Source organism: Exiguobacterium sp. s91 (assembly GCF_018618915.1).
GTDB lineage: Bacteria > Bacillota > Bacilli > Exiguobacteriales > Exiguobacteriaceae > Exiguobacterium_A > Exiguobacterium_A abrahamii.
Genome location: NZ_JACSMZ010000001.1, coordinates 1,533,411 through 1,647,226, shown reverse-complemented (window position 1 = coordinate 1,647,226; position 113,816 = coordinate 1,533,411). Strand labels below are relative to the sequence as shown.

Annotated in this window: 123 protein-coding genes, 1 other RNA gene, 2 pseudogenes and 1 other annotated feature (2 of these 127 cut by a window edge); of the genes and pseudogenes, 79 read left to right on the top strand and 47 right to left on the bottom strand. The window is 46.9% G+C overall.

Features of this window, described 5'->3' with window-relative positions; all coding sequences use genetic code 11:
- The 5 genes from KNQ06_RS08635 to KNQ06_RS08615 form a co-directional block, all read left to right on the top strand.
- Positions 1-1,035: the 3' portion of a sugar ABC transporter substrate-binding protein gene (locus KNQ06_RS08635; protein ID WP_214769421.1), read on the top strand. 198 nt of this gene lie to the left of the window's left edge; the window shows 1,035 of its 1,233 coding nt (coding positions 199-1,233); its start codon lies beyond the left edge, outside the window; the stop codon is at positions 1,033-1,035.
- A 34-nt stretch (positions 1,036-1,069) separates the two neighbouring features.
- Complete coding sequence (locus tag KNQ06_RS08630; protein WP_149427119.1) at positions 1,070-1,957, top strand: carbohydrate ABC transporter permease; 888 nt, start codon at positions 1,070-1,072, stop codon at positions 1,955-1,957.
- A gap of 18 nt (positions 1,958-1,975) precedes the next feature.
- The gene (locus KNQ06_RS08625) at positions 1,976-2,869 is read left to right on the top strand and encodes a carbohydrate ABC transporter permease (protein WP_149427120.1); all 894 of its coding nucleotides are present in this window, start codon (positions 1,976-1,978) and stop codon (positions 2,867-2,869) included.
- 175 nt (positions 2,870-3,044) lie between these two features.
- Positions 3,045-3,968, top strand: a complete 924-nt coding sequence (locus tag KNQ06_RS08620; RefSeq protein ID WP_251133500.1) for an ATP-binding cassette domain-containing protein — start codon at positions 3,045-3,047, stop codon at positions 3,966-3,968.
- Between the two features lies 1 nt (position 3,969).
- Complete coding sequence (locus KNQ06_RS08615) at positions 3,970-4,737, top strand: ABC transporter permease (protein WP_023467885.1); 768 nt, start codon at positions 3,970-3,972, stop codon at positions 4,735-4,737.
- A gap of 56 nt (positions 4,738-4,793) precedes the next feature.
- Here the strand turns inward: KNQ06_RS08615 and KNQ06_RS08610 are convergent, their stop codons facing one another.
- The 8 genes from KNQ06_RS08610 to KNQ06_RS08575 form a co-directional block, all read right to left on the bottom strand.
- Positions 4,794-5,231, bottom strand: a complete 438-nt coding sequence (locus KNQ06_RS08610) for an Asp23/Gls24 family envelope stress response protein (protein ID WP_050677037.1) — start codon at positions 5,229-5,231, stop codon at positions 4,794-4,796.
- A 52-nt stretch (positions 5,232-5,283) separates the two neighbouring features.
- A complete protein-coding gene (locus KNQ06_RS08605; RefSeq protein ID WP_023467890.1) occupies positions 5,284-5,490 on the bottom strand; it encodes a DUF2273 domain-containing protein in 207 nt (68 codons plus the stop codon).
- Between the two features lie 20 nt (positions 5,491-5,510).
- Complete coding sequence (amaP, locus tag KNQ06_RS08600) at positions 5,511-6,053, bottom strand: alkaline shock response membrane anchor protein AmaP (protein WP_215147990.1); 543 nt, start codon at positions 6,051-6,053, stop codon at positions 5,511-5,513.
- Between the two features lie 336 nt (positions 6,054-6,389).
- On the bottom strand, positions 6,390-7,760 hold the full coding sequence (locus tag KNQ06_RS08595; protein ID WP_215147989.1) for an amino acid permease: 1,371 nt from the start codon (positions 7,758-7,760) through the stop codon (positions 6,390-6,392).
- A gap of 163 nt (positions 7,761-7,923) precedes the next feature.
- Complete coding sequence (locus tag KNQ06_RS08590; protein WP_214769449.1) at positions 7,924-8,808, bottom strand: hypothetical protein; 885 nt, start codon at positions 8,806-8,808, stop codon at positions 7,924-7,926.
- A gap of 58 nt (positions 8,809-8,866) precedes the next feature.
- A complete protein-coding gene (gene uptA / locus KNQ06_RS08585; protein WP_214724688.1) occupies positions 8,867-9,460 on the bottom strand; it encodes an undecaprenyl phosphate transporter UptA in 594 nt (197 codons plus the stop codon).
- Between the two features lie 123 nt (positions 9,461-9,583).
- Entirely contained in the window at positions 9,584-10,903 is a 1,320-nt protein-coding gene (locus KNQ06_RS08580) for a Na+/H+ antiporter family protein (RefSeq protein ID WP_214724763.1), read from the bottom strand.
- Positions 10,904-11,217: 314 nt separating this feature from the next.
- Complete coding sequence (locus KNQ06_RS08575; RefSeq protein ID WP_023467896.1) at positions 11,218-11,769, bottom strand: beta-class carbonic anhydrase; 552 nt, start codon at positions 11,767-11,769, stop codon at positions 11,218-11,220.
- Between the two features lie 336 nt (positions 11,770-12,105).
- Here KNQ06_RS08575 and adhE point away from each other — a divergent pair, with 336 nt between their 5' ends.
- The 3 genes from adhE to KNQ06_RS08560 all read left to right on the top strand — a co-directional run bounded on the left by adhE (position 12,106) and on the right by KNQ06_RS08560 (position 19,463).
- Positions 12,106-14,700, top strand: coding sequence for a bifunctional acetaldehyde-CoA/alcohol dehydrogenase (gene adhE / locus KNQ06_RS08570; RefSeq protein ID WP_050677042.1), 2,595 nt, complete (start codon positions 12,106-12,108; stop codon positions 14,698-14,700).
- Between the two features lie 191 nt (positions 14,701-14,891).
- Positions 14,892-16,292: a hypothetical protein gene (locus KNQ06_RS08565; RefSeq protein WP_215147988.1), complete on the top strand. Its 1,401-nt coding sequence runs from the start codon at positions 14,892-14,894 to the stop codon at positions 16,290-16,292.
- A gap of 456 nt (positions 16,293-16,748) precedes the next feature.
- Positions 16,749-19,463 (top strand): bifunctional 2',3'-cyclic-nucleotide 2'-phosphodiesterase/3'-nucleotidase, encoded by a 2,715-nt coding sequence (locus KNQ06_RS08560; RefSeq protein WP_215147987.1) that lies wholly within the window; start codon positions 16,749-16,751, stop codon positions 19,461-19,463.
- Between the two features lie 38 nt (positions 19,464-19,501).
- Here KNQ06_RS08560 and KNQ06_RS08555 read toward each other — a convergent pair whose 3' ends face one another.
- The gene (locus tag KNQ06_RS08555) at positions 19,502-20,383 is read right to left on the bottom strand and encodes a LysR family transcriptional regulator (protein ID WP_215147985.1); all 882 of its coding nucleotides are present in this window, start codon (positions 20,381-20,383) and stop codon (positions 19,502-19,504) included.
- Between the two features lie 101 nt (positions 20,384-20,484).
- Here KNQ06_RS08555 and KNQ06_RS08550 point away from each other — a divergent pair, with 101 nt between their 5' ends.
- The 8 genes from KNQ06_RS08550 to KNQ06_RS08515 all read left to right on the top strand — a co-directional run bounded on the left by KNQ06_RS08550 (position 20,485) and on the right by KNQ06_RS08515 (position 29,984).
- Complete coding sequence (locus KNQ06_RS08550; RefSeq protein WP_215147983.1) at positions 20,485-21,504, top strand: ketopantoate reductase family protein; 1,020 nt, start codon at positions 20,485-20,487, stop codon at positions 21,502-21,504.
- Between the two features lie 13 nt (positions 21,505-21,517).
- Positions 21,518-22,255, top strand: a complete 738-nt coding sequence (locus tag KNQ06_RS08545; RefSeq protein WP_215147981.1) for an acetoacetate decarboxylase — start codon at positions 21,518-21,520, stop codon at positions 22,253-22,255.
- A 104-nt stretch (positions 22,256-22,359) separates the two neighbouring features.
- A complete protein-coding gene (locus KNQ06_RS08540) occupies positions 22,360-22,878 on the top strand; it encodes a GrpB family protein (protein WP_214857300.1) in 519 nt (172 codons plus the stop codon).
- Positions 22,871-23,317, top strand: a complete 447-nt coding sequence (locus KNQ06_RS08535; protein ID WP_215147979.1) for a DinB family protein — start codon at positions 22,871-22,873, stop codon at positions 23,315-23,317. Before KNQ06_RS08540 ends, KNQ06_RS08535 begins: the two co-directional genes overlap by 8 nt.
- 19 nt (positions 23,318-23,336) lie before the next feature.
- A complete protein-coding gene (locus KNQ06_RS08530) occupies positions 23,337-24,221 on the top strand; it encodes an alpha/beta fold hydrolase (RefSeq protein ID WP_215147977.1) in 885 nt (294 codons plus the stop codon).
- A gap of 476 nt (positions 24,222-24,697) precedes the next feature.
- Entirely contained in the window at positions 24,698-25,819 is a 1,122-nt protein-coding gene (locus KNQ06_RS08525; protein ID WP_215148290.1) for a GTP-binding protein, read from the top strand.
- Between the two features lie 112 nt (positions 25,820-25,931).
- Positions 25,932-27,455: a cardiolipin synthase gene (locus KNQ06_RS08520; RefSeq protein ID WP_215147975.1), complete on the top strand. Its 1,524-nt coding sequence runs from the start codon at positions 25,932-25,934 to the stop codon at positions 27,453-27,455.
- A gap of 153 nt (positions 27,456-27,608) precedes the next feature.
- Positions 27,609-29,984: a glycoside hydrolase family 31 protein gene (locus tag KNQ06_RS08515; protein ID WP_215147973.1), complete on the top strand. Its 2,376-nt coding sequence runs from the start codon at positions 27,609-27,611 to the stop codon at positions 29,982-29,984.
- Positions 29,985-30,059: 75 nt separating this feature from the next.
- Here KNQ06_RS08515 and KNQ06_RS08510 read toward each other — a convergent pair whose 3' ends face one another.
- The 3 genes from KNQ06_RS08510 to KNQ06_RS08500 all read right to left on the bottom strand — a co-directional run bounded on the left by KNQ06_RS08510 (position 30,060) and on the right by KNQ06_RS08500 (position 32,247).
- The gene (locus KNQ06_RS08510) at positions 30,060-30,860 is read right to left on the bottom strand and encodes an SMI1/KNR4 family protein (RefSeq protein WP_215147971.1); all 801 of its coding nucleotides are present in this window, start codon (positions 30,858-30,860) and stop codon (positions 30,060-30,062) included.
- A gap of 106 nt (positions 30,861-30,966) precedes the next feature.
- The gene (locus KNQ06_RS08505; RefSeq protein WP_023467910.1) at positions 30,967-31,548 is read right to left on the bottom strand and encodes a DUF1643 domain-containing protein; all 582 of its coding nucleotides are present in this window, start codon (positions 31,546-31,548) and stop codon (positions 30,967-30,969) included.
- A 15-nt stretch (positions 31,549-31,563) separates the two neighbouring features.
- Entirely contained in the window at positions 31,564-32,247 is a 684-nt protein-coding gene (locus tag KNQ06_RS08500; protein ID WP_023467911.1) for a lytic transglycosylase domain-containing protein, read from the bottom strand.
- A gap of 107 nt (positions 32,248-32,354) precedes the next feature.
- Between KNQ06_RS08500 and KNQ06_RS08495 the strand changes: the two genes are divergently transcribed.
- From KNQ06_RS08495 to KNQ06_RS08460, 8 genes are all read left to right on the top strand, one after another.
- Positions 32,355-33,029 carry a CPBP family intramembrane glutamic endopeptidase gene (locus tag KNQ06_RS08495; RefSeq protein ID WP_215147970.1) on the top strand — a complete coding sequence of 225 codons (675 nt, stop codon included), beginning with the start codon at positions 32,355-32,357 and terminating at the stop codon, positions 33,027-33,029.
- Positions 33,030-33,176: 147 nt separating this feature from the next.
- Positions 33,177-33,599: a hypothetical protein gene (locus KNQ06_RS08490; protein WP_055967405.1), complete on the top strand. Its 423-nt coding sequence runs from the start codon at positions 33,177-33,179 to the stop codon at positions 33,597-33,599.
- Positions 33,600-33,903: 304 nt separating this feature from the next.
- On the top strand, positions 33,904-34,584 hold the full coding sequence (locus KNQ06_RS08485; RefSeq protein WP_215147967.1) for an ABC transporter ATP-binding protein: 681 nt from the start codon (positions 33,904-33,906) through the stop codon (positions 34,582-34,584).
- The gene (locus KNQ06_RS08480; RefSeq protein ID WP_215147965.1) at positions 34,581-35,399 is read left to right on the top strand and encodes a hypothetical protein; all 819 of its coding nucleotides are present in this window, start codon (positions 34,581-34,583) and stop codon (positions 35,397-35,399) included. Before KNQ06_RS08485 ends, KNQ06_RS08480 begins: the two co-directional genes overlap by 4 nt.
- A gap of 12 nt (positions 35,400-35,411) precedes the next feature.
- Positions 35,412-36,482 (top strand): hypothetical protein, encoded by a 1,071-nt coding sequence (locus KNQ06_RS08475; protein WP_214769484.1) that lies wholly within the window; start codon positions 35,412-35,414, stop codon positions 36,480-36,482.
- 54 nt (positions 36,483-36,536) lie between these two features.
- A complete protein-coding gene (locus tag KNQ06_RS08470; RefSeq protein ID WP_215147963.1) occupies positions 36,537-37,418 on the top strand; it encodes an ATP-binding cassette domain-containing protein in 882 nt (293 codons plus the stop codon).
- On the top strand, positions 37,415-38,467 hold the full coding sequence (locus tag KNQ06_RS08465) for a hypothetical protein (protein ID WP_215084483.1): 1,053 nt from the start codon (positions 37,415-37,417) through the stop codon (positions 38,465-38,467). Before KNQ06_RS08470 ends, KNQ06_RS08465 begins: the two co-directional genes overlap by 4 nt.
- Positions 38,464-39,561, top strand: a complete 1,098-nt coding sequence (locus tag KNQ06_RS08460; protein ID WP_215147961.1) for an ABC transporter permease subunit — start codon at positions 38,464-38,466, stop codon at positions 39,559-39,561. The genes KNQ06_RS08465 and KNQ06_RS08460 overlap by 4 nt, the downstream gene beginning before the upstream one ends.
- A 90-nt stretch (positions 39,562-39,651) precedes the next feature.
- Here KNQ06_RS08460 and KNQ06_RS08455 read toward each other — a convergent pair whose 3' ends face one another.
- From KNQ06_RS08455 to KNQ06_RS08445, 3 genes are all read right to left on the bottom strand, one after another.
- A complete protein-coding gene (locus tag KNQ06_RS08455; protein ID WP_149427138.1) occupies positions 39,652-40,545 on the bottom strand; it encodes a hypothetical protein in 894 nt (297 codons plus the stop codon).
- 89 nt (positions 40,546-40,634) lie between these two features.
- Complete coding sequence (locus tag KNQ06_RS08450; protein ID WP_029341392.1) at positions 40,635-40,841, bottom strand: DUF2922 family protein; 207 nt, start codon at positions 40,839-40,841, stop codon at positions 40,635-40,637.
- 36 nt (positions 40,842-40,877) lie between these two features.
- Positions 40,878-41,105 (bottom strand): DUF1659 domain-containing protein, encoded by a 228-nt coding sequence (locus KNQ06_RS08445; protein WP_023467919.1) that lies wholly within the window; start codon positions 41,103-41,105, stop codon positions 40,878-40,880.
- Positions 41,106-41,173: 68 nt separating this feature from the next.
- Here KNQ06_RS08445 and KNQ06_RS08440 point away from each other — a divergent pair, with 68 nt between their 5' ends.
- The 4 genes from KNQ06_RS08440 (at position 41,174) to KNQ06_RS08425 (ending at position 44,797) form a co-directional block, all read left to right on the top strand.
- Positions 41,174-42,169 (top strand): potassium channel family protein, encoded by a 996-nt coding sequence (locus tag KNQ06_RS08440; RefSeq protein WP_231884689.1) that lies wholly within the window; start codon positions 41,174-41,176, stop codon positions 42,167-42,169.
- Positions 42,170-42,238: 69 nt separating this feature from the next.
- Positions 42,239-42,931 carry a hypothetical protein gene (locus KNQ06_RS08435; protein ID WP_064300103.1) on the top strand — a complete coding sequence of 231 codons (693 nt, stop codon included), beginning with the start codon at positions 42,239-42,241 and terminating at the stop codon, positions 42,929-42,931.
- Positions 42,932-42,990: 59 nt separating this feature from the next.
- On the top strand, positions 42,991-43,404 hold the full coding sequence (locus KNQ06_RS08430; RefSeq protein ID WP_050677067.1) for a hypothetical protein: 414 nt from the start codon (positions 42,991-42,993) through the stop codon (positions 43,402-43,404).
- A 49-nt stretch (positions 43,405-43,453) separates the two neighbouring features.
- On the top strand, positions 43,454-44,797 hold the full coding sequence (locus KNQ06_RS08425; RefSeq protein WP_215147959.1) for a S8 family peptidase: 1,344 nt from the start codon (positions 43,454-43,456) through the stop codon (positions 44,795-44,797).
- Between the two features lie 47 nt (positions 44,798-44,844).
- Here the strand turns inward: KNQ06_RS08425 and KNQ06_RS08420 are convergent, their stop codons facing one another.
- Positions 44,845-45,288, bottom strand: coding sequence for a hypothetical protein (locus tag KNQ06_RS08420; protein WP_041255063.1), 444 nt, complete (start codon positions 45,286-45,288; stop codon positions 44,845-44,847).
- A 134-nt stretch (positions 45,289-45,422) separates the two neighbouring features.
- On the opposite strand from KNQ06_RS08420, the gene rnpB reads away from it, so the two are divergent.
- The 3 genes from rnpB to KNQ06_RS08405 all read left to right on the top strand — a co-directional run bounded on the left by rnpB (position 45,423) and on the right by KNQ06_RS08405 (position 47,821).
- An RNA gene (rnpB, locus tag KNQ06_RS08415) (RNase P RNA component class B) lies at positions 45,423-45,796 on the top strand.
- A 111-nt stretch (positions 45,797-45,907) separates the two neighbouring features.
- The gene (locus tag KNQ06_RS08410) at positions 45,908-47,053 is read left to right on the top strand and encodes a THUMP domain-containing class I SAM-dependent RNA methyltransferase (protein WP_215147957.1); all 1,146 of its coding nucleotides are present in this window, start codon (positions 45,908-45,910) and stop codon (positions 47,051-47,053) included.
- Positions 47,054-47,383: 330 nt separating this feature from the next.
- On the top strand, positions 47,384-47,821 hold the full coding sequence (locus tag KNQ06_RS08405) for a hypothetical protein (RefSeq protein ID WP_215147955.1): 438 nt from the start codon (positions 47,384-47,386) through the stop codon (positions 47,819-47,821).
- Positions 47,822-47,872: 51 nt separating this feature from the next.
- On the opposite strand, the gene KNQ06_RS08400 is transcribed toward KNQ06_RS08405, so the two are convergent.
- Together KNQ06_RS08400 and KNQ06_RS08395 are read right to left on the bottom strand one after the other, a co-directional pair.
- A complete protein-coding gene (locus KNQ06_RS08400; protein WP_214724721.1) occupies positions 47,873-48,181 on the bottom strand; it encodes a hypothetical protein in 309 nt (102 codons plus the stop codon).
- Entirely contained in the window at positions 48,182-48,652 is a 471-nt protein-coding gene (locus KNQ06_RS08395) for a hypothetical protein (RefSeq protein WP_214724723.1), read from the bottom strand. It lies immediately after the preceding gene.
- A 1,212-nt stretch (positions 48,653-49,864) separates the two neighbouring features.
- Between KNQ06_RS08395 and KNQ06_RS08390 the strand changes: the two genes are divergently transcribed.
- Both KNQ06_RS08390 and KNQ06_RS08385 read left to right on the top strand, forming a co-directional pair.
- Complete coding sequence (locus tag KNQ06_RS08390; RefSeq protein ID WP_215147953.1) at positions 49,865-50,590, top strand: hypothetical protein; 726 nt, start codon at positions 49,865-49,867, stop codon at positions 50,588-50,590.
- Positions 50,591-50,702: 112 nt separating this feature from the next.
- Positions 50,703-51,239, top strand: coding sequence for a hypothetical protein (locus KNQ06_RS08385; protein WP_214724728.1), 537 nt, complete (start codon positions 50,703-50,705; stop codon positions 51,237-51,239).
- Positions 51,240-51,464: 225 nt separating this feature from the next.
- On the opposite strand, the pseudogene KNQ06_RS08380 reads toward KNQ06_RS08385, so the two are convergent.
- Positions 51,465-52,791: pseudogene (locus KNQ06_RS08380) on the bottom strand (IS3 family transposase).
- A 66-nt stretch (positions 52,792-52,857) separates the two neighbouring features.
- On the opposite strand from KNQ06_RS08380, the gene KNQ06_RS17140 reads away from it, so the two are divergent.
- A complete protein-coding gene (locus tag KNQ06_RS17140) occupies positions 52,858-53,160 on the top strand; it encodes a GNAT family N-acetyltransferase (RefSeq protein WP_353049194.1) in 303 nt (100 codons plus the stop codon).
- Between the two features lie 82 nt (positions 53,161-53,242).
- Here the strand turns inward: KNQ06_RS17140 and KNQ06_RS08370 are convergent, their stop codons facing one another.
- On the bottom strand, positions 53,243-53,470 hold the full coding sequence (locus KNQ06_RS08370; RefSeq protein ID WP_215148309.1) for a hypothetical protein: 228 nt from the start codon (positions 53,468-53,470) through the stop codon (positions 53,243-53,245).
- Positions 53,471-53,534: 64 nt separating this feature from the next.
- Between KNQ06_RS08370 and KNQ06_RS08365 the strand changes: the two genes are divergently transcribed.
- Positions 53,535-54,158 carry a DDE-type integrase/transposase/recombinase gene (locus KNQ06_RS08365; protein WP_215147949.1) on the top strand — a complete coding sequence of 208 codons (624 nt, stop codon included), beginning with the start codon at positions 53,535-53,537 and terminating at the stop codon, positions 54,156-54,158.
- Between the two features lie 14 nt (positions 54,159-54,172).
- Positions 54,173-54,289 (top strand): annotated as a pseudogene (locus KNQ06_RS17010) (ATP-binding protein); the annotation flags it as partial.
- A gap of 51 nt (positions 54,290-54,340) precedes the next feature.
- Here KNQ06_RS17010 and KNQ06_RS08360 read toward each other — a convergent pair.
- Positions 54,341-54,526, bottom strand: coding sequence for a hypothetical protein (locus KNQ06_RS08360; RefSeq protein ID WP_214722801.1), 186 nt, complete (start codon positions 54,524-54,526; stop codon positions 54,341-54,343).
- Between the two features lie 220 nt (positions 54,527-54,746).
- On the opposite strand from KNQ06_RS08360, the gene KNQ06_RS08355 reads away from it, so the two are divergent.
- Both KNQ06_RS08355 and KNQ06_RS08350 read left to right on the top strand, forming a co-directional pair.
- Positions 54,747-55,409 (top strand): hypothetical protein, encoded by a 663-nt coding sequence (locus KNQ06_RS08355; protein ID WP_215147947.1) that lies wholly within the window; start codon positions 54,747-54,749, stop codon positions 55,407-55,409.
- 29 nt (positions 55,410-55,438) lie between these two features.
- On the top strand, positions 55,439-56,287 hold the full coding sequence (locus KNQ06_RS08350) for an SMI1/KNR4 family protein (RefSeq protein WP_215147945.1): 849 nt from the start codon (positions 55,439-55,441) through the stop codon (positions 56,285-56,287).
- 57 nt (positions 56,288-56,344) lie between these two features.
- Here KNQ06_RS08350 and KNQ06_RS08345 read toward each other — a convergent pair whose 3' ends face one another.
- Both KNQ06_RS08345 and KNQ06_RS08340 read right to left on the bottom strand, forming a co-directional pair.
- Complete coding sequence (locus tag KNQ06_RS08345) at positions 56,345-56,533, bottom strand: hypothetical protein (protein ID WP_215147943.1); 189 nt, start codon at positions 56,531-56,533, stop codon at positions 56,345-56,347.
- 85 nt (positions 56,534-56,618) lie between these two features.
- Positions 56,619-57,530, bottom strand: a complete 912-nt coding sequence (locus tag KNQ06_RS08340) for a tetratricopeptide repeat protein (RefSeq protein WP_215147941.1) — start codon at positions 57,528-57,530, stop codon at positions 56,619-56,621.
- Positions 57,531-57,647: 117 nt separating this feature from the next.
- Here KNQ06_RS08340 and KNQ06_RS08335 point away from each other — a divergent pair, with 117 nt between their 5' ends.
- From KNQ06_RS08335 to KNQ06_RS08310, 6 genes are all read left to right on the top strand, one after another.
- Positions 57,648-58,976, top strand: coding sequence for a M20/M25/M40 family metallo-hydrolase (locus KNQ06_RS08335; RefSeq protein WP_215147939.1), 1,329 nt, complete (start codon positions 57,648-57,650; stop codon positions 58,974-58,976).
- A gap of 46 nt (positions 58,977-59,022) precedes the next feature.
- Positions 59,023-59,313, top strand: a complete 291-nt coding sequence (locus tag KNQ06_RS08330; RefSeq protein ID WP_035397924.1) for a hypothetical protein — start codon at positions 59,023-59,025, stop codon at positions 59,311-59,313.
- Positions 59,314-59,338: 25 nt separating this feature from the next.
- Positions 59,339-59,839 carry a GNAT family N-acetyltransferase gene (locus KNQ06_RS08325; RefSeq protein WP_215147937.1) on the top strand — a complete coding sequence of 167 codons (501 nt, stop codon included), beginning with the start codon at positions 59,339-59,341 and terminating at the stop codon, positions 59,837-59,839.
- Between the two features lie 19 nt (positions 59,840-59,858).
- Entirely contained in the window at positions 59,859-60,083 is a 225-nt protein-coding gene (locus KNQ06_RS08320; RefSeq protein WP_174316164.1) for a hypothetical protein, read from the top strand.
- Positions 60,084-60,157: 74 nt separating this feature from the next.
- A complete protein-coding gene (locus tag KNQ06_RS08315; RefSeq protein WP_174316165.1) occupies positions 60,158-60,376 on the top strand; it encodes a hypothetical protein in 219 nt (72 codons plus the stop codon).
- A 73-nt stretch (positions 60,377-60,449) separates the two neighbouring features.
- Entirely contained in the window at positions 60,450-60,926 is a 477-nt protein-coding gene (locus tag KNQ06_RS08310) for a glutathione peroxidase (RefSeq protein WP_215147934.1), read from the top strand.
- 78 nt (positions 60,927-61,004) lie between these two features.
- Here KNQ06_RS08310 and KNQ06_RS08305 read toward each other — a convergent pair whose 3' ends face one another.
- Both KNQ06_RS08305 and KNQ06_RS08300 read right to left on the bottom strand, forming a co-directional pair.
- Positions 61,005-61,466: a hypothetical protein gene (locus KNQ06_RS08305; protein WP_215147932.1), complete on the bottom strand. Its 462-nt coding sequence runs from the start codon at positions 61,464-61,466 to the stop codon at positions 61,005-61,007.
- Positions 61,467-61,469: 3 nt separating this feature from the next.
- Positions 61,470-62,381 (bottom strand): EamA family transporter, encoded by a 912-nt coding sequence (locus KNQ06_RS08300; protein WP_215147930.1) that lies wholly within the window; start codon positions 62,379-62,381, stop codon positions 61,470-61,472.
- 156 nt (positions 62,382-62,537) lie between these two features.
- Here KNQ06_RS08300 and KNQ06_RS08295 point away from each other — a divergent pair, with 156 nt between their 5' ends.
- The 7 genes from KNQ06_RS08295 to KNQ06_RS08265 all read left to right on the top strand — a co-directional run bounded on the left by KNQ06_RS08295 (position 62,538) and on the right by KNQ06_RS08265 (position 68,988).
- Positions 62,538-63,491: an SMI1/KNR4 family protein gene (locus KNQ06_RS08295; RefSeq protein WP_251133498.1), complete on the top strand. Its 954-nt coding sequence runs from the start codon at positions 62,538-62,540 to the stop codon at positions 63,489-63,491.
- Between the two features lie 84 nt (positions 63,492-63,575).
- Positions 63,576-63,956, top strand: coding sequence for a BsuPI-related putative proteinase inhibitor (locus tag KNQ06_RS08290; protein ID WP_214729715.1), 381 nt, complete (start codon positions 63,576-63,578; stop codon positions 63,954-63,956).
- A 449-nt stretch (positions 63,957-64,405) separates the two neighbouring features.
- Complete coding sequence (gene murQ, locus KNQ06_RS08285; protein ID WP_214804629.1) at positions 64,406-65,290, top strand: N-acetylmuramic acid 6-phosphate etherase; 885 nt, start codon at positions 64,406-64,408, stop codon at positions 65,288-65,290.
- 12 nt (positions 65,291-65,302) lie between these two features.
- Positions 65,303-66,676: a PTS transporter subunit EIIC gene (locus KNQ06_RS08280; RefSeq protein WP_214804631.1), complete on the top strand. Its 1,374-nt coding sequence runs from the start codon at positions 65,303-65,305 to the stop codon at positions 66,674-66,676.
- Positions 66,677-66,758: 82 nt separating this feature from the next.
- Positions 66,759-67,805 (top strand): DUF871 domain-containing protein, encoded by a 1,047-nt coding sequence (locus tag KNQ06_RS08275; RefSeq protein ID WP_215147928.1) that lies wholly within the window; start codon positions 66,759-66,761, stop codon positions 67,803-67,805.
- Positions 67,802-68,329, top strand: coding sequence for a general stress protein (locus KNQ06_RS08270; protein WP_215147927.1), 528 nt, complete (start codon positions 67,802-67,804; stop codon positions 68,327-68,329). The genes KNQ06_RS08275 and KNQ06_RS08270 overlap by 4 nt, the downstream gene beginning before the upstream one ends.
- 101 nt (positions 68,330-68,430) lie before the next feature.
- A complete protein-coding gene (locus tag KNQ06_RS08265; RefSeq protein WP_215147925.1) occupies positions 68,431-68,988 on the top strand; it encodes a DUF1349 domain-containing protein in 558 nt (185 codons plus the stop codon).
- A gap of 59 nt (positions 68,989-69,047) precedes the next feature.
- Here KNQ06_RS08265 and KNQ06_RS08260 read toward each other — a convergent pair whose 3' ends face one another.
- The 3 genes from KNQ06_RS08260 to KNQ06_RS08250 all read right to left on the bottom strand — a co-directional run bounded on the left by KNQ06_RS08260 (position 69,048) and on the right by KNQ06_RS08250 (position 71,838).
- Positions 69,048-69,686, bottom strand: coding sequence for a type 1 glutamine amidotransferase family protein (locus KNQ06_RS08260; RefSeq protein ID WP_133208156.1), 639 nt, complete (start codon positions 69,684-69,686; stop codon positions 69,048-69,050).
- Between the two features lie 75 nt (positions 69,687-69,761).
- A complete protein-coding gene (locus tag KNQ06_RS08255) occupies positions 69,762-70,706 on the bottom strand; it encodes a helix-turn-helix transcriptional regulator (RefSeq protein ID WP_215147923.1) in 945 nt (314 codons plus the stop codon).
- A 25-nt stretch (positions 70,707-70,731) separates the two neighbouring features.
- Positions 70,732-71,838, bottom strand: coding sequence for a citrate synthase/methylcitrate synthase (locus KNQ06_RS08250; protein WP_215147921.1), 1,107 nt, complete (start codon positions 71,836-71,838; stop codon positions 70,732-70,734).
- Between the two features lie 165 nt (positions 71,839-72,003).
- On the opposite strand from KNQ06_RS08250, the gene KNQ06_RS08245 reads away from it, so the two are divergent.
- Positions 72,004-72,270, top strand: coding sequence for a hypothetical protein (locus tag KNQ06_RS08245; protein WP_215147919.1), 267 nt, complete (start codon positions 72,004-72,006; stop codon positions 72,268-72,270).
- A gap of 53 nt (positions 72,271-72,323) precedes the next feature.
- On the opposite strand, the gene KNQ06_RS08240 is transcribed toward KNQ06_RS08245, so the two are convergent.
- The 6 genes from KNQ06_RS08240 to KNQ06_RS08215 form a co-directional block, all read right to left on the bottom strand.
- Positions 72,324-73,103: an HAD-IIB family hydrolase gene (locus KNQ06_RS08240; protein WP_215147917.1), complete on the bottom strand. Its 780-nt coding sequence runs from the start codon at positions 73,101-73,103 to the stop codon at positions 72,324-72,326.
- Between the two features lie 124 nt (positions 73,104-73,227).
- Positions 73,228-73,923 (bottom strand): FAD-dependent oxidoreductase, encoded by a 696-nt coding sequence (locus KNQ06_RS08235; RefSeq protein ID WP_215147915.1) that lies wholly within the window; start codon positions 73,921-73,923, stop codon positions 73,228-73,230.
- Between the two features lie 27 nt (positions 73,924-73,950).
- The gene (locus KNQ06_RS08230) at positions 73,951-74,703 is read right to left on the bottom strand and encodes an iron ABC transporter ATP-binding protein (RefSeq protein WP_215147913.1); all 753 of its coding nucleotides are present in this window, start codon (positions 74,701-74,703) and stop codon (positions 73,951-73,953) included.
- Positions 74,700-75,764: an iron chelate uptake ABC transporter family permease subunit gene (locus KNQ06_RS08225; RefSeq protein WP_215147911.1), complete on the bottom strand. Its 1,065-nt coding sequence runs from the start codon at positions 75,762-75,764 to the stop codon at positions 74,700-74,702. Before KNQ06_RS08225 ends, KNQ06_RS08230 begins: the two co-directional genes overlap by 4 nt.
- Positions 75,761-76,756: an ABC transporter permease gene (locus tag KNQ06_RS08220; protein ID WP_215148286.1), complete on the bottom strand. Its 996-nt coding sequence runs from the start codon at positions 76,754-76,756 to the stop codon at positions 75,761-75,763. Before KNQ06_RS08220 ends, KNQ06_RS08225 begins: the two co-directional genes overlap by 4 nt.
- Before the next feature lie 20 nt (positions 76,757-76,776).
- Entirely contained in the window at positions 76,777-77,769 is a 993-nt protein-coding gene (locus tag KNQ06_RS08215) for a siderophore ABC transporter substrate-binding protein (RefSeq protein ID WP_149427162.1), read from the bottom strand.
- A gap of 387 nt (positions 77,770-78,156) precedes the next feature.
- Between KNQ06_RS08215 and KNQ06_RS08210 the strand changes: the two genes are divergently transcribed.
- From KNQ06_RS08210 to KNQ06_RS08195, 4 genes are all read left to right on the top strand, one after another.
- The gene (locus KNQ06_RS08210; protein WP_215147909.1) at positions 78,157-79,113 is read left to right on the top strand and encodes a sensor domain-containing diguanylate cyclase; all 957 of its coding nucleotides are present in this window, start codon (positions 78,157-78,159) and stop codon (positions 79,111-79,113) included.
- A gap of 237 nt (positions 79,114-79,350) precedes the next feature.
- Positions 79,351-81,366: a BglG family transcription antiterminator gene (locus KNQ06_RS08205; protein ID WP_215147907.1), complete on the top strand. Its 2,016-nt coding sequence runs from the start codon at positions 79,351-79,353 to the stop codon at positions 81,364-81,366.
- Between the two features lie 3 nt (positions 81,367-81,369).
- Positions 81,370-81,636, top strand: a complete 267-nt coding sequence (locus tag KNQ06_RS08200) for a PTS sugar transporter subunit IIB (RefSeq protein ID WP_058705306.1) — start codon at positions 81,370-81,372, stop codon at positions 81,634-81,636.
- A 32-nt stretch (positions 81,637-81,668) separates the two neighbouring features.
- Positions 81,669-82,931 (top strand): PTS ascorbate transporter subunit IIC, encoded by a 1,263-nt coding sequence (locus tag KNQ06_RS08195; RefSeq protein ID WP_047395867.1) that lies wholly within the window; start codon positions 81,669-81,671, stop codon positions 82,929-82,931.
- A gap of 107 nt (positions 82,932-83,038) precedes the next feature.
- On the opposite strand, the gene KNQ06_RS08190 is transcribed toward KNQ06_RS08195, so the two are convergent.
- Positions 83,039-83,596 carry a hypothetical protein gene (locus tag KNQ06_RS08190; RefSeq protein ID WP_215147905.1) on the bottom strand — a complete coding sequence of 186 codons (558 nt, stop codon included), beginning with the start codon at positions 83,594-83,596 and terminating at the stop codon, positions 83,039-83,041.
- Between the two features lie 255 nt (positions 83,597-83,851).
- Between KNQ06_RS08190 and nikA the strand changes: the two genes are divergently transcribed.
- From nikA to KNQ06_RS08165, 5 genes are read left to right on the top strand one after another with little or no spacing between them, the layout of a single operon-like run.
- A complete protein-coding gene (nikA, locus tag KNQ06_RS08185) occupies positions 83,852-85,462 on the top strand; it encodes a nickel ABC transporter substrate-binding protein (protein WP_215147903.1) in 1,611 nt (536 codons plus the stop codon).
- A gap of 12 nt (positions 85,463-85,474) precedes the next feature.
- Positions 85,475-86,416, top strand: coding sequence for a nickel ABC transporter permease (gene nikB, locus KNQ06_RS08180; protein ID WP_215084445.1), 942 nt, complete (start codon positions 85,475-85,477; stop codon positions 86,414-86,416).
- Positions 86,413-87,258 (top strand): nickel ABC transporter permease subunit NikC, encoded by an 846-nt coding sequence (gene nikC / locus KNQ06_RS08175; RefSeq protein ID WP_483299327.1) that lies wholly within the window; start codon positions 86,413-86,415, stop codon positions 87,256-87,258. Before nikB ends, nikC begins: the two co-directional genes overlap by 4 nt.
- A complete protein-coding gene (locus tag KNQ06_RS08170) occupies positions 87,255-88,061 on the top strand; it encodes an ABC transporter ATP-binding protein (protein ID WP_215084444.1) in 807 nt (268 codons plus the stop codon). Before nikC ends, KNQ06_RS08170 begins: the two co-directional genes overlap by 4 nt.
- Positions 88,058-88,855, top strand: a complete 798-nt coding sequence (locus KNQ06_RS08165) for an ATP-binding cassette domain-containing protein (RefSeq protein WP_149427168.1) — start codon at positions 88,058-88,060, stop codon at positions 88,853-88,855. Before KNQ06_RS08170 ends, KNQ06_RS08165 begins: the two co-directional genes overlap by 4 nt.
- Positions 88,856-88,902: 47 nt before the next feature.
- On the opposite strand, the gene KNQ06_RS08160 is transcribed toward KNQ06_RS08165, so the two are convergent.
- The 3 genes from KNQ06_RS08160 to KNQ06_RS08150 are packed head-to-tail and all read right to left on the bottom strand — an operon-like array spanning position 88,903 to position 90,778.
- The gene (locus KNQ06_RS08160; RefSeq protein WP_149427169.1) at positions 88,903-89,673 is read right to left on the bottom strand and encodes an ABC transporter permease; all 771 of its coding nucleotides are present in this window, start codon (positions 89,671-89,673) and stop codon (positions 88,903-88,905) included.
- The gene (locus tag KNQ06_RS08155; protein ID WP_149427170.1) at positions 89,670-90,554 is read right to left on the bottom strand and encodes an ABC transporter ATP-binding protein; all 885 of its coding nucleotides are present in this window, start codon (positions 90,552-90,554) and stop codon (positions 89,670-89,672) included. Before KNQ06_RS08155 ends, KNQ06_RS08160 begins: the two co-directional genes overlap by 4 nt.
- Positions 90,551-90,778: a PLDc N-terminal domain-containing protein gene (locus KNQ06_RS08150; RefSeq protein ID WP_064300069.1), complete on the bottom strand. Its 228-nt coding sequence runs from the start codon at positions 90,776-90,778 to the stop codon at positions 90,551-90,553. The genes KNQ06_RS08155 and KNQ06_RS08150 overlap by 4 nt, the downstream gene beginning before the upstream one ends.
- Positions 90,779-90,975: 197 nt before the next feature.
- On the opposite strand from KNQ06_RS08150, the gene KNQ06_RS08145 reads away from it, so the two are divergent.
- Entirely contained in the window at positions 90,976-91,326 is a 351-nt protein-coding gene (locus KNQ06_RS08145; RefSeq protein WP_064300068.1) for a hypothetical protein, read from the top strand.
- 223 nt (positions 91,327-91,549) lie between these two features.
- On the opposite strand, the gene KNQ06_RS08140 is transcribed toward KNQ06_RS08145, so the two are convergent.
- Positions 91,550-92,641, bottom strand: coding sequence for a hypothetical protein (locus KNQ06_RS08140; protein ID WP_215147901.1), 1,092 nt, complete (start codon positions 92,639-92,641; stop codon positions 91,550-91,552).
- A gap of 76 nt (positions 92,642-92,717) precedes the next feature.
- The gene (locus KNQ06_RS08135; RefSeq protein ID WP_214804666.1) at positions 92,718-93,236 is read right to left on the bottom strand and encodes a transcriptional regulator; all 519 of its coding nucleotides are present in this window, start codon (positions 93,234-93,236) and stop codon (positions 92,718-92,720) included.
- A 149-nt stretch (positions 93,237-93,385) separates the two neighbouring features.
- Between KNQ06_RS08135 and KNQ06_RS08130 the strand changes: the two genes are divergently transcribed.
- Positions 93,386-93,634 carry a hypothetical protein gene (locus KNQ06_RS08130; RefSeq protein WP_231681812.1) on the top strand — a complete coding sequence of 83 codons (249 nt, stop codon included), beginning with the start codon at positions 93,386-93,388 and terminating at the stop codon, positions 93,632-93,634.
- A gap of 62 nt (positions 93,635-93,696) precedes the next feature.
- Here the strand turns inward: KNQ06_RS08130 and solA are convergent, their stop codons facing one another.
- The 3 genes from solA to KNQ06_RS17005 all read right to left on the bottom strand — a co-directional run bounded on the left by solA (position 93,697) and on the right by KNQ06_RS17005 (position 97,600).
- A complete protein-coding gene (solA, locus tag KNQ06_RS08125) occupies positions 93,697-94,830 on the bottom strand; it encodes an N-methyl-L-tryptophan oxidase (RefSeq protein WP_214769570.1) in 1,134 nt (377 codons plus the stop codon).
- 70 nt (positions 94,831-94,900) lie between these two features.
- On the bottom strand, positions 94,901-96,646 hold the full coding sequence (locus KNQ06_RS08120) for a methyl-accepting chemotaxis protein (RefSeq protein ID WP_353049192.1): 1,746 nt from the start codon (positions 96,644-96,646) through the stop codon (positions 94,901-94,903).
- A 483-nt stretch (positions 96,647-97,129) separates the two neighbouring features.
- The gene (locus tag KNQ06_RS17005; RefSeq protein WP_133208171.1) at positions 97,130-97,600 is read right to left on the bottom strand and encodes a DUF2975 domain-containing protein; all 471 of its coding nucleotides are present in this window, start codon (positions 97,598-97,600) and stop codon (positions 97,130-97,132) included.
- A 146-nt stretch (positions 97,601-97,746) separates the two neighbouring features.
- Between KNQ06_RS17005 and KNQ06_RS08110 the strand changes: the two genes are divergently transcribed.
- The 4 genes from KNQ06_RS08110 (at position 97,747) to KNQ06_RS08095 (ending at position 99,231) form a co-directional block, all read left to right on the top strand.
- A complete protein-coding gene (locus KNQ06_RS08110; RefSeq protein ID WP_029341445.1) occupies positions 97,747-97,971 on the top strand; it encodes a DUF2188 domain-containing protein in 225 nt (74 codons plus the stop codon).
- A 137-nt stretch (positions 97,972-98,108) separates the two neighbouring features.
- Positions 98,109-98,318 carry a helix-turn-helix transcriptional regulator gene (locus tag KNQ06_RS08105; RefSeq protein ID WP_215147900.1) on the top strand — a complete coding sequence of 70 codons (210 nt, stop codon included), beginning with the start codon at positions 98,109-98,111 and terminating at the stop codon, positions 98,316-98,318.
- Positions 98,311-98,694 (top strand): DUF2178 domain-containing protein, encoded by a 384-nt coding sequence (locus KNQ06_RS08100; protein WP_215147899.1) that lies wholly within the window; start codon positions 98,311-98,313, stop codon positions 98,692-98,694. Before KNQ06_RS08105 ends, KNQ06_RS08100 begins: the two co-directional genes overlap by 8 nt.
- 6 nt (positions 98,695-98,700) lie before the next feature.
- A complete protein-coding gene (locus tag KNQ06_RS08095) occupies positions 98,701-99,231 on the top strand; it encodes a hypothetical protein (protein WP_215147898.1) in 531 nt (176 codons plus the stop codon).
- A 4-nt stretch (positions 99,232-99,235) separates the two neighbouring features.
- On the opposite strand, the gene KNQ06_RS08090 is transcribed toward KNQ06_RS08095, so the two are convergent.
- Complete coding sequence (locus KNQ06_RS08090; RefSeq protein ID WP_215147897.1) at positions 99,236-99,784, bottom strand: GNAT family N-acetyltransferase; 549 nt, start codon at positions 99,782-99,784, stop codon at positions 99,236-99,238.
- Between the two features lie 84 nt (positions 99,785-99,868).
- Positions 99,869-100,114, top strand: a binding site (T-box leader).
- A 56-nt stretch (positions 100,115-100,170) separates the two neighbouring features.
- Between KNQ06_RS08090 and ileS the strand changes: the two genes are divergently transcribed.
- The 3 genes from ileS to KNQ06_RS17000 are packed head-to-tail and all read left to right on the top strand — an operon-like array spanning position 100,171 to position 104,243.
- On the top strand, positions 100,171-103,254 hold the full coding sequence (gene ileS / locus KNQ06_RS08085) for an isoleucine--tRNA ligase (RefSeq protein ID WP_215147896.1): 3,084 nt from the start codon (positions 100,171-100,173) through the stop codon (positions 103,252-103,254).
- A 10-nt stretch (positions 103,255-103,264) separates the two neighbouring features.
- The gene (locus KNQ06_RS08080) at positions 103,265-103,750 is read left to right on the top strand and encodes an SMI1/KNR4 family protein (RefSeq protein ID WP_215147895.1); all 486 of its coding nucleotides are present in this window, start codon (positions 103,265-103,267) and stop codon (positions 103,748-103,750) included.
- Positions 103,751-103,766: 16 nt separating this feature from the next.
- Positions 103,767-104,243, top strand: a complete 477-nt coding sequence (locus KNQ06_RS17000; protein WP_215147894.1) for a GNAT family N-acetyltransferase — start codon at positions 103,767-103,769, stop codon at positions 104,241-104,243.
- Here KNQ06_RS17000 and KNQ06_RS08070 read toward each other — a convergent pair.
- Together KNQ06_RS08070 and KNQ06_RS08065 are read right to left on the bottom strand one after the other, a co-directional pair.
- Entirely contained in the window at positions 104,222-104,473 is a 252-nt protein-coding gene (locus KNQ06_RS08070) for a hypothetical protein (protein ID WP_215147892.1), read from the bottom strand. The genes KNQ06_RS17000 and KNQ06_RS08070 overlap by 22 nt on opposite strands.
- A gap of 58 nt (positions 104,474-104,531) precedes the next feature.
- On the bottom strand, positions 104,532-105,188 hold the full coding sequence (locus tag KNQ06_RS08065) for a carbon-nitrogen hydrolase family protein (protein WP_215147890.1): 657 nt from the start codon (positions 105,186-105,188) through the stop codon (positions 104,532-104,534).
- A gap of 132 nt (positions 105,189-105,320) precedes the next feature.
- Here KNQ06_RS08065 and KNQ06_RS08060 point away from each other — a divergent pair, with 132 nt between their 5' ends.
- The 8 genes from KNQ06_RS08060 to KNQ06_RS08025 all read left to right on the top strand — a co-directional run bounded on the left by KNQ06_RS08060 (position 105,321) and on the right by KNQ06_RS08025 (position 110,914).
- Positions 105,321-106,007, top strand: coding sequence for a glyoxalase (locus tag KNQ06_RS08060; protein ID WP_215147888.1), 687 nt, complete (start codon positions 105,321-105,323; stop codon positions 106,005-106,007).
- 31 nt (positions 106,008-106,038) lie between these two features.
- Complete coding sequence (locus tag KNQ06_RS08055; protein ID WP_215147886.1) at positions 106,039-106,449, top strand: hypothetical protein; 411 nt, start codon at positions 106,039-106,041, stop codon at positions 106,447-106,449.
- A 20-nt stretch (positions 106,450-106,469) separates the two neighbouring features.
- Positions 106,470-106,943: an NUDIX hydrolase gene (locus KNQ06_RS08050; protein ID WP_064300054.1), complete on the top strand. Its 474-nt coding sequence runs from the start codon at positions 106,470-106,472 to the stop codon at positions 106,941-106,943.
- A 111-nt stretch (positions 106,944-107,054) separates the two neighbouring features.
- The gene (locus KNQ06_RS08045; protein ID WP_215147884.1) at positions 107,055-107,903 is read left to right on the top strand and encodes a Cof-type HAD-IIB family hydrolase; all 849 of its coding nucleotides are present in this window, start codon (positions 107,055-107,057) and stop codon (positions 107,901-107,903) included.
- Positions 107,878-108,843 (top strand): LacI family DNA-binding transcriptional regulator, encoded by a 966-nt coding sequence (locus KNQ06_RS08040; protein WP_215147882.1) that lies wholly within the window; start codon positions 107,878-107,880, stop codon positions 108,841-108,843. Before KNQ06_RS08045 ends, KNQ06_RS08040 begins: the two co-directional genes overlap by 26 nt.
- 28 nt (positions 108,844-108,871) lie before the next feature.
- On the top strand, positions 108,872-109,651 hold the full coding sequence (locus KNQ06_RS08035; RefSeq protein ID WP_215147880.1) for a phosphotransferase family protein: 780 nt from the start codon (positions 108,872-108,874) through the stop codon (positions 109,649-109,651).
- 28 nt (positions 109,652-109,679) lie between these two features.
- Complete coding sequence (locus KNQ06_RS08030) at positions 109,680-110,285, top strand: AAA family ATPase (protein ID WP_251133497.1); 606 nt, start codon at positions 109,680-109,682, stop codon at positions 110,283-110,285.
- Positions 110,282-110,914: a DUF3108 domain-containing protein gene (locus tag KNQ06_RS08025; protein WP_215147878.1), complete on the top strand. Its 633-nt coding sequence runs from the start codon at positions 110,282-110,284 to the stop codon at positions 110,912-110,914. The genes KNQ06_RS08030 and KNQ06_RS08025 overlap by 4 nt, the downstream gene beginning before the upstream one ends.
- A gap of 45 nt (positions 110,915-110,959) precedes the next feature.
- Here the strand turns inward: KNQ06_RS08025 and KNQ06_RS08020 are convergent, their stop codons facing one another.
- On the bottom strand, positions 110,960-112,903 hold the full coding sequence (locus KNQ06_RS08020) for a CDP-glycerol glycerophosphotransferase family protein (RefSeq protein ID WP_214857391.1): 1,944 nt from the start codon (positions 112,901-112,903) through the stop codon (positions 110,960-110,962).
- Positions 112,904-113,283: 380 nt separating this feature from the next.
- On the opposite strand from KNQ06_RS08020, the gene KNQ06_RS08015 reads away from it, so the two are divergent.
- Positions 113,284-113,816, top strand: the 5' portion of a protein-coding gene (locus tag KNQ06_RS08015; RefSeq protein ID WP_149427187.1) for a glycosyltransferase. The gene runs 964 nt beyond the window's last position; 533 of the gene's 1,497 nt are visible here — the first part of the coding sequence; its start codon is at positions 113,284-113,286; the stop codon falls past the right edge of the window.

Genomic DNA, 113,816 nt, shown 5'->3' with positions numbered 1-113,816 from the left:
TGGGATACGGCACATGATAAATTGTTAACGGCAGTCGCTTCGAAGAACGGACCAGATGTCGTTCAAATGGGTACATCTTGGATGCCAGAATTCGTTGAAGCTGGTGCTCTTTCAGACATGAAAAAATATGTGGAGAAATACCCATCTCTTGCAAAAGATAATTTTTATGAGGGATCTTATGAAACAGTCGAATTAAAAGATGGCGTTTATGGTGCGCCTTGGTATACCGATACTCGAGTTCTCTACTATCGCAAAGATGCGTTATCTGATGTCGGGTATAAAAAAGCGCCAGAGACATGGGAAGAACTCGAGGATGCTTCAGCTAAGCTTGCGAAACGTCCAGGCGAAAATATGTACGGGATTACTTTGGATACGAATGATCAAATGTTGAACTTCATGTTTGCACGCCAAAATGGATCGGACTTATTGACGCAAGATAACAAACCGTTATTTAATCAGCCGGAATTCATTGAAAGTGCTGAATATTTAACGAGTTATTTCAAACAAAAGTATGCTCCGATTGATTTAGGAATGGATATCGTACAAGCATTTGGTGCAAAGGATCCGAATGTTCCAATGTTCATTAGTGGACCATGGATGATCAATCTGATTAATGAACAGATGCCGGGTATTGAATCACAATGGGGGACTGCAGTTCTTCCAAAAAAAGAAAATAATATTTCATTCCTAGGTGGAGCGAACCTGAGTATCTTTGAAAGTAGTTCTAAAAAAGATCAAGCAGCGAAATTCATCGCGTATATGAGTGAACCAGAAACACAAACAGCATGGATGGAGATGACGAAGTCGCTCCCTTCAACAAAAGAAGCATGGAAAAACGATACACTTCAAAATGACGAGAAACTTAAGACGTTTGGTGAACAAATGAAAGCTGCTCAACCAATGCCTCTCATCTCATCGTGGGAGAAAGTATCACAAACCTACTTACAGAGTTTCGAGAAAATGTACCGTGGCGATGCAGCGGTCGACAAAGAAGTGGAAGTGTTCCAAAAGAAAGCAGAAACCATCTTAAAATAATCGAAGCGGAAGCTTAAAGGAAGGAGTCCTCTGAATGAGACGGTTGCTCAACCATCAGGCGCCTTATCTGTTCATTGCACCTACCATCATTTTACTGTTTCTGTTTTCGATTACGCCGCTTTTCGTCGCCGTAGTGATGAGTTTTACGAACATGGATTTAGCGGGAATCGCGAACTATGCAAACATCGAATGGATCGGTACTTCAAACTATCTTGAAATTTTTAAAGATGAGGTTTTCTTAAAGGCATTAACGAACACGGTTTTTTATGTCATTTTGGGTGTACCACTTGTCATTACACTTTCGCTCTCCATTGCCATTGCGATTAACTTTGGTCGTGGAAAAGTATTTGAATGGTTTCGTGTCGTCTTTTATATGCCGTCGATTACGAACGTTGTTGCTGTTGCCGTCGTTTGGGGATTCTTATTCAATCCCCAATACGGGCTCTTTAATTTTATCCTGAATGCAATTCATCTACCGGATGTTCCATGGTTGCAAGATCCACTTGTTGCAAAATTATCATTGATCCTATTAGCCTTATGGCGGGCTGTCGGAATCAACATGATTATCTTCCTTGCGGCATTACAGGGGATTCCAAGAACGTATTATGAAGCAGCTGCACTCGACGGAGCCAGTACGTTTCAACAAATGTTTAAGATCACGATTCCTCTCTTACGATATGCCATTTTCTTCGTTACGGTGACGACATTGATTGGATGGATTCAATTTTTTGAGGAACCGTTCATTATGACGGAAGGTGGACCGTTGAATTCAACGACGTCATTGGCGCTGTTCATTTATCAAAACGGTTTCCAACTGAGTAACTTCGGATATGCTGCTGCTGGATCCGTTGTCCTATTCGTTTTAATCATTACCGTCACATTGATCCAGTTCCGTGTTCAAAAAAATGATAATCCATACTAAGGAAGGGGGGACGATTCGATGATTCCGAAAGAAAAACCTGTGATTGTAACAGGCAAGGAAGCTCGATTTTCACCAATCGCACGTCCGGAGAAAAGAAGACAGAAGGCTACTTTTCAATGGGGTCTTGCAACGGTATTGACGTTACTAGGTCTTTGTTTTCTCTTACCGTTTTTTTGGATGGTTCTTTCTTCAGTAAAAACGGATGCAGAAATTTTAGCACTTCCGCTAACGATTTGGCCAAAAGAGCTAACTTTTGAGCATTACGTTAATTTATTCGTGAACCTAAACTTTTTGACCTATTTGAAAAATACACTTTTGATTGTATTAGCATCGTTTTTCGGTCTACTCTTAACGGCGATGGCTGGTTATGGATTTGCCAAATTTCGTTTTAAAGGGAGTAAGTTACTATTCATTGGAGTACTCGCTACAATGATGATCCCAGGTCAAGTAACAATGATTCCAGTCTATTTAATGCTTAATCAAATGGGGTTAACGAATACGATGACAGGAATCGTTTTACCTGGATTAGTTGGTGCGTTCGGCGTGTTCCTATTTCGCCAATTCATGACGACGATTCCAGATGAGCTGCTAGAGGCATCTCGACTAGATGGAGCAAGTGAATGGCGTATTTTCTTCTCAATCGTTCTTCCGATGTCAAAACCCATTCTGGCGGTACAGGGAATTTTAACATTCATTGGAGCATGGAATAGTTTCTTATGGCCACTCATCATCGCGAATGACGAATCATTGTACACTCTATCTGTTGGCTTAGCGTTACTGCAGGGGCAACATGGTGGGAATTACGGATTGCAAATGGCTGGAGCTACTTTCATGGTCATCCCGATTATCATCATCTTCATGATTTTCCAAAAGTACATCATCGAAGGATACAATATTTCAGGTATGAAATAGGTATATGTTTTAATCTCGCGTTCTCTTTTGAGAGCGCGTTTTTATATGCAAAAATCGCTGAATAGTTCGTGTGGAATGATTGTACGTTACGCCATCTGTATAAAAGTTTTTTTGATTCGAGAACAGAAAAAACGGGAAAATCTTGGACATGACTTTGAATTCAGGGAAAGAAGGAATGAAGATGATTCATGTCGAGAATTTGACGAAGACGTATGACGGGAAAGATGTCGTCAAAGGCATCTCGTTCGATGTAGAGGCAGGAGAGATCTTTGCTTTTCTAGGACCGAACGGGGCTGGAAAGTCGACGACCGTCCAGATGCTGACGACGTTGATTCCAATTTCCGGTGGTCGAGCGACGATTCAGGAATTTGATGTCGTCAAACAGGAAAAACAGGTTCGCTTGCAAATTGGGGTCGCCCTTCAAGATACCGGCATCGATGAGGATTTGACCGGTCTTGAATTACTTGTCCTACAGGGAAAATTATTTGGATTAAGTCAGACGGAAGCTAAGAAACGGACAGAAGAATTGCTACGACTCGTCGGACTCGATCAAGACGGTCAGCGTCGATCAGGTACTTACTCCGGCGGGATGAAACGACGGCTTGATCTGGCGTTGACGCTCGTCCATCAACCGACTGTTTTGTTCCTTGACGAACCAACGACAGGACTCGACCCCGCGAGCCGTGTACAAATCTGGAACGAGGTCCGACGATTAAACGAAGAGTTCGGAACAACGATCTTTTTGACGACACAGTATTTGGAAGAAGCCGATCAGCTAGCCGACCGAATCGCGATCATCAATGAGGGACAATTGATTGCCGAAGGAACGGCAGCTGAGCTGAAAGCAGCAAATGGAGAAGAGCGGATCGAATTGACGCTAGCTGAAAAAGAGAACGAACGGATCGTCTTAGAGACGTTTGCCGGTCGTCAGGAAAAAGACCGCCTCGTCATTCCTTCGCGGGGAACGGAGACATTGCGCGCGGTCGTCCGTTTTCTTGATGAACGAAAAATGGTCGCTACGTCACTGGTCGTCAAACAACCGTCGCTTGATGATGTCTTCATTCGTTTGACGGGACAAGCTTATAAGGAGGAATCGTGACATGATACGTGAAACGTGGTTTTTGATGCGTCGGAGTCTCCTCGTCACGTTACGTAATCCGTTTTCCTTCATTCCGAACTTGATCATCAGTGTCTTTTTCCTGCTCGTCTACACGAGTGGTCTCTCCGGCATCTCGAACTTACCTCAATTCGACGGCGTCGATTATTTGAACTTCATTTTGCCTGTTTCGATCGTCTCGGGTGCTGTCGGCGGAGCAGGGGGAGCGGGGCAAGCACTCGTCAAGGACATCGAGAGTGGTTATTTCGCTCGACTCTTATTGACACCGGTCTCCCGGACCGCAATCGTCCTCGGACCGATGCTTGCCGGGATGCTGCAATTATTCGTTCAAACATTACTCATCTTCGGAATGGCATTCTTGCTTGGTCTATCGATTCCAGTCGGTGTCAGTGGCTTTTTCTTGACGATCTTACTCGCGCTTGGCTTCGGTCTCGCCTTTGCCGGTTACTCGGTCGGTGTCGCTTTGAAGACACGGAACGCCCAAGCCGCGCAAGCCGGAACACTTTTGTTCTTTCCGCTGATTTTCCTGTCGACGACATTCGTGCCGAAAGACTTGATTGAAGCCGAATGGCTCAAGATTGCCGCGACGATCAATCCGACGACCTATATCATGGAAGGGATGCGCAGTGTGTTGACCCGTCCGGAGATTGATTGGTCGGTTTATTGGCAAGGTTTGATCGTCGCTGCTGTTCTCAGTATTGCGATGGTGATCTTTGCTGCGTTGAACGCACGTGGGGCATTGAAAAAGTAAAAAAATGGACCCGTTTTTAAGCGGGTCCATTTTATGCGGCTATCTAGTTGACTGTCTTATTTCAAATCGCGTTTTTCTTCCTCTTCTTTCGACGATTTACTTTTTGCGTCGAACTCGGAACGCGTCATGACATCTTCGACATGCATGTTGATTTCGATGACATCGAGTCCTGTCATATCATGGACTGATTTTTTGATTTTCGTTACAGCGTCTTGGAAGATGGACGGGATGTTTTTGCCGTACTCGACGATGACTTTTAAGTCGAGTGCGACTTGTCGTTCGCCGACTTCCGCGTCGATGCCTTTTGTGATATCTTCCGTGCTCCGGAAACGATCTGTCAATCCACTCATGAAGCCACCACTCATTGAGAGGATGCCTTTGACATCATTTGATGCGATACCGGCGATTTTCTTAATGACTTGATCTTCGAATGTGAGTTTATTTTCGCGTACTACTTCGTTTTCGTTTTGTTTAGTGTTGATTTCGTTAGCCATGAGAAATCTCTCCTTTTAATGTGAGTTGAATGATTTTTTATTTTCTGTATGCTCAATCCCGTTGAAAGAACTGAATCCATCCTTCGACATCGAGCGCGTTATCCCGCCACTGACCGATCAAGTAACCGATTGTTGCGAATACGATGATCAACAACGTCGGTCCAAAACCGATCGTCAAGAACAAGGTGGCGAGGATCAGTCCGACTAGCCCGCCGAGTAGACGGTAGCGGTACGGACGAAGTGCTTCGCTCGTTTTCATGATCTTCCTCCTCTCGTATCTTAGATGACGCGTTCAGACGTTTTTGTCTTCGTGTCACTGATCCGGACGCGTGTTTTTGTGACAGGTAGTTCGAGTAAAGATTCGACCGAGTTCTTGGCGCGTTCTTGAATGTCTTTTCCGATTGTCGGCAAGCCTTCTTGACCAAAGACGGAACAGTCAACTTCAAGCGCGACGGTTTCTTTTTTCGAGTGAATGTCTGCGTTGACGCGTGGCGAACGTACGCCGTTGATACCGCGAATCGACTCGAGTGCCGTTCGTTCGATCGTTTGCTTAGAGATCGTGATATTCCCGTCACCCGTTTGAATCAGGAGACGTTGTCCTTTTGAACGACTGAGTAGTCCAGTGAATAATAGAATGACAAATACGAATGCTAGGAAGCCACCAAGTGATAAAATCGTGTAGCTATACCATTGTTGATCTTGCCACTGTTCAATCAAAGGACTGAGTCGTGGAACATCATAGACGCCAAGTACAAGAAGACCGACGCTGACTAAACCGAGAATGCCGATCAGGACGAGTAGGAAACGATTGAATCCGTTCATGTTACATCTCTCCTTTCTGTCGTTAAAATGTTTTAACGTGATTGTTCTACACATGAAATATTATGTGTATGGTGAGAATATTCCCGCTCAAACGAACTCAAAACATAAAAATACACTTCGAATAAAAAGACTATTTATTCTGAAAATTTATCTATTTATTAGAAAAATAGTAGATGAAATACGGCTTTACGCATTGAAATCAAGAATGTTACGACGTCTTAAGGGTTTAAGCGTTCGCGAAAAAATATCTATCATGAATATTATTCAATGTCAATATAGAAAATAATCTCCATCAAAAAACTCCTCTCATGCGGTCATGAGAGGAGAGACAGACGTTTATTTTTCGACTTTCGGTACTTTTACGATGTAATAGACCGTACTTAAGATCAAGAAAGCGACTCCGATTAAGATCGAGACGCGTGTCTCATCGTTGAACAACATCCCGACTAGCACTATCACCAGCGCGACGATCGACAGATAGTTCGTCACCGGCGCACCGGGCATCTTGAACGGATGTGAGGCTGTCCGTTCACTTTCGAGTTTACGATACCGGATATGACTGATTAAAATCGCGAACCACGGTACCATCCCTGGTAGTACCGAAGCACTGTAGACATACACGAAGATGTTCGTATCCTTCCCGAGAATGAGTGGCAAGGTGATATCGAGAATTACACCGAAGAAAATCCCGATTGAAATCGCGAAGACCGTGTAGAATGGAATGCCGCGTTTATTGACTTTCAAGAAGAAGGACGGCACTTGTCCTTTTTCAGCCAATGCATAGATCATCCGGCTTGCGCTGAAGATCCCGGAGTTACAACCGGATAAAGCGGCCGTGATGACGACGAAGTTGATGATCCCGGCAGCAATCGTGACACCGACCTTGGCGAATGTCGCAACGAACGGACTGCCGAGATCCGACAACTCATTCCATGGATACACCGTGACGATGATGAAGATGGATCCGACGTAGAAAATCAAGATTCGCCAGACGACACCATTGATCGCCTTCGTGATGTTCTTTTCTGGATCTTTCGTTTCTCCGGCTGTCACGCCGATCAACTCAACTCCGATGTAAGAGGCGAAGACGATCGAGAGCGCAAAGAAGAAGCCGGTGAAACCATTCGTGAAGAATCCACCGTTCGCCCAAAGATTCGAGAAGCCGACCGGGTTTCCGTCATTCCCTAAACCAAAGAAGATGATTCCAAGTCCAGCGACGATCATTAGAAGAATCGTTATTACCTTGATTGAGGCGAACCAAAACTCGAGTTCACCGAACATCTTGACGGAAGCAAGGTTCGCAAGCGTCAAGAGAATGATGACGACGACGCCTGGAATCCAAGTCGGTAGTTCCGGCCACCAGAAGCGTAAATATGTCCCGACAGCGATGACTTCACTCATCCCGACGACGACCCAGTTGAAGATATTACTGCTTGCTGTCAAGAAGCCAGCTGCTGGATGGATATAGTCGTTTGCGAACTTTGCGTACGAACCACTGTGAGGATGGGTGTAGACCATCTCACCAAGTGCCCGCATGATAAAAAAGATAAAGACTCCTGCTAGCATGTACGCGAGTAAGACAGATGGTCCCGTCCAAGCAATCGTACTCGATGCTCCAAGGAAAAGACCGACCCCGATCGTTCCTCCGAGTGCAATCATTTGTACCTGTCGTGCTGTTAAATCTCGTTTCAAATTCGAACTCATCATTTCCCCCAAAAAAATTCTGTGACGTCATAATGTTCAGACAATTTGTCCGAATAACTATAACGCTGAGTATACTATCCTCAGATAGAACTCGCTAGTCTTTTTGAAAATTTGGGTTAGAGGTTTTCAAAAGTAAAAAGATTATGAAACAACTGTGTAATGGCTTTCATTTGCCTGCTAAGAGAGAGACAAGTCGCTGACCGAGTCTCCCGAAATATAGGTGTTCCGAGGTCGCTAGTACGATCAAGTCATTACGCATTGTAAGGTCACCTGACAGGGTATTTCCCTGTTCTGTCATGAATCGAATCGAACGAACACTTTCAAAGAGCGTACCTTTCCGTTCGAGTAAATGTGCTTCATCAGAATTTGCGGCAAGCAGAAAATCGTCGTACCGAGCGAACTGAGAAAAGGCGATCGTAGGTGCCTCACAGACGAGATCTTCCTCTTGATCGATACGAATGAAACGGTAATCAGAGTAGTAGAAGAACCAGACTTCTTTTGATGAACAGACGTTTAAGGCGTAACAATCATCAATCGGGTATTGACGGTTTTTATATTGTACTTCGCCCGTATCGTCAAAAGCGACGAGACCAAAGGCACCATTTGAACTGGTTACGGCGTCAGCATAGACACCTTCGTCAAAATAACTGACCCAAATCCACCCTCGTTCATCGATTTGCATGTTTTGAATCCCATCATCTAAACAAAATTGATTGACTAGATTTCCCTGAACATCATAAATAAAGGCATTCGGCAACCACGTTCCGTCTACGTCATCATCGCAACGGGAAGCGACGAGTAACAAACGTCCATCCGGAAATCGATCGACGAGCGAAAAATCAATTTCGCTTTTTTTAACGATCGTCGTCTTACGCCAATCATCCTTCAATTGATGAATGGAAAGGACGTGTTCATTGCGTGCTTCGTCGAGGGTTTCTTCGACGATTAAAATATGTCCGTCGACGGTGATCCCAGTCGCGACGGGATGACCCGCCCGGTAGGAGGCAGTCAAACGACGGAGTGGAAAATGGGCAAGCGGGGATGTGAGCATGGCAGGACCTCCTGTTTGTTTAAAAAAACAGTCCGTCGTCAGACAGACTGCTAGTTGTTCAAACCGTTCGTTGACGGCGTTTGTAGATGACGTAGAAGATGATCAAGACGACAGCAGCGATTAAGACACCGTTCGTATACGGTGCAGCGACTTCCTTGATCGAGCGCCAGTTCGTTCCGAGCGTTTCACCAAGATAGAGGAATAAGATCGACCATGGAATGATCGCAAGCACCGTATAAAGAGAAAACTTCGATTGATCCATCTTAGCAAGACCTGCCGGAATCGAGATGGCATGACGGACGACCGGGATGAAACGGGCGCCAAAGATGACGCCTTGTCCGTACTTTAAGAACCAACGCTCGGCTAAATCCAAGTGATGCTCTGAGATCAAAACATACTTTCCATATTTCAGAATAAGGGGACGACCGCCGTAGCGAGCGAACCAATATAAGAATAATTGCGAGAATAATCCACCGATGACGGCAGCGACGATGGCGAGCGGCCAGCCGATCGTTCCTTGGGAAATCATGAATCCACCGTAAGAGAGGACGATTTCACTCGGTATGATTTCAATCATCAACCCGAGGGCGATGCCGAAATATCCGAGATCGGCAAGCGAAAGCAAAATCTGGTTGACGACTTGAGATAACACGTTAGACAACTCCTTTGTATCAGTTCATTCCTTTATTTTAGAGAACCGAGGACGAAATGAAAAGGAAAAAAACGGAGACAATTCAAAAGACGGATTCGCGATGACAGCGAATCCGCCTTGTTTTTACAATACGACCGCAGCGATCGTACCGAAGATGAGTAATGGAATGTTGTAGTGCAGGAACGTCGGAATGACCGTTTCTCGCATGTGATCGTGCTGACCATCAGCATTCAAGCCACTCGTTGGTCCGAGTGTCGAGTCAGACGCCGGGCTACCCGCGTCACCGAGAGCACCGGATGTCCCGATGATGGCAATCGTCGCTTCTAAGCTGAATCCGTACTGGATACATAGTGGAACGAAGATGGCAGCGATGATTGGAACGGTTGAGAAACTCGAGCCGATACCCATCGTGACGAGAAGACCAATCAAGAGCATGACGAAGGCGGCAACGAGTTGCGAATCGCCCATCAACGCTTTCGAGTTCTCGACGAGAGGCTCGATATCGCCCGTCTTACGCAAGACGTTTGAGAATCCGTTCGCTGAGATCATGACGAAACCGATGAATGACATCATGCGCATACCGCGTGTAATGACGTCATCTGCTTCACTGAAGCGAACAAGACGAAGTAACAAGAAGAGAATCAACCCCGTTGTCGCAGCGAGAATCATTGATCCGGTCTGTAGTTGTACGATCAAGGTCGCAATGACGACGACTCCACTTAAGACAAGCTTCGTTTTCGTGATGACCGGAATTTCATAATCGTCTGGAGCGATGTCGCGAATCTCATACGTCCGCTCTTTCCGGTAGGTGTACAAACCGATCAAGAGACCAACGACCATTCCGAGTGCTGGAATCGCCATTGCTTCGATGACGGAAGCTCCAGCAGTATCGAGACCATTTGCCTTCAGGTTCTTCAGCAAAATCTGATTGAGGTAAATGTCTCCGAATCCAACCGGTAAGAACATGTACGGTGTCACAAGACCGAACGTCATGATGATCGCTATCCGGCGTCGATCGATCTTAAGCTGAGAAAAGAGACCGAGCAACGGCGGAATGATGATTGGAATGAATGCGATGTGGATCGGCAACACGTTTTGTGAACTGATCGCAAGCAAGAGAATCGCGAACAAGATGAATCCTTTTAATTTTTTGACGGAAGCGGCACTTGCGTTACCACGCGAACGCGCAATCAAAGAGTGAGCAAGTGCATCCGGTAAACCTGTTTTCGAGAGGGCGACGGCAAATGCACCGAGCATCGCGTAGCTAAGGGCGATTTCTGCTCCGTCACCAAGACCACCGGAGAATGCTTTTGTCGTCGCAGTCAGGTCAAGACCACCGACAAGACCACCGGCAAACGCACTGATGACCATCGCGAGAACGATGTGGACGCGGAAGATCGCTAAAATAAATAGTAAAAAGACGGCAAACAATACGGCGTTTATCATTCAGTAAAACCACACTTTCTTTTGTTATCACTGTACTATACTAAAGTATCTTACAGCCATGTTGGAATGCTGTCAAGAGTAAAAGTCTGACCTCGTAATCGAAAGATGAATGATACGCTTTTTAGCTCTCCACAAGAAGTTACATTCTGTTATACCCCGAAGCATGAAATGAGAAGCGTTTTGATCACTGAAAATGACTCATACAAAAAACGTGCCATCCTTCTCCGTTACGAGAAAATATGGCACGTTATCTTTAATTTAAGACGGAGTAGAATATCTGAATCTATTTGCGTTTCTTCTATAAAGAGTGATCAGCAATCGACGACGTCGAGCTTACCAGTACCCGGATCGATGACGAGTCCGTGGACGTTCGTCCCAGGTGGTAGTAATGGGTGGTTCTTCACGAGGCTGACCGAGTGAGCGACGCTTTCTTGAACTGACGTGAAACCACGCAACCATTGATTCAAATCAACACCAGATACTTCGAGTGTGTGAAGAATCTGTTGGTCGATGCCCCGATCCTTCATTTCACTGATCATGTGTTTTGGATCAATCGTGCTCATACCGCAGTCGTGGTGACCGATGACGACGACTTCTTCAGCACCAAGAGCATACAACGCGACGAGAATCGAGCGCATGACGGAACCGAATGGGTGCGATAGGATAGCACCGGCATTTTTGATGATCTTCGCATCCCCGTTCTTAAGACCAAGTGCGTGTGGGAGGAGTTCCGTCAAGCGGGCATCCATACACGTCAGGATGACGACCTTTTTGTCTGGGAACTTATCCGAGACGAACTGTTCATACTGTTTTTCGGCGACGAATCGCTCGTTGAAGGCTAGCATTTCCTGTACAACTGACATTCAAGTGTCCTCCTTTAGTGGTAGCTCTTAATATGTACCCCATATCAGAATACAAGATGATGAAACGGCTATCAAGTCACGAAAATGCGAGGTGTGACAAATCGCACACATCCATGTACATGAAGCAAAATGATGAAAAAGAAGATTTCACAACAGTTGTAAACGCTATCAAAGGTGTGAGGGAATTCACAGGATGGTCATGCACAAAACAGGAAAAAGGGGTTATGATTGATTTGTGAAGGAAAGCACAAACTATTGAAAAACAGCTTGGCATTCCTGACATAATGGTTGGCAAATCAAACTCAGATTCGTTCCACGACAGGGAGGAAACCACTCATGGCTGTGAAAGAAAAAACAAAATCGACGGCAACGCCGGTCGAACAAGCAGTTGGACAAATCGTTGAAAAAGGGCAACGCGCATTACAAGAATTACTGACATTCGATCAAGAAAAAATCGATACGATCGTTCGGGATATGGCACTTGCCGGACTTGAACGGCACGTCGAACTCGCTCGTCTCGCGGCAGAAGAGACGGGACGCGGTGTCTTTGAAGATAAGATGATTAAAAACATGTTTGCGACAGAATACATCTACAACAGTCTACGTCATGAAAAAACGGTCGGGATTTTAGAAGAAGATGTCCAAAACGGCATCACATATATCGCTGAACCCGTCGGTGTCGTCTGTGGTGTCACACCGGTCACGAACCCGACATCAACGACGATGTTCAAAGCATTGATTGCGATCAAGACGCGCAACCCGATCGTCTTCGCGTTCCACCCATCGGCACAACGTTGTTCCGTTGAAGCAGCGAAAACACTCCGCGACGCAGCCATCAAAGCAGGAGCACCGAAAGACTGTATTCAATGGGTCGAAGAACCATCACTTGAAGCAACGAAAGTCTTGATGAACCATGAAAAAATCGCCATGGTCCTTGCGACAGGTGGAGCAGGAATGGTCAAATCGGCGTATTCAACAGGTAAACCGGCACTTGGTGTTGGACCAGGGAACGTTCCGTGTTACATCGAACAGTCTGCGAAAGTCAAACGGGCAGTCAGCGATCTTGTTCTTTCAAAAACGTTTGATAACGGGATGATTTGTGCGTCTGAGCAAGCCGTCATCGTCGACCAAGAGATTTATGCGACGGTTCGTGCGGAAATGGAAGCACTCGGTTGTTACTTCTGTACACCGGAAGAAAAACAACGCCTCGAATCACTCGTCATCAAAACCGATACGTGTGCCGTCAACGCGGACATCGTCGGGAAACCTGCGACATGGATCGCAGAAAAAGCCGGAATCGATGTTCCGGAAACAACTGTCATGCTCGTCGCGGAACTCGAGCACGTCGGAGCAGCAGAACCACTGTCTCATGAAAAACTCAGTCCCGTCCTCGGTGCGTACCGCGTCGCTTCAACCGAAGAAGCGTTTACGATTGCCGAACAGATGCTTGAAATCGGTGGTCTCGGTCATACAGCCGTCATTCATACGACGAACGATGACTTGATGACAGCGTTCGGACTCCGCATGAAAGCCTGCCGGATCCTCGTCAACAGCCCATCTGCTCATGGCGGAATCGGTGATCTGTACAACGAGTTGACACCATCACTGACACTCGGTTGTGGATCATACGGGAAAAACTCTGTTTCTGAAAACGTGACAGCGAAGCACTTACTCAACGTCAAAAAGGTGGCGAGACGACGCGTGAACATGCAATGGTTCAAGGTCCCTGAAAAAATCTACTTCGAAAAGAACTCCGTTCAGTACTTGCGGTCGATGACTGACGTCTCACGTGTCATGATCGTGACGGATCCAACGATGGTACAGTTCGGGTATGCCGATAAAGTAATTCAAAACTTACCACAGTCCGTCAGTTACCGGATCTTCGACCAAGTCGAACCAGATCCATCGGTGACGACTGTTCAGACAGGTGCTCAAGCGATGCGTGATTTCAAGCCTGACTTGATTATCGCCCTCGGTGGTGGTTCAGCGATGGATGCTGCAAAAGGAATGTGGCTCTTCTATGAACAACCGAACGAAACGTTCTCAAACTTACGTCAAAAATTCCTCGATATCCGCAAACGGGCGTATCAATTCCCGACACTCGGTCGTCAAGCGAAGTTCGTCGCGATTCCGACGACTTCTGGTACGGGTTCAGAAGTAACACCGTTTACCGTCATCACGGATAAAGAGAAAAACGTCAAATACCCGATTGCTGACTATGCATTGACACCAGACGTCGCAATCGTTGATCCAGAATTCGTCATGACCGTCCCAGCTTCAATCACTGCTGATACCGGAATGGATGTCTTGACGCATGCGACAGAAGCATACGTCTCGGTGCTTGCGAACGACTACACGGATGGACTGGCACTCAAAGCAATCAAGATGATCTTCGACTACTTGCCACGAGCATATGCTAACGGATCAGACGCTGAAGCACGCGAAAAAGTGCACAATGCGTCAACGATGGCAGGGATGGCATTCGCGAACGCCTTCCTCGGCATCAACCACTCGATCGCGCACAAAATCGGTGGCGAGTTCCATACGCCACACGGACGGACGAACGCGATCCTGATGCCACACGTCATTCGCTATAACGCATCACGTCCAACGAAACTAGCAGCATTCCCGAAATACGAATCATTCGTTGCGGATGAACGGTATGCCGACATCGCACGCTACCTCGGTCTTCCGGCAGCAACGACGGAGCAAGGGGTCGAATCCCTCATCCAAGCCGTTGCTGATCTTGGACAACGTCTCAACATCAAGATGTCATTCAAGGCGCAAGGCATTCAAAAAGCAGACTTCGAGGCAAAACTCGATAAGATGGCAGTCGATGCCTTCGAGGATCAATGTACGACGGCGAATCCGAAGATGCCGCTTGTCGCTGAGTTACGGACGATCATGGAACAAGCATACGAAGGCATCTAATAGAGAAAAAAATACCATGGCACCTGATCGTTCAACCGGCTTCTCACTGTGAGAAGTCGGTTTTTATTTTGGAAATCAGTGGAGACAGTCAGAGAAAAGGTGGGATATAATGGCTGTTGAATGAAATTGATGTTTTTGGTTTCGCTGTAGCAGGAATATTCAAACATCAGACATTAAAAGGAGGAAATGGGATGGAGTCAAGGCAAGAAAGGAAACAACGACGGTTTTCCGTCTGGGATGTCCTGTTTGGCGTCCTCATCGGTCTCATCTTTTTCGGTGTCATCTATGGTGTGATGGCATTTTTGACTTCACAAATCACCTCATCCTCAGACTATCAGGATCTTGTGACGCAGATGCAACAGGCGGACGTCTCCTGGAAAGATGCAGACATCACGGTGTCATTGATACTTCTGTTCGTCGGTGGGCTATCGATCACGATGCCGAGCGCGGTCCGGGAAGGGATCATCAATCAGGTGCTCGATGCGAGTTCTGCCGGCGACGTCTTATCGTTGTTTGGGATTGACTTAAAGCAAGTTCTTGCACCACTTACGTTTGATGTCTCTTACGGCACGTTACTCTATTCCGTTTTTGGCATCGGTTTGATTGTCCTGTTATTTTTAGTATTACGGATTAAGGCAAGTCGTCTTGGGTGGACGATTCGATTGGTTAGTTTCTTCTTAACCGTCGGGATCATCTGGTTCGTCCTTGCCGGACGCGGAAACGACGTGCCATTCCTCTCGTTACAAGACGGCTATGCGATGAGTGGCATCTTACCGCTTCTCGTCGTCAGTTTGCTTGGTTGGATGGCGTTCTTCCCGCAAAAGTTATCCGGTCTGACAGCTGCTGGACGTGCCAGCTTACTGATTTTGATGCTCGCAAGTACGCTTCAACTCGTCTTTACGGTACAGGACGAAGCGGAATATGACGGCGATTCTTCACTACGGACGGCACTCACCGTCGCGAGTCTGAACGCCGGAAGTGGCGGGATGTACGACTGGATCCACGGCGGTCAAGTCGTGTATCAAGCAGACGTCCTTGGAGCGAATGCTGAAATCCCCGTCTCGATGTTGAACGGGGAGACCTCAACGGATCAGCTCAATGACTCGATCCAAAAAGTCGTCGATGGGATCGACACGGACCGGGTGACAGAACAATTGTTGACGTTACTCGGTGGAGAACGTCCTGATTTGTCAGCAACACAATTGAAGCTCAATCCTGTTGATTACGGCGTCGCGCGGCAGACGATTCAAGTGATTGATGCGGAATCGGCAGGAGCGACGCCACCGAATGTCTCCAGTGAGAGTGCGTATTGGGTGTTGTTGCTTGTAACGTTTGCGATCTACTTCGTCTGTAGTATCCGAAGCTTCAAATCGATCATCGATCCGTTCGTCTTTGCGATCGCGATCGGTGTCATCAGCTTCATCGTCAGTCAAGCTTCGTACGTTCAGTTCGCAATGAAATGGCGCAGTGACGTCTTATTCGAGTTCGCTCAACAGACGGCAGGCTGGACAGTACTATACGCCGCAGGGCTTGCGTTACTTGGCGGAATTCTTGGTTATGTCGTCCGACGGAAACCAGAGAAAACGGTTTAAGGGACGTGGAGTGATGAAGCTCCTCCACTAGGAGATGTGCCCTGAATGGGGACGACGAACGTTGCTGTCATTGCCGCTTTCCACAGGCGGAAGGTAAGCCGCGGTATCCTAAACTATGTTTCATCTGCCGGGCGAAAGCGAAAAACATGTTTTCTTTTCCTGTAGGGGTCGAGAAGGAACAGTTACGTTCTACATCAATCATAAACGATACGTTTTCAGGTTCATGTCCTGAAATGTATCGTTTTTTTGCGTGATTCATCTCATTTGAGTCTTCTCCTTTTTTTACCATGTAAACTTGGTTTGTAAAGGTAAAATCAACAATGTTAAGCCAGTATTTGGAATTAGTTAAGTAGGTTAAATAAGACGGATGTCCGACCTATTTGAAAGGGCTATTAGCTATAATCGAACCATGCTAAATTAATGAAGCAGTCAAAACATCCTGGGGGGAAAATCCATATGAAAAAAGCAACGAAACTCGTCATCGCGTCGACATTGATCGCACCGATGCTCGTACCAGTCGTTCAAGTCAAGACACTTGCTGCCGACAACAGTGTCGTCAAGTTACGCTTCCTAGAAACAACGGATTTACATACGAACTCAATGAACTACGATTACTTCAAGGATGCGCAGGACGAAACGATTGGTCTCGTCAAAGCCGCTACGGTCATTAAACAGCAACAAACTGAAGTGGGCGCAACGAACAGTTTCTTATTCGATAACGGGGATACACTTCAAGGAACGCCGTTTGGCGATTACGTCAAGAACCAGTACGACAAAGGAAACAAAGGCAAACATCCGATGTACGAATTGATGGAATACCTCGGTTATGATGCGGTCACGCTCGGAAACCATGAATTCAACTTCGGTCTTGATTTCCTCAAGTCAGCGATGAGTGCTTCGAGCGGTTCAATCAAGTTCGTCAACTCGAACGTATTGGATGCAGTCACGAAAAAGCCGATCGTCGCGGACTACAACAAAGATGGAAAAGACTATCAAATCATCGAACGTCAAGTCAAGGACCAGAACGGTGACATGAAAACAGTCAAGGTGGGTGTGTTCGGAGTCGTCACGCCACAAATCATGGCATGGGATGCGGGGAACCTGACGGGGAAAGTCACGGCTGAAGATATCATCCCGACTGCGAAAGCAACAGCGAAGAAATTAAAAGATGCTGGCGCAGACGTCGTCGTTGCACTCGCACACACAGGTATCGGGGATACGACGGATCAAAAAGATGGCGATGAGAACGTCGGCTACGCATTGACAAAAGTTGCAGACATCGATGTCTTGATGACAGGTCATCAGCACGGAAAGTTCCCGGCAGTCGATTCAGCGTTCAATAAATTGCCGAATGTTGATAAAGAAAAAGGTCTAATCAATGGTAAACCGGTCGTCATGGCAAACACACAAGGAAAGAACGTCGGTGTCATCGATCTTGAGTTGAAGCAAGTCGACGGGAAATGGGTCGTTGATACGTCAGGTGCGAAACTAGCGGATGTCACGAAAGACACGACAGCAGATGCCGGTGCCGTCAAGTTGATTGAAAAAGCACATGAAGGAACACTCGCGTACATTCGTCAAGAAGTCGGAACGATTAATGACGACATCCAAAGTTTCTTCGCTCTCGCGCAAGACGATGATTCAGTTCAGTTCGTAACGAACGCTCAGAAATGGTATGTCGAGAAACAACTCAAAGAAAATGCCGATCTCGCGAAATATAAAGATCTTCCATTGTTGTCAGCAGGTGCACCATTCAAGACTGGTGGTCGTAACCAAGTCAACGCATCCGATTATACATTGATCAAAAAAGGACCAATCGCACTCAAGAACGTCGCCGATCTCTATGTTTATCCGAATACACTCGAAGTCGTCAAAGTAACAGGTGCTGACGTCAAAGACTGGCTCGAAATGTCAGCCGGTCAGTTCAACCAAGTCGGCGGTGAGCAAACGAATTTGTTGAACAAAGATTTCCGTAGCTACAACTTCGATATCCTCGATGGATTGACGTATGAAATCGATATCACGAAACCAGCGAAGTTTGACTATAACGGTGTCGTCGTCAACAAAGACGCAAACCGTGTTCAAAACATCAAGTATCAAGGCAAAGCGATCGCCGACGACCAAGAATTCCTTGTTGCGACGAACAACTACCGCGCAGGCAGTGCGACGTTCCCAGGTCTTGGTGGCGGAAAGAACATCGTCTACAAATCAGCCTACGAAACACGTAACGTCATTTCGGACTTCATTAAAGCGAAACAACCGGTTGATTATAAAGCCGATGACAACTGGTCACTCGTCGCAAGTAAGCCGACGACGGTCAGCTTTGATTCAGCGGTTGCAGCTGCACCGTACGTCAAGCGGTATGAAGGCATCACGAACACAGGTGAAACACGTCCAGGTGAGACAGGTACGTTCCTTAAATTCAATATGAACGTTCCGATGAAAGACTTCACGGTCTCGGCAAAAGCAGTTAAACCGGGTGCAAAAGTCGTTACTGGTCAAGCCGTTCCAGGTGCGAAAGTCACAGTCAAACTTGGCGAAAAAGTTCTTGGAACAGCAACAGCAAACGAAGCGGGTCAATACGAAGTCGGAACACGTCCGCTCAAATTGCGTGACAAGTTGACGATCGTCTCTGAACTTAGCTTCATGAAGACAGAAACGAACGTCACAGTCGGAACAGGCGTCGTTGCGACACCAGCGATCGATAAAAAGTCAGCAGTCTACGGTTCAACGGTCCTCCGCGGCAAAGCAACTGAAGGTCTTGACGTGACGCTCTATAAAGGATCAACGAAGATCGCGAAAGCGAAAACGACGGCAAGCGGCTTCAAGATTGCGGTCAAGAACGGTCTAACGACAGGTACGTACACGGTCAAGTCGACAGACATCTCGAATAAGATCACGAAAAAGGCGTCGTTCACGATCAAGAACACGTATCCGGTCAAAAAATGGTCAGGCAAAAAGACGTTGACAGGTAAAGTCGAAAAACGACAAATTGTCCGACTCTACCAAAAAACAGAATCTGGTTATCAATTGATCGCTCAAGACGTGGCGGATCAGCACGGGAACTATGTCTTGAAGATGCGTAAGGCATTGACGAACGGCTCGTACAAACTCAACATCTATACAGCGAAAGATCATCTCGATCAGTCACGCTACTTCATCACGAAGTAATATGTCACACGGATGTCTGCATATGCAGGCATCCGTTTCTATTTGGCTAGATATGTGCGTTGTGAGAGTAGAAATCGTTTAATGCGTTCGTAGATGGTTGCTTCCTCGACTGTTAATTGATTCGTCGCGTGCGACATGTAGAGTCGTGACGTAATGGTAAACACATCGTCTGTGATGAAGGGAAGTCCCATCTCGCGACAGACGGAGATGGGAACGAAGCTGAAATACCGTTGCTGGCGTAAGGCGAGTTGCAGTGAGACGTCATCAATATAGTGCGAGGTATCGGCATAGATGTTTAGTTCCGCCATCTTCAATTGGATGAAGCGGTTGTAGTCCTTATTGTGGGAGGGAAACAAAAAGGCAGTTTCCGTTGCATCCGCATAGAGCGCCGTAATCGCTTCTTTCTCTGAATAGGAAGCAGGATAGGTGATGACGATATCCTCTTCTACGATCGGTTCGCTCGTAATGAGCGGATGCTTGAGTTCCATGAAGCTAATCGAGAAATGGAATTCTTGATGGAGCAAGCCGCTTAAAATGTCGCGATTCGAGAGGATGTCCGAATTGAACAAGGGTGCCGTCTGCGGCAGGAGAAATTCTCGTAGAATCAATTGGATGAAGCGACCATGCGAACTGGCAAGGCTGAGTGGCGTTTCGGTAGAGGCATCATTTCGCGCCATGCGTTCCTGGACCCGTGTCAGCTCGTGTTCAATTTTTTCGACTGACTGCAGTAGAAGTCTTCCATTATCGGTCAAGCTGATCGTTCTGCCTTTTCGATGAAACAACGTCGTGTTCAATTCACGCTCCAGTTTTTTGATCGTCGCACTGAGGGCGGGCTGACTGATGAATAATCGTTCGGCAGCACGCGTCACGTTCAATTCCTCCGCGACGTGACGAAAATAATTCAAATGTAAGAGTTCCATGATATCCTCCTGACATAATCTACAGGTTATTAAAATATATAAATATATATATTTCTGTTTATGATGAAACCAGTATATCGTAAATACCAGAGGTGATAGAAATGAAAATCGGAATTTACGGAGCAGGATCACTAGGAACCATCATGGGAGCTTATTTAAGTCAACAGTATGAGGATGTCGATTTGATCGATACGAATCGCGCACATATCGAAGCGCTAAACACAACAGGCGCGCATGTCATTGGACCAGATTTGACGCAAGCCGTCCATGCGATGCATCCGGATGACATCACGGAGATGTACGATATCGTATTGTTGCTAACGAAGCAGGTCTACAATGAACCGGTCCTGGCGAAAGTCCGGACGATCTTGAAGGAAGACGGTATTCTCGTCTCCTTGCAAAACGGTGTACCGGAAGAATTCATTCAACAACAGATTCCACGCGAACGTATCATCGCGGGATCCGTCGAGTTCGGAGCGACATGCTTCGGACCAGGCGAGTCACGTCTGACATCGGATTACGAGCACTTCAAGACGTATGCGATGCAAATCGGTGAACTGGACGGTAAGAAGACGGACCGGATCATTCACTTGAAGGAAATCCTTGATCACATCGGTGGGACGGAAATCTCTGATAATCTACCGGGAACGAAATGGTCAAAACTCGTCATCAATAGTACGTTCAGTGGGTTATCCGCTGCGTGTAACGGTACGTATGGCGACGTTCTCGATCATCCGGTCTTGTTACGCGCAGCAATCCATACGATGCAAGAAGTCGTTGAAGTCGGTCACGCCCACGGCATCACATTCGCGCCGATGAGTACGTTTGAGCCGGTAGCCTACGCAACACTTGACGATATCGATGAAAAACTGATCACCGTGCCACAATTGATGTACGGATCACGTGACTTAGAAGCGAGCATGTTGCAGGACTTACAAAAAGGGCAACCGACCGAAATTCGTTTCATCAATGGGATCGTAACAATGTACGGCAACACGTACGATATCAAAACACCGTTCAACTCACTCATTCAAGAAATCGTCGAGGAAGCGCAAACAGCGAAGACAGTTCCTGATTTTGAAACAAGTGTCACACGCTTTGCCGCATTGTTAAACGCATAAAGGAGGAATTCAAATGAAACAGAGCGATGTAAAGAACGTCGTCGCGACGCCGATCAATGCACCGGTCTTTCCGGCGGTCGATATCTTTTTTCGGAATCGGGAATACTTGAACATCATCTATGAGACAGACATCGAAGCGTTACAAGCAGTCGTTCCGGAACCGCTCGAGGTGCTGAGTAATCAGATCAAGTTTGAGATCATCAATATGCCGGATAGCACGGGTCTTGGGAATTATCTTGAGTGCGGGCAAGTCATTCCGGTTCGGTATCAAGGGGAGGTCGGTGAGTTTTACCTCTCGATGTATGTCAACAATCAGCCGGCGATCGCCTCTGGTCGTGAAGTAGCTGCGTTTCCGAAGAAGTATGGTTCACCCCGGCTTTATCTCGACAATGATGTACTCGTCGGTACGCTTGACTATCATTCACTTCGTGTCGCCCAAGCGACGATGGGATACAAATATGTTCCGATGGCGGTCGAAGAAGCACAATCAATCATCGGTGCACCGCAATTCATGCTCAAACAACATCGTGGCTATCAAGGTGAGTTGATCATCTCTGAGCTGACACGGAGTCAAATCACGGATCTTGAGATTAAAGAAGCGTACCGTGGACCGGCGCGGCTCCAGTTGTTCGAACATGTCATGGCACCACTCGCTGACTTCCCTGTTCGAAAGATCGTCGATGCCCAGCATATCATCGCTGATCTCCGACTTGGTGGACCTGCGAAGCTGTATGATTATCTGAAGGATTAACTCTCATTAAACAGTATGTGTAACGAAACGACCTCCAAAGCGGATGGTCGTTTTGTTTTACCCCAAAAACTGGCATACTGAATTGAGAGGGGGAAGAAACGACCATGCGACAAGTCATTGTGTTACCGTATCAATCAGAATGGGCGAGTGCATATACACGAGAAGCGGACCGGTTACGAGACGTGTTCGGAGCACGTCTTAAGCAGATCCATCATATGGGGAGCACATCAGTTCCGGGACTCGCAGCAAAACCGATCATCGATATCTTACCCGTCGTCGATGCGCTTGAGGGGATCGAGCAGTTCGATGCACAGATGGAAGCAATCGGTTACGAGGCGAAGGGTGAATTCGGGATGCCGGGGCGTCGGTACTACCGAAAAGGTGGAGACGAACGGACGCATCATATTCATCTCTATGCGACGGGAAATCGAGAAATAAAGCGTCATCTCGTCTTCCGGGATTATTTACGTACCCATCCAGAAGAAGCCGCTGCTTACGGGGCATTAAAGGAACAATTAGCGGCAACATATCCGTTTGATATCGAAGCCTATATCGCCGGCAAAGATGCGTTCGTCAAGGAACTCGAACAACGTGCGATCGCTTGGGGGAATGCACATGACTGACTGGAAACATGCCCTCATCCGCCATGTCGGCGTTGGTGTGAAGACGTCGAAAGCGTTGTTTGAGAAGATTGAAGCGCAGGACTGGGACGCGCGACCAATCCCTGGGAAACGGACCATCGGTGAAGTCGCCGTCCATCTCGCTGTGTTGCTTGAAGCCGATTTGATGATCGCAGAAGGGGCGACGGCTGAAGCGATGCAGGCGTTTTATACGGAACCGGTCCCGCGCGATCAGTTAAATGAACGAATCAATCGTGCGTTTTCTATCTATCAGAAGAAAGTCACGACCGGATTTACGACCCGTCCGACGTACTGGGGCGTTACCGACTCGATGAACGGCTGGGCAATCGAAGCAGCCGTGCATCTCTATCATCATCGATCCCAGTTATTTGATTACTTGAACATCCTTGGATACGAGCTAGAGATCTCGTTATTTGAATGAATGGAAGTAGGGGTAGTATATGGAATATATTGTTGAAACATCAGCCGGTCGTTTTGATACCCGGCTGACAGGAAGTGGGGACGTCACATTCGTCCTTGATCACGGGATGATGTCGAATCGACACCAATGGGGCTGGCTACGAACTGAATTATTGAAGCGAGGGCGGGTCTTTGAATATTCACGTCTCGGGTATGGTCGGTCGAGTCGTGGTAAAAATAAACGACTCTTTACGCATCAAGCAGATGAGCTCGCGGACGTCTTACGGATGCTTCGTGTCGAAGGACCGTATGTCTTCATCGGGCACTCGCTCGGAGCCTATATCTCGCTCGCAAGTGGACGATTGTTTGCAGACGAGACACGCGGCATCGTCTTGCTCGATCCGTCGCATCCGGATGTCGATGCGGCATTACCGAACTGGTACGAACGAACACAAGAGGAGTGGAATCGATTCCTCTATTTCCTTAGTCACGTCCGACCGATCGCCTGGATGATTCCTGATCGTCTCGGCAAAAAGATGTTCAGTGTCTTACCGGAAGCTGATCAATTACCGATGTGGCGGCATTTTGCGGCACCTGGACATTGGCGGGGGACGCTCGACGAATGGCAAACGGTCGAGGAGAACAATCAGCTGATTCTTTCGTTGCTTGAAGACGTGACACAGCCGGTCCTCGTCCTGTCTGCTTCGAACTGGGCAGGCGGTATGCCGGAAAGTTGGTTGAATCCGGCATTGACAGAACAAATCAATACGGCTCACGCTGCGTTCGCCGATAGTTTACCGAATGGGATGTATCATGTGATTGCGGATACGAACCATTACACGATTGCTGGTTTTTCGCATGAGGCAGCGGAACGGATCACGGATTTGATCGGGGTGACATGGGATTTACCGATTCAAATTCAGTAGTAAGGTTACGCTTTTTCGTTTCACTCGAATCGTTTTCCTGGGACAAGCATCGCGCCGCTTCACTTCGTTGCAGGGTCGCTCCTGCTTGTATTTCCCTAAGAAGAGATTCCGAGCGAAAAAAAGTTTCTTTTCTTGTGCTTCGGAATATCTGACGGAGCTGACTCTAAAGCCAGTATCTACAAAGAATGACGCGTCACACGCCACTCCTACAGGAAAAAGCGCATTATGCGCTGTCAGAGACAAACAAGACCCGCTTTCCTGCTTGAAGGAAGCAGGAAAACTGGCTTGTGTCTCGCCTGAGTAAAGGGCGTGAGAAGATGCGTCATTTTTTTGGAGTCAGCCTGGTCTACTCCTTGAGTCGATGCTTATCGGCTTTTTTAGGGAACAAAATAAATCGAAATCATTCCGATTGACGTCAGGTAAAAAGTCGGTTACTCTATAAAACGTAACGATTACGTTTTAGGAGATGAATGATGATGCAACCGATATCGATCACCGTTTTATCTGGATATCTTGGATCCGGTAAAACGACACTATTGAACCATTTACTACATAATCGCGAAGGGCGCCGCCTCGCGATCATCGTCAACGACATGAGTGAGGTCAACATTGACGCGGCATTGATTGAGCAAGGCGGATTCTCGCGAACGGAAGAGTCGTTCGTCACACTTTCGAACGGGTGCATTTGCTGCACGTTACGCGATGATCTTTTGCTTGAAGTCAAACGCCTCGTCGACCAAGGCGATATTGACGGTATCGTCATCGAGTCGAGTGGTATCTCGGAACCGATTCCGGTCGCCCAGACTTTCACGTACGAAGATCCGGACAGCGCCATCGACTTATCACAAGTCACGAAAATCAATGCGATGGTCACGGTCATCGATGGTTATCGTTTCCTGAAGGACTTCGAATCCGGTGAATCGTTGATTGAGCGGAAACAGGCAGTCGATGAGACAGACGTGCGCGAAGTCGTCGACCTACTCGTCGATCAAGTCGAGTTCGCGGATATCATCGTCTTGAACAAAGTTGATCGTTTGACACCGGAAGAACGCCATACCGTCATCGGCTATCTAAAGGCATTAAATCCAGTTGCCCGCTTGATCGAGACGACGTATGGTCAAGTCGATCCGGCAGACATCTTAGACGTTGATCTATTTGATTTTGAACAAGCGGCAGCGAGTGCCGGTTGGATTCGCGAGTTGAATGCGGAAGAACATATTCCGGAAACGGAAGAGTACGGAATCAGTTCGTTCGTCTACAAGCGCGACGTGCCGTTCCACCCGGAGCGCTTGCTAGCCTTGATTGAAGACTGGCCGCAAGAAGTCGTCCGGGCAAAAGGCTTCTTGTTCCTTGCGACACGTCCTGAGATGGCATTGTTGTTCCATCAGGCAGGATATGCGTCGAACATGGAATACGCTGGTCGTTTTGCATCAGATGAGGATCGACGGACCGAACTCGTCTTGATCGGCATCGGACTGGAGCAAGAGAAGCTCGAAGCGCTATTCGATGCGTGTCTCGTCCAGGAACACGAAAAGGATTGGGCGTCACTGAATGATCCAATCCCTGGTCGCGAGATGTACGAAGAAACATTTTTATAAGAGGTCAATCTTTCGAGAAACCGTATCTGCGGTTTCTCTTTTTTTGTTATATTTTCATAGTGAATGGGGAAAGAATACTAGTGAAGGTATGTTAATTGAAGGAGGAAGGTCTGTGCGTAACCGGATTTTACAATTCGCACTCGTATTTTTAGTCGCCGGCGGTATCATTTGGGGACTATATCAACTCGGCTATTTATTTTATGTCTTAACGATTTCAGCGACGGTCGTGCCGCTTGCTGTCATCATGATCATCTTCATCGAGAACCGGACCGCAGAATCAACGATCGCTTGGTTTCTCGTTCTAATTTTCTTACCGATTCTCGGAGTCATCATCTGGTTGATGTTCGGTCGGAATCCACGGCGCCGGCGCCGGAATCGTCGTTCGCATGACGAACGGAAATTGCTCAAGCAAGCGATTCGTCCAGTTCGGTCGCTTGCTGTCAGTGAGTTGCCACCGAATCATTTGAAGCTTGCGAACACGATTCGTAACTTTGGTGGTGGCGGGGTGGACGTTCATACAGCAAGTGACATTCTGACGAACGGGGAAGAGACGTTCCCGGCGATTTTGGAGGCGATTCGTCAAGCGCAGCATCATGTCCACATCCAGTACTACATCTATCGGAACGATGAGACAGGTAAAGCGATCCGGGAAGCATTGATCGAGCGACTCGAAGCCGGTGTGACGGTTCGATTCATGTATGACGGACTCGGAAGTTATATGCTCGGTGAGAACTTCTTGCGCCCGCTACGCGACGCGGGAGCGCATATCGCAGCCTATGACCCAATCTCAAGTCCCTTGTTCATCTTCACGGCGAACTTCCGCAATCACCGAAAAATCGTCGTCGTTGATGGAAAAGTCGGATTCACCGGTGGATTGAACGTCGGGGATGAGTACGACGGTAAGAGTAAGAAGTTCGGTTTTTGGCGTGATACGCATTTGCGGCTTGAAGGACGCGCCGTCAAGGAATTACAAGCGACGTTCCTCGACGACTGGATCTATGCCCAAATTGAATCGAGTGACACATGGGAGACGTTTGCAGGGGATGAGTCGATCCACCAGTACTTCCCGAAACATGATGTGGCGTCAGACGGGGCGATTCAAATCGTCACGAGCGGACCGACCTCGAAAGATCCCGCGATTCGTAATGCGTTGATTGCCGCGATCATCGCAGCGCAACGTTCGATCTGGATTGCGACACCGTACTTGATTCCGGACAATGAGACAATGACGTTGCTCCGACTCGCAGCACGTGCCGGACTCGACGTCCGTATCTTGACGCCGGGTAAAGGCGACAGCTTTACGTCTTATTACGGGACCCGCTCTTACTTCGGACCACTCTTGAAGGACGGCGTCAAGATTTATACGTATAACCGTCACTTCATCCATGCGAAACTGTTTCTCGTCGACGGGAAGATCGGTGCCGTCGGAACGGCAAACATGGATATTCGCAGTTTTGTCCTCAACTATGAACTGATGGCGTTCTTGTACGACACAGAAAGTACGGAACAGCTCGAGCGTGACTTCATCGCTGATTTCGATGTCTCGATTCAGTTATCATCGAACGATTACGTCAAACGTCCGCTTCGTTTCCGCATTTTTGAGTCGCTCTCGCGCTTGATTTCACCATTATTATGACGCAACGTCCCGCATCGATTTTCAGGTGCGGGACGTTTTTTGGGTTCATTCTTCCTTGAAGTGGGAACATGAACTCTTATACACTAGATGTGTAATCGGTTGCACACTACTTAGCCTGGAAGGAAGTGAAAGGGGCGTAAGTCCCGAACCCGTATGCGAACAATTGATGAATCCCATTTCTACACGCGCGACATGAAACCACAAGCACGACCAGACGCCATCATCCAAGGAGATGTCTACCGTTTCACGGTCTTGACGAGTCGGATGATCCGACTTGAGTACGCGGCGGATGGACAGTTCGAGGATCGACCGACCCAAACGGTCTTCAATCGTGATTTTCCGGTACTTGCTTACCGCATCGTCGAAAACGAGGAAGAATTGCAAATCATCACCGAGCACGTCCATCTGCATTATACGAAGGGACCGTTCGCTGCGAACACACTCTATATCGATGTCTTAGGGAACTTCAGTACCTACTACAGCCGCTATACGTTCGGCGGACCGCTCCGGACGTTAAAAGGAACGGCACGGACGCTTGACCATGCGGACGGCGTCATCCCACTTGAAGAAGGGATTCTTTCCCGACAAGGTTATGCGGCGATTGACGACTCGAACGCCTTCGTCCTGACGGAAGACCATTTCGTCGAACCGCGACGCTCCGGTACGCATGACATCTATTACTTCGGATACGGTCACGACTACAAACAGGCACTGCGTGACTTCTACCACCTGACAGGACCGACGCCGATGTTACCACGTCAGGTACTCGGCAACTGGTGGAGTCGTTACTGGCGTTATAGTGAGAAGGAATACAAGGATTTGATGACGCGCTTCAAGACGGAAGACATTCCGTTCTCGGTCAGTGTCATCGACATGGACTGGCACGTCACCGATATCCCGGAACGCTACGGAAGTGGCTGGACGGGCTATACGTGGAACCGTGATCTATTCCCGGATCCACGCGGATTCTTGCAATGGTTAAAGGACGACGACCGGATGGTCACGCTCAACTTGCACCCTGCGGACGGTGTGCGTGGGTTTGAAGAAGCCTACGAGGCGATGGCGGTCGCGATGGGCGTCGATCCCGAATCGGATGTCCGGATCCCGTTTGATTTCTCGGACCGGACGTTCATCGAGAACTACTTTACGAAGCTGCATCATCCGCACGAGGCAGATGGCGTCGACTTCTGGTGGATCGACTGGCAGCAGGGCGCGAACTCGAAGATGAAAGGGCTTGATCCGCTCTGGATGCTCAATCATTATCACGCGCTCGATATCGCCCGCGATGGCAATCGACCGTTGATCTTCTCACGTTACGCGGGACCCGGAAGTCACCGCTATCCGGTTGGTTTCTCAGGCGATACGATCATCTCGTGGGCATCACTCCAATTCCAGCCATATTTTACAGCGACAGCGTCGAACATCGGTTATGGATGGTGGAGCCATGACATCGGGGGGCACCAACGCGGAGAGAAAGATGACGAGTTATCGACACGTTGGCTCCAATACGGTGTCTTCAGTCCGATCATGCGCCTGCACAGTACGATGAGCATCTTCAACGGGAAAGAACCGTGGCGTTATTCGACCGATGCGTCGAACGTCATGAAGAAATATTTACGACTTCGGCACCAGCTCGTGCCGTACATCTACACGATGAATGCCCGTAATCACTTTGACGGCTTGCCACTCGTCTCACCGATGTATTATGAGCATCCGGAAGACGATCAAGCATACAACGTTCCGAATCAGTTCTACTTCGGAACGGAATTGATCGTCGCGCCGATGGTCACACCAATGCACCGGAAACTGCACATGACGGCGACGACAGCGTGGTTGCCGGAAGGGGAATGGTTCGATTTCTTTAATGGGCACCGATACCGCGGCGGCAAGCAGATCCGTCTGTTCCGTTATCTCGAAGACCAAGGCGTACTCGCAAAAGCCGGTGCGATTGTTCCACTCGGTCGTCATCTCGAACAGTCGAATGCCCTGCATAATCCGGACGATCTCGAAGTCGTCGTCTTCCCGGGAGCATCGAACCGGTTTACGTTGTTCGAAGACGATAGCACGGGTGTCGCGCACCGCGATGGTGTCAACGTTGAGACGACGTTTGCGCTCGACTGGGAAGCACGTGAGTTGACGATCGCGGCACCAACCGGACACCGTGACTTGTTACCCGAAAACCGCTCGATTACGTTGATCTTACGTGGAGTCCGTGAAGGATACGTTCAGCGCGACGGAGAGAGTGTCACCGGCGTCTATGATCATGCGACGCAGTCCCTTCGCGTTGAACTGGGTGAAGTGACCGATACGATCACGTTGTCGCTCCAAGTTGAGATCTCGACGAACGAGAATAAGATGGACCGGTTGTATGCATTTCTCGACCAAGCGGAAATCAGCTATGATTTGAAGGATCGTTTGTACCGTCTGCTGTCACAAAAGCTCGACCCGGTCAACATGATGCACCAGTTGCAAGCACTCGAACTCGAGAAGGATCTCGTCGACTGCCTGCTTGAGTTGATGTTGTCTTAAATGATTGGATAGGCATGCGAAAAAGCCAGTATTCGTCATCCGTATGGACGAGGAATACTGGCTTTATGGTTGAGGTCAGAACTCTTCGTCTATCTCTTCATCCATCCAAGATAGCAAGTCTTCTGCATCGAGATCGTCACCTTTACTGAGGATCAAGGTCGTGACGTCATCTCGTTTCTGTTCTAACAACTCCGGGTTGTTCGTCAAGACTTCCATGAGGTAATACGCATAGGAGTCGAGGAAATCAGGCTGGTCGTTTCGTTCGATCAGTGTCATGAACGCTTCGATGAGTTCTTCCTGTTCTTCATCGAGAATCATCCAGTGGGAGTAGGCGAGAAGTTTTTCGTTTTCGTCATCTCCACGGAGAATGTCCTTGATTTCAGGTAACGTCAGAAATACGACATCCGGCATGACGACTTCCGGAACATCGCTACTCAGCTTCGTTAACCACTCGTCATATGTCGCCGCGACGAAATGGGTCGTCTCATCCGAAATATCGAGGCACCAGACAGTCGGCTCAGCAGCTTCCGTGAAGTGGAAGTACCAAAAATAGCTCCCTTCTCCTTCCGCGAACATCATGACGTTTCCTTCGACATCCCATTCCCGGAGGACCGACAATTCGTCCAGATACCGTTCGAATGTCAATGACGTCATGGAGCGGAGTGGGAGGTGCAATCCGCTTTCTGCGTCCGACCATGTATTCTTGAACTCGACCATCACGGCCATAGCTTCTGGGGCACCACCGTTTTGTTCCTGGATTTGTTCGAGGTAACGGACGGGGAGTCGACCGTTGACGGCTTGCTCGATTCGTTGAATGTCTGTTTCTTTGACTGAAATCATCGTTTCTTCCTGTAATTCTTCATCCCAAAATGGCATCGTATGACCTTCCTTGCTATGTAATATGTAGACTTTGATTATACGCGAAGTTGATGGAAAATGTTTCAAAAAAAGGACCCTTGCCGTTATGGAAGGGTCCATTGCGTCATTTACGACGCAATTTTTTCGCTTTTTGTTTCATGTCGTTATACGTGATCATCGGGCTATCGTCCATCGTCAAGCGTAGATGGTTCGGTTCGCCTTTGTTCGTGATGCCGGAGCAATAGAGGATGTCGGCATACTGCTCAAACAGTTCCTCATATGCCGGCAGGTGGTGCATCAGGCGACCAGGCGATCCCCAGCCACAGAGGACGACGCCATTTTTTGCTTTGACTTCGGCAAGTGTCTTCGCGACGAACTCATAGTTCGTCTCATCGAAGCTCGCTTGCGCGAACGGCAGATCCTCGCTGACGAGCAGGTCCGGCATCAAACTGATGATGTCATATTGTTTGACGGGGTCACTGACATACTTCTTCATCAAATTGTACGCACGTTGTGTCGTCGTTCCAGAGAGAAAGGCATCCGTCGTCCGTGGTGTGTAGATTAAAGCGGCGACGTGCGTCCCTTCTGCGATGTCGTCAAAGATGTAGCTGCGTAAATAGCGTTTCGTCTTGTCTCGATCAAACGTCGTCTGGACGCGGATCGACGATTCCTCAATCAAGAGTTCGGAAGAATCGGCTGGTGTCATGGGTGGTGCCTCCTTTTAATTGGTCAAACGTGAGCTGATGCGAAGGAAGAATGCGAGTGTCTTCTTCTTGAGGTCGAGGTCGTTCGCATCGATCGCCTCGACGTGTTGCTGGTAACGATCATATTGGGCGAGCACGTCAGAAACATATTGTTCACTGCGATTGTATTCAAACAGTGCTGTCGCGAGCGTGTCTCGGTCTGATGTCTTCGTAACATCGTGTTGGTTCAGGTATTTCGCTGCCGTGTGGGCGCTGTCGACGAGACTCGTCGGATCGGCTTTCCCGTCGCCGTCCGCGTCCACTCCGAGACCACCATATTTCTCGATGGCTTCCGGATCCGTCACGTCGATGCCGTCATGCTCGATGTCACCGAGCGACGTGCCACCTTCGTATCCCCAACCGACCCATGTTTTCGGCATGAATTGGAACGGACCGATGGCGCCAACGGACGATTGCATCGCTGACGAGTTTGAGAAGATCGTCTCGACGCGATGGATGGAGGCGAGTAGCTTCCAGTCGATGCCGTAACGTGCCGCGGCTTGTTCGTAGATGTCGATGTTCTCGGCAGGTACGCCATGCTGTCCATAATACGTACGATACATTTCATTTTGAACACGTTCCCGATTTTGCCAGTAGATGAAGCTACTGACGATGAGGGCGAACAGTACGAACAAGATGCTGATTCGAAAAACTTTTCGCATGTTGTTCTCTCCTCTGTATAGGATTCCACTGAATGGTATCATATTTTAGTAGGGTCTAATAGCACTTTCTGTGACGGGAATGTGGAATCAAAAAAGGAGTCGAAGTCATGTATCTCTTCGTAAATGGGTTTTTACTCGGATTGCTTGTCGTCCTCTCAATCATCGCAGCGGTCCGTCCGGTCGATTTGACGATCGTCCCACGCAAGGATTTCTACCCCTCAATGGTCCAGTCGAGCGGCATCTTATGTCTCTTGCTCGTCGGTGGCACGCTGGTCAGCGGTACGCTGTTACCGGAAATCGGCTTGACGTTTTTTGTCCCAAGTGGTCCAGTCTGGTACGCGACGATTGGACTAATCGTCTTTCTCTGTATCGTCTTGCTTTTGACAGCGACCATTCCAGCGTTTCGCAAACGTTTATTGCCGCTCTATCAAAGTGAGGCGGAACGACTGATTCTGCCGCGAACAAAAGAGGAGCGAACCGGGTTCCAAATGGTCGCGCTGATGGCAGGGGTGACGGAAGAGTTGATCTATCGCGGGTTTCTCTTCCATACGCTTGGATTATTTTTACCGTTCTCTGAAGGCAGCTTCGTCTGGATCGGTGCCATCCTGTTCGGGATTGCCCATCGTTATCAAGGGTGGTTCGCGATTCTCGTGACAGGACTGATCGGAGCGGGATTCGGCTACTTGTATCTAGCGCTCGAGACACTCTGGCCGCTGATCATCATCCATGTCTTAATTGATCTCGTTGCCGTCTACGTTTACAAGGACGATGTTAATTCCTGACATCGTCAAAAAGCGTTGAATTTGGTAGACTGAATGTCAAGCGAAGTCATCGTTTAAATTGGTCAAGTTGACGGTTGCAGAACAGGTCAAATGACAGGTAGAATGAGAAGGTAAACGCTTACACATCAAAAGGAGATGGATGAAACCATGCGAACGATCACTTCCACTGGCGAGCGAAAGAAGACGAGTTGGACATTGAATATCGGCAATCAGCCACATTTAATGATGGATGGTGTGACAGAACAAACGCTTGATGCCGAGCAACGTGTCATCTACGACGAATTTTTGATTCCGACGACAGACACTTTGATTCATCGGTTCAAAGCCCGCTTCCCGAACCATCTCTGCGAGAACGGGTATGATGTGTATGGCGCTGCCGCTTTTGACGAACAGGTCGTCGAACTGATCTCGAATTGGTTCATCGAGCTGGTCACCGTCTTAACAGCGATGCAGCGGACGAAAGGCATTCAGCATGTCCAGATTGAAGGCGGTGTCGCAAAACGGACCGACTTCTTACCGACCGTGCGTCGGACATGCCGGGCACTGGAGTCAACGATTGATATTTATTGAAACACCAGTCACGTGTTCAGAGGGGACGTCCATCAGGGCGTCCTCTCTTTTTTTGTTCATCTCGAATCGTTTTCCTGGGAAGCGATTTCGAGTGATCAAATCGCTCTCCTTTCTTCCGGTCATAAAAAAGTAGAAACGAAGTCGAAATACTTGCGGAGTCGGGCATTTTTGTCCGGCTCTTTTTCATTTTCTGGATGATAGCAGGAAAAAACAGGTTGACGCTAGACTGTATGGCATGTACCATACAGTTAACAGATGTACTATTGTCTTAATACAATGGTAGGAATTGAGGAGGGGAATTCTAGTGCTTGAAGTGAAGGGGTTACAAAAGCGATACGGACGAAAGAAGCAGGTCTTACGTGACGTGACGTTCTCCGTTGATTTAAACGAAGTGACATGTCTGATCGGCTTGAACGGGGAAGGGAAGTCGACAATTTTAAAAGCAATTCTCGGTCTGATTCCGGTGGATGCCGGGACGGTGACGGTCGACGGCAAAACATCGCGCGACCAGATCGCATTCGTGCCTGATCTCCAGACGATGCCGAGCTACATGACGATCGGACAAGCGCTCGCGTATATGGCGGATCATTATCCAGATTGGAATCAAGAGACAGCGGAACGGTTGCTGCAGACGTTCCAGCTGTTTACGACGGATAAAATGGCGAACTTATCAAAAGGGAACAAGGCGAAGTTTAATCTTGTCTTAGGATTCGCCCTCGATCGACCGTACATATTACTCGACGAACCGCTCGCAGGAATCGATCTCTTCATGAAGGAACAGATTGCCTGGATTTTCTCAAGTGAGTTCATGGAAGGACGGAGCATCCTGATGACGACTCACGAAATTACCGAGGTCGAACAGGTGATTGACCGAGTGTTGTTCTTACGGGACGGGAAAATCGTCGAAGTCAAAGAGACGGATGAGCTGCGCGGCCGTCATCATCAATCGGTCCAGGACCGGATGCGGGAGGTATATCAAGGATGAAACGCTGGTTGTTATTAACGAATGAAGAACTGAAACGGAGTACGAAATTACTGGTGTTGTTGATTTCAGGATTGATCGTCGCGGAAATCGCGTCACTGCTCTATCAGATTTACGATTATCAAAGCACGATCGAGAAAACGATGCGTATCGATCAGATTTCAGAAATGGACGCAATTGCACAAGCAGGTGGTGCGTTGACCTTCGCACAGGCAACGGATTTTTACGATTCAATCATTGTTTTAACGATGGGGATGATTCTCTTGTTCGCGTTCTGGATTTGGTATCGCGACTGGGTGGGCGAGACGAAGTACATCTACAGATTGCTATTGTTACCGGGATCACGCCGGGCGATTTTTGGATCAAAATTGATGGCCGTTCTTCTCGTCGTCGCTAGTCTAATCGGTATCCAGTGGGTCTTGTTGTTGCTTAGTCGCAATATCTACTTGTGGCTATTGCCAGATGCTCAACAGGTCACAGCCAGCATCAACGAATACTCCTTTTATATGAAGTTATTCTATACGATGTACCCAACTGACATTTTATTCATTTTACTAATGACATTCATCGTCATCTCGTTCGTCTTCATGACAGTATTACTTGAGCGGTCGTTTCGAAGAGGAAAAGCGTTCTTGATCGTCGGATTACACGGGATTGCACTGATTGGTGGTTATATCATTTTAGGCTTAGCATTGTCAGCTATTTCAAGCAACCTGAGTCAACTGCATATGCAATTTTATTTCGGATACGTCGTACTATTAACGTTATACGTGTCATACAAAAATCTGCGGCTAGTCCAGACGCGACTATCCGTTTAAGGAGGAGACTTCATGAAGCGATATCGACAACTCCTGATCTATGGATTGATCATTTTCATAACAATCGGAAGCTACATCGGCTATACACTGTCAATCAAAAGCGCAGACTTTTCCCTCGAGACCATCAGTGGGAAATCTTCGCAAGTAGAAAATTTTAATTTACGTTTACAGACTAAAGGAATGCGTTCGACGATTTATGATGCCAATGCAAATGGAGACATCGAAAAACAGTCAAACTCTTACGTCGGACAACTATTTCGTGAAGATAGCATGGCGGATTTGCCAGACAAATATTACGAATTCACGACACAAATGGAAACGAATGTGAGTGGAGATGGACAATCAGAGTATGCGATTCAGATCAAACACAATAAATTACGATTTAAGATGTTTACGTTCAAGACCGAGGAAATGTTCGAGAAAACATTTCAGTACGATACGAAACTTGAGACGGGGATGGACTTACAAGCCAGTGTCGTCGATAAGCAGGCGATGAAGGTCTACATCCAACTTGATCGTGTCGATCAGCCCATGGAAACGAAACTCCTTGTGCTTGATTTAGCAGGCGATCGGGTCGAAGAAATCATTCTTCAAAAACCAGTAGCGCCTAAAAACGCTCGTCAATTTTTAGCGATTCACCAAAATGAAGTCGTCTACACGGAACAACCGTCTGACAGCGATGAAGAGAACACAAAACTATCTTATTTTCTCGATGACGGGAAGGTCGTTCGGTCCATCAAGGAGTTAAATCAGCAACAAATCGGGTTTACACCCTATGCGAACGGTCGTTATTTAATCGGATTCCGTCTGCCGGAAGGGGAGACGAAAAGAATCGAATGGTCGATGTTCGACTTGGAAACGAAACGAGTATCCGAGCATAGTGTAAGCAGTCCGCTTGTTTTGAAAAAGATCGATTGGTTGGATTCGACGGACGAAATGAAGCTCTATCTCTCATCCGAGACGAACGAAGGATTCCAAGTATCCGTGATCGATTTAAAAAATGAACAACTGATGTACCAAGGGGAAATCAAGGATGCGAATCAGAAAAAAGGAACGAGTATCTACGATTTTGCAGTTCAATGAAACGGAGACGTCATACCGAAACCGGATGACGTCTTTTTGAAAGGATAAAATGATATGAAACTAGAAATCGAACAGTTATCAAAAATCTATCCGAATCGAAAACAAGCGTTGCAGGATATCACGTTGACGCTTGAAGCCGGAGTGTATGCCTTGTTTGGTGAAAATGGAGCAGGGAAGACGACGTTGATGAAGATTCTTGCTGGACTGTTACATCCATCGCAAGGGGGGATTCGAGTCGATGGTCACGTCGTCTCACCGCTAGAAGAGACGTACCGCGAACGAATCGGGTATTTGCCGCAAGAGACACCGCTTTACGGTGATTTCTCGGCAACACAGTTTTTAACGTACTTGGCAACGGTCAAGGGCGTTCCTAAATCCGTCATCACCTCTCGCGTTAAGCAAGCCTTGATCGATGTGAATTTGCTAGAACAAAAAAATCAGAAACTTCGCCGCTTCTCAGGTGGAATGAAACGACGGATCGGGATCGCGCAACTACTGTTGAACGACCCGGACTTTTTGATCATCGATGAACCGACGGCAGGGCTTGATCCAAAAGAACGAATTCATTTTCGAAACGTCATCGCGACGATTGCGCGAAAACGAATCGTCTTACTGTCGACACATATCGTCTCGGACGTTGGGTCGATCGCAAAGGAAATCATCCTGATGCAGCAAGGGAAGATCATCCGCCAAGCCAATCCCTATACCTTGCTCGATGAGATCGCGACCTCGATCTGGTCCGTCGATGTATCGGACGAGACATTACTCGTCTTGCAGGAGACGTACCAAATGGGTGCGATTCACCAAACACGGTCTGGTAAAAACCGCGTCCGGATCATCTCATCCGATCGACCGCATCCAGATGCGGTTCAGGAAGAGCCGCAACTAGAAGATTTATACCTTTATCACTTAGATGAACGGATGCGTGGCGCGTGATGTCGATGTTACGATTCGAATCATATAAATTATACAAATCGCTAATCGTCTGGTTGCTGTTGATCGGTATGGGAATCTTTTTCTTACCGACATTAGTGGAACCGATTGATCATGTCGTCAAGTCCCGCTATCCTTCGTTCGAAGGACCAGCGACGAAAGACGTCTTTCAGAGGATTGAGGCAGATGGCAACATCATCAATGATCCAGATACACGAATGGGAGAAGACGACATATTTTACAAGAATGAAATCTATGCTCAAATCTTACATATGGAAGAAGCGCAAATTCAGCGGCAGCAACGCCTCGACGTTTTAAAAAGCGATACGTTCGAGCAAAAGCTCGTCAATCGTATCAACGTCGCATCGATTCGCTATCACGATCCGGCGGAAATCGTAGCGACGTTCGTCAATCAATCCGGACTCCTGTTCCCGTTGATCGGACTCCTGCTCGTGACAATCAGTTATACACGTGAACGCATGACCGGAGTCGAACAGTACCAGTTGACGTCGCGGAATGGACGACATCTCTTATTACGTGCGAAATGGATGGCTGCCGTTATGTACGTGACGATCATCCATGTATTAACGTATCTTGCGACGATTTTAGTCGTCCGTTATCAACTCGGACCGATCGATTGGTCGGCACCGATGCAAGCGATGGACAGACTTGCTACAGCACCGTATCCGTTATCGATTGGTGGATATGTACTGTGTACGTTCATTTATCAGGAACTTGCCTTTGTGACGCTAGCGACAGCTATTTTATGTGCCTCGTTATTCGCGAAACAGTACAGTCACGCCTTCGTTTACGTGACGATTTTGATCGGTTTACCATTGACATATGGTTACGTCATTCCGGACGTTTTCTTCCCGGAGTTCGTGCAAGTGTTGATCTTCTTTTTCCCAAGCCGCGGCGTGCTGACGCGTGAACTGTTCCAGACAGATATACCGTTCGTCTTACCGATTTTTGTGATGCTCGTTTGGATTGTACTGATCGTCACCCTTTACGTATTCATGATGCGATCTGTCAAAAGGAGGGAGCTGACATGAGCCGCGACTTATTGAAGGTGGAATGGCAAAAGGTAAAGCAACAAAAGATGGTGTGGGTTCTCCTGTGCCTTGTGTTTATCGTCGGTCTGATTTTTTCATTTAGTCGGATGGGCTTGCCTGGAACGGAACGGACGAATGCACCGTTCGAAGGGAAATTGACGAGGGACTTCGTGCAACTGGCAACAGAAGGGGTAAAGCGTGTAACGAAGAATGGGATCACGAAAGCAGAACAGCGTGAACACGACATTTATTTGCAGATTTTGAAGGCAGACGGCCGGCATCAGTCGCAATCGCAACGTGTCGACGAATTGCGTCAAGAAGCGCGCTCTGCGACATCTGACATCAAAAAACGAAAACTCGAACAAGAAGCGTCGTTGCTTGCGAAAATCGATTATCAACACGTTGGCAACTACCGGACGCTTGATCAATTCATCGTATTTCTCGGTGTCGGAGGATTTGCGTTGCTGGCGATCGTCTTGACGTTAGTAACCGCGACGAGTTTTTCGCGCGAAGCGCAGACCGGGATGTTGCAACTGCTCTATAGCTCAAAGCATGGTCGCAAAGACGTCCTGACGGCAAAATTAGCACTCTCGATCCTGCTCGTCACTGGCATCATCCTCGTTTACAATATCGTGCAGTGGCTCTTATTTTTCCGTCAGTCGAGCGGCTGGGAGTTACCGATTCAGTTTAACTATCATGATTCTCCATATCCGTTGACATTCGGGCAACTGTATCTGCTCGCTATTTTGATGCAGTGGCTGGTCGGCATCTCGTTAGTCATGACGTTCACGTTTTTCTCGTTACTCGTCCGGCATGTCCTTGCTGTTCTGATACTCGCATCGATCTGGTTGATTGGTCCGTTCATACTTGAAAAGTTCTTTGGAGGCATCATGGCGAGCGAAACGATTCGCTCACTTCTTCTCCTGACACAAGGGCATTCATTGATGGTGTTCGTATTGTTTAGGGATTACCTCGCTGTACCGGTGTTTGGGCAACCGATTATTTTACCAGTAGTCGTCATCGCCAGTAGCATCGCGACAATTCTCTTGTTCGGCTGGGGTTGTTACAAACTGGTCTCGCGTCAGTCTGCCTAAAAAAACGCTTCGCATCGGAAAAAGTTATCCGGTGCGAAGCGTTCTTTTTTTCGTTTTGACTAGGAATCGATACGTCGTGAGGCGAAAGCATCAAGACGTGAAGTTTTTCTCTGTTGCTTTACAGGCACGCAATAAGGCATCCTTGAAAAAACGATCTTCCTGCGAAGCGAGTTGTTGTGTTGCTTCCTCGTCCCCGCGCAGGGAGCGGGCGAGCATCTGAATGACCTTGACCCAGCGCCGGACGTGATCGAGTTGCGGGCGACCCATCGCGACGTATACCGTGAACCAATCGTTCTGATCGCGGCGGATCATCCGTTGAAACAGTGATTTTGCGAGATCGACTTCTTCGGTCGTCGGGAGCTCGTTCGTCTCGAAATAGCGACGTAACGCGGCGACGGCAGTCGCATACGCTGCCTTGACGTCTTCTGACGGCTGATGTTTGCCGTAGTCGGATGTCGACAGATGAAGTAAGGCAGGTTTTTTCTCGACACCCGTGATCCAGGCGGAGATCGTCTTATTGCCCTTATAAGCTTGACGGTTCGCGACCGGGAGCTTCGCCGTGACATTACCGACTTTCCCGATCAAGGTCACTTTGTTGTTGCGATCCTGAATTTCGGTCACTTTCATCTCGACCGTATCCCCCATTTCATGAGGAATGGCTTTCGGCTGGAGCTTTTCTCCTGCCGAGAGCGGCGAACGCTTGCGGATCATCCGCAGTGCCTCTTGTTCAATCCGGTCGTCAAGCGACCAAAGATGTTCCGGTGGGACGTTGCGGAACCGGCGACGTCGGACCTTGATGTACTGGTCAAGCGCGTCAGCAGCTTGCTCCCGCGTCGATTCACCACGTGCGACGGGGCCGATGATGTCTCGGAGCGTAATGGATTCGAGACGTTCCATGATGCCTTCGAACGGGATGAGTTCCATTACGTAGAGACTACAGACGACGAGTTCGCATTCGCGAGGAGTGAGTGGGCGTTTGGCCATAAATTGACTTCCTTTCAGCTGGTTGATGTTTCTAGTATACCAAAAAAAAGCCATCGTCACGTAATCCCGTGACGATGGACTGAAAAAGCTTACAAGACGAATGCCGATTCCGAACTGTTTTGTAATTCGGCGGACGCGAGACGTGTGACACCGTTCATGAACGGGTCATGGGCGACGAACAAGTCACCGATTGCTTTGATCTCCGCCACGGTCGCATTCTCCTTCGCACCAGCGATGCGCAAGCGATACGGTTTTTTCGTCACCGTATCGAACGTCAGGACGATTGTATGTTCCATCAATGGTCACTCCTTTCATGAAATGTAGAGGATGGGTTATGCCTTCAGTAAAGCATAGTCACGGCTGATTTCCGTCAGCGCGTAGCGTCCGTCGAGTAAGCTACCGATCGATTGCCCGATCGAAGCGACGACGTCTGCTGGAAGATTCGAACGTAAGCCGTTGTAGCGGCGGCGAGCGACGACGGCATCACCGTTCGCTGTCACCTTGTCTTTACGCTCGAAGACGATGACGAGACTCGTCTTGATCTCTTCTGCTTGTGTCATGTGTATCACCTCCTTCGCCCTTATTGACAGGGGAAGAGACCGGATTGTTCGAAAGGAATGAAAAAAACATGGTCTGGTTACGTTTTTTACGAAAAGTCTCGTTTCTACGGATGCGGACGCTCGGGTATGCGTCCTTAATTTTCGTCTTCGGTGTCGCGGGCATCATGTATGCGCTTGAGCCGGAGACGTTCGGGTCCTACTTCCGCGCCGTCTACTGGACGATGACGACCGTCGTCACGGTCGGATACGGTGACTTCTTCCCGAACTCGGATACCGGTCGGATTCTGACGATTTTCGTTTTCATCTTCGGGATCGGAATCGTCGGTGGATTGATCTCAAAACTGGTCGACGGTGTCCAGTTGATTCGTAATCAAAAGGAAAGAGGGTTGTTACAAGTGAAGGAAACAGGGCATACGGTCGTCTTCGGTTACAGTCGGCGTTCGAAGCACGTCATCGAGTCATTGCTCGAACATACGGATGTCGTCCTCGTCGACGACCTAGAGCGAGAGCCATTCAGTCACCCCCGGTTCCATTACGTCTGTGGTGATCCGGCGCTGACGTCGACGCTTGAGCGAGCACACATCGAAAAGGCGGTCCGTGCGATCGTCCTCGCTGACCATTCGATTCCACCGGTCCATGCTGATGGACGAACACTGTTGATCGCTTCAAGCATCGAACGGGCGAATCCGAACATCTACACGATCGTCGAGATGATGCTTGAAGAACACCTCGATAGCTTTGAACAGGTCAAGGTCGATGAGGTATTGCTCGGTGACGAGACGATTGCCCGGATGGCGATCCTCGCGTCCCATCATCCTGGCGTAACGAAAGTCGTGACGAATCTATTAACGAAGGATGGTGAGGGAATGTTCTCGATTCCGACACGACCGGAATGGGCGACATACCGCGATGCGTTTCATGCTTTGCTAGAAGAAGGGGTGACGATTTTATCTGACGGGAAGCGGCTTGATTTGAACCAACGTCTCGACGAAACGATTCCGAAAAATGGCACGCTGATTGTCTTATGTTCGGAGGAAACCGCCCAACGAATCGGAGCAATTTAGGTCGGGCATGATTCAACTAATCTTTTTTCGGGTATAGTAAACAAATTTACTAAACGGAGGAAAAGGATTATGACACAACCACAACCAGAATGGATCCAAGAATTATTTGAGACGGTCGATCAAGGCGAAATTAAAAATGCACCGAAATTACTTTATATGGCATTGACGCTTGAACCAAGTTATTTTACAAAAGCAGTTAGTCGTTTTAATCAACGATTGGAAGTCGAACCATTAACGGACGTTTCGGAACTACTGACGGTGTATCGTCAATTCTTCCTCTCAGCTAATCCGTCAGAGGAATACTGGTCACTTGCTTGGAACGAACTCATCCAGACCCTACAACATATGATCGATCGACCAGAAGCGCAGCAATTACTTAAAGAACATGTTGATTTACTCGACTGGTGGTCAAGTGAATCCTTACTGTCGCTCCCGAGCTGGTTGACGATTTTAGATGTCGCAGAACGGATTGACGCGCTCGATCAATTTAGCAGTTATCTTCCAGATATTTTCGAGAGCTACGCGCTCGAGACAGCAAAGGATGAACCGTTCGCTCGTCTTGCCTGGTACGCACTCGCAAGCAATCAACAAGAGTTGCTTGCCCCGTACAGAGAACGGATTGAAGCCGGTTCATCGAAGGAAATTCAGTCTCTTCGTCAAGCGGATCTCGTCGATCAAATTGAAACGACACGGGTCGTTATGTTAAAGTCGAAAGATAACGAGCCGATTGAATTAACATTTGATCGAAAATGGACATTATAAATTATCGAAGAAAAAATGACACCTAGAAGCCGCACGAATCCAATCCAAGGGGTGTAGGGATGATTCACGTCAATTTACCGAGTGGTGACTATGTCGTGTTAGTAGAAATAAATCGTGAAGTGCTGCTGTGTCATTCGATTGAAGAAGCGGAACAAGCACAACGTGACCGGTATGAACTGGTCGGACGGATGAGCGAACGCTTGCCGGCAGAAGTGATTGGACCCTCGATTGCGGACTTCGTCCGCTTTTCGACCGGGTTCATCGGCGAAGAAGTAACGTGGCATGAAGATGAAGAAGCGTTCTTTTGCCAACAGTTCGAGACGTTCGACGGTTCCCCGTTAGGTGAAGATTTGACGGGTATCGATGCAACGCGTTGGCGTGCGGTCCTTGCACGCTATTATGCTTACGTGACGATCGGAAAGATCATTCCTTTTGAAGTCAGCGAAGAACCGGACGGTACGGTTCCGCTTTAGTCCAAACGATTCTTCGGTCGGCGCGTAAACAGAGAAGGGCAGGGTTCCCATGAAAAAGCAACTTGCACTACTCACGCTAGCGACAATCGTCGCCATGCCAACGTCTGCTTTCGCGCAGTCTCAATACGTACAATACGACCCAACCTTTACAGAACAACAAAAACAAGAATGGTTGGCGAATCAAGGTCTGACCGAGATCCGTGCCCTGAAACAAAAAGGATTCTCACTCGTCGAGCCCCTTGCGCACCTCGAGGAAGAAGATATCGACGCCGATTTGATTCCGATCACGGACGTCAAAAAAGCGACGGATTCTGCCCAATTCCAGCAAACGTACCTCGATCAGTCACGAATTCCGGCTTACTGGAAGTACAGCCGTGGGAAATCGGACGTTCGCGTTGCGATCATCGATGACGCGATCGATACGAAACACCGTGAGTTCAAGGATGTCATCTATAAAACGACGACGATTTCCGGGATTCGCAAACCAGATGATCACGGGACACACGTCGCGGGGATCGTCGGGGCGCGTGAAGACGGTCAAGGAATCGTCGGTGTCGCTTCGGGTGTCAAACTGATTGGGGCGGACGTCTTTGACGGAGAATATGCCGGGTCGATCGATATCGGCGACGGTATTCTGTATGCCATCGAGCAAGGGGCAGATGTCATCAATCTGTCGCTCGGACAATATGAATACGATCCGTATATGGAGTCCGCGATCAAAAAAGCAGAGGCGAAAAACATCCTCGTTGTCGGCGCAGCCGGGAACGACGGGAAGGGGAAAGTCCTTTTCCCAGGCTCAATGAGTCAAGTCGTTGCCGTCGGATCAGTCGGGACGCTCGGTCGTGCCTCGACGTTCTCGAACTACGGTAAAGGACTCAACATCATGGCGCCGGGTGAAGGGGTTTACTCGACGATCGTCGGGAATAAATACGGCTACTTGGACGGAACGTCGATGGCGACACCAGTCGTCAGCGGTGTACTGGCACTCGCGAAATCGAAGAATCCGTTCGTCTCGAATACGACGATGCGCAGTAAGTTATATGCCGCAGCGACGAAAAAATCAGGCGATACGAAGTCGCATTACGGGACGGGTCGCTTGAACGCCGGAATCTTGGCGACGTTACCGGCACCGATCTCAAAGATCTCGTTACCGTCAACGGTCAAGCCGAATCAGCTGTTCTCATTCTATTTCGATGAGTACGCGAGTGCGAAGACGACGACACGTCTCTATAAGGACGGGAAGGTAGTCAAGACGTTCACGCAATCGAATTTAACGAACGGGACGCATAAGTTTACGTATAAGTTGAAAGACAAGGGGTCTTACAAGCTCGTCTTTACGACGACAGGCGGACGCCATACGCGGACCGTCGAACGACTCTTGACAGTGAAATAAAAAAAGCGCCTCCCACCGAGTGAGAAGCGCCGTACGAGACCTGAAGATTACTTCGGGTCTTTTCCTTTTTTATAGACGGGCGTCGGAGGTGTTAATGCCTCTCCAGTCCACGTGATCATCGCTTCCATCTTGTATCCTGTATCGTCCTCATGGACGAACGACAGGCGACTGGAATCGATCAATTGGTATAAACCATAAGCGACCTGGTCGGCCCAAGAGCGTAACGTCATCGCATTATCATACAACGGGATTTGCTCAGGGAAACGTTCATTCATAAGCAAGATATCGTGTTGATCGAAATGATAGCTACGTTTTGAGAGTGCATCGGGCGCCTTGACGTTGAACGGCTCGAACGCGTGGATGAGCTCTCCTTGACGATAGAAGGCGAAGATGCCGTTTCGCAGATGAAGTGCCTTGATCTCATCGATCTCGATCAGGAATGTCAACTTGCGAACCGTTCGCCGGTTCGTACCAGAGCGTCGTTTTTTCATGCTGCATGCCCCCTTCTGAACTCTTGTACTATACCGTGAAATGAGGCAGGGACGCAACTTTTTCGTTTATAAAACGAGAATTGCCTCTTGCAGGAAAGCGGCATCTACGCTACACTCATAAGCAGTGACTATGTTGGTTCGGACAATCGCGGGGCATTTCGGTGCTTTGAGGAAAGTCCATGCTCGCACAGCCTGCGATGGCTGTAGTGATCGTGCTACACAAAAAGATAAGTGTAGGCAGCGTCAAGCTGACGGCAGAAGGAACGCCTAAGTCTTCGGATATGGCCGAAACTTCTTGAAGGTGCCACAGTGACGGAGCTTCATGGGAAACCATGAAGGTGGAACGAGGTAAACCCCACGAGCGAGAAACCCAAATTTGGTAGGGGAATTTCCGGAGCGGAACTGAACGCGAAGGAGAGCGTATGCAAATACGGAGATAGATGATTGTCGCCTGCGTGTGAGGGTCAAACCGTTTGGAACACTAAGGAACAGAACATGGCTTACAGGACCACATAGGCTGTTATTTTTAAGTTGAACGAGAGTCCAGGTCCACCCTGGGCTCTTTTTTTATTGCAATGAAACGATTCAGTGGAAGAAACAATAAAGGAGTGAACGCGATATGACAAAACGCTTAGTCATCGCGACAGCGGCGATGGGAATCGAAGCGCTCGTCGCAAAAGAAGTCCGTGCGTTAGGATATGAATGTACGGTCGAGGACGGAAAGGTCTACATCGATTGTGAGATGGAGGACATTCCTCGTTTGAACATGTGGCTTCGGACAGCGGACCGGATCAAACTCGTCGTCGCTGAGTTCCGCGCGACGACATTCGAAAAATTGTTCGATCAAGTCAAGGCACTGCCGTGGCACGAATTGATGCCGTGGGATGCCAACTTCATCGTCAACGGTCGTTCGGTCAAGTCGAAGCTCTTCTCGATCCGTGACTGCCAGAAGATCACCGAGAAAGCGATCGTCTCGCACATGCAAGAACAGTACAACAAAGGAACGGAATGGTTACCGAAGACAGGTGCGAGCTATCCGATTGAAGTCGCTTTGTTAAAAGACATCGCAACATTAACGATCGATACGTCTGGCGACGCGTTACACAAACGCGGCTACCGTGAGTTCCACTCAGCAGCCCCACTCAAAGAAACGATGGCAGCTGCGATGCTGATGCTGACGAACTGGAAGCCGGACATGCCGCTCTACGACGTCTTCACCGGTTCAGGTACGCTGGCGATCGAAGCAGCGATGATCGGGCGTAATATCGCACCAGGGATCAACCGCGAGTTCGTCTCACAGGAATGGAAATGCATTCCGAAGAAGGCGTGGTTTGATGCGATCAACGAAGTGAACGAAAAAGCAGAGTGGGACAAACCGTTGAAAATCTACGCAAGCGATGTCGACCCAGAGATGGTCAAGCTCGCGAAAACGAACGCAGAACTCGCAGACGTTCGCGATGCGATCAACGTCATGCAACGCGACGCTGCAGACTTCAAACCGAAGGAAGACTTCGGTGTCATCATCGGAAACCCACCGTACGGGGAGCGTTTGGAAGATGCACGTGAAGTCCATCAGCTCTACCGCAAGATCGGAACGGCGTACAAAGAATTCCCATACTACAGTGTCTACATGATCACGTCGTATGTTGAGTTCGAAAAAGCGTACGGTCGCCCGGCGACGAAGCGCCGAAAGCTGTATAACGGGAATATCGAAGTTCAATTCTATCAGTACTATGGTTTGCGTCGGAAAAGACCGCAGGCTTAAATGATTTCTAGTATTTGCCGAAATCGTATTGCACGCTTGTTGCGAAAATCGGAAATTTCCTTACGAACCGCTCTTTTGAGCGGTTTTTTGCATTTCAAAAGCTGTTCGAATTGCGTCGCCGTATCGGATTGCATAGTGTGCAATATGTGAGCGTACGTATCCATCGTCAACGTTGCATCGGCATGACCGAGTCGTTCCTGATTGAAGTATTGGTATACGATGCTCGCCATACAGAAGCGGGACAACGCGCTGACGTTAATTCTGAAGCGTCACAGACCATATCGTTGGGAAAGCACTCGATTTTGTACCGGTCAAAGATGGCAAAGCAGTGTGGAATGGCTATATGCTTCAAATATCCAGAAGACGATCAAAGAAGCGCAGCGTCTCGGATTCACATGGGGTGGGGATTGGGACTCTGACGGAAACCAACGAGATGAAACATTCATCGACTCGCCTCACCTACAGTATGAGTACAAAGGAGATACGGACGAAGTACTTGGATCCGCACCGACTTCAAAGCCTAAAGCTAACCCGAAGCCGACGCAAGGTAATGGGAACGCGATCGTGACATATCCAGGAAAACCGTTGTATGTCGGAGCAAAAGGGATGAAGCAGAAGGACGTAGAGCGTATTCAACGCGCGGTCGGGGCATTCGTCACAGGCAAGTTCGACAAGCAAACGGAGTCAAAGGTCAGCTCATATCTGAAGCTTAAGATACTTGATGCAGATGGTGTTGTCGGTCTTGCAATATGGAATACTTTATTTTAAATAATAAAAATTTTAAGAAACAAAGAATAAACCCTATCAAGGTGACAGGGTTTATTCTTTGTTTTGTTTTATTGGCTCGAATTCAATCCATGCTTTTGTAATAGAATCTTTTTGACTCATTTGGTTGCCTAAGCGCATTCTGAATTTATCCTCATGCTCATTGTTAAATTGATCTTTATAAAAAAATGTTAGGATCAATTTTGGATTAATCAATTCACTGTTTTTCTCATCCCAACAATTAAGTAAATAAACATTGCTTAAAGCAACAAAATAACTAGGTATTTGAATTTGTTCTGTTGCATTACTTTGAATGATTGGAACATAACTAATATAAAACACTACCTCGGCAATAAACTGCATTCATCTATTTGGAGATGGTCTAGAATCGATAGCTCTTATATTAAATTCGAATTGCTCTAGGTCTTGCATTCTTTCTTCAGGACTTGGACCGATTATAGAATGATCATCGTAAGCCTTGTCTTCAATTGCATCTATACCGCCTTCTAGTTCATAATAGTAACCTACATTGAGAGCAAACGATTTACCTGTATTGATTACCGGAATAGTAAATTCACTAAATTTCGAATATCCTACAAGTAAATTAAGTTGATTTTGAGCATTTCTTGACCAGTCTACTAAAGGGAAGGGAATTTCGACTGATAACTGTTTATTTAAAGGAGCTATTCTGGGGCGCTCAATTTTTTCCTGTTCTTTAATTTGTGTGTTTAGTTGCTTAGCGCTAGTGCTAGCTGATTTTTGTGCCGCAATTGCTGCCCAAACCGCTCCGATCGCAGAAGATATTTCGATAGTGCCTTTAATCAATTCGTTCATGTATTTACTCCTTAATATGTCATTATTTTAAAAACAAGAAAAATTCAGGGGATTTTAAACATTTTTTAATTCGGTAAATATGGATAATCAATGATGTTATTAAGACTCTCCCATAAGGGAATCCAGGGAAAGGTCTGGCGAAGTCGGAAGGGTGTGTTGACTGGAACTCGCGAAAGGGAACCACCCCTTTCCCGTTTATTAGTCAAAAATGAAAGTAACTTGCTCATTCGTGACGATATCTCGATTATTTGGAAGGATGACATTGATTTTTTTCATGCAAGACGTTTTGAGCAATAGATCAACTTGACTACCGGTCGTGAGTGTATCGACGACGCGTTTGATTTCAATAACATCCCCAGTGATTGATAGTTGATTTTCCCCAAGTAGTAATATCTTGATTTTTTCACTGCCTCCCGTTCCCGCGAGGAGTAGCTGCACACTTCATAAATTTATGGATTTGTACCACATAGAAGACACTTAGAAACACACTCATTGCATCCCGTGAGTTTTAAACACTCATTGCACAGTCCATTGCATAGTCAAGGATATATAAGATATACTGACATATAGTTAAGTACTCCTCTTCGAGTACTAAAATGCATGTGAGTGTATAATAAAAAAGTATATTATAGTTCTATCAATACTATGGTTTATGTCGGAAACGTCCTCAGGCTTAATCGATTCATAATGGTCAATTAATTTTTAAGGTACAAAATAGTGAATAAGATAGTGCTGAATCTAGATTTTTCAAAACCACTCATTAGAGTGGTTTTTTTGTTCTGTTGGACTTATAAATTATTTCATAGTGATTGAATATTAACTTCTACACTAATATACTATAAAAATTTTAGTAAACTAGTTCACACAAAAGACAAAAAAATAAATTCTAAAAAATACCAATTTTAAAACGCTCGATATTTTATATGCTAAGATTATTTAAAAAGAAATATTCAACATTTTATTTGAATAATAAGGACTGCAACGCCTTATATTTCATATCAGTTAAATGATCAGTAGAAAGTATAAAAACATTATTTTTTGCATTTGATTTTCTATATATAAACTTACACAAAAGTGATTGAATAGTGATTTTTATCATTAAAAATTCAACTGAAGAATGAATTGACATCACTAAGAAAAGTGCTAATAATGTGATTGTACAAAAAATATACTTTTTTTGGGCATAAATTACACGCAAAGGGAGTTTTCATTATGATTTTAAAAAAACCATTAATTACTAGTTTGTTAATAGGGGGCCTTATTTCATCAGTATCAGTTCCTGTGTTTGCAGAAAACAATACATCGACAATAAACGATGTTACGAATTCACAGAATGAAGGATTAATTGACATAAACAGTTCAGATCAAGATACAGTGGTAAGTGATGTGTTAACATTCAATCAAGTAGTGGAACAGATATCTGATGAGCAAGGGATTTCCGAAACTCAAGCTGCAAGAGAAATTATCTCGAATACACAAAATCCAATGGTTAAAAATTCTTCAAATGCTATTACAAAAGGTTTAGTAGGAACTATGGCAACATCGCAAGCAGTTGCTGCGACGTCAGCTACTTATCGAACAATTAACACGAGATTTACTGTAACTAGTACATACAAACCATCACTCAATTTTTATTGCCAAACAAATGAGGGTGGTACTAGTTTTAGAGCAATAAAAAAAATACTAAACGTATCTATGAATAGAGCACATCTTGGAACTGGAAGATCTAAACAATTTGGTGGGGATGTATATACGAAGTTAGAGGACGCAAATCGAATTTATTGGATTGTTAATGGTGACTTTTTCGACAATGGATCAACTACTGGAGGTGGCTCTGTAAATCTTGGGATTGATAAAGCGGCTTCGATAGAGTTTAATGCATCGCACACATCGAATCATTATAAGTATATTTATAAAACAGGCTATACTCGTTTTTGAAATGTTGCTATAGTAATTTCGGATTAATGAAAACCTACTGTATTTATTTTAAGGTAAAGTAATTAACTGCTTGTATTTTTTATTTTGCTAATTGAAATGAAAGGATCTTCTAATGAAAAATATATATCTATGCTCTCTTATGACTGCACTTGCACTATCAGGATGTAGTACAGAAACCTCAAAAGAAGAAAATGCATCTTTAAATAATGGTGCTTACTTAAAGATAGGTATAGTTGGAGAAAAACCTCATATTCAAAAAGAAAATATTAAGTTTGAAGCTTTATCGTTGGAACAGTTGAAAGATACAAAAAAAGTTTCTTCTAACTTTGATGCTGTATTCATTACAAAAGGTAATTTGAAAAAGGCAGATGACGAAAAATATGTAACTGTTTATGATAATCTCAAAATACCAATTTTCTTCCTTCAAACTACAAAAGGATTTTTGCCATTTGTAACTGAAGGACTGTCTTACAAAGAAGCAAGTGAATTGAATCATTCCTATGCCTCAGGCTATCTAAAAGAAAAGAAAAGTTCATATCGTTACTGGGAGTACGGTTTGAATGATGATGTAGTGAACGAGAAGAATATCAATAACGTTTACTCTCGAATTTTTAAGACAGTTGAAGACGTTAAAAGAGAAAAAAGCTAATATCATTCATATACTTTTTAGACATAAGTATCTATTCTTTATAGGTGCTTATGTCTGTTATTTGAATTTCACCTTTTGGCAATTATTATTATGTTTTTAAAATATATAATATTTATTACATAGAAAGTGATCTTTTCAACGAGAAGAATATACATAAAAAGAACAACTCGTGATTAATGAACTGAGCCCCGTAAAATGGACAGTTTAATAAAAAGACCACGTTTTCTATGCTGCGATCAGATGGTCCCGATATTGTTTTGGGGTCATCTTTTTTAGGTTCCATTGACCGCGTTCGTAGTTGTAATAGCTGATGTAGTCCCCGACCATCTCTCGGACCTCCTCGATTGACTCGCACGAACGGTTGGCGACATAGTCCTTCAGATGACCAAAGAACGATTCGATCGGTGCGTTGTCGAGACAGTTGCCCCGACGGGACATGGACTGAACCAATCCGAGGTCGCCAATGAGTCGCTGGTAGCCCGGATGGGTGTAGTGGAAGCCTTGGTCCGAATGAATCATCGCCTCGGGATGTCGATTCCCCTGGAGATGCTCTTCGAGCTTTTTCATCGTCTGAAAGACGAGGTCCATACGAAGATCCGTGGATAGTTTGTATGCCACGATCTCGCGTGTGGCGACGTCCTTCACACAAGACAGATAGACGTTCTCGCCGGAGGCGATGGGGAGATAGGTAATATCGGTCACGAACACCTTCCCAGGCTCGCTCTGCCGGAACTCGCGATTCAATCGGTTCGGCACGACGCGGTGCTCGTGCGTCGCCCGAGAGAGCTTGCGGTACGGGTTCATCCTCCGGATTTTAGTCACGATGTTAAATTTGCGCATCAGTCGGAGAATCCGTTTATGGTTGATCGGGAAACCGATGGTGGCGAACACCTCCATGTACAGCCCCCGATAGCCGATTTGCCTTTATGGCTATCATGGATGCTCTTGAGGAGTGTCGCATCTAGATGATCACACTCTTCCCGGAGGGAATCCGCCTCGGCACGATTCAACCAAGCGTAATAGCCACTGCGGCTCACTCCGGCAATCTCACATAATGGGCGGACGAGATTCTTAATCTGTGCGGTGCGGATGACGGTGTTGATGACCTGATATTTCTCTGCTGGTGTCAGTTCGTACGTTTCGCCTGCCCCTCTAATTGCTCTAGCTTTTTTAAGAGCTCGTTCTCTGCCGTCAGGTATTTGATCCGTGCCTCTGCCTTCGCCAACCGTCTCTCCATCGACTCGTCTGTCTTCGGGCGTCCGCCTCCCAGAGCCTTTCCACGTTTATCGTTCCGGAGACCCTCCTCTCCGTCTTTTCGGAACGTTTTGCGCCAGAGAATCAACGCAGAATGCGCTTTTCGTTTCCCGATCACCGTCAGGTCGAATCCGGTCTCCATGAAGATTTGTTGAGGTCCCTTTCCTTCCATATTCTCACGTACGGCCCTGACATTGAACTCGGTCGTGTACTGGATCGAGCGTTCTGATACGGAAGCGACGTTCGGATTTTCTTCGAGCTGATTGATTTGGGTCATGGTGAAGATGATTTTACTCATGATTGTTTCTCCCGTCTGATTGAATAGGTTCATTATAGCGATTCGTATCCACACGAAAAACCCCGAATGATGCACTTTTTTTTCAAGTGTCTATCATTCGAGGTTCAGTTCACTGTGAATTTTATCATATTTAGAATAGACCAGTTTATTGGTTATCCTGAACTTTTTAATAAGGGTGTTGGAACGATAATGATAAAGTTATTCATTGAAGATATTGCTCGAGACAAGGAAGTAAATCGAATTATTTTAGATCCCGCCGTAGCAAATCTTAGAGCAATTAGAGCTTATGAAAAATGCGGGTTTCAGATAGTGAAAAAAATCAATGAAGATACATGCTGGATGATGGAGTATACGATTGACCGTTTATAATGTGTGCCTATAAATTTGCATAGAAAAGATCCATGAAACGATTGTCCGTTTCGTGGATCTTTTGCGTATGAAATGTTTCAGGTCATTCAACGATGAGCGAATCAAATGAATAGGTGACGATCGCATCGCTTCGTTTATGTCCGAGATCGGTCAGAACCGGTGGACGGGGCGACAAGACATGAAAATCCTGCTCGAACGCACGGAGCCAGTAACGGACCCAGTCTTTTGTAGGATCGAGTCCCATCATTTGTGACTGCAAAGAGGAAGACAACAATCCACGACGATTTAAATCCAACACTTCTCGAATCAAATACTTCTTCGCTACACTGTATTTAGAACAGATGTAGGGAGATGAACTAGGAGTGGAAAAGTGGATGATCTACGGAACGATTCATCAATTAAAATCCAAAGGATTTAATGTTTCTCAAATTGCAACGCAGCTCAACGTGAGTAGAAATCGTGTCTATGATTATTTATCAATGGATAGAACGACGTTTGATCAGTGGGATAGCAAACGACAGCGTAAAGTGAGAAAGTTGGATCCCTATCGGGAAGAAATTTTGTCATGGCTACAGGAATACCCAACCCTGAAAGCTTCCCAAGTGGAAGACTGGCTCAGAGAACGTCATTCAAATCTTCAGGTCGGAGAAAGTACGGTCCGACTCTATGTACGTGATTTGAGAAAAGAGCATGGTATCAGCAGAATGACGAAAGAACGAAAGTACGTTGCCGTTCAAGAGTTACCGCCAGGTCAACAGATTCAAGTCGATTTCGGGATGGTTACGCTCTCCCATGAAGATAATTCAGAAACGAGAGGACGGTTTATCGCCTTCGTTTTGACACATTCTCGTTACAAGTATGTCGAATGGCTCGATCGACCGTTTAAAGTAGCAGACATGATGAGGTGTCATGAAAATGCGTTTCGTTTCTTTGGCGGACGGACTCGTGAACTGGTCTATGACCAAGATGCTTTGGTAGCCGTAAACGAAAATAAGTGAGACTTACTTTTAATGGAATCGTCACAGCTATTCTTGATCGGCTCTTACATCGTGCAGAAATCATTCAAATGGACGAGGAAAGCTACCGGATGCGCTATCGGTCTATTATTTTTACAGAACATAAAGAATGATCGAAAAGTTTTGTGCTTAAATCATCGTAATATGACCTTTCTTCTTGACGGTCACACCGAATTTAGCTCAGGAACTTCTTGTAAAAAACTTTGATCTAAAAATTGTGATACGTTATTCATTAGTTTTTTTGGATCGCTTAATATTTGATCACTTACAACTACTTTTTTATTTGTTGTTTTAATACCTAAAACGTTAAACTTAGATGTCATACCAAAATCATTGATTAAAAATTTCATCGAATATCTCATCCATTTTTCATCTAATACGCTGTGTTTGTTTTTCTTCTGATTGCGTAAGGTGCTGGGAATGTTGAATTCATAACTTTTAAAACTGCTTTTGCTTGTAGTGATACTGTTTTAATAACTTCAAGAGTTGAATCGTCATCTTGGATTAATCCTGTTTCAAACAGTTCAGCATATATTAATGATGTACCTATACGTACTAAAGGAGATAAGCATGACAAAAATCTGGATTGAGGAATATGTAGTGACGGGTTATTTAGGTCGTCTGTTCGGTCACTTTTTAGATATGGACGAGTCAATTAAAACGGCATATTTAATTAGTCCGTCAGAGGGAGACGAATGTATTACACCGACGAAGAAAATTTTGTTTGAGTTTTTAGAGCATCGAAATGATTTTCCACTGTATCTGTATTTTTCAGATGAATATGTATTAAGAGAACGACATCAGCAGTTCTTTCAGCAACAGGATGTTGACTATACCATTCAAACGGTTTATCCGAATCGCAAACATCATTTAGATCCGCTTGTCTATTTTACAGTCGAGTTAAAGAACAAGGAAGCACTCAGACGCGTCGTTCGTAAGACGTACTGGTTGGGAGAAGAAAATGTCTTCTACGTGATTTCGAATTATGATAATTTAAAATTTACGTTTGATGAAAGGCAGCATTGGGGGGTTCAACAATATCTGTCAGTTGCTTCGTTTGATCGAAATCCTCCATCGGTGCTTATCAAGCCTGGTCATGACGGATGTGGTTTTTTCATATGTTCAAACGATCGATCGGTGAATTCGTTAGAAAACGTCATTCGGAGTATGCCAGAAGAAATCATCACGTATCAAGTCAATGATGAACTATATGAAGCTGAGAATGAAGAGTAAATTCACTCTTCAGCTATCGGAGGTGTTGCATGAAACCAGCCATCAAACAGATCAATCCATTGTCTAAACGCCCGGGTGTATCACTAATCGATCTAAAGCGTGCAGAAAAAATCCTCGGTGTAAAATTCCCGACGGATTACATTTCACTCATGCAGGAATCAAATGGTGCAGCCATTCATGACTGGCAACTCTATTCGATACCTACTGAATCGAGTCATTCTGAAGTCGAAGATATCATCCACCATCAGATAAATCGTCCAGATGGTTTACCGGAGGATATGATCTGCTTTGGTGAACATTTAGATGGGAGACGGTTGTGCTACCGGATTCGACGTCGTTTTTTACAAGAGCTCGTCTTCACGTGGCATCCTAAAAAGGGACTTGAAAAATACTGTGCCTCTTCACTCAACGAATGGGTAGAATCCGAAATGTTACGTGACCGGGCTAATAAAAAGATTACCCTGGGTACTTTTAGTGTTAGTAGTCATCGACTGCTCGTGACGGATTCGACTGAAAAAGATGTAGCATCGATTGTCTTGGAGCAAGTGAAGTCTGGCGCATGGACGGCTTCCATCACATATGATTCAGATGGAACGGTTCGTTTGCTTTCAGTATACGAAGGTGTCGATCAGCCGACGGGCAGATGGACGCGCTCGCATGAGATTGCGATTGATTCGGGATTTGTACTGATTGGTGATGATGTTGCGTTTCGTGAGGAGGAACTAGCCGAGGAACTCTTTTTCGGTCAACAGGACGTCCATTTGTTTCAAGCGGGTATCATGACCGAGTCTGGATATGGAGACGGCATCTATCATCTGAAAGTAAAGAAAAATCGAGATAAACAAATCATCGGAGTACGAATCAACTTCTTGGAGTAGCAATCGAAAGACCGGTCAAAGAAATGCTTCTTCGACCGGTCTTTTTGCGATATGTAGTTATTTGATGTTGTCGATGGCGTTGCCGTCTTGATCGACTTGAGTAGAAAGTCCTGTCCAGACACGACCTTTTGTCTCTAGCCAGCTGGTGAATTCGACGAGAAATTCCTCGTGTGGTACATGACCACCATCTTTTTTGACGACGACGTACCCGTCAAGCTTTACATATGACTCCTTCAGTGATTCCATTCGTAATCTCCTCCTAAGTAGCGGATGCGAAAGTAAGAGTATAGCGCTCGAATCACTCATTTATCAATGATATCCATTTATCTCTCTAGTTCAACAAATGATCCGCTCGACATAAGATCGTCACCTTCACACCATCAGCGACAGAAAAGCCATTCATTCGCGTGCCATCATTCATGCGAAGCGATGTCGTTTGGACGATGTCCTGAAAGAAAAATAGATCACTTCGTAAACGACGCAGTAGCTGGCGAACATGATCGTATGTTATTGATTGACCACTCAATTCCGTCAATCGCTCGGCTAGCGCAGGATACGTCGACGTCGTGTTCGTCATAATCACGAAGAGTGTCAAGAAACCGTTCGGATTCAGTAAGATAGTTTGATTTTTCCACTCGACGAAGGTTCCCTCTGAACTGCTTCGTAAGACGATTTCTTGATCGTCAGCTTGATATTCTTGAAACGAACGTTCATTGATCAACGTCTCAGTTCCGTCTTGAATTTTTCGATAATAAAGACGATCAAACAGGTGCTCATCTTCAACGAGTAATTCGTTTCGGTATTTGTTAAGTCGTGCCGCTTCGTCCGGGTGCTCCTCGTGTTCTCGGTATTCGAGTTCAGCAAGTGATTCGCGCGCTAGGTAGATGCTGCAGTTGACGACAAACATATGCGTCAGCGTCGTCTGGATGTCGCTCAAAGCATCGTCGACCGTACCGTCGAGCGCTCGACTGAAATGGTGAATCGCTTCCGCATACTGACGATCGACATAATGAACATAGCCGAGACGATAATTCGCAAGTGGATGCTTCGGACGAAGGCGGATTGCCTTAGTCAATGCGCGACGCGCTGCGTCATAATCCGGTGTCTCCGAAAATTTCGAGTACTCCGCTTGGCGGACGTACAGATTCGTCAGTTCGTCTTCCAATTGTCTTCTTTCATCTCGATCTGTCGTTTCCCGAATGGTGCGGAGTAGTTCTTGCGAACGCGTATAACTCGTTATCATCCCGTTCATCCTTTCCTGTCTCTTTTCTTTCATCATAGGGCGGACCAACGTGTGTGACAAGCTGTCACAGCGGTGTTGCTACTCTATAGGTACCAATACTAAAGGAGTCGATGTGAGATGAGAAATGAAAGCAAGTGGATCCGATATGGCATTTTAAGCGGGGAAGTCATCGAGGAACCGACATGGTCAGCTTGCGTACAAGATGTCATGCAACGAGCGGGTCAACAAGAAGTGACGGATGAAGAGATCCTCGATTGGATCGAAGAAGCAAAACAGCGTCATGCACCACTTGACGATCATGGGATGGAAGCATTGTTTGATCCAAGAAGACAAGCGTTACCCTATCACCTGTTTGACGGGTATGTCCGATGTATCGTTCGTATGATGAACGAACTTGGGATTTTGACAAGTTCCTGTTGTGACGGTCACGGTAAACGAGCTGCTCGGGTTTATACGCAGGATTTGCTGACGAACCAGCAACGGTATTTGCTTCGTTTAGCGGCAGACGCGGTTCCAGGGTTGACCGTGTCCTTACAGAGTCGGTGGATTCAACTTGAAGTGAGAGAGCAGCGTTCGCTGTTGCTGGATTTAGCGGAAGTCTTATACCGCATCAAACAAGACGCATCGACGATACAAGGGCTGGAGTTGCAACGCTTCAGAAAGCGTCTGCTAAGATGGCTCGCTATTCCTGGACAAAGCAGAAGGGAACAGATGGTTCGTAGTCGCTTACAACAGGCAGTCCGCCGGTTTGCTGACGATTCTTTTGTCGATGAAAAAGGGAACCTGCTCGTGACCTACCATCAAGGGGAAGGACCGGTCATTTTATTATCGGCACATCTTGATACCGTCGAACGTATCGATTCGTACCGGACGCTGTTTCAGGAAGGAACAATCTTAACGAGCTCAAGCGGGATTCTTGGGGCAGATGATCGAGCAGGCATCGCTGCGATTCTTGAACTCATGGAACGCATCCCAGCGACTGACTTCCGCGGAACGATCAAGCTCGCTTTTTCAGTCGAAGAAGAAATCGGTTGTCGTGGTACGGAAGCGATGGACGCATCCTTTTTAGAGGACGTCGACGCAGCAATCGTCTTTGATCGCCGCGGTACACGCGACATCGTTACAGGTTGTTATGGCGAGTTTGATTTTTGTGAGACGGCTTTTGGCGCATGTTTTGAGCAAGCCAGTCTGTTGAGTGATATGCCAGATTGGCGAACGACACGGTACGGGGGGAGCAGTGATGCGAAACTATTCGCGCTACGAGCTATTCCAGCTGTCAACTTGTCCGTCGGTTATCTGCATGAGCATACGGATTTTGAACAGGTTGATTTTGCAGCAACGCTCGAAACCGTCCGTTTGGTCGAAACGTTACTCCATCATCGGCTGCTCGAGTGTTATTTCGCTGAGCGGACAGAAAATCCAACTCTAGGCGGATATACCGATTAATGGATTCCAAATATAGTAAAAAGGAGAGGCGAGAGGAGACGATACGATGTGGATCATACTGGGGTTACTGGCGATTGGATTTACGGCACTGAATATTATCTTTTATTTGATTGGTAAGGACTATCGTTTCCTGATGGTGCTCGGACTGAGTTTTACGGCACTGACTTTGTGCGCTGAATACCGACTCGTTGCGGAATTTGTGGCGCGGGAGGATTGGGCAGCGTTACAGGACGTCGTACCGGGCATGGAGCGGGCACTGTGGGTATTGACGTTCATCTCGATCGGATTAAATGTATTGCCGCTACTGTTAGACTATCGAAAGAATCGATCTCGTTGAGGAATCCAAGAGGAGCTGAATCCTGATGAGCTATACATTTTCACCGCTGACGCAACGACAGGCGGAACAGATTGCCTACGAGTGGCAATATGACGAGGCGTTTGCATTTTATGATATGCCGAATGACGAAGAAGATTTAGCAGAATTTCTCGATCCAGCAAAGCGGACGGAACATTATTTTGCTGTGTTGGATCGGGAAGAATTGATTGGTTATTATGTATTTGAACCAAACGCAGACGTCGTTGACGTCGGGCTTGGCATGCGACCAGACTTGACGGGCCGAGGAAATGGAGTGGCATTTTTAGAAGCCGGTCTTTCGTTCATCATGGACCGATATGCACCTAAACAAATTGAATTAGCAGTCGCAACATTCAACGAGCGGGCGATTCGCTTGTATACGAAAAGTGGCTTCCTTCCAGTCGAACGCTTCCAACAGGCGACGAATGGTGGAAGCTATGAATTTTTGAAAATGCGTTTACAACCCATCGACGCAACGGAACCTTTTCCAAAATCTATCAGTAGATAACAGAAAAGGAGATGATGTCATGGCACGCTGTACGAATTGTCAGTATAAGTTCAGCACAAAGGAAGTACTCGCTGTCAGTGTTGCGATACATGGGAAAGGCAAGACGTGTCCGAACTGTGGCGTGAAACAATACATGTCGCGGAAGTCGCAATTTTATCTTTCACTCGGGAATATCAGTCTCTTGTTCGTCCTGTTCTTGCCATTTCTAATCCGGTTAAGCGACCGGGAAGAATCGATGAGGTAAGATGTCGGTTACTTTTATTTTCATGAAACTTTTTCCTGAATCCACCAGTAGATAAGGATGAAGGAGATGGTCAGATGGTACGTTGTACGAATTGCCAATATACGTTCAAAACGAAAGAAGTGCTCGCTGTCGGATTTGCGAAACATGGAAAAGCGTGTCCGAACTGCGGCGTGAAGCAATACATTTCAAAAGACTCGCAACATTACTTATCGCTCGGATACGTCAGTCTCTTGTTCGTCTTGATCCTACCGTTCGTCATCAAACTGAGCGACAAAGAAGAGACGATCTGGTAAAGCATTACGCGCATGCCTGAAAACGACAGGGTGCGCGTTTTGTCTTATACTCGGGGCAAAGGAGCTGGGAAACATGCAAACCGTATACGATGCAACCGTACAAAATGCAGCGGGCGAGACTGTTTCATTAGGTGACTATGCGGGGCGTGTCCTCGTGATCGTCAACACGGCAAGCAAGTGTGGGCTCGTCAAACAACTTGGCGAACTACAGGCATTGTACGATAAATATGACGAGCAAGGAGTCACGGTGCTTGGCTTTCCGTGCGATCAATTCAATCAGCAGGAGTTCGCGAGTCAGGAAGAGACGATGCAGTTCTGTCAGCTGAACTATGGCGTGACGTTTCCGATGTTTCAGAAGATAAATGTCAATGGATCAAATGAACATCCGCTTTATACATTCCTAAAACGCGAACGGTCGGGTCTACTGTCGTCAAAGATCAAATGGAACTATACGAAGTTTTTAATCGATCGCCAAGGACGTGTCGTACAGCGGTTCAGTCCGGTCGATTCCGTCCAGTCGGTTGAGAAAACCTTATCCTTGTATCTATAATCATAGTAACCGTCCGGCGCGAGTCGTTGGACGGGATGAACGAATACCCTACCTTTGGCGAGGTAGGGCTTTTTTATGTCATTCAACAATGAGCGAATCAAATGAATAGGTGACGATTGCATCGCTACGCTTATGTCCGAGATCAGTCAGGACCGGTGGACGGGGGGACAAGACATGAAAATCCTGTTCGAACGCCCGCAGCCAGTAATGGACCCAGTCTTTTGTAGGATCGAGATTCATCATTTTACGAGCAAACGTCAGTAGCTTTGAATCGGTCAGCGTCAGAAGTGGAATCGGATTGATCTCGACATCTTCTTTTAGTTCATAGAGGTCCGGTGAACGAAGCAGAATCGCATCCGCCTCGAAGTTCAATCGGAAGTAATTACAGCTATAGTCACCTACGATGATCATCGTCTCCTCCGTATGCCCACGGAAATGAAAGATCAATCGGTTACCATTTGCGACATCGATCAAGAACTGATCGAGTCCGATGTGATAATCTTCGCGAAATTGTAGTTTTTCAAGCGTGATTTCTTGCATGATTTAGCCTCCAGTCCGAGTTTGTCGTTCTTCTGTCAAAACGGTTTGGCGCGCTGCTAGGCGAGACGAACCGATCAATAAGGCGATTCCGAGTAACAATAACGAGATTCCGAACCAAGCCGTACCACTTAATTCTTCACCGAGGACGAACACACCGAGCAAGGCAGCTGTCAGCGGCTCACCGAGCGAGAGCGTGACGGCAGTCGACGATGGTACATTCGATAGTCCTTTCGCGAATAACCAGTAAGCGATTCCCGTCGCAACGACGCCGAGGTGGAGGCTGATTCCGGCACCACGTGACGTGAACAACCAGGAGAGGTCGAATAAAAACAACAGAGGCGACAACAGCAAGGAGCTTGTCGTGAAAATGACGGCAACGACTGACAGCGGCGCGTGTGTCTTGACGAGATCTCGACTGACGAACGTGTACCCGGCAAACGATAGTCCGGCACCGAGTGCAAGGATGATCCCGATTGGATCAATCGCAACCGTTCCTTGATTGTTCAGAAGCAACAGACAGCCGGTGATCGATAGTCCGGTCGATGCCCACCACAGCAACGCTGGACGTTTCTTTAGGAACAGCCACTCGATACACCCGGAAAAGATCGGTGCGCTACCGATTGCGACGACGGTACCGACGGCGACACCGGTCATCAAAACAGCTGAGAAGAACAGCGGTTGGTAAGCCGCCATGCTGACGGCAGCAAGTAAAATCGTCCGCACCGGCCAGTCGCGTAACGTCAGCGTTCCTTTGAAGAGAACGAGACAGAGTAAGAACAGTCCACCGACAGCCAGACGAACGGCACCAATTGCAATCGGATGTGCATCCTCTGGCGCAAAGGCTTGTGAGGTTCCCGTCGTGCCCCAAAAGATCGCAGCAAGTAATATGAGCAACATCGATGATGATTTAGACATGGGTCACCTCTTCGAGTGCAATTTTTTAAAATGATATTAGAACGAGAATACCACAGAACGAGTAGGAAGGAATACACCAAATAATTGAAAAAATGGTATGGTATATAGGGTGAAGTCGTATCATTCACGAATACGAAGATGAAAAGGATGGGACCCATGAAAGAAATGAACCAAATCGAAGCGGTACTTGACGTCTTATCACAAAAAATCAATCACGGGTCGACCTTCATTCAGCGACGATACGATACTGGAGTCGCTCAATTCAATTTGAATGACCCGGTGACGGAACAGGCGATTCAGTCATTTGAACAGCAGTTCAACTTAACGTTACCAAGTGAATACAAGACATTCCTTCGTTTACATGACGGAGCGGAATTGTTTATGATTCAAGGTCTCGGCATCGAACTCTATCCACTTGAGAAAGTCATTGAAATGACAATCCAAGCTAAAGAGTACGACCTGATCCATGAAGACTATGATCATTTCTTGATGATTGGCGAAATGAACGAAGGATATGTCTTGATTCAAACGGAAGATGCGAAGACAGATGAGACACCCTATATGCACTGGATGTTTCATGAGTTGTCGACAGAGGAGACTGATCCGATTGGACAGAACTTCGGCACGTTCCTTGAATATGCGATCATTTCGCAAGGCGATATGTTCTGGGAGTTCAAGGACTTCTCGATTGCAACAAATACTTATTATGTAGAGAATCACAATTCTGAAGAGGAAGTGAACAAACCACGACCGATTCGCTTCGTCGACTCGGTTCGCGTTGAAATCGAGTATCCGATTGCGAAGAGGGATGCGTATTTCTCGGTTAAGATTTTCGAAGGGAAACAAGAACAAGAACGTCTTGGCAGTAGCTACGACTCGGATTCGCGCTTTGAACAAGTGATGCAATCGATTCGAGAATATCTAATGGCAGAGCGATTCCAGTATTCGTCGATCATGATCTTTCAAACGGAACATCGGTTTTGGCAGAATGAGGACGAGACAGGTGATCCGTTGATTCGTAACCATAATCCGCAACGTCAAGGACTGAGCTTCGATGGATATCGTGCTTTCGTCGAGGAGCCACCTCGCCCACTCCCAGGGTGGGAATGATTCAGAAATTTCTTCACACAGAACGGAGTTTTACAGATGAAAAAATGGTTGTTATTCCCCATGATACTTTGTTTGAGCGGTTGTATGATTCAACCGCAAAGTGGGAGTGAGACGAATGAGACATCCTTCAAAGGGACTACGAAAGAGGGACTCGTCTTTGAATACAAATTGACGAACACAGGAGACCATGCATTTGATGTCGTAGCTCGCTCTGGGCATTTGTTGAATGTCATCGTTCGTGAGAGCAAATCAAGGACAGTCGTCTTCGATTCAAGAAAGCAACAGAGTAAAACAAGCCAACAAAAGAAACGCGTCAAAGCATCGGAAACCGTCGTTCTCAAACAAACGGTACAAGGCGGGACAATCGAACCGGGTACATACGATATCGAATATCTCGTTGAGGAGAAAGAACAGTACAGCGACAGTTCTAGTTCAGTAGAGGATATGGAAGAGAAATTAAAATGATTTACGCCTCTGGTGAATGACTTCTTTAATAAATATCTTAGAACCTCATACAGGTTTCAGTACGAATGATGTTATGAGTAACATGAGACGTACAAAAGTGGTCCATGTGAAGCTGGTTTTTATCCGTTAGGCATCTAACGGGTGAAAATCAGCTTTTTATTCACTAATGATACTATGCGACGCTACTCTATCAACTGACGATCGATCAATCCTACGGACCACGCATCCCGTTACTCGTCGCGACGATTGGTCGGGAGCGAATGTCTGCGTTACTGGACTTTGCGGATGAGGAAATTACGACAAGCAGGAAATCAAGAGACCGAGCCTGAAAAAGAAGGACAAAACCTTATTTTTATATATCGAAATTTAATTTCAAAATTAAATAAATAATATTGAATTAAAATTTCTTAATTGTATAATAAAGGGAGGGAAGAGAAAGGGTGAAGCAGATGTTAGATCAATTAGCAACGGAACGTCGGAATGAACAGACGATGCAACTCGATGAGATGACAGTCGAGGATGTCTTACGGGTGATGAACGCTGAGGATCAAACGGTCGCGACGGTCATTCGGGAACAAATTCCCGTCATCGCGGAAGTCGTCAAGCATGTCATTGCGTCATTCAAAAACGGAGGACGCTTGATTTACATCGGTGCTGGTACGAGCGGACGACTCGGGATTCTCGATGCGGCAGAATGTGTGCCGACGTTCGGGGTCTCACCAGACATGGTCGTCGGTTTGATTGCTGGCGGCGAACGCGCGTTGATCAAAGCGGTCGAGGGAGCAGAGGATAGTCGAACGCTTGCCGTCGACGATTTAAAAGGGCTCCAGCTAGAAGCTCGTGATACGGTCATCGGGATCGCAGCAAGCGGTCGTACGCCGTATGTCATCGGCGGGCTTGATTACGCGAAGGAAGTCGGAGCGGTGACGGCAGCGATTTCTTGCAACACGGATGCGGTCATAAGTCGGCACGCGCGTTATGCGATCGAAGTCGAAACAGGTCCGGAAGTCTTGACGGGGTCAACAAGACTAAAGGCTGGAACGGCACAAAAGCTCGTCTTGAACATGGTTTCGACGGCGGCGATGATCGGTGTCGGCAAGGTCTATCAAAACCTGATGGTCGACGTCCAGTCAACGAACGAAAAATTGGAGATTCGGGCGAAGCGGATGATTTGTGAGGCAACAGGAGTCGATGCCGTAACGGCGGAGCGTGTCTTTAGTGAAGCGCACGGGCACGTCAAGACGGCGATCGTCATGATTCTCGCGAATGTTCCGCATGCGGAAGCCGTCGAACGATTACAGCAAGCGAACGGATTCGTCCGAGACGCACTCTAAGGGGGAAACAGGATGAAGAAGGAAGAAGTGCTGGCACACGCGATTCTCGAGCACGTCGGTGGAAAAGATAATCTCCGGCAGCTTGCGCACTGTATGACGCGGGTTCGTTTATCGCTAAAGGATCCGACGCAAGCCAATATCGATGCGTTAAAGAAGATTGATGGGGTCATGGGGGTCATCGATGACGAGACGTTGCAAATCGTCGTCGGTCCGGGAACGGTCAATCGGGTAGCAGACCACTTAAGTCGCGAAACAGGACTCGCAATCGGGGAAGAGTCCGTTGATCCGAACTTGACGCCAGAAGAACGAGCTGCCGTCGAACGGCAAAAAGTAAAAGCAAAACAACAGTCACCGTTCAAACGCTTCTTGCGCCGAATTGGGAACATCTTCATTCCGCTCATTCCGGGTCTTGTTGCTTCCGGTATCATCAACGGTGGTGCGAACTTCGCAAAAAATGCGGGTGTCGATGCAACACAGACATGGATGCAGATTTTACTCTTGATCGGTGGGACGGTCTTTGCATATCTCGCAATCCTTGTCGGTTGGAATACGGCGAAGGAGTTCGGCGGAACACCGGTGCTCGGGGCGATTGCCGGTGGGATTCTATTCAACCCTGTGCTTGCGGACATCACGATTTACGGGGAACCGCTCGTTCCAGGCAGAGGCGGCTTGTTTGGTGTCATCTTCGCTGCGTGGTTGATGACGTATCTTGAGAAACACATCCGTCGCTTCATGTTCGCATCGATCGATATCATCTTTACGCCACTGTTTACGGTGCTGATTGTCGGATTTGCCTCGCTCTATGCGATCATGCCGGTTGCTGGACTGCTGTCAGACGGTATCATGAAAGCAATCAATGCCGTGCTTGAGGTCGGTGGACCACTCGCCGGAGCCGTGCTGGCTGGCTTCTTCCTACCACTCGTCATGGTTGGTCTTCATCATGGATTGACACCAATCCATCTCGAGTTCTTGAACACGATTGGCAACACACCACTCTTACCGATTCTTGCAATGGCAGGAGCGGGTCAAGTCGGGGCGGCAATGGCGATTTTCGTCAAGACGCGCAATCCGCGCCTGCGTAACATCATTAAAGGTGCGATTCCGGTCGGTTTCCTTGGAATCGGTGAACCGCTGTTATACGGTGTTACGTTGCCGCTCGGCCGTCCGTTCGTAACGGCATGTCTCGGCGCAGCAGTCGGTGGTGCCTTCCAAGCAACGATGAAGACGACGGCGCTTGGAGTCGGCGTATCCGGTTTGTCATTAACACCGTTGATCGACAACGGAATGTATTTGACGTACATCGGTGGTCTCGTCATCTCGTACGCGGCAGGATTCCTGTTCACGTATTGGTTCGGTTTCAAAGAAGAGATGGCAGACGGTATTTAAGGTGTTGACCAGCAGTTGAATCCTTCTCAAAAGAAGGAATCAGCTGCTTTTTCTCTAAGTAGAGAAGAGAAGGAGTGAGTCGATGAAAGGATTATCAATCTATTTAAGTGAACCGATCACAGACGAGACGAGCGAGTGGCTACAGCGGATGCGCGCTGTTGGCTTTACGTCGCTCTTTACATCGCTACATATTCCCGAGGACGATTCTTCACTGTACGTCGAACGCTTGCAAGCGCTCGGTCGTTTAGCATGTGAGCTCGGATTCGAACTCGTGGCGGACATCGCACCAGCGTCGCTCGCGACGCTCGGCAAGACATGGGAAACGGCAGCGACGTTAACGGACTGGGGTGTGACAGGACTGCGTCTTGATTACGGCATCAGCCCGCAGCAAATCGCGACGTTATCGAAACAGATGATGGTCGCACTGAACGCCAGTACGTTAACAGCAGACGAATTGACGGAGATGAAGGCACAGGGTCTGCGAATCGATCACACGGAAGCGTGGCATAATTTTTATCCGCGACCGGAAACAGGACTCGACCGGACGTGGTTTGACGAAAAGAATGCTTGGTTGCAGACGCAAGGATTACGGGTTCAAGCGTTCATACCGGGTGACGGGACACTCCGTGGACCGTTATTTGAGACGTTACCGACACTTGAAGAACACCGGCATGCGGCACCGTTTGCCAGTTACATCGATTTAAAAGCGACCGTTGACCGAATTCTTGTTGGGGATCCACGATTGACGGAGGAGACGATTCGACAATTCGAAGCAGAGCAAGACGGCATCATCATCCTCCGAGCCGTGGCGAACGGACGACAGGTACAACGAGATACGGAAACGAATCGGTTTGATCCGGCGCGGGATGTCATTCGGTCCGTCGAGTCGCGCATGAGTCCTTCGACGATCGATTTGACCCCGCAAAACCCGTCTGCCCGTCCGCTTGGAACGATCACGATCGATAATGAAAAATACGTACGATACGCGGGCGAGGTTCAAATCACGAAACGTAATTTGTCGGCAGATGAGCGAGTCAACGTCATCGGACGCGTGATTGAGGCTGATCAACCATTGATCGCACGGCTTGGTCCAGGAAGTAAGTTCCGGATCGAATGGGTGACGCCATGAAGCAGCTCGTTGCGGAACGACTCGCCTATCTGTACCGGGGAGAATTGTTCACGGTCGTCACGATTTTACCGCTGAGTTGGTTTGGGAATCGTGTCTTTCCACGACTGCAGTTATTTGAACTCAGTGCCTTTTGGATGTCATTGTTTTTGTTTGAGCTCTTGTTGATTCAAGGAGCTTGGTATTGGTACAGCAAGTCAAGGCGTCTGAAGAAGGAAGGAACGTCAGTCACCCCGGTATCTGTCGTCCGACGATTACATCACTGTCGTGTCATCAATCTGGCTTTGATCGTCCTGACAGCGTTTGCGTTCGGAATCGATTGGATGCGTTTCCGATCTGAGCTTCCCGTCTCCGGAACACAACTTGCCTTGTTATTATATGTATTCGCAATTCTTGAATATATCAATTATTTCCATATCCAACTTATGTACGATAACCGGTCAGATGTGCAATACTTAATACGGAACAGACGTTTGAAACGATCAGCATTGAATAAGGATATGCAACGACTTCGTCAAGTAGTCTAAGGGTTCATAGAAAATAGGAGGGATTGTATGCTCGATATGCTCATTCGTGGCTATCGAAAGTTACGGAAGTTAAGAGGACGTTAAGAGGGAGGATATTATCAATGAAGTGGATCAATCGACCGACACGTATCGAACAGGAAACACCATTACGCTTCATGACGGATCCGGATACGGATTTTTGGCGCAATACCCATTATCAGTTCAACCGTCTGACGGGGCATGCATTGTTGCAGGATGCACCGGAAGGGGAGTTCAAGTGCCGGATCGAAGTAAAGTTAAACCCGAATGCGACATATGATCAAACGGGGATTTTGCTTTATGTGAACGACGATCACTGGGTGAAGGTCTCGGCTGAGTTCATTCCGGATGGTCCATCGCATCTTGGTGCCGTCGTGACGAGCTTCGGGTACTCGGACTGGTCGTGCCGGGATGTCGACAATACGTTTTTTGATGCACCGCTTGTCTTTGAACTCCACTATCTCAATCAAGATGTCACGTTGTATCACGTGACAGGAGAGCACAAAGAGCAACTCCGGATCGCACACTTACATGACGTGACCGATTTGAAGATTGGACCGTATGCGTGTAGCCCGGATGTAGAAGCGGCAGGGTGTGGAGTCGAAGTGTTGCATTTCGCTTTAGAAAATGTTCCGAGATAAACTGATACAAAAAAGTGGACCGACGATTAGCGTCAGTCCACTTTTGTATAAGAGCAATTTCACTGATTAATAGACGTTGCAGCCATGAGGTCAAAGAAGTATTTCGCTTCATTCGTCTTATGAAGACCGTACCATGCTTCTAACGTTTCTGGTGTAAATACATCGAGTGCTCGAATCATCTCATGGGCAAACTCTAATGCAGCCATTCCTGATGCGGTGATTAACGAATCATCACGGACGACTGGAGTATATTGATAAAAAGATGTACCTGAATAATTCGAGCAAACGGATTGTAAGTAAGATAAATCGTTACTTGTATGAAAACGCTGATCTAAGAATCCGCTCTTTGCTAATCCCTCTGTCGCCCCACAAATAGCAGCGATGAGCGTTCCATTACTCAGCGCGTCACCTAATTTACTCAGTAGGGGATCATGAAGAGTCTCTTGCCACGTCTGTCCACCGGGAAGGATCAAAGCATCTTTTAAAGTAAGCTCTAATTGAGAAACTGCGATATCTGGTAAAATACGCAGTCCTCCCATTGTCGTGATAGGGTGTAGCGTTGGTCCTACCGTAACGACATTTAATTGTGGAGCATCTGTTTTGAAATATCTTCGTGAATGTAACTCTGGCATCACGTAACCATATTCCCAGTCTGAAATTGAATCGAATACATATAAATAGACAATTTGAGTCAACATAACCGCTTCCTTTACTATATGAGATACATTTAGTATAGAAAAGCTACCTTGACAACTACTGTCAGTGAAAATAAATCATTGATGTGAAGCGATTAATTCGTTTAACCGATCAATGATTTTGCTTTTGATTTCAACTGGAGAAACGACTCGTATCGATGTTCCGTATGCAATAAGAAGACTCGGAACTTGTTCGTTTAAAACGCTCGTCTCAATCTTAAAGACGGCTCGATTACGATCTTGTTCAACCAAACAATACTTAAAGTACCAGTGTTGGCAAATTGAATCGATGGTAGAAGTGTCACCAGTAAGAATTAATTCATCCTGTTGTTCTTTCTGCTTTGGTAGCAAAGAGTTCATAAAAGAAGACTGAACATCGAAGTCATCTGGAAAATCGAATTGTTTCAACAACAATTCAAAGCTTTTAATGCGATTGATTTTAAAATGACGAGTTGCGCCCCTTAACTGACAAAAAGCAGTGACATACCAAGCGTGTTTCCAATAAGTCAATTTAAGAGGATTGATGTGACGTGATTGAATATCTTCATTATTAGCGCGACAGTATTGAATATGTATGGTTGTTCGGCTGCGAATGGCTTGATCGATTTCCCGTAGTAAGGTTTCGGCTTCCAACGACCTTACGGGTTGATAGGAAATCACATCCAAGATCGGCACACTTGTCGATGGATCTAAAGCATGCTGTTTTATTTTTGATACCGCGCGATTTAAGGCTGCATTACCATAGTAACCGGCTTCTTCTGCAAAAAGAGCAGCATGATATAAAGACTGCTGCTCTTCCGCATCGAAGAATAAAGGTGCTTCTATGAATTGAGGTAATAAGCTGTATCCGCCATGATGACCTGCTTCGGCAACGATAGGGACACCACTTGCCGAGAGAGTATCAATATAACGATATACAGTTCGGATATTCATCTCAAGTTGTTTTGAGATATACTGGGCTGTTACTTTTTTACCAGATTGAAGCATCCAAAGAATTGCTAATAGGTGATCACTTTTCGCCAAAAGAGGTCCTCCAATCAATGAGTCATTAAAACTTAGCTGCTTTTTCTGGCATTGGTCCCGTATACGACGATTGTGGTCTGAAAATTCGGTTGTCTTGCGATTGTTCGAGGATGTGTGCTGTCCAGCCAATGATACGGCTAGATGTGAACGTCGGTGTGAACAGTTCTTTCGGAATGTCGAGTCCTTTTAAGACGGCTGCCGCGAAGAATTCAACGTTCGTATACAGTTTTCTACCCGGTTTGTATTCTTCGAGCAAATCAATCGCCGTTTGCTCCATTTGTGTAATCAGGTTGAACCAATCGCTCTCTTGCGCGAGATCTTTTGAAACGACTTTTAAGGCTTCTGAACGCGGATCGCGAGTTTTATAGACACGATGACCAAAGCCCATCAGTTTTTCGCCTTTTTCTAATTTGTTCCGGATCCAAGGTTCGATGTTATCGATCGTTCCGATTTCATCAATCATCTCAATGACTTCTGACGGGGCGCCACCATGAAGCGGTCCTTTCATGGATCCGATCGCAGCACAGACGCCAGAGATCATTTCCGATTCCGTCGAGACGACGACACGGGAAGCAAACGTCGAAGCATTCATACCGTGTTCAATCGTTAAGATCAGATACGCCGTCAATGCTTTGATCTCGACGTCACTCGGTAATTGTCCTTTAATCATATAGATGTAATTCGCGACATGATCGAGTTCCGGATTCGGTTCGATGAAGTCAGCGCCTTGATTTTTTTGATATTTATAGGCGATGATTGTTGGTAAGAGTGCTGTTACGTGCATCGCTTGATCAATTGTCGGTGGCCAAGCGAAAGCGGGTGTACCAAGTGCCGAGATTGCTGTTCGCATCGTACTCATGACATCCATCTCGTTCGGCAATGTATCGAGAATCGTCTTAACGTAAGAAGGAAGTTCACGGTAGCTCGTCATCTGTTCCTTGAATGTGACCAGTTCCGCTTCAGTCGGGAATTCACCATTCCAGATGAAATACGCCACTTCTTCGAATGAATAGGATAATGCAAGTTCTTTTGCCCAGTGTCCGCGATAGATAAGGTGACCTAACGTTCCATCGACTAAACCGATTTGTGTTTCAGCGGCAATGACGCCTTCGAGTCCTTTTTTGTATTCCATCTTCAACACTCCTTTTCTAATACCTACTGTCAGTATGACTTACAACGATACCAAATCACCAGTTATTTGAATGCGTTTCCAAAATTATTCTGTGAAGCGCTATAATTAGAGGGCATTCTGTTTCATGAAACAAATCAAATATATAGCAGCCATGAAGGAGTACATATGAATAAAGCAATGATCATTCGCTTATTGGGATTTTTCTTTGTATTACATGTCTTTTTAATGATCGATATTTTCTTTTCAGTGAGCCGAACGATTCTTGAGCCACTGGCATTAGTCGTTGCTTCATTGACCATGTTCATTCCTGTGAAACGGCTCAAGCCACTAGAAGAACAAACGCTGTCGGTTTTCAAATCGAGTATCGCTGTCCTAGTAGGAATGCTCTTGATGGGCGGATTATTCTTACCCATCGTATTCCTCTTTGGATGAGTAACTATTGATAGAGATTTAACTATTGATCCGAAAATTTCACCAGGCGTTATTTAGGAATACGACGTGGAATAGACGTATTTTTGGCTTAGATGCCTGATTTGTTCGACTATGTGAGATTCTAAAGGACTGGTGGAGTCAATGGTGTGATCTGCGTAAAAACGGAGTGATTTATGGCTTCCGATCATGACCGCATACTGTGCTCCTTTGAATAGCTCGATATCATTCGCGTCATTCCCAAAAGCAATGTATCCCTCGCTCTCGATCCCGAGTGATTGTAAAGCAGTCCGTTTATTGATGGTGGTCGGACTAATGTCCAATACTTGTTCCGATCCATGATAATGAACAACGACATCCATTCGAAGCAGCTCGTTTTCTAAGGATTTCAGATTGTTGGCACTCAAAATGAGGATTTTTATGATTCGATCATGGTGAGCTAGCGGAACATTTTGTGCCGTCTTACCCGGATCTAGATTGTTCAGAATAGGATGGTCTTGCGGTCCGTTATATGTATAATCCCAATCACTATCGATTAAATATGTGGCTTTATGCTTGTCGAGTAATTCTGTGATAAAAGAAAGCTCACGATCGTCGAACGATTTTGATTGAACGATTGTTTGTTCCGATGCGACCAACGATCCGTTTCCGCCGATTAAGATATGATCATGGAATGAAGGATGAATGACAGGTAGCATGTCACGGATAGGACGTGCTGAAGCAAAAATCACACGGTGCCCGTCGTTCTCGACTGCATGAAGCGCCTGTACGATGTCTTGAGACATCGGTTTTCCTTTAAAACAAATTGTTCCATCGAGATCAAATACAAAATTCATAAGCAACCCTCCAAAAGTCAGTTGATGCACTTATCATAACAAATATTTACAGATAACATACCGATTCTTTATTTTGAGAAAACAAAAAGACTCCAGTCAATGCTGAAGTCTAATCATTGGTACCTTATGCTAAAAACGTATCTAATTGGTCCTGACGTTTATCAATCATGATTTGCGCCGTCGGAATGTTAGCAGCCTGCAACACGTCAATCGTGTCTCGGAGAAATTCATCACTACCAACGATGTAGAACAACCCTTCCTTGTCCGCTGTCATCGCTTTGACAGCATCGTAGTAAGCGGAGCGACTCTCGACATAAGCGGGGCTAAACTGCTCGTGCGAAGGAAGCTGAGTTTTGAATAGTTCAGTGCGCGCCGAGTCGACATTCAACGAGTGCATGTGCGGAATGCCACTTCTGTCAGCCTGATGTTGCAAGATGATCGGACGAAACGTTGCCAGACCAACGCCTGCTGACAGTAAGTACACCGTACGATTTTCCCGGCATAGCGGAATGTTCGAATGCGTCTTAAACAAAGCAATCTTCTCACCTAGTTTCAGCTGTCGAAGTGTCTCCTTAAAGACGGAACATTCCGGTTTAATCCGTGTCGTGATGCCGATCGTTCCTTCATGAGGGAGCGTCGAGATCGACATATGCCGAATCAGACTGCGGTTCGGCTTATCGCCTGCATTAAACCCTTCTAGCGCCATATGCGTATGGGCGCCTTCCTCCCAAACGAAACCATCTGGGCGTTGCAAATGAAACGTGTAAGTGTGTTCGCCTTCTTGCGTTACCTGTTTTAGTGGTAGCCAATCGATCTGCATCATTCATTCCTCATTTCTATATAAGTATCAATAGACAGCAATCGGACCGTATGGACCTTCGATGATCTCAAGATGAGTCTCAAAGATCTCGGATAATAGCGCTTCATCCATGACTTCGGCAACCGTTCCGAAGGCGGCGATTTGTCCATCCTTCATCGCACAAATGTGGTCTGCGTATTTCGCAGCAAAATTGATGTCGTGCAAGACGGTGATGATCGTCCGTCCGAACGTATCAGCGACGTGTCGTAGATAACCCATCATCTGGACCGAGCGGGCGATATCAAGGTTATTGAGAGGTTCGTCGAGTAGAATGTATTCCGTTTCCTGACAGAGCACCATCGCAACATACGCCCGTTGCCGCTGTCCGCCCGATAATTCGTCGAGGTAGCGGTTCTCAAGCGACGTCAACTCGAGAAAATCGATGTATTTCGAGATGATCGTCTCATCGTCAGCCGTCAAGCGACCTTGTGAGTAGGGGAAACGTCCGAAGCCGACGAGCTGCCGGACCGTCAGCCGGGTCACGAAATGATTTTCCTGCCGCAGGATGGTGATGATCTTTGCTAAGTCTTTCGATTTGCTACTTGTCACATCCATGCCAGCGACTTCAATCTGCCCGGCATCGAGATCAAGCAAACGACCGATCATCATCAACGTCGTCGACTTACCAGCACCATTTGGACCGATCAGCGCCGTAAATCCACCTTTTGGGATCGTTAAGTCGATTGGACCAATTCGGACCTCATCTGTATACGATTTTTTAACTTGTTCGAGTGATATCATAGGGACCTCTTTCTAAGCAACACGACAAGGAAAATCAGACCGCCGAACAGTTCGATGATGACGGAGACGACGCTTGGCGTGTTGAAAATGTGATACATGAAGAAATAGGCAGTCGTCAAAACGAAGAAACCAATTGCGAATGCCATCGGGAAGACGTATTTGTGATCATACGTCGCAGCGACCTGATAACTGAGTGTCGCAACTAAAAAGCCGAAGAACGTCAACGGTCCGATCAATGCCGTCGACATCGACATCAGGAGTGAAATCAGAATCAAGAAGTAGATGACACTGCCACGATGATTGACGCCGAACGATGTCGCGACCTCTTTTCCAAGCGCGACGACGTTGAGTCGTCTTGACGAGAAGTAGAGCAACAGACCGACGATAAGGACGACCGGAATGACGATCGGGAAGTAAGATGCGTCGGCATTCGTGACCGAACCGAATAATCGTGCTTGTAAGATATCGAACTCGGACGGTGCGAGCATCTTTCGCATGAATGACGACAGCGAGTTGAGACCCGTGCCGAGAATGATTCCGACGAGCAACATCAGCTGCAGGTTCGCGTATTTTCCGGACAACAACCATCCGTATAATAAGAGACTCATCGCAAGCATGATCGCGACCTGTGTCAAAAAAGCGCTCGTGCCGGTAAAGCCGACGAGTGCTCCCGCACCGAAGAAAAAGATCATCGATGTCTGGATCGTCGAGTAGAGGGCATCAAAACCAAGCAGGGATGGTGTGATGATCCGGTTGCTCGTGACCGAATGAAAGGCGACGGTCGCGAGACTTTGGCAAATTGCCGCGATCGCCATCGTGATGACGGCGGTGATCCGGCGTTCGACGACCGGCCAAAAGGACGGAGAATCAAACGGAACCGGATTGTTGTAGAGCAAGAGACCGATCGTACTGAGCACTCCGCCGCTGAGCAACAGAATGAGGAGAATCCAGTAGCGGCGCTCGAGTCGTTTCGACTGAAACGCAGACGCTCGGCGATTGGTTTCACGTGTAACGCTCGGTTGAATTCGTGTATGTTCTTTTTGTCTAATCGCGGTACTCATCTGACACCTCCAGTCTTCCGTCGACGTAACAGAATGATGATGAAGACGGCTGCCCCGACCGTTCCGAGAATCAAGGAGACCGGAAGTTCAAACGGACGGATGATCGTGCGTGAAATCAGATCACTGATGAGAATCGTTGCCATGCCGATCAGGCAGACCCACGGCAAATTACTACGGAGATCGTCACCGCGAAACATCGAGACGATGTTCGGAACGATCAAGCCGAGGAAGGGCAGATTGCCAATGACGGTCGCGACGACACCGACTGATAGGGCGATCAGCCCAGTCGCAATCAGCATCAGTCGATTGTAGTTGACGCCAAGGCTCGTCGCGATGTCTTCGCCGAGTCCAACGAGCGTCAAGCGACTCGCGAGAAAGAAGATGCAGACTGTGACACCGATGATGATCCAGAGGTATTCGTAGCGACCGATTTGGACGGACGCGAACGAACCGACGAACCAGCCTTCGATCGCTTGGCTGGCACGGAAAAATAGTCCGAGAAACGTCGATATCGCGGAGATGACGGCTCCGAGCATCAGACCGATGATTGGGACGATCAACGATGAACGCAGTCGGACCGAACGGAGAAACCAGAAGAAGACCATCGTCCCGATGAACGCAAACACGATGGCTCCGCTCATCCGCATCAACAAGGACGGTGCCGGAACGAGTAAGTAAACGGCTAACAGTCCGAGTCCCGCCCATTCGATCGTTCCCGTCGTCGTCGGTTCAACGAGGCGGTTTTGCGTAATCAGTTGCATGACGAGTCCTGCCATTGCCATCGCAGCACCCGTCAGCATCAAGGCAAGTGTCCGCGGAACACGTGTGATCCAGAACATATCGAAATCGTTCGCTGCACTCCGTAGTTCGTAGACGCCCGTGAAGAGGGAAGCCGCTGCGAGCGCTAAGACGAGACATAAGGTCAAGACGAACGGCTTCGTCCAAACGACAGAAAAGGAAGGTCGAGCGGGTGGCTCAACTCTTCCATTCATTTGTTGCTGTGCGTGTGCCATTACTTCTCGAGCGCTTTCGCGATGTCAGTGAAGAATTCCGAGTACGTCTGGATCGATTCATTCAAATACGTGTCTTTCGGTGCGTAGACGATGTTGTCGTCTTTGATTGCTTTTGTTTTCTGCAGGGCAGGTGCACGGTCGATGACATCTTGCGCCGGTACGGCACCTTCTGCGTTTCCAAGTGGTGCGTCACGATCAAGGACGAGTAACCAGTCCGGGTTACTTTGAGCGATTGCTTCGACCGAGACTTCATCCCCTTGGTCGTTGCCCGATTTTTGTTTGACTTCGAGGGCTGGTTTCCAGTCGAACAAATCATACATCGGTCCGAAGACACGTCCACTCATCGGAGCAGAGAAACCGATATCACCGCCTGAGACGATGACCGACATGATGCTGTCCTGTCCGTTATATGATTTTTTAACGTCTTTGATCGATTGCTCAAGCGATGTCACGAGCTGATCCGCTTCTTGTTTTTTATCAAAGATTTGTCCGAGTGTCTCAGTCGTATCTTCAAGTCCTTTGACGAGTAACTCACCTGGTGTACCGGAGTCTTCCGGTAAAGTGATGTCAAGGTCGATGACAGCAGCGTTCGGAACGAGTTTTTTGATGTCTTCATAATGATCAGCGAAACGTTGTCCGACGATGACAACATCCGGATTAACACCAGCGATTGCTTCGAGATTCGGTTCGAAGTGCATGCCGACATCGACGATATCCTTATCTTTCGCATACGGTGACTCAGCCGGGAGCAGTCCGACTGGTGCTGCTGCGAGTTCGACGTCCCATGCGGCAAGCGTCTCGAATGTCCGGTTGTCGAGTGCGACGACTTTTTTCGGATCAACCGGGACGTTGACTGTTCCGTGTGCATCCTTGATTTTGACCGTCTTTGGTGCTTCTGCGTCTTTCTTTGTGTCTGCTTCTCCTGCGTTCCCGCATGCCGCCAGTAAGACAGCAAGCGAACTCACGACGAGTGGTGTTTTCCATTTCCCCATGATGATTCAGCTCCTCTTGTTTAATTTGATAACGCATGAATCACGGATTAAGTAGCAGATGGATTATGTAGTTCTATCTGAGTCATCTGTTCTCAATAAGTGATAATGATTATCATTGTCAAGTTCACCGAGAATGATAGCAGACGATTTTAGAAGATGCAACGATCATTTCCAGCCAAATGGCTGTCCGAATTTTTACCTTCTATAAACTATACGAAAATAAAAAAATGATAATCTTTCTCATTCAGGACTAGAAATAGGACAATCGAACGCTTTTTACAAAAACAGGTTTAAACGATAGTCAAAAGAGAAAGTGGTAATAAATGTAACCTTTTCGTTTTTCAAATCAGAGACGCTACAGAAGATGACTTCGAAATGAGGTGCTGTATGAATCAACCATTTGAAGACTTGAAGATGTATCAAAATTTTGATGAATTGGCAGATGATGTTCTCGATTTCGCAAAAGAGATTCTACCGGACCAGATGCTGTATTTATCAGCGATCGAAGCAGGACAACAACGGATGTTGAAGATCACGAACGATAAAGCAGATATCCCGATGGTGGAAGGCATGCAGATTGAACTGAACCAATCGTTATGTAAGCTGATTAATTTCGAGACGAGACAGCCGGTCGTGCTCGAAGATATTCCGAACGCGGAACAACTCGGCGACTGGCGAAAGGGTTTGGAGGAGGCTCACGTCCGGTCTTACTTGGGTATTCCAATCGTCTTGACGAGCGGGGAGACGTTCGGCACATTATGTGCGATCAATAATCGGGTCAGCTTGTATGAACAGAAGAATGTTCAGCTATTGCAACGAATCGTTCGACTCTTCTTGTACTACTTGGAGCTTGAGCGTCATGCTTGGAAGGATGCGTTGACAGGACTGCACAATCGGCGGTACTTAACGAAGCAGTTCGAGGAGCATCCCGGGCAGACAGGAGCTGTCTTCTTCCTTGATCTCGATGGCTTTAAGCAGGTCAACGATGTCTATGGACACGAGACGGGGGACATCGTCCTGCAAGAAGTCGCACAACGCTTACGACAGTTCGTCCGCCAACAAGACGACGCGATAGCCGTACGCTTAGGCGGTGATGAATTCATTCTTCATTTCGGTCATTCGGATTCAAGGGCAGGGTGGGAACGACTCGCAAAGCGGATCGTCACTGCGTTAAGTGAGTGGGAAACGGACTACCGGGTGTCGACGAGTATCGGGATCGTGTTGTATGACACTGCGTTTCGTCCAGAGTTGCAAGCCTTATTACAACAGGCGGATGTTGCGCTATATGCCGCTAAGTCGTCTGGGAAGAATACGTATCAGTTTTATGAGTTAGTAAAAGAGTGAAGACTATCAATCTGAAGAATATTTATTCGGTATAGAACAGGTTGTTTGGCTTATTATGGTAAAATACAAATAAAAATTAAATCGCTTGTAAAACACTCATGTGACGAATGAGTGTTTTTTTTGTTCTCAAGAATTAGAGACAGTTTTTTGTTAATAGCAAGAACAAACATCAATCGTAAACGCTTACAAAAAGATGGTGTTTTCGTTTTATACTGAATGCGTAGGAGGCCTCCACTTATGTTATTGAACGAAAAAAGTAAACGAATCCTTCATGTGATGCTTCATGAAGAAATCGTACAAATTCCATTTTTATTAACAATCTTACCGTATTCTAAACGAACTTTAGAGTATGAAATCGAACGTATTCAAGAATGGCTTGGATATCATCAATTACCGTTGATTGATGTGAATGGACCGATTTTGACGATTCCATCTGATAAGGGGATTGGAGAGAAATTAGAGAAAGCTGAATTAATCTTTTCGGAAGAAGAACGTGAGTTGTTGATCACATTCTATACGATGGTGGAAAAAGATTTTGTATCTTCCGTTCATTATCAGCAGTTGTTAAATGTATCGAAGTTTACAGTGCAAGAAAGTTTAAACGCTGTGAAAAAAGACGCGGTTCAATTTGGGATTACACTCAATTATTCTCGAAAAGATGGATATCACTTCTATGGGCATCTACAAACGATTTATTTGTATATGTACCGAGCGATTGAGCGATTAATTCGACTTTCTACGAAAAACGATTTGATGTTTATGATCATTGATGATTGGTCAGAGCGTTTAATTAAAGCGAAACAACACATTGAATCATATGAAGCAGAACAACAATTCCAATTTGTAGAAGAGCATCGAGAGAAACTATCTTATTTTTTGATGTTAGGTCGATCAATAGCTATCAAGGAAGTTGTACCCAGTGAAGAACCGCTGTTCGTGAAGAACATTGATTCAACTCTCATTTCTTATTTCGAAGAACGGACATTATTTGTTGATACGTTAGATCTCCTTATCCAAAGTGGTCCGAAGGTGGAAGAGGAAATTCAAAAAGATCTTCATGCTCGTCTTTTCAAAATCATGCATGAGGTGATTACTCATTTTGAGACGATTTCTTGCACTTTCATTATCGAAAAAGAGGCTCTTTGTGAAAAGTTAGTACTTCACTCGAAAGCTACGATGCAGCGCCTCTATTCAGGTTTGGAATCATCATCGGAATTAAAGCGGTATGTCATGGAAGAACACCAAGTATTACATGTTCTTGTATCGAAAGCGTTAGAACCATTCCGCAAGTTGATGAATCAAGACATACCAGATGTCGAAATCATGTATTATACGCTTCACTTTGCCACACATCTAAATCAGCAAGGAGAGCAATTGGATAAAAAGTTAAAAGCAATTGTTGTCTGTCCAAGTGGGATTAGTGTATCGCATATGCTTGATTACATTCTAAAAAATCAATTTCCTGAGATTGTATTTTTACCACCGGTGTCACAACGTGAAGTGGGTCAATTCGTGGAAATTATCGATGTGATTTTTACGACAGTTCCGTTAGAAGAGAGTATTCATTTGCAGGCAGATGTCATGCTTGTACCTACCTTGCCGACACGTTTTGAGCAAATTACATTAAGACGGTCGGTGGAGCAGCGTTTTCTAAAACGAAACCAATCAGATGAAATTCAATTGGAGGATTTGATTGCTGTCATCAAACAACATGCAACAATCCAAAGTGAATCAGCGTTACGACAGGAATTAAATCAGCTGTTATATCCAAGACAACCAAAACTGCTACAAGGAGGGCAACCGGTGCTAAATGATTTAATCACAACAAACCAAATACAGATACACCAACGGGTGGAATCATGGATGGATGCCATTCGAGTGGCAGCAAGTCCTTTACTACTTGAAAAGAAAATTCAACCAGCGTATATCGAAACGATGATTCAAAACGTTGAGTCTCATGGTCCATATATTGTCTTAATGCCAGATGTGGCGATTCCACACGCACGACCGGAAGACGGTGTACTTCAACTAGGAATGAGTATTTTGAAGTTAGAAGAACCTGTTTTATTTCCTCAAGATAAAGAAGTACGTCTGTTTTTTGTTCTTGCAGCCATTGATCAAACAACGCATCTAAAAGCGCTAAGCCAACTGACGAATCTTTTAGGAAATCAAGCAGATGTCACACGTTTACTAGAAGCAAACTCTGTAACAGATATCGAAACAATCATTGAACCATATTCTGAGGAGGACTAAATCATGAAGAAAATTTTAGTGGTATGTGGAAACGGACTTGGATCAAGTTTCATCATGGAACTTAACGTTAAAAAGGCACTTGAACAAATGGGGAAACAAGCAGATGTTTCTCATACGGATCTCTCGACTGCACAAACGGAACCGGCTGATATTTATTTAGGTGCAAAAGACATCATTATTTCGCTCGACAACGGCACTCGTGACATTGTTGCTCTTGAAAATGTCATGAATATCGAAGACATTAAGGCACAACTTAGTACGAGACTTTAACTAACAACACATAACAGAAGGGGGGACTGACCTTGCTTGATTTACTTATGCGAGATATTTTAGGGACACCAGCAATTTTGCTCGGTATATTTGCTCTTGTTGGATTACTGTTGCAAAAAAAGGATATTGCGACAGTTGTTTCGGGGACACTGAAGACAATCATGGGCTTTATCATTATTGGAGCAGGAGCCGGTGTTATCATCGCAGCACTCGAAATCTTTAGTAAAATGTTCGATCACGCATTCAGCATTCGGGGAATCATTCCAAATAACGAAGCAATCGTAGCAGTTGCTCAAGATGCATTTGGTGTAGAGACGGCAATGATCATGGTGTTCGGAATGGTCATGAACATTGTTTTGGCTCGATTTACACCATTCAAGTACATCTTCTTGACTGGACATCATACGTTATTCATGGCGAGTTTACTTGCGGCAATACTTTCAGTTTCCGGATTGAGTGGCGTTCTATTAGTTGTTGTAGGTTCGGTTCTACTGGGATTATGTATGGTTCTTTTTCCAGCTCTCTTGCAACCTTTCGTTCGACAAATCACTGGTTCTGATGACTTTGCAGTCGGCCACTTTGGTTCCCTTGGATACTTTATTTCTGGAACGATTGGTAAATATGCAGGAAATAAAGAACACTCAACTGAGCAAATTAAGGTGCCCAAACAACTAGGCTTCTTAAGAGATACATCCGTTGCCGTTTCTTTGACGATGACATTACTTTTTGTTGTCGTTGCTCTGTTTGCTGGACCAGGATTTATTGAAAAAGAATTATCGAGTGGTTCGAACTATATCGTCTTCTCCATCATTCAAGCCATTACGTTCGCAGCAGGAGTCTATATCGTACTTGCCGGTGTTCGGATGTTAATTTCTGAAATCGTACCAGCGTTTAAAGGAATTGCGGATAAACTAGTTCCAAATGCCAAACCGGCGCTAGATTGCCCGACAGTTTTCCCATTCGCACCAAACGCGGTCATCATCGGCTTCCTATCCAGTTTTGTCGCTGGATTGATTTCAATGTTCTTCTTACCTTTACTCGGATTATCAATCATCGTGCCTGGATTAGTACCACACTTCTTCACGGGTGCTGCTGCTGGCGTATTCGGTAATGCGACTGGTGGAAGACGAGGTGCAATACTTGGCTCATTTGCAAATGGTATTCTGATTAGCTTTTTACCGGCATTCCTCTTACCACTGCTCGGCAATCTCGGATTCGAAGGGACGACATTCGGGGATTCTGACTTTGCGTTCGTCGGTATTTTGATCAGTTGGATTGTTTCTCTATTCAGCTAAACGGGTTCCATTGCATCTTATTTCGTTATAAAAAGTTGTGCGTTTCATTTCTAGTTACACTAAAAGACCTGACGCTTCTGAATCCCTTCAGAAACGATCAGGTCTTTTTAGTTGCCATTAAGTCGATAAACGATCCGAATGATGTCCTTTTTCGGAAGCTCGGGGTATTTGAGGCATAACTGTTCAACGCAGGACACAGGATCGGTATCTTCTAACAAGCGGATGGCGTCTTGGACGATTGGATCATGTTGTACGTTGTCTTCAGAAGACGGAACAGTCGAATCGCTCGATTGATGAATCAGGTAAAACAATACCGTATGTACAGATACCAGCACGACTTTTGTCGCGAGAGAAATCGTGATCGACGCAACGTAGAGGTCCATCCAAAGTAAGACGCTCAAACTGACGGAACCGTTCACGACAGCAAACAGTATGTTCGAGAGGCGACGCTTAAACAGTCCACCGAGCGCACGCATCATCCCGTCGAATACGATGCTGACGACCAGGCTAGCGAGATAGAAACATACGAGAAACACCAGACAACCAACGAACGAATCGTAGGACACATCTCCGACGTAGAAAATCAGTCCATCGATCATCAGTAAAGGGAGCACTAAGAGCAGACTGAGCAACACAAGCGAGACGGAGGAAACCAGTCGTGACATCCTATCATCCTTTCCGTGCAAATGATTTCGTTAAACAAGAAACGCAGCATCCAAACTAGGATACCGCTTAACACAGCTGATTACAATTATTAACAAAAAAGAAGCGTACACAGAATGTTACTCAGTTATGCGTGGAAATCCTGTCAAAAAGCGTCTTTAGGTCCAGTTAACATCTGGATTATCCATTGACAATCCTTACCTTTCCCTCTTACAATTGAAAATGATTATCAATACAAGTTGGGAGTTCTGCCTACCATGAACGTTAACCGTAAAAAATTACTGATTTCTACTGTCTCGATCCTGTCTTTGACATCATTATTGATCGGCTGCTCGAACCCGGGCGAGTCGACAGGAGAGCGAAAAGATAAAGATACATTGACGCTCGCGTGGCCACGCGACGTCGGAACGATGAACCCGCACGTCTACAACCCATCACAACTGTTCGCACAGTCGATGATCTATGAGCCACTCGTCCACTACGGAGAAGGCGGAAAGCTCGAGCCATACTTAGCCTCGTCTTGGAAGATTTCTGAAGACGGAAAAACGTATACGTTCACGCTCCGTGACGGCGTCAAGTTCTCGGACGGTTCGACGTTCGACGCAGCGATCGTCAAAAAGAACTTTGACGCGATCGTCAAACAAAAAGCCTTACATAGCTGGCTCGGCTTCATCACGAAAATCGAGAAGACAGAAGCTGTCGATGCGAAGACGTTCCGCCTGACATTATCCGAAGCCTATTACCCGACGATTCAGGAACTCGCGGTCGTCCGCCCGGTCCGTTTCCTCGGAGAAGCGGGATTCCCGGAAAACGGCGATACGTCGAAGGGTGTCAAAAAAGAAGTCGGGACAGGTCCCTGGATGCTCGACGAATACAAACCGGATCAGTATGCGACGTTTAAGGTCAATAAGAACTATTGGGGTCCGAAGCCGAACATCGATCACATCAAGGTCGACATCATCCCGGATGCGGAAACACGTGTCTTAGCACTCGAAAAAGGACAAGTTGATCTGATTTACGGTGAAGGGGCGATCAGCATCGATGCCTTCAACCAGTTGAAGACGGATAAATCCTACAAGACAGAGATGTCCGAACCAGTCGCGACGCGTCTTCTCGTCTTGAATACGAAAAATAAGCGTCTGTCTGACGAACGCGTCCGCCAGGCGCTCCAGCACGGGTTTGATAAAGCCGCTCTCGTCGAAGGGATCACGTCGGGAATAGAAGCACCAGCTGACTACCTGTTGCCACCGAACATGCCGTACACGTCGAACCTAAAAGTGAAGCAACGAGATTATGACGTCAAGGAAGCGAATCGTCTCCTAGATGAAGCAGGTTGGAAACTGCCGAAAGGTGAAACGATCCGCGTCAAGGATGGTCAACCGCTGCAAATCGGGATGATGTATGATGCGGCAGAGCAGGTCCAAAAGGCGATGGCCGAAACACTCCAGTCGGAATGGTCGAAAATCGGCGTCGAGCTGAAGACAGAAGCCGTTGAACTGCCGGATCAAGTTCAGCGCTTTAAAGACAACCGATTTGACATCAACTTCTACAGCAACTTCGGTGCACCGTATGATCCGCATACGTTCGTGAACCTGATTGATACGGATGGCTTCGGCTTCAAAGAAGCGATTTCGGCTTATCCGAATAAAGAACAACTGTTGCAAGAGATCAAAGATGTCTTAAAAACGACAGACGAGACGAAGCGTCAGAAGATGTACGCCGACATTCTGCCATCACTCCAAGATCAAGGGGCATTGATTCCGATCTCGTACTTGAAGAAGATGGCGGTCTATCAGTCGGACGTGACGAACTTCCAGTTCCCGGCGAACCGGGATGAGAGTCCATTTGCCCGGATCGGCATTAAGTAAAGGAGGGATGACATGGGGGTCTTCCTCGTCAAACGCATATTATCCGTCATCCCGATCTTGTTACTTGCTGTCTTGATTCTGACAGGGTTGATTCATTTGTCACCGGTTGATCCGGCACAGGCCTATCTGTCCGCTGCTCATATCCAACCGACGGATGAACTACTCGCTGCCAAACGAGCAGAATTCGGACTCGATCAACCGTTCTATCAACAATACTTCGATGCCGTCATCCGCCTGGCGCAGCTCGATTTCGGCTCATCGTATCTTTCCGGAAAACCGGTCCTAGAAGATGTCTTGCTCCGCTTACCACCAACGGTCGAGCTGGCAGTGACAAGTCTACTGCTCGCACTCGTCATCAGTATCCCGCTCGGGTTCCTTGCCGGGATCAAGAAGAATGGATTCTTTGATCATCTCAGTCGGGCAATCGCCTTCATCGGGGCTTCAATCCCGTCGTTTTGGCTCGGATATCTATTTATCTTCTTCTTTGCCGTCCAGCTGGATTGGTTTCCGGTCGGTGGGACGGGAAGTGTGATGCACTTGATCTTACCGGCATTGACACTCGCCTTTCCGTTGATCGCCCTGTATACGCGATTGCTGCGCGGTAGTGTGATCGAAGCGTTGAATGAACCGTATGTCTTATTTGCCCGGACACGCGGATTGAAGGAAGGACGGATTCTTGGGAAACACGTCCTTCGGATGGCGATTCCGCCGATGATCACGGGTCTTGGGATGAACCTTGGGAAGTTGCTGACGGGAACGATCATCGTCGAGACCGTCTTCTCGTGGCCAGGATTCGGTCGCTACTTCATTGAAGCAATCTTTGATCGGGATATGCCGGTCATCCAAGGCTACGTCTTTCTCGCGGCACTCGTCTTCATCGGTAGCAGTTTGCTCGTCGACATCATTCAAGCCGTGCTCGATCCACGCCTAGCGAAAAAAGGAGGGACGGTATGAATACTCCACTTCCAGCAACAATGATCCGGTCGCGGTATACACCGCTTCTTTATCTTTGTGCATTCGTCTTAATCGGGATGGCAGGCATTGCTTTGTTCGCACCATGGATCGCGCCGCATGATCCGAACCTCGTCGACTTGACGCAAAAGCTTCATGGTCCGTCGTCAGCCTATCCGCTCGGAACCGACCAGCTCGGACGCTGTCTCTTATCGCGCTTGATTTACGGCGCGCGGATCTCACTCGGTTGCGCCGTGTTGATTTTCATCGCCTCACTTGCGATCGGACTGTTCGTCGGAACACTAGCCGGCTATCGTGGTGGCTGGATCGATCAACTCTTGATGCGCCTGTGTGACGGTGTGATGGCATTTCCGAGTCTGATTCTCGTCCTCGGTCTCGTCGGTATCTTCGGTCCAGGTCTCAAGCAAGTCATCATCGCCTTGATGCTCGTCCAGTGGGTCTACTACGCGCGGATGTTCCGCGGAATGGTCATGACGTTGAAGACGGAAGCGTTCATCGCCGCTGCTCGTGTCAACGGTTCGTCTTCGTGGAAGATCATTCGGACGCATATTCTGCCGAACATCTTACCACCGCTGCTCGTCATCGGGACGCTTGAGATGGGCTGGGCGATCATGGATATCTCGGCGATGTCGTTCCTCGGTCTTGGTGTCCAGTCACCGACAGCCGAGTGGGGGGCGATGATTCACGAAGGAAAATCGTACATCCGGACGAATCCGGAATTGATGATTTATCCGGGACTTGCGATCATGCTCGTCATCATCAGCTTTAACCTAGTAGGAGAACAGTTAGCAGAACGATTCGGTGTGTCAAAAACGATGAAATGAGAGGAGGTGCCCGTATCGAACCGATCTTAGCTGTCGACGGTCTGACCGTCCGTACGAAACAACAAGTGACACTGATTGAAGAGGTATCATTCTCGATTCAACCTGGTCGGATCCTCGGTCTTGTCGGAGAGAGTGGTTGTGGGAAGACGGTGACGAGTCTCGCTTTGATGCGTCTGCTCAATCCGCAGACGACAGACGTCACCGGTGACATCCAACTGAATGGCAGATCAATCATGTCTCTATCCGAACGAACCGTCCGAACGATTCGAGGCGGTGAGATTGCGTTCATCATGCAAAATCCGATGAGTGCCTTCACACCGGTCTATTCGATCGGGCACCAGTTGATCGAGACGATTCAGACCCATTCACGTTGTTCGAAACGTGAAGCGAAACAACAAGCGATGACGGCACTCGAAGAAGTCAATCTGACGGATGCCGCCCGATTGCTCAAAGCTTATCCATTCGAACTGAGTGGGGGGATGTTGCAACGGATCATGATCGCCTTAGCCGTTGCCCTGCGCCCAAGCGTCTTGATTGCCGACGAACCGACGACGGCACTCGATGTCTTCAATCAGAAGACGGTTCTTGAATTACTCGAACGGATGCGGGCGACTTACGGAACGGCGATGTTACTCATCTCGCATGATCTAGGTGTGATCGCTGAACTTGCAGACGATGTCCTCGTCATGCAGCAAGGACGGATCGTTGAGCAAGCAGATGTTTTTGAATTGTTTGATCGACCGCAACATCCGTATACACAGTCACTTCTTGCACAGCATCTAGGAAGGGAGGCGTTCGGATGAGTTTACTACAGATCGATCAAGTCTCACACGTCTATAAACGCCGGTTTCGACCAGCACAGACCGTCTTACATGATGTGTCGTTGACGCTTGAAGCGGGACGCTGTCTCGGATTGCTCGGGTCGAGTGGTGCCGGGAAAAGTACGCTCGGACGATTGTTGCTCGGACTCGAACGCCCGTCAAGCGGTACGATCTGGTTCAACGGTATCGACCGGCATGCGACAAAACGACCATTTCAAGGTGACGTCCAAGTCGTCTTTCAGGATTCCTTCGCTGCGGTCAATCCGAAGCTGACGGCTGCCGATATCATCGCCGAACCGCTTGATAACTTCATTCGTTTAAAGGGTGAAGCACGGCAACAGCGTCTCGTCACGCTTATCGAACAAGTCGGGCTCAAGGCGACGGATCTGACAAAATATCCGGCGCAGTTCAGTGGCGGGCAACTGCAGCGAATCGCGATTGCGCGAGCGATTGCTGCTGAACCACGTCTGATCGTTTTAGACGAAGCAGTCAGTAGCCTCGACATGGTCAACAAACGATTGATTCTTGCATTGCTAGCTGACTTGAAGCGGCTACACGGTCTAACATATGTCTTCATCACCCATGACATTAAAGCTGCCGAGCAACTTTGCGACAGCTTCGCGATCTTAGAGCAGGGACGTCTCGTCGGGCACTACCCGAGTTTAGTTGCGTTCGATGCTGCGACGGATCCTGCCGTCGAACGGATGCGCCAAGCAAAACTTGCCGTGCATCCAAGGCAACGAACGATTCGAAAGACACAAGCAAACAAAGGATAACGGACGGCTGAACGGCTCCGTTATCCTTTTTGTGTTGTAGCGGTGGATCAATAAGCCGTTTTTCGGAACCGAAGTGCTGACCAGCCGAGTGTGAGAAGAATCCAAATGAGACAAGAAGCGACACCGATTAGATGGGACGAAGAAAAAAACGACGTGTGCGATGGAAGCGACAGTAGCGCACCAGGCATAAAGAATAGAATGTCTGGCATTAGCGAAGGAAGTGCGACGAGTAGCAAGGAAACGACGAGCGACAGGATGCCGATCGGAACGGCGCGTTGCAAAAAGGTGCTGATCAGAAGTGTCAGACTGACGACGAATAACGTCCAAAGACTAAAATCGAGAATGATGCGAAGTGCAAGCATCGGTGAGAGAGATCCGAACCAATAGACGGTCAAACTATAGGACGTGAGTGCGCCGATCAGAATCCCGAATAGACTAATCATCCCGTGACTGAACCATTTCGACAGCAGATAGATATTTCGCGAGACGGGACGCGTCAGAATGAAATCCTGCATGCCAGTTTGTCGGTCTGAAGCAAGCAATCCCATGAAGCTCATGATCAGGACAATCAAGCCGAGCTGATTGAACTGTCCGTGGATCGTTGCGCTGAAGACGTCAAGCGGTTGCGGAGTAGGACGATTCGGATCAACGATGATTCCGTCTGCATTTCCGACGTGTGCGAGCAAGACATCCATGTACATCAACAGTAATGGTTGTGTCACCCCGAGGGCAATGAAGAACAGCGGTAACCAAACGATCTTCCATTCTTTCCATGCTTCCAACCACTCGGTCCATGTCAGCGTATAAAAGGTCCTCATACGTCTGCCACCATGTCGAGGAACCGTTCCTCGAGTCCGATCGGTTGATAGGCAATCGAAGCAATCGACCATCCTAGCTGAATCAGAGTAGTCGCTAACTGCGAGAGATCAAGCGGCTGCTGCGCGGAGAACTGATAGCAGCACGGGTTGATTCGATCAATCTCGACTCGTGGAAATAGTGTCGCAGAAAAAGACGGGGCAGCTGTAAGCGTCTCGACTTGAATCCGATATTGATCCACGTTGCGTTGATTGTCGAGTGGACCTAACAATTTTCCGTGTTTAATGACGAGGAAGCGATCGCAACACGTCTTTGCGTCTTCTAAGAGGTGCGTTGAGACGATGATCGTCATCCGTTTCTTTAAGCGGAGGATCAATTGATTGATATCATGTCGACCACTCGGATCAAGGGCGGAAGCCGGTTCGTCGAGAATCAAAAATATCGGTTCATGTAAGATGGCTTGGGCGATTCCGAGACGTTGGCGCATCCCGCCGGACAAGCGTTCGATGACTTCTGTTTGTTGATCGTGGAGTCCAACTTCATTTAGAACGTCCGGAATCCGCTTATTTAACGTTGCGCGATCGAGACCTGACAAGCGACCGAAAAAACGTAATGATTGTTCGCACGTCATCCAAGGCTTAAAGTCGGTCTGTTGTGATAAGTAGCCGATCGATTGCTGCTGTTGACGGATGGAGCGCGAAGACATCGTGATCGAACCACGGTCACTCTCGATCATGCCGCTCAGACATTTCAGGAGTGTCGTCTTTCCGGCACCATTCGGACCAATCAGTCCAAGACATTCATGTTCGTGAATCGTAAAGGAAATATCGTCTAAGATAAGACGTCGTTGAAGTGAAAGCTGGAGATGAGAAATCTGAATCATGCTGTCATCCTCCTTCCGAGGACGAAGTAGAGAATCGAGCCAATCGGCTGGACGAGGAGAATAATCAATAACCAAGTAGTCGGTGTCGCGATCCGGTCCTTCCGTCTAAACCAATCGATACAGGCGCAGCTGAGTAGAATCAGGTTGATGGAGATGTAAATCAATAATAGGGGCAGGAATTGTTCCCAGTTGATTTGTGATAAGGCAGAGAAATCTGTGTTCATAAAAAACCCTCCTTTTCTATTACCATTATCAATAATGAAAATAGAAAAGTCAATGCCATAGACGAATCATCGTTAGTTCTCAATCAGTTAGAGCTATGATAAACTTCTCTTATCAAAATTTTCCAAATGCGATTTGAATCAAATAGTTTAAATGAAAAACGAACTATCAAACGAATCATGATTTTAAGGAGGCTTATATGCAGATTTATCAATTCAAAAAAGAGGTTGGTAAGAAGATCACGAAATTTGATTCGAACTTTGTGATGTCACGGATCATGCAGACGGAAAAAGTGACGCATATCGGATGCATCCATTTAGAGAAGGATGGCGTGGTCGGTTATCACCAGGCTGTCGTGCCGCAACTTCTATTAATTGTAGAGGGTGAGGGCTTTGTAAGAGGGGAAACGGATGACTACATAAATGTTCAGTGTGGGGAAGCCGTGTTTTGGAAACAAGGAGAATGGCACGAAACGAAGACGGATACGGGTTTAACAGCGATCGTGATCGAAAGTGAGTCACTGGATACGTCATCTCTCGTTTCCGTATGACGAAACTAAGTGGGATACATAAAGAAGTTGACTCAAAAAAAGAATGATTCGCTTTCTCACGCCCTTTCCTCAGGCGAGACACAAGCCAGTTTTCCTGCTTCATTCAAGCAGGAAAGCGGGTCTTGTTTGTCTCTGACAGCGCAAAAATGCGCTTTTCCTGTAGGAGTGGCGTGTAAAGCGTCATTCTTTTTATCTTTGTCGAGACTAGAGTTTGCGTCAGCCTCTACTCTGATTCCGTACACCGTTTTTCTAATTCTTCGAGACATAGATGTAACCGAACAGTTATCATTTCTCGATTCCCCATCTGTTGCGTTGTTTTAAGATTGAGATGAGGATGATTTAGAATGTCGTAGTGCTCATAAGCTTCTTGCAATACCCATAATGTATAATCATCCAGTATCCGTCGAGTTTGAGTGGTGAGTTCGTCTCCAACCACGTTAGAGCAATATCCGCTTATGAATCCATCAGCTATTTTGTTAAGAACATAACTTTTTTCTTGATATGCTTGATTTATGTATCGTGGAGCATTTGAGAAGGCTGGTAACAAAAAATTGTAACAAAAAACAAAGTAAGCTGCATATTTCAAATCAAAGTCCAATCTTGGAAACGGGTCAATGATTGCAATGTGTTTATCACTTAAAATTAAATTTTCTGGTGTTACATCTTGATTCACGAGCGAGATCTTTTGAACCTGAGTTCGTCTATTTTCAATTAAAGCATGAATATGCTGACTGACTTTTTCTTTATCAAAGCAAAGATTAGAGTGAATGAGAGCATTTAAGGCGGTTAAGACGTGTTCATTTTCTTCCAGCCATAATTCATCCTCGTTTCTTAAATCACTACCTTGTAAAGTTTCCACTTGCCAGTGCAGTTCCCCGAAACCAACAATAGAGGTTTTCTGGTTGTGTATACGATGAAAAATTTGTCCTAATTTCGTACCGTAAGAATGGGCTTTATTCTGATCGAGTAACAATAAATCTGTTCCACGACCCATGAACGTTTCTACTGTAAATACTGTGTCATCTTCAATAAAATACTGATAAAAGTCAGGACAGACATTTTGGTCACTTGTATTGGCATGTAAATAGTAAGCTTTCGTAGACTCATACTCTGTAGTCAGCTCTTGTTTATCAATCTGTTGCAACTCCCCATAAGCTTCATTCTTTTTTATGCGAATCACAAGGTCTTGATCATCTACTCTCTTTAACTTATATACAGTGTGCCAAGCTCCTTCACCAATCTTTAGAATCTGTTCTGCTTTTACGTTCAACGTATCCAGCACAATTGCATCAAGATTTTCTTTGATCCGTTTCATGGGGTCTATTTTCTCTCCCTCGCAATGTTGTCTCGTTTCATTTTGGTGAAAATACGCTTCTAGAAACGGAGCGTGTTTAGGGCAAGATGACGAGTGAGACGGTCCGTTCAGTTGCCTGGTCTTCTGTCTCTAGGTGATGATATTTTTCGAGCAGTGTCCGCATGTCCTGTTGAAAATCATTGAAGGTTTCATCCGTCAGGTGCAATTTCGCGATCGAGAACGTCGAGTGGTCCTGACCATGCGTTTGAACGGTCTGTTCGAAGTACGTCTGGTACTGCTGCAAGACATACATGAAGTAGAACGAGACGAAGTTCACTTTTTCATCGTACGTCGCACTGTTCCAGTCTGCTTCGCTGATTTGATAACCGCTCGTGTTCAAGGCATAGATTTTTTCCTCGACTTTTCCGACGCGCTGGACGGCGACGATTTTCAACAACTGATCGTCCATCATCGCATTGACTTGCCGGTATAAGGTCGACTGCGGTACATCCGTTAAACGTTGATTCAGTTGCATGATTGATAAGCCGTCTTCGCGATCAATCAATTCGAGTGCAATCTTAAAACGGACATGATTTTTGAATAAGTTAAAGTTCACGACGTGTTCCACTCCTTCGTTCAATCGATTCTAAAACTATCTTATCATGCTTTTGGGAACATTCTTAAAAATGATAATGAAAAAAGAGGAAATAAAAAGTGAATAGGGAATAGTCTATAATGACACTAATTGGTAAAGGAGCGTTTATTATGAAAGATTCAAACTATCGCTATGGTACATATGCACTCATTACAAGCTTTTTCTTATTTTTCTTTGTTCAGATGTTCCGAGCATATGTGGAATTATCACCGGAATTTGCTGGCGAAGCACTTGAAGAATATCACTTGATGTACTTCCCAATCATTGCTTTAGTCGTCGGACTCGTCCTATTCATCAACGGCTGGTGGAAATCGACGGAAGCGCAGCAGAAAGCCTTATCGAATACAGAGCAAAAATAATATATGCACATCAAAAGACCGACAACGAATTTTCGTTGCCGGTCTTTATTGTTTCATATGCCTTATTTCGCAAAACGCTTAATCGCGAAAGGTCCGATCGGTTCAGTCGTCGATCGTTGCATGATCAATTCACTGAGTACTTTTCCGACTAAGCTGCTGAACTTGAACCCGTGACCGGAGAAGCCGGCGGCGATTGCGATATGCGGATAGTCCGGATGCAAATCGATGATGAAGTCCTCGTCTGGCGTCATCGTATAGAGACACGGTTTGCCGTGAGTTAAAGTATCGATCGAGGGCATGAACGTATTCGTGAACTGTCGTAAATCAGCCAGATCACCCGTCTCTTGACCGAATGGACGGCGTGGTTGATTTGGATCAACGGGAATGCCACCGTCGTGACGTCCGATTTTCAGGCCGGTTTGAGCAATGCTTGGAAAACCGTAATAATAACCGGCGGGTGTATCAAAGGCGAAGGCAGGGAACACCGTGTCGTTAAATACCTCTTCCGCTGCTTCGAACCAGGCGAACGTCTTGCGGACCGGGCGTAGCGGTAAGGAGAGTCCAGTCTGTTCTAGTAACGGACCAGACCAGGCACCGGCTGCGACGATCAACGCGTCAGCCGAATAGGTGTCTGATCCGACTGTCACGTCAACGCCAGTGGCGTGGGCAGTAAGCGTCGTCACTTTCGCATTCGTCCGGATGTCGACGCCGTTCGCGACAGCAAGATCGCGATACGCTTCAATACAATCCTCGCACTTCAACACACCGGACGTCGGTTCAAAACAACCGATATACTCGTCGGGCATCGTTAAGCCGGACCAGCGCGTTCTCATTTCCTCAGCCGTCAGAATCTCAAGCGGTAGATTGTATTGCGCTGCACTCCTAATGATCGTCTGCATCGCATGGGACGAGCGGTGACCGGCGTTCAAGACTCCGGTGTTTAGAAAAAGATTTCGACCGCTGATTTGTTCCAACTCGTACCATAAGCGTTGCGCGGCTAACGCCAGTGGCACATAAGCTTCTCCTTCACCGTACGCATGGCGAATGATCCGAGTCTCCCCGTGATGGCTCGCCTGATCATGCGGCGGATTATGGGCGTCTAGTAGTAAGATGTTTTGATCGGTTCGTGAGAGATAGTAGCCGGCTGCCATCCCCATGGATCCGGCACCGACGATGATGACATCATAATGGGACATCTGGTTCGACTCCTTCATATGTAAGTTCACACCAGTATAGAGTGAGAACTAGAAAAGAACAAATGAAAGATTAAATCTCGAATCGACGGGTTTCTTGTTCTAAGTGTTCTGTCCGCTCGTTCAAATTGCCGACGAGCGTATGCAACGTCGTGATCGTCGCGATCATCTGTTCAGATGAAGCGGCAACTTCCTCGTTACTTGCCGTGTGTTCTTCCGCGACAGCAGCAATTTCCGTCAAGGCATTACGAATGAACCGTTCTGCCTGCAAGACGTCTTCCATCTGTTGGGTCATCTGCTGTGTTGCCGTTGAGACGTGCGTGACTTGATCCGTCAACCGTTCGAACGTCGTATCTGTATCGAGAACGATCTGTTCACCGGCTGCTGTTGCTTCGACCGTCGTCTTGAAGCTATGTTGCATCTGCTGCGCACTGGCTTCAATCGACGTGACGATTGTTGCGATCTCACTGACACTGCTAGCGACGTGGCTTGAGAGATTCTTGACCTCGGTCGCAACGACAGCGAATCCTTTTCCTTGTTCACCAGCTCGTGCCGCTTCAATCGCGGCATTAAGGGCGAGTAGATTCGTCTGCTCGGAGATACCGCGGATGATACCGACGAGCGTTTGGATATCCGATGATTGCTGTTTCAGTAAATCAATCTGTTCAGCAGACTGCGTGACGTGCTGATGAATGTGGCGCATCTGTTCGACGGAAGCGAACATTTGATCCCGTCCGACTCGTGTCAGTGTTGCCATCTGCTCCGTCGTTCCTTGAATTTCGACACCAGACTGATTCGTCGTCTCGATCAATGCTGCGAACCGATTCATCTCGTCATTCAACGAAAGCGTGACTTGCGTCTGACTTTCTGTTCCGGTCGCGATTTCCGACATCGTATGAGCGATTTGTTCGGAACCGTCGAGTACTTCTGATGTACTTTGATCAATCGATTGACTCGTTGTCGAGACGAGAGTGGCTGTCTGTTTGATATCAACGATCATCGTCCGTAACATCTCGTTCATATCACGAATCGAGATCGCAAGCGCATAGATTTCGTCTCTCGAAGCAATCGTCAAATCGGTCAACGTCTGTTTTGCCTGATCCAGTCGTCCCTCGGCAATCAAGGCAGCGACTTTCTGTAACGTCTCGAGCGGACGTAATTTTCGACCGAGTACGATGTAGAGCAAGACGAGTGTGATCGTTAACAGAAGAAGTAAAAGTCCAATGAAAATCGGTGCATTTTGTTTTAATATTTCTGTTGTGAGGGCATCGATTTCTTTCGCAGCGATGTCGACGCCAAGAATTCCGATGATTTGACCAGACGCATCCTTTAACGGAACGTAGACACTCATATACTGTCCATATACAGGATCATCAATGATGTCCGTTGCGTGTGTTCCACCATTTAATACGTCCTTCATATCAGCGACTTTTGCGCCACTCGCCGGTTCATTAATCTTTGCGGCATCTTTCTTCGGAAGACCGTCAATCAGCAAACGGACCTTGTTTTGGTCGATGCGTGCTGTGTATGTATACAAGAGTCCGTTTTGTTTACGTAAGGTATCAAGTTGATTCCGTAGGGTTTCATACTGCTCGGACGCGACAGGCGATTGTAGGAATTCGCTATAAGCCACTGTGTCGAATGTTTTGCTGATGCGAAGCGCGTCCTTTTCGGCGGTCGCTTTCAGCGTTGAGACTGCAGTTTGTTTCGTATTGAAGTATAAGGCCAGACTACTAAAAACAAAAAAGGCAATCAAAATCAAACTAATCATTACTAAAAGACGTGTTCGGATGGAATGGTTCTTGGTTGTGTTTTTCACATGCAACCGTCCTTTCAACTCATATTTTCTATCTGTAATTCATTTATCGGTCGTTAAAATACATATTAAACAGGACCTTTTGACGATTTTTTTATAAAAGGTCGTAAGAAAAACCGTTTTTTCTTAAAAAAGGATTTATTAAGAATGATTCAGGGCACATATTAGATAGAAAAAAATACAAGTTGAGGGAAGAGGGATTGAGATGGAAAGTGAAGTCGATCATCGAATCAAGGCAAGACATGTATATGAAAATGAATTACGAAGACACGCGGTCAGCACAAAAAAAACCACATTTCGATTGATGACATGTCTACGTTGCCAATCGAAGATTCTGTTGAAACAGGGACATCAGGATAGCCATCAATGTGACGCGAACTAAAAAATCCCGCTCTTAGGAGCGAGATTGAACAAAGTTTTAGGTAGGAAAAGCAACGGCTAGAATGACAAAAACAATCATGAGCACTTGTTTTTCGGTCGTTCACGTTAGGATTTCATAGGCAACACATAGCGTAATAATAATTGTTGGATACAGGCAAGTAGCGTTCCGATTGTCAACGGAGCAAGAATCAAACCGATTCCGATGATAATCAGACCAGGCGCGTCGTCAATCTGACCAATATAGAAAAAGACGGGAAAGAGACATGCCGTTAAAATGGCGACGATATAAAAAGACAATTTCATCGATTGAATGGAAGCTGTGATGAGCGGAAAAGCCGGAGGAGCCATCGACATATATCGAAGGATGCGGAGCGCATGGAATAAAATCAAAAGAGTCGGGATGAAGATAAGGTATGCGGTCAATAGAACACTGTAGCCAGGTCGCTCGAGTAACAAGTTTTTCGTGATACCATGCCAGACAAGTGGGATACCAAGACCAGCTAAACCGAACAGACTGAAGATGATACCGAAGACGATAAAACGTAAAAACCGAACTTGCCAGACGAAATGATTCACGATATCAACTCCTTTCGAGGCAACAAACGTTTCTTTTAGTATACTGCATCCCCCGAGAGGCAAGTAGAAAATTCAAGTGAAGAGGCAACCGCACTTTAAAATAGTGTCATGAAGATGAAATAGATTAAGGAAATGGAGGTCACGTGATGAAACGAGAGCAACATGTCACGCCGCATCCAAAAGGTGGCTATCAAGTGAAAGCTGCCGGTGCGACTCGAGCAACCAAACGATTCGCTACACAGAAAGAAGCGATTGCAGAAGGGCGTCGCATTGCGAAAAGTCAGAAGACAGAGCTCGTCATTCATAACAAAGAAGGGCAGATTCGGGAAAAAGATTCCTACGGACATGATCCATTTCCACCACGAGGTTGAGCCATCATATACGACACGTTCTGATCATGAGAGCGTGTCTTTTTAATGATTTTTATGTCAAAAGTTTTTGACATGATGATGGAAGTTCATTACAGTAGAGATGTAAAAAGAATTTGACACGTCGTGGAGGAATGAACATGAGAAACCACATCAAGGAGCGACGTCTAGCGGCAAAATTATCGCAACAAGAACTGGCTGATCGTTGTCAGGTCAGTCGGCAGACGATTAATGCGATTGAAAACAACAAGTATGATCCGACTTTACAATTAGCGTTTAATATCGCCAAAGTCTTGCATACACAAGTCGATCATCTGTTCATTTCAGAACAGGAGGAATGGGATGTCTAAGAAAAAAACGGGCTTATTTTTAGTAACGCTCGTGATAGTGGCGAGTCTTACCATCATTAGTATGATCATCGAAAACAACGTAACGTTCTTCTCGATTGTTCAATTGGCGATTTTGTTGATCATGTTCTTCTCGTATTTTACGTGGGCACGATCAGGAGAAGACGAGCGTCCTGTGCCAGAAGATGAACTCGGCAAAAAGATTACGACGGAAAGCGGCCTCGTTAGCTACAAAATCCTGATTGTCCTGATTTTTGGATTCATCTGTCTCGATTACTTTTTACATGAATCAGCGAATCTGTTATTGATCGTCTTGTTCGCGATCGGACTGACACTGTTGCCGATCATTGAATTCCTAAAGGCACGATTCTATCGATGAAAAGGAATGGCAGTCGATCTTCTGCAACGGATGTTAGATACATTACTGGGAGAGACGACTCGTGTAATAGTGCAAGTGCCAATTAACAGCGATTTTTTATGGAGGAAGGGAATCACCGTGACGGAATTAGAGTACCGATTAAGGAAACATATTGCCGAGATGGATTTCGAGAAAGCAGCGAAACTATTTTTAGAGTTAACAAAAGAAGAGCAATCCAACATGGTCCTGAGTGCAGGGTTTGATACGTTTCATCTCACAATATATGCCTTTATGAATTATTTACTCCAACAGCATGAATCAAGCGAGATACATGATTTGACGTCTTCATTAATGTTACATCCACTTTGCCATCTCGAGGGAGCTTGCGTAATCGCTTTGTTCCATGCAAAAAAAGCAGTAGAATTAGATCCTGATAACATCGAATGGTATATCAATTTGTTGATGTTTGAAAAGCATCCCGATGCCTGGTTTGCGCAATCAGAAGTAGAAGAAGTCTACCGACGGATCAAAGACTTAGAGTCGAAGAACCTGAAGTGAGATTTTAGACAGACCAATCACTCCGTAAGATCGAGTACATATACAAATCATCGAATTGACCACGTGTTTTCTCATATTGACGAAGCAACCCTTCGCGTTGAAAACCAAGCCGTTCAAGCAATCGTTGTGAAGCGGAATTCTCTGGTAAGACGAGTGCTTCAATACGATTTAAAGAGAGCTCCTCAAACCCATATGTGATGACTGCAAGCGCTGCTTCCTTCGCGATGCCTTGTCCCTGATAGGCAGGGCTCAACTCAAACCCAAGTTCTGCCCGCTGATGGCGTGCCGACTGATTCAAGAAACCGCAACTGCCGATGATGACATCGTCTTCTTGTAACGTGATCCCGAACCGGATGCCCGTGCCATCGCGACGAATCGAAGCGTACCAATCAATCTCTTCGAGCGCGTCTGTTTCCGATTGAAAGGCGTCGAGTCCCATCTGTTTGACGACTTGTTCGTCTGATAAATAGGCGAGGACACTCGTAGCATCTTCGGGTAACACTTCGCGTAAGACGAGACGGTCTGTTTTAAGCGTTGGGAAAGTATGTAACATTCAAAAAACTCCTTTGCAATAAAATGTAAAAAGATGTTGTGAAGTCTTTAAGTCATATGGTAAGATTCTCCACAACAAGAGCATATCATTTCGTTGACGAGAAAGAGTAATGATTGTCCCTCTGCCTTACAGAAAACCGGGATTGCTGAGAACCGGTAGCCAGATCAATCATGAAGATCCTCTCTGAGAAGTCACGCTGAACCATTCAGTAAGCGTGACCGGGTGTCCACCGTTACATGGAATGCACATGATAGTGTGCAACTAAGTGCTGTCGAGAATAACCATTCTCGACGGAATATGGGTGGTATCGCGGTGAAGTCCGTCCCTGTCAAAGGGGGCGGACTTTTTTGTATTCTCTTAGTTACCGACAAAGGAGCGAACAAGAGATGACGTCACAAAACCAAGCAGAAACCGTACAACAACGCGAAGCGCGTCTTCGAAACAGATGGAAACAAGATCAGGTCTTCGCACGATCGATCGAGCAACGCACGGAAGCGGATTTCGTATTCTACGAAGGACCGCCGACCGCGAACGGCTTACCCCACGTCGGTCATGCACTCGGACGAACCGTCAAGGATACCGTCGCCCGCTATAAGACGATGCAAGGATTCCGGGTCGAACGAAAAGCCGGCTGGGATACACATGGACTACCGGTCGAACTCGGGGTCGAGAAACAACTCGGCATCTCCGGCAAACAAGCGATCGAAGACTATGGTGTCGAAGCATTCATCGCACGCTGTAAGGAAAGTGTCTTCTCCTATGAAACACAGTGGCGTGCCTTCACGGAAAAACTCGGCTACTGGGTCGACATGGATGATCCTTACGTGACGATGGAGGACGAGTATATCGAGAGCGTCTGGCATATCCTTGGGACGATCCATGACAAAGGCTGGTTGACGAAAGGACATCGTGTATCACCGTATTGTCCGAGCTGTCAGACGTCACTCAGTTCCCATGAAGTCGCGCAAGGTTATCAGGACGTAACGGACTTATCGGCGACGGTCAAACTTCCGATCGTCGACATGGAGCAGACATTTCTGCTTGCGTGGACGACGACACCTTGGACGTTACCGGCAAACGTCGCGGTGGCGGTTCATCCGGAATTGACGTACGTCACGGTAGCGTTTGAAGGAGAGCGATTCATTGTCGCAAAAGCGTTAGTCGCTGAACTGTTCTCAGAATCCGTCGAGGTCGTATCCGAACAGCTCGGTGCGGAACTCGTTGGCTTGCGTTATGAACCACCGTTTGATTTCGTGACGCCGGAGAATGGTCACACGGTCGTCGGGGCGTCCTTTGTCCAAGCGACGAGTGGAACCGGACTTGTCCATCTTGCTCCAGCGTATGGGGAAGAGGATTACCGGGTCATCCGGGAAAACGGACTGTCATTCGTTAATGTCGTCGATGCTGCTGGGTGTTACACGGACGCCGTTCCACCACTCGTTGGTCGATTCGTCAAAGAGTCAGACGTCGCGATCATCCAGCTGCTCGCTGAACGGGGACGCTTGTTTGCGAAAAAACGCTATACGCACAGTTATCCGCATTGTTGGCGATGTGACTCGCCACTGCTCTATTACGCACAAGACAACTGGTTCATCGAGACGACGGCCGTCAAGGAACAACTCCTTGCGAACAATGCGTCTGTGACGTGGTATCCCGACCACGTCAAGGAAGGGCGGTTCGGGAAGTTTCTTGAGCAACTCGTCGACTGGAACATCAGTCGTAATCGCTACTGGGGCACACCACTGAACGTCTGGGAGTGTGAAGCGTGTGACACGACGTTCGTTCCAAAAAACAAGGCTGACTTGTTGCACCGGACGACGACAGCGACGGAATCCGTCGAGTTGCATAAACCATACGTCGATGCGTTATCGGTCTCGTGTCCGACGTGTCAGGGAGTGATGCACCGGACACCAGAAGTCATCGATGTCTGGTTTGATAGCGGAGCGATGCCGTTCGCGCAACAGCATTATCCGTCACGGACGCAGACGCTTAACCGGTATCCAGCCGATGTCGTCATCGAAGGCATTGATCAGACGCGGGGCTGGTTCTACAGCTTGCAAGCGATCTCGACACTCTTCACGGGACAGCCTGCCTATAAGCGTGTCCTCGCACTCGGTCACGTCCTTGATGAGAACGGGCAGAAGATGTCGAAGAGTCGTGGGAATGCCCTCGATCCGGTGGCGTTAATCGAAGCATATGGTGCTGATAGCCTGCGCTGGGCGCTACTCGTCGACAGCAGTCCGTGGAGTGCGAAACGGTTTGCTGAGCGGATCGTCCAAGAAGCAAAATCAAAACTAGTCGATACGCTGGATCATGCCGTTCAGTTTTATCTGACGTATGCCAAGCTAGACGGATTTGATGGCTCACGTCCGCAAAAACGGACGCGTCTCGACGAATGGTTGCTCTCGCGTGTCCATCAGACGACGCAAGACGTGACGGATGCGATGGACGATTATCAATTGACTCAAGCAGCACGGAGTCTTGCGCAACTCGTCGATGAGATCAGTAACTGGTACATCCGCCGTTCTCGGGAACGTTTCTGGCAAGCTGACTGGTCGCAAGAGAAACAAGCCGCGTACAAGACGCTTCACTTCGCACTTTCGACGACGGCACGACTACTCGCTCCGTTCACGCCGTACCTTGCTGATGATGTCTATCAGCGATTAACAGGAATGAGCGTACATGTAGCGGATTATCCGGTTGCCGATCAATCGATGCTCCGACCTGATCTGGAATACGAAATGGCACAGGTTGTCTCTGTCGTCGAGTTAGGACGACAAGTACGTAATACGCACGCTTTAAAAGTCAAACAACCGCTTGCTAGCTTAGGCGTCCAATCGAGTGAAACCTTTTCGTGGTCGGACTATACGGCAATCATCCAAGAGGAACTGAATGTAAAAGACGTCCAAATCGTTCCGACGACGCAAGCGACGACACGGTTCCGTCTTAAACTGAACTTCCGCGCAGCCGGAGCGAAATTCGCACAGCAAGCGAACGCGATCCACCAATGGCTACAACAATTGTCTGCACAGGAGACTTCCGACTTGCTTGAGACAGGAAGATTAATCTACCGGACCACATCAGGCGATGAAGTCGAGGTGCGTCAAGCGGACGTCATCGTCGAACCAATCGTCAAGACGGGTTTTGCTGCTGCGACGAATGGTGGACTCACCGTGACGCTCGATACGCGGATCACGGAAGCACTGGAGCAGGAACGCTGGATGCGGGAGCTCGTCCGCTATATCCAGTCGGAACGAAAGGCACAAGCGTTATCGCGGGACGCTCGAATCGATCTCGTCTTGTCGGTCGATATGACGTTCCAACCGATCGTCGAGACGTTTGAGCCTTTGTTATTCAAACACCTTGCCTTATCCTCCGTGCGAACTGAACCGCTACAGGGAGCAGGGGATGTTCAGCTAGGCAAACGCGATGTCGGTGTCTCGTTCACACCAACGAAAGAATATTGTTAAGGAGAAGAGCATGATTGCATTAGAAACATTAAAAGGTCGACTCGTCGACGGTTTGTTAGAGGTCCAAAAAGAAGAAGGATATGTTGCCCGAGAACGTTTCATCTTTAACCGAGGGGCGACGGACGAACAGCTCGCGCTGTTACCTGCGTGGACGGCAGACGACTATCAGGCGTTCTTGCGTCAACATAACGGGGCGAAGCTGTTTCAGCACGAAACGTTATCCTACAACGATGGATTCGAACTCTTTTCGATCGAGGATTGCCTGACGTATAGCGAGATTTGGGAATGTCCCGAAAACTTCTTAGCGATCGGCGCAGGACCAGACGGGGAGTGGATCGTCTACGAGATGAATCGCCCGGCAGGAAATCGGATCTGGAGTGGGGAATTTCTTAATTTCGAGGAATGGGAAGAAGACACAATGCCGTTTGGCTTCGAGCGATGGCTCGACTACTTGATCGTCGCGCAAGGCACGCAATTTTGGGAATGGTTCCGGTAAGAGAGGAAGAGGTTCAGTGGACATTCAATTAAAGGTAGCGTCTCTTACAGACGCTCCGAAGCTTCACACGCTTCAACTCGAAGCGTTTTCAGAGACGCTCGAGCGGTATCAGGATTTTGCAACGAATCCGGCGAACGAATCGATCGATCGTGTCATTCACCGGATCACGCATCCAAGTAGTACGTTTCATCAAATCATCGTCGACGATGTCGTCGTCGGCGGGATTTGTGTCGTTGCGAAAGCACCGAGTCGCTACGCGATCAGTCCGATGTTCTTAGATCCAGCCCGTCAAGGTGAAGGGATCGCCCAACGCGCATTACAGCTCGTTGAATCAGCTTATCCGACTGCAACGACATGGGAACTGCGGACGATTCGTGAAGAGACACGTAACTGTTATTTCTATGAGAAGATGGGCTATCGATTGACCGGTGTCAGTCAACCACTCAACGAACGGGCGACACTCGTTTCCTATCAAAAATCGGTTTCGGAATGAGCGGGTTTTGTCGGAAGGAAAAACCACCACAGATTCGTCAAAAGAGCGGCAAGAACGGCAAAATTAAACAGATAAAGGCAAAAGAAGAAGACGAACTCGCCGATGTCCTCAAGGTTAGCTAACGGATTATCGACCAGGTATGATTCGTGACTAACGCCGAAGATGAACAAAGGAAAGAAGACATAGAAGTATCGTTTCCAAAAGAATGACGCACGACTTGTTTGAGACATAAGAGCACCTCCTGAAGGAATGGCACGCTTCTTCTGACCGGAAGAAGCGTGTGTTCGTTTACGATAAGGATGGTGTACCGACGACTTCGACGTGGCGCGTGACCGTATCAAACAGACGTGTCCGCGTATCGTTATGAGACAACAGCAACGGCTCACCGGTCTCGTCATAGATGAAGGCAATCGGAATCGAAAAACCACAGTTGCGGTACGAACCATCGGCATGACTTGTTCCGATTATGAGCGCTTGTTGCGCCTGACTGATGATGCGCGCTTCACCGGACCACTCAACGTACTGTTCCTCGCTGAACATGCCGACGCCAATCGGGTTGAAGATGAGATCAAGTCCGGATTCCTCGCGTAGTCCGTCGTTTCCTAAGAAGATTTCGCGACAGAGGACGTATCCATAGCGGAACGACCCGTCGTTTGCTGTTGATGGTGTAAAAAGCGGTCCAGCTTCTGGAGTTTTGGAGCGATCAAGCAGAATCGTCCCGGTCGCATCGATGATGACAGCGCGATCGAGATTCGCTTCATCTTTGTAACCGAGAACGATTGCTGTTTTGAACTGTTTAGCAAGATGTTGCACGCGTTCGAGTTCTGCGACCGTACAATAGCCTTCCGGGTAGACAATCAGATCGACTTCAGGATAAGCGGCGATTTCACGTTCGAATTGTTCGAGTCCGGTCTCGCGTTTTGGTTGAGCGATTAATAATTTCATCAAAACATCCTCTCAGGCATGAATATATCTGAAAAATCAGACTTTATACTCGTTATGATTTTACCATTAGTGGTAAAATAAAGCATATCGCTTTTTGATAAATTTTACTGCAAATGAAGGAAGGTCATCAGCATGAACATTTCAAAAACCATTCTTGTGACACGCCATCTACAGGCAATGAAGGCTTTTTACATAAACCAGATTGGATTCCCGCTCGTTTCGGAAACGAACGACTCGTTTACGATGCAAATCGGTACCGATCAGCTGACATATCAACAGACGGACGATGTTGATACGCAATACCATATGGCGTTCAACATTCCGGAAAATGTCTTCCAACAAGGAAAAGCGTGGCTCGTAGAACGGACACCACTCTTGATCGAAGACGGACAGGATGAGATTTATTTTGACTTCACGGATTCGCATTCCTGTTACTTTTATGACCCGGATGAGAACGTCTTGGAACTGATCGCGCGGCATCAAATCAATCCATCTAAAGCGGAACTGACGTTTGATGTATCCGACATCCTCGGAATCGGTGAGATGAGTCTGACGGTGAAAGATGTGCTTGAAGTCGGTGAGCAGTTAGCGGAGATTGGCGTTCTCGAACGACGGGAACGTCCGCTCAATGGCGCGTCACTCAACTTCCTCGGACCGGTCGCGGATGGAACGCATATCTTGCTCGTCCCGGAAGGACGGACATGGTTGTTCTCACCGAAGACGGCGAAGATCAGTTCGATCGAGATGGAACTCGACGGCAGACATCGGGTTCGGATGGACGCAGCGGGTGTATGGCATCAGAGTACCGTTTCTTCATAATTCATTATTCTAAAAAAGTGAGGGAAGTAAGATGAACAAAGCGGTGAATGCGAGTATCGCGTTCGGATTATTGTTGTTCGTATGTGGTTTCTTTTTTCTGTTTGGCTATTTGACCCGGTCAATGCCGATTCAGCAAGGCGGTGACCCGGTCATCTTACCGGTCGCAGCACTCCTCGTTCTCCTACCGTTCGTGATCCGTGAAGGCATGCGCGTTTTGACGTATGTTACGTTGACACGTCGACAGGTCGGCGTACTCATCTTACTTGCAATCAGTGGAATCATACTTAGTAGTTGGATTGAGGTGCAACAGAATGTTGCCGTAATCGATTTCCGTTCCCTCTTTACGATTCATACGTACGTACTGTTCGTTTCGGGCATCATCTTGTTATGTCTTCTATTGACGGGACTCAAACGGATGCGCGTCCGAACGAAAGTGATTTAAATGGAAAAGGACTGAATGACATGGGATATATCACAGAATTACGCAAACTCGTCGGCACACGACCACTCGTCATGGCAGGGGCGTGTGTCATCGTCGTCAACGATAAACAAGAAGTCTTATTACAACTTCGGCAAGATAATGGTTGCTGGGGACTCGCTGGTGGAGCGCTTGAGATCGGGGAAACGCTCGTAGAGACGGCAAAACGAGAATTAAGGGAAGAGACCGGTCTTGAAGCAGAGCACCTCGAATTATTGAACGTCTATTCGGGTGATGCGTTTTACTATAAGTATCCGCACGGGGATGAAGTCTATAATGTCATCTCAGCATTTCTGTGTACGGCTTATACGGGTGAAATCGTTCGGGATCCGTCAGAAGTCGCGGAATTACGCTTTTTCGCTATCGATCAGCTACCAGAAAAACTCAATCCACCGGAACGACCGATCTTGATGGAGTTTGTTCAAAAACAACAGACAGCGCATCACGTCTCCATTTGAAGCAAAGGGTAAAACAAAAATCTTGAATGAACTGTTCATTCAAGATTTTTTGTTGCACTGGGACGCGTTTCAGCCTGTAGCATCAAGAGGACACGAAAAGGAGGAAACGCGATGCGATGCTTTGCGATTGATTTAGATGGAACGTTATTGAATAAGGAACACAGAATTTCGGCGGGAAATCAGGTAGCCATCAAGAAACGGCAGGCCCAAGGAGATATCGTCATCATCGTCACCGGGCGAGCTGCCTTTGATGCGCGACGGATTCTAGCGCAACACGGACTGGATTGTCCGGTCATAGGTGCGAACGGGGCAGAGGTCGAGGTAGGACAAGGTAGACGATGTTTTTTGAACCGTTCTAGCAGTCGAACGATTTGGGAGATCGTACGATCTACAAACGTATTCATACATATTTATCTACAAGACAACATCTTGTTACCGCAGTTTTCGCTTGCTACTCTTCAAGGCGGAGATCTTGCGTTTCAAGAAGCGATTCAGGCTCAATTAACGCAATACGGTGTTGAGGAAGTTGACGAAATCGCAATTGATCAGCTGGACGTCATCAAATTCATGTTCGTCTCACCTGACAGATGGCGACTCGAACACCTCGAACAACAACTCCTTCAGCTGAAGAGCTGTTCCGTGACACGTTCAGGTGCCTATAACCTAGAAGTCATGGCAAACGGCGTGACGAAAGGGACTGCCCTTCAAGACATTGCGAGAGCGTACAGGATGACACTCGAGGACATCATTGCGATCGGTGACAATCAAAACGATCTACCGATGTTCGAAGTGGCGGGAACATCGATTGCCATGGGAAACGCTGAAACGTCTGTCAAAAGCAAAGCGACATATCTCACCAGTAACCATGATGAGGACGGTGTAGCGGAGGCATTAAACGGCTTAGAACAATGGGAACGAAAGAAGGAGGGACAGCATGGCGAATATCTCGGACATCGCTAAACAAGCGGGCGTCTCGAAGTCGACGGTATCCCGTGTCTTGAACGGTCATAAGCATGTATCAAAAGAAAAGCGACGGATCATCTTAGACGTGATGGAGCGACTGGAATATAGTCCGAACGGAAATGCGATCAACCTCTCACGCGGTAAGACGAATACGATTGGTGTCCTCGTGCCGCGTGTCGGTCATCCGTTTTTTCATCAATTAATTGAGGGGATCGGTCAAGTGTGCATGGAACAAAACCACACACTCCTTGTCATCCAAACGGAACACGATCCAGCAAAAGAGGAAGCGAGTGTGCAATACCTTCGCGATAAGCGAATTGACGGATTGATCATTGGCGCCATCAGTCAGCCGCAGTTACTTGCGACGATGCGGACACTTGGACCAGTCGTTGCCTGCGAAGACCATCAGGATATCGTGCCGTCGATTTCTTTTAATCATGGAAAAGCGATGACGATGTTGCTGCAACATGTAGAAGAACGAGGAGCAAAAACAGTCGGTCTCTGTCTTGGAAATCCAGATAGCGGAGTCGGAAGAGTCAGACGGGATGCGTTCGACCAATATCTCAAGACGTCTTCGCTCCGTCATGGAATTCAATGGTACGCGGATCGGTTCTATTCTTTCGAAGACGGACAAGCACTCGCAAATCAGCTTCTAACAATCGATTTACCAGATGCCATCATCGTCGGCAATGACGAAGTCGCAGCAGGTCTTATCCATCAATTTCGCAAGGATGGCATTCGGGTGCCAGAGGATATCGCCATCACGGGATTTGATGATCGACCGATCGCACGAGCGCTTGGATTGACGACGATCCGGCAACCAGTCGTGGGGCTTGGGCGACTAGCGGCAGAGCGGTTATGGAATGATGGATTGAAACATAATAGTAACGGAAGTGCGTTACTTGAACCTTCCTTGATGATTCGCGAAACGACTTAACGAACTAAGGGATGGGAGAAATATGGCGATGACTAACGAAAAAAAAGGTTCTACCGCTACCGTAATGACAATGTCTGACGAACGAGTACGCAAATACTTCCATGAATCGATTGAAAAACAACGAATCGTACAGGAATTTCGTATGCTCGAAGAACTCGAGCGGACGGTTGTCCCGACACCAAACGTATATGCCGTTGAATTAGAAGATTCGCCGTTCATTGAGATGCAGCAGATCGACGGCAACGAAATGTTAGAGTTGTTTGATCCCTCCCGAATAACGGATTTTCTGAATACCTTCGCGACATTACATCAACGGATTCATCAGCATCAATCGCGTGTAGCACCTGGATGGCACGATGTCACCCATCAAAAAATGCGTCATCTATCACCTGCGTTACGCTTGAAGGCGGAACGATTGTTAGAGACGCTTCACATTCCGCAACAACAAGGATTGCTCCACGGGGACTACCATTTCCAGAATATCCTCGTGACAGCGGATAAAACGTTCGTCGTCATTGATTGGCATGATGCGACGACAGGGCCACCGATCGCGGATGTCGCGCGGACGTTGCTCTTGCTGCGAATAGCAGGTGAAACAGCAGTGCCGGACGAGGTACGACGATACGTCTGTCGCGAATACCTCGACCGCTATCAAGCTGTTTCGTTAATCCAGCTATCGAATCTTGCAGACTGGTTACGACTCATGGTCATTCTTAGGACGCTTGAGCAAATCCCGGATGCTGAACAAAGTCGGTTAAAGGAATTGATCAGTCATTTAGACCTCAGCTCATATTTTTTTAATACTTAAGTATATACAGGTAGGAGGAACGCCATTCATGAGAACCATCATCTCGATCCAAGGGGCTATGGCATCCGGGAAGACGACGCTTGCGCAAGCGCTCGAAGACGCTTACCCGGAGTTGCATGTCTATTATGAAAATCCGTATCCGATCGTTCAAAAAAGAAAGGAACTCGAATTAGACATCCGTACCGAAGACGGATTCGTTGAGAATCAGCGCTTGTTCATTCAAGCGGAACTCGAACGGTTTCGCCATTTTCCCGACGGACACATCATATTAGATCGTGGTCCGGAAGATCTTGAATTTTATACGCTTCATTATCCACAGGTACATGGGTATGACTGGGATATGGAATTCCGTTTAAAGACAGAACTAGAGGCATTAAGAAGATGCCGATCAGACCTGATTCTTTATTTACGGGCACCAGACCATCTCTTACGAGAGCGGCGCGACGCCGATCAGACAAGAACGCGCCAATCTTTCGCACAACACGAACCGCTCTGGAAACTCGAACAAAACTGGTATGAACAGTTTCCGGTACATCCGATTGATACGACAGCGAAAACGCTGGAGAAAGTCCGACAAGCAGCGATTCATCGGTTGGTTGTCACCGAAATCTTAGGAAGGGGGAGCGAAATATGAACTTGAAAGAGCTGACGTATCCCCTCATCGAGGGACAAGACGAAAAACAGGTCTACTGGATAGAACAAGGAGAATCGGTTCAGATCGGACAGACCTACGAAACGATTCGGTTAGAAAAAACAGCACATCAATCCATCCTTGTACGGGAGCAAGAATTGGTGTCAGAAAAAATCGGTAATCGAACGATCCGCCTGACGATTGATGCAGAAAGTTATGCGCCACTCGAATTCGTCGAGTACCAAGCTGGTGTTCAAACCGTGCATGCGTTGTATCGAGCGGATGAAGTCGTGATCACGCGAGGAAATGAGCAATCTGTCTTGCCCATCCGTAAGAAAAGTGTTGATCTGTTTTCAATCGAATTGTTGTTGCGAGTATTACCACTGGCTGTTGATTCGACGCTCTCGTTTAGCGGCTTCAGTGCCGTTTCCGGACGTGAGGTGCCGATTCAGGTGCAACCTCTGCGGTACGATCTATTGATGACCGAGTCAGGCGAACACCTAGAGACACTTTGCGTTCACGTTGCGTTTGGTGAACGTGTTCAGTATTACTGGATTGATCCAGTCAAGCGGGAGCTGTTAAAGCAGTCCTCACAGATTGCGGACGGGATCTCGTTGGAATTTCGTCGATGAAAAAGGAGCAATGAAACGGTATACCGTCTCGTTGCTCCTTATTTGTTACAGCTGAAAATGATGTTGCATCGCTTCGAAAATCCGTTTACTTGCTTTTGTATCGTCAAAGGCATAGATATGGCTGAGATGACGTTTGAACTTTTTAGGCATTTTCGATTCGCGTAGTGATTCCATCAAGGCGTCTCTTGTTTCGATGACGTCTCCTGGTAACAAATCCGTCGATTCGCCGGCGTTATCTTCGCCAACTAAGACAGGTGGGCGATAGTAGATGACCTTTTTGTGCATCAAGGAAAAATCGAGACCAACACTCGAATAATCCGTGATCAATACATGATGATTTTCAAGTAGCTCCTTGACTGTGAACGCATCCTGACTGATGACATCGACGAAGTCCGAGTGGAACAAGTGGCTGAATTTTTGGAAATTGCGATGAAGATAGAACGAGACTTCAGCCTTGTTGTCCATTACTAGGCTTTTTAACCGTTCGTCCGTGATCAACGCTTGAAACTCCTGGTAATAGTCGCTTTCCATGAACTGTTCGTCTGAATACGTATCGAGTTTAGGTCGCCACGTCGGCATGATCAACAGCTTTTTCCGGTTTTTATATCGCTTGAGCCAACGTGATCGTTCCGTGATCAAGTGATCGAATCGGGCGAGACCCGTCACGATGATTTCGTCAGGATGAAAACCGTAATCGCGGGCGATGAGTTGTTTTTCCCGCTCCGAGGAAACGACGAATAAGTCGGTAAATGGATGCGGCATCTTTTTCCCATAAATGTGACTGACATCTTTTGATCCGATGACACCGTGTTGCAAGAACAGCTTTTGTTTCGTTTGCATCATCGCCTCCGTGTGATAGGTAGCGAACGGTAAGGCATAACTTGAAGAATGCGTATGACAGAGAATGTCTGCTGCTTGGACAACCTCGATGTTCTCTGGTGATTTGTAGAACACGATATGGTTCTCATATCCGACAAGATTTTTGAGGTCCGGACTCGATCGACTGATGATGTAGAAGATATTGAAGCGCTTCTGATGCTGGTCAACGAGATACTTGAAGAAAATCATCCCATTATCTTGTGCTTTATCCGGATATTCAAAACAGATAATCGTCTTCTTATTTGGATCCAGTCCAAGTAACGGTTGAGGGTCCGCGTAATACTCGACGGTCTCGACCGGCACCGGTATTAGACGCATCGCAAGTCGTTCCGACACGGTTGAATAGGGGCGGACCAAAACGTCATGTTGCTCATTAAGCGATAACCAGTGCTCATCGTTCAAGAGTTCCGGGTGATTTTTGAAGTGACGAATCCGCGGTGTGAAACCAGAGATCGGCATCTCACGAATCGTAAATCCGAACATGAGGTCATAGATGTTCGCATTGAACGCGTCGTAGTTATACCGGTCACCGAGTAACTGCTCGACGAGTTTTGGTTCGATCACGGCTTCGACTTCTGTCTTGAAGCGACGAGCATCAACTGGTGTGACGCTGAAGCGATTAATCGGCAGGGCGATTTTTTGTTCCTGATGTCTGATTTTAATGAAGCAATGTGGCTGTTTCACTTCGAAATACTTTGAGTGAAACGAAAACTTCAATAGAAGGACGTCGTCTTGACGAGTGATGCCCTCAAATAGGACGTCTTGATCATAAAAATTCATGATGGACGGTTTTTTGTTATAGATCAGACTGAGCTCGTCGTCTTGGTCGATAAAAATGAAATAGGAATGTTTCCCTTGTTTGATGTAGCTATTCGGTGCGATGTCCAGTGGTTTTGAAAGATGTTTGAACGAAATCGGTTTACCGGATTCATCGACGAATTTAACAGGATAATTCTTTTTTTTGAAGATATCGAGCAATGTATCAATCGATAGCACAAAGGCTGTCTCTATTTTTTGGAGTGGTATCAGTTGTTCATTGATCGATAACTGTAGGCTTTGGTGCGGAAGATTCTCGATCAAAAACGTATGATCACGACAAGTGATTTTCATTGGTGCATGGCTTCCTTTCATACTCTGATTCAGTCGTTCTTAAACTACATCACTTACCATACAATATCTTCCGATTTCTGCAAAGATGTAGATTGATTGGAAACCAATACAGTATAGTATTCTGGCTAAAGGATATTGGGAAAAGACAGACGTTACCGCATCTTCGACAGATCATTAGTTGCAGAACCATGACAATGATTGGATATTATGCAAAACCGATTGACTTTGTTCGTAAAAAAGGAGATAAATAGAAACTGTATTGGTAAATGCGACTAGTATCGCAAGAGGTTTATGAAAAAGCAAAGTCGGCTATATATAGAGGTTGAACTCACAGAAAAAAACAGGGATCAATCTTGAAGGGTGAAGGGGAGTAATGACAGATGCTGTATACGGTAACATCGACATTACCACCAAAACACGGTGGTAGAACGAAGTCGTTATTGAGTCGAATCGCGCTCATGGAACAAGAACTTGGCGCCGGTTCAACAATCGTTACGACGAACTACAATGCCAACTACATGGAAGTCTACGAATTGTTCCGAACAGAAGAGAAGGTCGGTCCGAAAGTACAATTTGAAAATATCTATGATTGGCTATCAGATTACAAATTGTTAAGTATTCCAACGACTCGTTTTCGTAACAAACCGATCATCAAAGAAACAGCGCGCGAAATCGAAGGATTAAAAAGCGTCGAGAAAAAAGGCAGTGACGCCGTTCGTTATTATGATGAGGAAGATGAGTATGTCCTCTACCGTAAATTTTACCCTGAAACGCAAGTCGTTGAATTCGAGGATTTCATGACGAACGCTTCCCGTAAAAAAGTCGAGCGCTGGGAATATAACGTCTACGGCCAATTGCACCGAAAGACAATTTATTCGCCGGTCCATCATGGAAAGATGATGGAAGAGTTGTA

Excerpts from the sequence above, each read along its gene's own strand:
- KNQ06_RS08525 (WP_215148290.1), top strand. The coding sequence starts at position 24,698 with ATGCAACCGATATCGATCACCGTTTTATCTGGATATCTTGGATCCGGT.
- KNQ06_RS08360 (WP_214722801.1), bottom strand. The coding sequence starts at position 54,526 with ATGAAATTTTTAATCAATGATTTTGGTATGACATCTAAGTTTAACGTT.
- KNQ06_RS08440 (WP_231884689.1), top strand. The coding sequence starts at position 41,174 with ATGGTCTGGTTACGTTTTTTACGAAAAGTCTCGTTTCTACGGATGCGG.
- nikC (WP_483299327.1), top strand. The coding sequence starts at position 86,413 with ATGAATACTCCACTTCCAGCAACAATGATCCGGTCGCGGTATACACCG.
- KNQ06_RS08140 (WP_215147901.1), bottom strand. The coding sequence starts at position 92,641 with ATGAAACGGATCAAAGAAAATCTTGATGCAATTGTGCTGGATACGTTG.
- KNQ06_RS08455 (WP_149427138.1), bottom strand. The coding sequence starts at position 40,545 with ATGGCCAAACGCCCACTCACTCCTCGCGAATGCGAACTCGTCGTCTGT.
- solA (WP_214769570.1), bottom strand. The coding sequence starts at position 94,830 with ATGTCCCATTATGATGTCATCATCGTCGGTGCCGGATCCATGGGGATG.
- KNQ06_RS08095 (WP_215147898.1), top strand. The coding sequence starts at position 98,701 with ATGGCAGTCGATCTTCTGCAACGGATGTTAGATACATTACTGGGAGAG.
- KNQ06_RS08310 (WP_215147934.1), top strand. The coding sequence starts at position 60,450 with ATGCAAACCGTATACGATGCAACCGTACAAAATGCAGCGGGCGAGACT.
- KNQ06_RS08410 (WP_215147957.1), top strand. The coding sequence starts at position 45,908 with ATGACAAAACGCTTAGTCATCGCGACAGCGGCGATGGGAATCGAAGCG.
- KNQ06_RS08615 (WP_023467885.1), top strand. The coding sequence starts at position 3,970 with ATGATACGTGAAACGTGGTTTTTGATGCGTCGGAGTCTCCTCGTCACG.
- KNQ06_RS08605 (WP_023467890.1), bottom strand. The coding sequence starts at position 5,490 with ATGAAAACGAGCGAAGCACTTCGTCCGTACCGCTACCGTCTACTCGGC.
- KNQ06_RS08335 (WP_215147939.1), top strand. The coding sequence starts at position 57,648 with ATGAGAAATGAAAGCAAGTGGATCCGATATGGCATTTTAAGCGGGGAA.
- KNQ06_RS08340 (WP_215147941.1), bottom strand. The coding sequence starts at position 57,530 with ATGATAACGAGTTATACGCGTTCGCAAGAACTACTCCGCACCATTCGG.
- KNQ06_RS08025 (WP_215147878.1), top strand. The coding sequence starts at position 110,282 with ATGAACTTGAAAGAGCTGACGTATCCCCTCATCGAGGGACAAGACGAA.
- KNQ06_RS08530 (WP_215147977.1), top strand. The coding sequence starts at position 23,337 with ATGGAATATATTGTTGAAACATCAGCCGGTCGTTTTGATACCCGGCTG.
- KNQ06_RS08345 (WP_215147943.1), bottom strand. The coding sequence starts at position 56,533 with ATGGAATCACTGAAGGAGTCATATGTAAAGCTTGACGGGTACGTCGTC.
- KNQ06_RS08565 (WP_215147988.1), top strand. The coding sequence starts at position 14,892 with ATGGAGTCAAGGCAAGAAAGGAAACAACGACGGTTTTCCGTCTGGGAT.
- KNQ06_RS08275 (WP_215147928.1), top strand. The coding sequence starts at position 66,759 with ATGAAAGGATTATCAATCTATTTAAGTGAACCGATCACAGACGAGACG.
- KNQ06_RS08020 (WP_214857391.1), bottom strand. The coding sequence starts at position 112,903 with ATGAAAATCACTTGTCGTGATCATACGTTTTTGATCGAGAATCTTCCG.
- KNQ06_RS08400 (WP_214724721.1), bottom strand. The coding sequence starts at position 48,181 with ATGCAGTTTATTGCCGAGGTAGTGTTTTATATTAGTTATGTTCCAATC.
- adhE (WP_050677042.1), top strand. The coding sequence starts at position 12,106 with ATGGCTGTGAAAGAAAAAACAAAATCGACGGCAACGCCGGTCGAACAA.
- KNQ06_RS08265 (WP_215147925.1), top strand. The coding sequence starts at position 68,431 with ATGAAGTGGATCAATCGACCGACACGTATCGAACAGGAAACACCATTA.
- KNQ06_RS08625 (WP_149427120.1), top strand. The coding sequence starts at position 1,976 with ATGATTCCGAAAGAAAAACCTGTGATTGTAACAGGCAAGGAAGCTCGA.
- KNQ06_RS08240 (WP_215147917.1), bottom strand. The coding sequence starts at position 73,103 with ATGAATTTTGTATTTGATCTCGATGGAACAATTTGTTTTAAAGGAAAA.
- KNQ06_RS08515 (WP_215147973.1), top strand. The coding sequence starts at position 27,609 with ATGCGAACAATTGATGAATCCCATTTCTACACGCGCGACATGAAACCA.
- KNQ06_RS08355 (WP_215147947.1), top strand. The coding sequence starts at position 54,747 with ATGACAAAAATCTGGATTGAGGAATATGTAGTGACGGGTTATTTAGGT.
- KNQ06_RS08445 (WP_023467919.1), bottom strand. The coding sequence starts at position 41,105 with ATGACACAAGCAGAAGAGATCAAGACGAGTCTCGTCATCGTCTTCGAG.
- KNQ06_RS08550 (WP_215147983.1), top strand. The coding sequence starts at position 20,485 with ATGAAAATCGGAATTTACGGAGCAGGATCACTAGGAACCATCATGGGA.
- KNQ06_RS08040 (WP_215147882.1), top strand. The coding sequence starts at position 107,878 with ATGGCGAATATCTCGGACATCGCTAAACAAGCGGGCGTCTCGAAGTCG.
- KNQ06_RS08325 (WP_215147937.1), top strand. The coding sequence starts at position 59,339 with ATGAGCTATACATTTTCACCGCTGACGCAACGACAGGCGGAACAGATT.
- KNQ06_RS08090 (WP_215147897.1), bottom strand. The coding sequence starts at position 99,784 with ATGTTACATACTTTCCCAACGCTTAAAACAGACCGTCTCGTCTTACGC.
- KNQ06_RS08300 (WP_215147930.1), bottom strand. The coding sequence starts at position 62,381 with ATGTCTAAATCATCATCGATGTTGCTCATATTACTTGCTGCGATCTTT.
- KNQ06_RS08365 (WP_215147949.1), top strand. The coding sequence starts at position 53,535 with ATGATCTACGGAACGATTCATCAATTAAAATCCAAAGGATTTAATGTT.
- KNQ06_RS17140 (WP_353049194.1), top strand. The coding sequence starts at position 52,858 with ATGATGCACTTTTTTTTCAAGTGTCTATCATTCGAGGTTCAGTTCACT.
- KNQ06_RS08080 (WP_215147895.1), top strand. The coding sequence starts at position 103,265 with ATGATTGCATTAGAAACATTAAAAGGTCGACTCGTCGACGGTTTGTTA.
- KNQ06_RS08305 (WP_215147932.1), bottom strand. The coding sequence starts at position 61,466 with ATGCAAGAAATCACGCTTGAAAAACTACAATTTCGCGAAGATTATCAC.
- KNQ06_RS08315 (WP_174316165.1), top strand. The coding sequence starts at position 60,158 with ATGGTACGTTGTACGAATTGCCAATATACGTTCAAAACGAAAGAAGTG.
- KNQ06_RS08555 (WP_215147985.1), bottom strand. The coding sequence starts at position 20,383 with ATGGAACTCTTACATTTGAATTATTTTCGTCACGTCGCGGAGGAATTG.
- KNQ06_RS08065 (WP_215147890.1), bottom strand. The coding sequence starts at position 105,188 with ATGAAATTATTAATCGCTCAACCAAAACGCGAGACCGGACTCGAACAA.
- KNQ06_RS08620 (WP_251133500.1), top strand. The coding sequence starts at position 3,045 with ATGAAGATGATTCATGTCGAGAATTTGACGAAGACGTATGACGGGAAA.
- KNQ06_RS08575 (WP_023467896.1), bottom strand. The coding sequence starts at position 11,769 with ATGTCAGTTGTACAGGAAATGCTAGCCTTCAACGAGCGATTCGTCGCC.
- KNQ06_RS08200 (WP_058705306.1), top strand. The coding sequence starts at position 81,370 with ATGAAGAAAATTTTAGTGGTATGTGGAAACGGACTTGGATCAAGTTTC.
- KNQ06_RS08230 (WP_215147913.1), bottom strand. The coding sequence starts at position 74,703 with ATGATATCACTCGAACAAGTTAAAAAATCGTATACAGATGAGGTCCGA.
- KNQ06_RS08470 (WP_215147963.1), top strand. The coding sequence starts at position 36,537 with ATGAAACTAGAAATCGAACAGTTATCAAAAATCTATCCGAATCGAAAA.
- KNQ06_RS08055 (WP_215147886.1), top strand. The coding sequence starts at position 106,039 with ATGAACAAAGCGGTGAATGCGAGTATCGCGTTCGGATTATTGTTGTTC.
- KNQ06_RS08050 (WP_064300054.1), top strand. The coding sequence starts at position 106,470 with ATGGGATATATCACAGAATTACGCAAACTCGTCGGCACACGACCACTC.
- KNQ06_RS08270 (WP_215147927.1), top strand. The coding sequence starts at position 67,802 with ATGAAGCAGCTCGTTGCGGAACGACTCGCCTATCTGTACCGGGGAGAA.
- KNQ06_RS08220 (WP_215148286.1), bottom strand. The coding sequence starts at position 76,756 with ATGAATGGAAGAGTTGAGCCACCCGCTCGACCTTCCTTTTCTGTCGTT.
- KNQ06_RS08630 (WP_149427119.1), top strand. The coding sequence starts at position 1,070 with ATGAGACGGTTGCTCAACCATCAGGCGCCTTATCTGTTCATTGCACCT.
- KNQ06_RS08215 (WP_149427162.1), bottom strand. The coding sequence starts at position 77,769 with ATGGGGAAATGGAAAACACCACTCGTCGTGAGTTCGCTTGCTGTCTTA.
- KNQ06_RS08430 (WP_050677067.1), top strand. The coding sequence starts at position 42,991 with ATGATTCACGTCAATTTACCGAGTGGTGACTATGTCGTGTTAGTAGAA.
- KNQ06_RS08475 (WP_214769484.1), top strand. The coding sequence starts at position 35,412 with ATGAAGCGATATCGACAACTCCTGATCTATGGATTGATCATTTTCATA.
- KNQ06_RS08250 (WP_215147921.1), bottom strand. The coding sequence starts at position 71,838 with ATGGAATACAAAAAAGGACTCGAAGGCGTCATTGCCGCTGAAACACAA.
- KNQ06_RS08320 (WP_174316164.1), top strand. The coding sequence starts at position 59,859 with ATGGCACGCTGTACGAATTGTCAGTATAAGTTCAGCACAAAGGAAGTA.
- KNQ06_RS08350 (WP_215147945.1), top strand. The coding sequence starts at position 55,439 with ATGAAACCAGCCATCAAACAGATCAATCCATTGTCTAAACGCCCGGGT.
- KNQ06_RS08280 (WP_214804631.1), top strand. The coding sequence starts at position 65,303 with ATGAAGAAGGAAGAAGTGCTGGCACACGCGATTCTCGAGCACGTCGGT.
- KNQ06_RS08165 (WP_149427168.1), top strand. The coding sequence starts at position 88,058 with ATGAGTTTACTACAGATCGATCAAGTCTCACACGTCTATAAACGCCGG.
- KNQ06_RS08290 (WP_214729715.1), top strand. The coding sequence starts at position 63,576 with ATGATTCAACCGCAAAGTGGGAGTGAGACGAATGAGACATCCTTCAAA.
- KNQ06_RS08170 (WP_215084444.1), top strand. The coding sequence starts at position 87,255 with ATGAGAGGAGGTGCCCGTATCGAACCGATCTTAGCTGTCGACGGTCTG.
- KNQ06_RS08425 (WP_215147959.1), top strand. The coding sequence starts at position 43,454 with ATGAAAAAGCAACTTGCACTACTCACGCTAGCGACAATCGTCGCCATG.
- KNQ06_RS08595 (WP_215147989.1), bottom strand. The coding sequence starts at position 7,760 with ATGATGAGTTCGAATTTGAAACGAGATTTAACAGCACGACAGGTACAA.
- KNQ06_RS08495 (WP_215147970.1), top strand. The coding sequence starts at position 32,355 with ATGTATCTCTTCGTAAATGGGTTTTTACTCGGATTGCTTGTCGTCCTC.
- KNQ06_RS08500 (WP_023467911.1), bottom strand. The coding sequence starts at position 32,247 with ATGCGAAAAGTTTTTCGAATCAGCATCTTGTTCGTACTGTTCGCCCTC.
- KNQ06_RS08610 (WP_050677037.1), bottom strand. The coding sequence starts at position 5,231 with ATGGCTAACGAAATCAACACTAAACAAAACGAAAACGAAGTAGTACGC.
- KNQ06_RS08035 (WP_215147880.1), top strand. The coding sequence starts at position 108,872 with ATGACTAACGAAAAAAAAGGTTCTACCGCTACCGTAATGACAATGTCT.
- KNQ06_RS08235 (WP_215147915.1), bottom strand. The coding sequence starts at position 73,923 with ATGCAGATCGATTGGCTACCACTAAAACAGGTAACGCAAGAAGGCGAA.
- KNQ06_RS08145 (WP_064300068.1), top strand. The coding sequence starts at position 90,976 with ATGCAGATTTATCAATTCAAAAAAGAGGTTGGTAAGAAGATCACGAAA.
- KNQ06_RS08150 (WP_064300069.1), bottom strand. The coding sequence starts at position 90,778 with ATGAACACAGATTTCTCTGCCTTATCACAAATCAACTGGGAACAATTC.
- KNQ06_RS08100 (WP_215147899.1), top strand. The coding sequence starts at position 98,311 with ATGTCTAAGAAAAAAACGGGCTTATTTTTAGTAACGCTCGTGATAGTG.
- KNQ06_RS08030 (WP_251133497.1), top strand. The coding sequence starts at position 109,680 with ATGAGAACCATCATCTCGATCCAAGGGGCTATGGCATCCGGGAAGACG.
- KNQ06_RS08490 (WP_055967405.1), top strand. The coding sequence starts at position 33,177 with ATGCGAACGATCACTTCCACTGGCGAGCGAAAGAAGACGAGTTGGACA.
- KNQ06_RS08450 (WP_029341392.1), bottom strand. The coding sequence starts at position 40,841 with ATGGAACATACAATCGTCCTGACGTTCGATACGGTGACGAAAAAACCG.
- KNQ06_RS08130 (WP_231681812.1), top strand. The coding sequence starts at position 93,386 with ATGAAAGATTCAAACTATCGCTATGGTACATATGCACTCATTACAAGC.
- KNQ06_RS08435 (WP_064300103.1), top strand. The coding sequence starts at position 42,239 with ATGACACAACCACAACCAGAATGGATCCAAGAATTATTTGAGACGGTC.
- KNQ06_RS08190 (WP_215147905.1), bottom strand. The coding sequence starts at position 83,596 with ATGTCACGACTGGTTTCCTCCGTCTCGCTTGTGTTGCTCAGTCTGCTC.
- KNQ06_RS08420 (WP_041255063.1), bottom strand. The coding sequence starts at position 45,288 with ATGAAAAAACGACGCTCTGGTACGAACCGGCGAACGGTTCGCAAGTTG.
- KNQ06_RS08070 (WP_215147892.1), bottom strand. The coding sequence starts at position 104,473 with ATGTCTCAAACAAGTCGTGCGTCATTCTTTTGGAAACGATACTTCTAT.
- nikA (WP_215147903.1), top strand. The coding sequence starts at position 83,852 with ATGAACGTTAACCGTAAAAAATTACTGATTTCTACTGTCTCGATCCTG.
- KNQ06_RS08385 (WP_214724728.1), top strand. The coding sequence starts at position 50,703 with ATGAAAAATATATATCTATGCTCTCTTATGACTGCACTTGCACTATCA.
- KNQ06_RS08105 (WP_215147900.1), top strand. The coding sequence starts at position 98,109 with ATGAGAAACCACATCAAGGAGCGACGTCTAGCGGCAAAATTATCGCAA.
- KNQ06_RS08535 (WP_215147979.1), top strand. The coding sequence starts at position 22,871 with ATGACTGACTGGAAACATGCCCTCATCCGCCATGTCGGCGTTGGTGTG.
- KNQ06_RS08330 (WP_035397924.1), top strand. The coding sequence starts at position 59,023 with ATGTGGATCATACTGGGGTTACTGGCGATTGGATTTACGGCACTGAAT.
- KNQ06_RS08155 (WP_149427170.1), bottom strand. The coding sequence starts at position 90,554 with ATGATTCAGATTTCTCATCTCCAGCTTTCACTTCAACGACGTCTTATC.
- KNQ06_RS08395 (WP_214724723.1), bottom strand. The coding sequence starts at position 48,652 with ATGAACGAATTGATTAAAGGCACTATCGAAATATCTTCTGCGATCGGA.
- KNQ06_RS08540 (WP_214857300.1), top strand. The coding sequence starts at position 22,360 with ATGCGACAAGTCATTGTGTTACCGTATCAATCAGAATGGGCGAGTGCA.
- KNQ06_RS08480 (WP_215147965.1), top strand. The coding sequence starts at position 34,581 with ATGAAACGCTGGTTGTTATTAACGAATGAAGAACTGAAACGGAGTACG.
- KNQ06_RS08045 (WP_215147884.1), top strand. The coding sequence starts at position 107,055 with ATGCGATGCTTTGCGATTGATTTAGATGGAACGTTATTGAATAAGGAA.
- nikB (WP_215084445.1), top strand. The coding sequence starts at position 85,475 with ATGGGGGTCTTCCTCGTCAAACGCATATTATCCGTCATCCCGATCTTG.
- KNQ06_RS08060 (WP_215147888.1), top strand. The coding sequence starts at position 105,321 with ATGAACATTTCAAAAACCATTCTTGTGACACGCCATCTACAGGCAATG.
- KNQ06_RS08295 (WP_251133498.1), top strand. The coding sequence starts at position 62,538 with ATGAAAGAAATGAACCAAATCGAAGCGGTACTTGACGTCTTATCACAA.
- KNQ06_RS08505 (WP_023467910.1), bottom strand. The coding sequence starts at position 31,548 with ATGACACCAGCCGATTCTTCCGAACTCTTGATTGAGGAATCGTCGATC.
- KNQ06_RS08545 (WP_215147981.1), top strand. The coding sequence starts at position 21,518 with ATGAAACAGAGCGATGTAAAGAACGTCGTCGCGACGCCGATCAATGCA.
- amaP (WP_215147990.1), bottom strand. The coding sequence starts at position 6,053 with ATGAACGGATTCAATCGTTTCCTACTCGTCCTGATCGGCATTCTCGGT.
- KNQ06_RS08210 (WP_215147909.1), top strand. The coding sequence starts at position 78,157 with ATGAATCAACCATTTGAAGACTTGAAGATGTATCAAAATTTTGATGAA.
- ileS (WP_215147896.1), top strand. The coding sequence starts at position 100,171 with ATGACGTCACAAAACCAAGCAGAAACCGTACAACAACGCGAAGCGCGT.
- KNQ06_RS08560 (WP_215147987.1), top strand. The coding sequence starts at position 16,749 with ATGAAAAAAGCAACGAAACTCGTCATCGCGTCGACATTGATCGCACCG.
- KNQ06_RS08510 (WP_215147971.1), bottom strand. The coding sequence starts at position 30,860 with ATGCCATTTTGGGATGAAGAATTACAGGAAGAAACGATGATTTCAGTC.
- KNQ06_RS08110 (WP_029341445.1), top strand. The coding sequence starts at position 97,747 with ATGAAACGAGAGCAACATGTCACGCCGCATCCAAAAGGTGGCTATCAA.
- KNQ06_RS08260 (WP_133208156.1), bottom strand. The coding sequence starts at position 69,686 with ATGTTGACTCAAATTGTCTATTTATATGTATTCGATTCAATTTCAGAC.
- KNQ06_RS08390 (WP_215147953.1), top strand. The coding sequence starts at position 49,865 with ATGATTTTAAAAAAACCATTAATTACTAGTTTGTTAATAGGGGGCCTT.
- KNQ06_RS08160 (WP_149427169.1), bottom strand. The coding sequence starts at position 89,673 with ATGAGGACCTTTTATACGCTGACATGGACCGAGTGGTTGGAAGCATGG.
- KNQ06_RS08460 (WP_215147961.1), top strand. The coding sequence starts at position 38,464 with ATGAGCCGCGACTTATTGAAGGTGGAATGGCAAAAGGTAAAGCAACAA.
- murQ (WP_214804629.1), top strand. The coding sequence starts at position 64,406 with ATGTTAGATCAATTAGCAACGGAACGTCGGAATGAACAGACGATGCAA.
- KNQ06_RS08225 (WP_215147911.1), bottom strand. The coding sequence starts at position 75,764 with ATGAGTACCGCGATTAGACAAAAAGAACATACACGAATTCAACCGAGC.
- KNQ06_RS08205 (WP_215147907.1), top strand. The coding sequence starts at position 79,351 with ATGTTATTGAACGAAAAAAGTAAACGAATCCTTCATGTGATGCTTCAT.
- KNQ06_RS08590 (WP_214769449.1), bottom strand. The coding sequence starts at position 8,808 with ATGCTCACATCCCCGCTTGCCCATTTTCCACTCCGTCGTTTGACTGCC.
- KNQ06_RS08245 (WP_215147919.1), top strand. The coding sequence starts at position 72,004 with ATGAATAAAGCAATGATCATTCGCTTATTGGGATTTTTCTTTGTATTA.